General features: G+C 61.7%; 121 protein-coding genes, 2 tRNA genes and 2 pseudogenes (1 of these 125 only partly in view). 52 read left to right on the top strand and 73 right to left on the bottom strand.

The window, feature by feature from the left end; all coding sequences use genetic code 11:
- The 16 genes from NKI97_RS15240 to NKI97_RS15165 form a co-directional block, all read right to left on the bottom strand.
- A protein-coding gene (locus NKI97_RS15240) for a DNA polymerase (protein WP_352834990.1) crosses the window boundary here: on the bottom strand, positions 1 to 223 show its 5' end (the start). It extends 1,745 nt beyond the left edge of the window; the window shows 223 of its 1,968 coding nt (coding positions 1-223); the start codon lies at positions 221 to 223; its stop codon lies beyond the left edge, outside the window.
- 218 nt (positions 224 to 441) lie between these two features.
- Positions 442 to 2,091 (bottom strand): toprim domain-containing protein, encoded by a 1,650-nt coding sequence (locus tag NKI97_RS15235; RefSeq protein WP_352834987.1) that lies wholly within the window; start codon positions 2,089 to 2,091, stop codon positions 442 to 444.
- A complete protein-coding gene (locus tag NKI97_RS15230; RefSeq protein ID WP_352834984.1) occupies positions 2,092 to 2,241 on the bottom strand; it encodes a hypothetical protein in 150 nt (49 codons plus the stop codon).
- Positions 2,238 to 2,465 carry a hypothetical protein gene (locus NKI97_RS15225; protein ID WP_352834982.1) on the bottom strand — a complete coding sequence of 76 codons (228 nt, stop codon included), beginning with the start codon at positions 2,463 to 2,465 and terminating at the stop codon, positions 2,238 to 2,240. The genes NKI97_RS15230 and NKI97_RS15225 overlap by 4 nt, the downstream gene beginning before the upstream one ends.
- Complete coding sequence (locus NKI97_RS15220) at positions 2,462 to 2,959, bottom strand: hypothetical protein (RefSeq protein ID WP_352834979.1); 498 nt, start codon at positions 2,957 to 2,959, stop codon at positions 2,462 to 2,464. The genes NKI97_RS15225 and NKI97_RS15220 overlap by 4 nt, the downstream gene beginning before the upstream one ends.
- A complete protein-coding gene (locus NKI97_RS15215; RefSeq protein ID WP_352834976.1) occupies positions 2,959 to 3,219 on the bottom strand; it encodes a hypothetical protein in 261 nt (86 codons plus the stop codon). The genes NKI97_RS15220 and NKI97_RS15215 overlap by 1 nt, the downstream gene beginning before the upstream one ends.
- On the bottom strand, positions 3,219 to 3,398 hold the full coding sequence (locus NKI97_RS15210; protein WP_352834975.1) for a hypothetical protein: 180 nt from the start codon (positions 3,396 to 3,398) through the stop codon (positions 3,219 to 3,221). Before NKI97_RS15210 ends, NKI97_RS15215 begins: the two co-directional genes overlap by 1 nt.
- A gap of 2 nt (positions 3,399 to 3,400) precedes the next feature.
- On the bottom strand, positions 3,401 to 3,640 hold the full coding sequence (locus tag NKI97_RS15205) for a hypothetical protein (RefSeq protein ID WP_352834972.1): 240 nt from the start codon (positions 3,638 to 3,640) through the stop codon (positions 3,401 to 3,403).
- Positions 3,637 to 4,122 carry a hypothetical protein gene (locus NKI97_RS15200; protein ID WP_352834969.1) on the bottom strand — a complete coding sequence of 162 codons (486 nt, stop codon included), beginning with the start codon at positions 4,120 to 4,122 and terminating at the stop codon, positions 3,637 to 3,639. The genes NKI97_RS15205 and NKI97_RS15200 overlap by 4 nt, the downstream gene beginning before the upstream one ends.
- A 3-nt stretch (positions 4,123 to 4,125) precedes the next feature.
- On the bottom strand, positions 4,126 to 4,863 hold the full coding sequence (locus NKI97_RS15195; RefSeq protein ID WP_352834967.1) for a hypothetical protein: 738 nt from the start codon (positions 4,861 to 4,863) through the stop codon (positions 4,126 to 4,128).
- 28 nt (positions 4,864 to 4,891) lie between these two features.
- Complete coding sequence (locus NKI97_RS15190; RefSeq protein WP_352834964.1) at positions 4,892 to 5,017, bottom strand: hypothetical protein; 126 nt, start codon at positions 5,015 to 5,017, stop codon at positions 4,892 to 4,894.
- Positions 5,014 to 5,379, bottom strand: a complete 366-nt coding sequence (locus tag NKI97_RS15185; protein ID WP_352834962.1) for a hypothetical protein — start codon at positions 5,377 to 5,379, stop codon at positions 5,014 to 5,016. The genes NKI97_RS15190 and NKI97_RS15185 overlap by 4 nt, the downstream gene beginning before the upstream one ends.
- The gene (locus NKI97_RS15180; protein WP_352775688.1) at positions 5,376 to 5,579 is read right to left on the bottom strand and encodes a hypothetical protein; all 204 of its coding nucleotides are present in this window, start codon (positions 5,577 to 5,579) and stop codon (positions 5,376 to 5,378) included. Before NKI97_RS15180 ends, NKI97_RS15185 begins: the two co-directional genes overlap by 4 nt.
- 239 nt (positions 5,580 to 5,818) lie before the next feature.
- Complete coding sequence (locus NKI97_RS15175; protein WP_352834959.1) at positions 5,819 to 6,022, bottom strand: hypothetical protein; 204 nt, start codon at positions 6,020 to 6,022, stop codon at positions 5,819 to 5,821.
- Positions 6,023 to 6,103: 81 nt separating this feature from the next.
- The gene (locus NKI97_RS15170; protein WP_352834957.1) at positions 6,104 to 8,596 is read right to left on the bottom strand and encodes a DNA-directed RNA polymerase; all 2,493 of its coding nucleotides are present in this window, start codon (positions 8,594 to 8,596) and stop codon (positions 6,104 to 6,106) included.
- Positions 8,597 to 8,748: 152 nt separating this feature from the next.
- A complete protein-coding gene (locus NKI97_RS15165; protein ID WP_352834954.1) occupies positions 8,749 to 9,048 on the bottom strand; it encodes a hypothetical protein in 300 nt (99 codons plus the stop codon).
- Positions 9,049 to 9,604: 556 nt separating this feature from the next.
- Here NKI97_RS15165 and tig point away from each other — a divergent pair.
- The 5 genes from tig to NKI97_RS15140 all read left to right on the top strand — a co-directional run bounded on the left by tig (position 9,605) and on the right by NKI97_RS15140 (position 14,538).
- The gene (gene tig / locus NKI97_RS15160; RefSeq protein WP_352746113.1) at positions 9,605 to 11,080 is read left to right on the top strand and encodes a trigger factor; all 1,476 of its coding nucleotides are present in this window, start codon (positions 9,605 to 9,607) and stop codon (positions 11,078 to 11,080) included.
- 160 nt (positions 11,081 to 11,240) lie between these two features.
- Positions 11,241 to 11,762 carry a hypothetical protein gene (locus NKI97_RS15155; RefSeq protein ID WP_023678909.1) on the top strand — a complete coding sequence of 174 codons (522 nt, stop codon included), beginning with the start codon at positions 11,241 to 11,243 and terminating at the stop codon, positions 11,760 to 11,762.
- Between the two features lie 212 nt (positions 11,763 to 11,974).
- Positions 11,975 to 12,328 (top strand): c-type cytochrome, encoded by a 354-nt coding sequence (locus NKI97_RS15150; protein WP_502894937.1) that lies wholly within the window; start codon positions 11,975 to 11,977, stop codon positions 12,326 to 12,328.
- Positions 12,329 to 12,475: 147 nt separating this feature from the next.
- Positions 12,476 to 13,408, top strand: a complete 933-nt coding sequence (locus NKI97_RS15145; protein WP_352451372.1) for a heme o synthase — start codon at positions 12,476 to 12,478, stop codon at positions 13,406 to 13,408.
- A 317-nt stretch (positions 13,409 to 13,725) separates the two neighbouring features.
- The gene (locus tag NKI97_RS15140; protein ID WP_352746058.1) at positions 13,726 to 14,538 is read left to right on the top strand and encodes a DUF2189 domain-containing protein; all 813 of its coding nucleotides are present in this window, start codon (positions 13,726 to 13,728) and stop codon (positions 14,536 to 14,538) included.
- A gap of 65 nt (positions 14,539 to 14,603) precedes the next feature.
- On the opposite strand, the gene NKI97_RS15135 is transcribed toward NKI97_RS15140, so the two are convergent.
- The 10 genes and pseudogenes from NKI97_RS15135 to NKI97_RS15090 form a co-directional block, all read right to left on the bottom strand.
- On the bottom strand, positions 14,604 to 15,077 hold the full coding sequence (locus NKI97_RS15135; protein ID WP_023678905.1) for an aminoacyl-tRNA deacylase: 474 nt from the start codon (positions 15,075 to 15,077) through the stop codon (positions 14,604 to 14,606).
- Between the two features lie 144 nt (positions 15,078 to 15,221).
- Positions 15,222 to 15,626 carry a cytochrome C oxidase subunit IV family protein gene (locus NKI97_RS15130; protein ID WP_352451370.1) on the bottom strand — a complete coding sequence of 135 codons (405 nt, stop codon included), beginning with the start codon at positions 15,624 to 15,626 and terminating at the stop codon, positions 15,222 to 15,224.
- A gap of 10 nt (positions 15,627 to 15,636) precedes the next feature.
- Positions 15,637 to 16,359: a heme-copper oxidase subunit III family protein gene (locus tag NKI97_RS15125; protein ID WP_023678903.1), complete on the bottom strand. Its 723-nt coding sequence runs from the start codon at positions 16,357 to 16,359 to the stop codon at positions 15,637 to 15,639.
- 13 nt (positions 16,360 to 16,372) lie between these two features.
- Positions 16,373 to 17,077, bottom strand: coding sequence for a cytochrome c oxidase subunit 3 (locus NKI97_RS15120; protein WP_352451369.1), 705 nt, complete (start codon positions 17,075 to 17,077; stop codon positions 16,373 to 16,375).
- A complete protein-coding gene (ctaD, locus tag NKI97_RS15115) occupies positions 17,074 to 18,843 on the bottom strand; it encodes a cytochrome c oxidase subunit I (protein ID WP_023678901.1) in 1,770 nt (589 codons plus the stop codon). The genes NKI97_RS15120 and ctaD overlap by 4 nt, the downstream gene beginning before the upstream one ends.
- A 91-nt stretch (positions 18,844 to 18,934) precedes the next feature.
- A complete protein-coding gene (gene coxB, locus NKI97_RS15110; protein WP_254818347.1) occupies positions 18,935 to 19,750 on the bottom strand; it encodes a cytochrome c oxidase subunit II in 816 nt (271 codons plus the stop codon).
- Positions 19,751 to 19,918: 168 nt separating this feature from the next.
- Positions 19,919 to 20,075, bottom strand: a pseudogene (locus tag NKI97_RS15105) (efflux RND transporter permease subunit); the annotation flags it as partial.
- Between the two features lie 42 nt (positions 20,076 to 20,117).
- Positions 20,118 to 21,464: a PQQ-dependent sugar dehydrogenase gene (locus NKI97_RS15100; RefSeq protein WP_352451368.1), complete on the bottom strand. Its 1,347-nt coding sequence runs from the start codon at positions 21,462 to 21,464 to the stop codon at positions 20,118 to 20,120.
- Positions 21,464 to 21,913 carry a DUF2231 domain-containing protein gene (locus NKI97_RS15095; RefSeq protein ID WP_352451367.1) on the bottom strand — a complete coding sequence of 150 codons (450 nt, stop codon included), beginning with the start codon at positions 21,911 to 21,913 and terminating at the stop codon, positions 21,464 to 21,466. Before NKI97_RS15095 ends, NKI97_RS15100 begins: the two co-directional genes overlap by 1 nt.
- A 131-nt stretch (positions 21,914 to 22,044) precedes the next feature.
- Entirely contained in the window at positions 22,045 to 22,401 is a 357-nt protein-coding gene (locus NKI97_RS15090) for an SPW repeat protein (RefSeq protein ID WP_352451366.1), read from the bottom strand.
- 493 nt (positions 22,402 to 22,894) lie between these two features.
- Here NKI97_RS15090 and NKI97_RS15085 point away from each other — a divergent pair, with 493 nt between their 5' ends.
- The 3 genes from NKI97_RS15085 (at position 22,895) to NKI97_RS15075 (ending at position 28,023) form a co-directional block, all read left to right on the top strand.
- Positions 22,895 to 23,989: a glycosyltransferase family 4 protein gene (locus NKI97_RS15085; protein ID WP_352746065.1), complete on the top strand. Its 1,095-nt coding sequence runs from the start codon at positions 22,895 to 22,897 to the stop codon at positions 23,987 to 23,989.
- A gap of 237 nt (positions 23,990 to 24,226) precedes the next feature.
- Positions 24,227 to 25,093, top strand: coding sequence for a class I SAM-dependent methyltransferase (locus NKI97_RS15080; protein ID WP_352834951.1), 867 nt, complete (start codon positions 24,227 to 24,229; stop codon positions 25,091 to 25,093).
- A 350-nt stretch (positions 25,094 to 25,443) separates the two neighbouring features.
- Positions 25,444 to 28,023 (top strand): bifunctional diguanylate cyclase/phosphodiesterase, encoded by a 2,580-nt coding sequence (locus NKI97_RS15075; RefSeq protein ID WP_352744828.1) that lies wholly within the window; start codon positions 25,444 to 25,446, stop codon positions 28,021 to 28,023.
- Positions 28,024 to 28,112: 89 nt separating this feature from the next.
- On the opposite strand, the gene radC is transcribed toward NKI97_RS15075, so the two are convergent.
- Together radC and map are read right to left on the bottom strand one after the other, a co-directional pair.
- Positions 28,113 to 28,859 carry a RadC family protein gene (radC, locus tag NKI97_RS15070; protein ID WP_023678891.1) on the bottom strand — a complete coding sequence of 249 codons (747 nt, stop codon included), beginning with the start codon at positions 28,857 to 28,859 and terminating at the stop codon, positions 28,113 to 28,115.
- Between the two features lie 52 nt (positions 28,860 to 28,911).
- On the bottom strand, positions 28,912 to 29,739 hold the full coding sequence (gene map, locus NKI97_RS15065; protein ID WP_352454462.1) for a type I methionyl aminopeptidase: 828 nt from the start codon (positions 29,737 to 29,739) through the stop codon (positions 28,912 to 28,914).
- A 295-nt stretch (positions 29,740 to 30,034) separates the two neighbouring features.
- Between map and NKI97_RS15060 the strand changes: the two genes are divergently transcribed.
- The 3 genes from NKI97_RS15060 (at position 30,035) to NKI97_RS15050 (ending at position 32,414) form a co-directional block, all read left to right on the top strand.
- Entirely contained in the window at positions 30,035 to 30,331 is a 297-nt protein-coding gene (locus NKI97_RS15060) for a DUF982 domain-containing protein (protein WP_352834949.1), read from the top strand.
- 632 nt (positions 30,332 to 30,963) lie between these two features.
- A complete protein-coding gene (locus NKI97_RS15055; RefSeq protein WP_352834946.1) occupies positions 30,964 to 31,890 on the top strand; it encodes a tyrosine-type recombinase/integrase in 927 nt (308 codons plus the stop codon).
- 20 nt (positions 31,891 to 31,910) lie between these two features.
- A complete protein-coding gene (locus NKI97_RS15050) occupies positions 31,911 to 32,414 on the top strand; it encodes a hypothetical protein (RefSeq protein WP_352834943.1) in 504 nt (167 codons plus the stop codon).
- 15 nt (positions 32,415 to 32,429) lie between these two features.
- Here the strand turns inward: NKI97_RS15050 and NKI97_RS15045 are convergent, their stop codons facing one another.
- Genes NKI97_RS15045 through NKI97_RS15035 form a run of 3 tightly spaced genes read right to left on the bottom strand, consistent with a single transcriptional unit; the run spans position 32,430 to position 34,270 of the window.
- Positions 32,430 to 33,059: a BRCT domain-containing protein gene (locus NKI97_RS15045; RefSeq protein ID WP_352834940.1), complete on the bottom strand. Its 630-nt coding sequence runs from the start codon at positions 33,057 to 33,059 to the stop codon at positions 32,430 to 32,432.
- Positions 33,046 to 33,447, bottom strand: a complete 402-nt coding sequence (locus NKI97_RS15040) for a hypothetical protein (RefSeq protein WP_352834937.1) — start codon at positions 33,445 to 33,447, stop codon at positions 33,046 to 33,048. The genes NKI97_RS15045 and NKI97_RS15040 overlap by 14 nt, the downstream gene beginning before the upstream one ends.
- A gap of 10 nt (positions 33,448 to 33,457) precedes the next feature.
- Entirely contained in the window at positions 33,458 to 34,270 is an 813-nt protein-coding gene (locus NKI97_RS15035) for a thermonuclease family protein (protein WP_352834935.1), read from the bottom strand.
- A gap of 148 nt (positions 34,271 to 34,418) precedes the next feature.
- Between NKI97_RS15035 and NKI97_RS15030 the strand changes: the two genes are divergently transcribed.
- From NKI97_RS15030 to NKI97_RS15015, 4 genes are all read left to right on the top strand, one after another.
- Positions 34,419 to 34,625, top strand: coding sequence for a KTSC domain-containing protein (locus NKI97_RS15030; protein WP_352748233.1), 207 nt, complete (start codon positions 34,419 to 34,421; stop codon positions 34,623 to 34,625).
- A gap of 400 nt (positions 34,626 to 35,025) precedes the next feature.
- A complete protein-coding gene (locus NKI97_RS15025) occupies positions 35,026 to 35,511 on the top strand; it encodes an ATP-dependent DNA ligase (RefSeq protein WP_352834932.1) in 486 nt (161 codons plus the stop codon).
- Entirely contained in the window at positions 35,483 to 35,908 is a 426-nt protein-coding gene (locus NKI97_RS15020) for a hypothetical protein (protein ID WP_352834929.1), read from the top strand. Before NKI97_RS15025 ends, NKI97_RS15020 begins: the two co-directional genes overlap by 29 nt.
- A 78-nt stretch (positions 35,909 to 35,986) precedes the next feature.
- Positions 35,987 to 36,295, top strand: a complete 309-nt coding sequence (locus tag NKI97_RS15015; RefSeq protein WP_352748238.1) for a hypothetical protein — start codon at positions 35,987 to 35,989, stop codon at positions 36,293 to 36,295.
- Between the two features lie 31 nt (positions 36,296 to 36,326).
- On the opposite strand, the gene NKI97_RS15010 is transcribed toward NKI97_RS15015, so the two are convergent.
- Positions 36,327 to 36,569 carry a hypothetical protein gene (locus tag NKI97_RS15010; protein ID WP_502901482.1) on the bottom strand — a complete coding sequence of 81 codons (243 nt, stop codon included), beginning with the start codon at positions 36,567 to 36,569 and terminating at the stop codon, positions 36,327 to 36,329.
- Positions 36,553 to 36,795, bottom strand: a complete 243-nt coding sequence (locus NKI97_RS15005) for a hypothetical protein (RefSeq protein ID WP_352748240.1) — start codon at positions 36,793 to 36,795, stop codon at positions 36,553 to 36,555. Before NKI97_RS15005 ends, NKI97_RS15010 begins: the two co-directional genes overlap by 17 nt.
- Before the next feature lie 521 nt (positions 36,796 to 37,316).
- Here NKI97_RS15005 and NKI97_RS15000 point away from each other — a divergent pair.
- Positions 37,317 to 37,637, top strand: a complete 321-nt coding sequence (locus NKI97_RS15000) for a hypothetical protein (protein ID WP_352748242.1) — start codon at positions 37,317 to 37,319, stop codon at positions 37,635 to 37,637.
- A gap of 515 nt (positions 37,638 to 38,152) precedes the next feature.
- Here NKI97_RS15000 and NKI97_RS14995 read toward each other — a convergent pair.
- Positions 38,153 to 38,682 (bottom strand): annotated as a pseudogene (locus tag NKI97_RS14995) (sugar ABC transporter substrate-binding protein); the annotation flags it as partial.
- 293 nt (positions 38,683 to 38,975) lie between these two features.
- Between NKI97_RS14995 and NKI97_RS14990 the strand changes: the two are divergent.
- The 5 genes from NKI97_RS14990 (at position 38,976) to NKI97_RS14970 (ending at position 44,331) form a co-directional block, all read left to right on the top strand.
- Positions 38,976 to 40,034, top strand: coding sequence for an ABC transporter ATP-binding protein (locus NKI97_RS14990; RefSeq protein WP_352449436.1), 1,059 nt, complete (start codon positions 38,976 to 38,978; stop codon positions 40,032 to 40,034).
- A gap of 31 nt (positions 40,035 to 40,065) precedes the next feature.
- Positions 40,066 to 40,518 carry an RbsD/FucU family protein gene (locus NKI97_RS14985; RefSeq protein WP_352834925.1) on the top strand — a complete coding sequence of 151 codons (453 nt, stop codon included), beginning with the start codon at positions 40,066 to 40,068 and terminating at the stop codon, positions 40,516 to 40,518.
- Positions 40,519 to 40,522: 4 nt separating this feature from the next.
- Entirely contained in the window at positions 40,523 to 41,464 is a 942-nt protein-coding gene (rbsK, locus tag NKI97_RS14980) for a ribokinase (protein ID WP_352449356.1), read from the top strand.
- A gap of 581 nt (positions 41,465 to 42,045) precedes the next feature.
- Positions 42,046 to 43,692, top strand: coding sequence for an ATP-dependent nuclease (locus tag NKI97_RS14975; protein ID WP_352834922.1), 1,647 nt, complete (start codon positions 42,046 to 42,048; stop codon positions 43,690 to 43,692).
- A 159-nt stretch (positions 43,693 to 43,851) separates the two neighbouring features.
- Positions 43,852 to 44,331, top strand: a complete 480-nt coding sequence (locus NKI97_RS14970) for a hypothetical protein (protein WP_352834919.1) — start codon at positions 43,852 to 43,854, stop codon at positions 44,329 to 44,331.
- Between the two features lie 62 nt (positions 44,332 to 44,393).
- On the opposite strand, the gene NKI97_RS14965 is transcribed toward NKI97_RS14970, so the two are convergent.
- Positions 44,394 to 44,470: transfer RNA gene (locus NKI97_RS14965), tRNA-Asp, on the bottom strand.
- Positions 44,471 to 44,687: 217 nt separating this feature from the next.
- On the opposite strand from NKI97_RS14965, the gene NKI97_RS14960 reads away from it, so the two are divergent.
- Together NKI97_RS14960 and NKI97_RS14955 are read left to right on the top strand one after the other, a co-directional pair.
- Positions 44,688 to 44,763: transfer RNA gene (locus tag NKI97_RS14960), tRNA-Val, on the top strand.
- Between the two features lie 186 nt (positions 44,764 to 44,949).
- Positions 44,950 to 45,288: a hypothetical protein gene (locus NKI97_RS14955; protein WP_352636885.1), complete on the top strand. Its 339-nt coding sequence runs from the start codon at positions 44,950 to 44,952 to the stop codon at positions 45,286 to 45,288.
- A gap of 200 nt (positions 45,289 to 45,488) precedes the next feature.
- Here the strand turns inward: NKI97_RS14955 and NKI97_RS14950 are convergent, their stop codons facing one another.
- The 14 genes from NKI97_RS14950 to NKI97_RS14885 all read right to left on the bottom strand — a co-directional run bounded on the left by NKI97_RS14950 (position 45,489) and on the right by NKI97_RS14885 (position 58,552).
- Entirely contained in the window at positions 45,489 to 46,145 is a 657-nt protein-coding gene (locus NKI97_RS14950; RefSeq protein ID WP_352834917.1) for a GNAT family N-acetyltransferase, read from the bottom strand.
- Complete coding sequence (locus tag NKI97_RS14945) at positions 46,142 to 46,912, bottom strand: SDR family oxidoreductase (RefSeq protein ID WP_352834914.1); 771 nt, start codon at positions 46,910 to 46,912, stop codon at positions 46,142 to 46,144. Before NKI97_RS14945 ends, NKI97_RS14950 begins: the two co-directional genes overlap by 4 nt.
- Complete coding sequence (locus tag NKI97_RS14940; RefSeq protein ID WP_352449360.1) at positions 46,909 to 47,904, bottom strand: ABC transporter permease; 996 nt, start codon at positions 47,902 to 47,904, stop codon at positions 46,909 to 46,911. The genes NKI97_RS14945 and NKI97_RS14940 overlap by 4 nt, the downstream gene beginning before the upstream one ends.
- 162 nt (positions 47,905 to 48,066) lie before the next feature.
- Positions 48,067 to 49,107, bottom strand: a complete 1,041-nt coding sequence (locus NKI97_RS14935; protein WP_352449361.1) for a sugar ABC transporter substrate-binding protein — start codon at positions 49,105 to 49,107, stop codon at positions 48,067 to 48,069.
- Positions 49,108 to 49,146: 39 nt separating this feature from the next.
- Complete coding sequence (locus tag NKI97_RS14930) at positions 49,147 to 49,911, bottom strand: ATP-binding cassette domain-containing protein (protein ID WP_352449362.1); 765 nt, start codon at positions 49,909 to 49,911, stop codon at positions 49,147 to 49,149.
- Positions 49,908 to 51,074 (bottom strand): ROK family transcriptional regulator, encoded by a 1,167-nt coding sequence (locus tag NKI97_RS14925; RefSeq protein WP_352449363.1) that lies wholly within the window; start codon positions 51,072 to 51,074, stop codon positions 49,908 to 49,910. Before NKI97_RS14925 ends, NKI97_RS14930 begins: the two co-directional genes overlap by 4 nt.
- Before the next feature lie 121 nt (positions 51,075 to 51,195).
- Positions 51,196 to 51,951 carry an ABC transporter permease gene (locus NKI97_RS14920; RefSeq protein WP_352746424.1) on the bottom strand — a complete coding sequence of 252 codons (756 nt, stop codon included), beginning with the start codon at positions 51,949 to 51,951 and terminating at the stop codon, positions 51,196 to 51,198.
- A complete protein-coding gene (locus NKI97_RS14915) occupies positions 51,948 to 52,721 on the bottom strand; it encodes an ABC transporter ATP-binding protein (protein WP_352449364.1) in 774 nt (257 codons plus the stop codon). Before NKI97_RS14915 ends, NKI97_RS14920 begins: the two co-directional genes overlap by 4 nt.
- Positions 52,721 to 53,749 (bottom strand): ABC transporter substrate-binding protein, encoded by a 1,029-nt coding sequence (locus NKI97_RS14910; RefSeq protein WP_352835131.1) that lies wholly within the window; start codon positions 53,747 to 53,749, stop codon positions 52,721 to 52,723. Before NKI97_RS14910 ends, NKI97_RS14915 begins: the two co-directional genes overlap by 1 nt.
- A gap of 90 nt (positions 53,750 to 53,839) precedes the next feature.
- Positions 53,840 to 54,277 carry a VOC family protein gene (locus NKI97_RS14905; protein WP_352834910.1) on the bottom strand — a complete coding sequence of 146 codons (438 nt, stop codon included), beginning with the start codon at positions 54,275 to 54,277 and terminating at the stop codon, positions 53,840 to 53,842.
- Positions 54,278 to 54,279: 2 nt separating this feature from the next.
- Positions 54,280 to 55,020: a FadR/GntR family transcriptional regulator gene (locus tag NKI97_RS14900; RefSeq protein WP_352449366.1), complete on the bottom strand. Its 741-nt coding sequence runs from the start codon at positions 55,018 to 55,020 to the stop codon at positions 54,280 to 54,282.
- Positions 55,017 to 56,453 (bottom strand): FAD-binding oxidoreductase, encoded by a 1,437-nt coding sequence (locus tag NKI97_RS14895; RefSeq protein ID WP_352834907.1) that lies wholly within the window; start codon positions 56,451 to 56,453, stop codon positions 55,017 to 55,019. The genes NKI97_RS14900 and NKI97_RS14895 overlap by 4 nt, the downstream gene beginning before the upstream one ends.
- Before the next feature lie 212 nt (positions 56,454 to 56,665).
- Positions 56,666 to 57,946: a M23 family metallopeptidase gene (locus tag NKI97_RS14890; protein ID WP_352834904.1), complete on the bottom strand. Its 1,281-nt coding sequence runs from the start codon at positions 57,944 to 57,946 to the stop codon at positions 56,666 to 56,668.
- 138 nt (positions 57,947 to 58,084) lie between these two features.
- Positions 58,085 to 58,552: a peroxiredoxin gene (locus NKI97_RS14885; RefSeq protein WP_352449369.1), complete on the bottom strand. Its 468-nt coding sequence runs from the start codon at positions 58,550 to 58,552 to the stop codon at positions 58,085 to 58,087.
- A gap of 96 nt (positions 58,553 to 58,648) precedes the next feature.
- Between NKI97_RS14885 and NKI97_RS14880 the strand changes: the two genes are divergently transcribed.
- Positions 58,649 to 62,026 carry a hypothetical protein gene (locus NKI97_RS14880; protein ID WP_352834902.1) on the top strand — a complete coding sequence of 1,126 codons (3,378 nt, stop codon included), beginning with the start codon at positions 58,649 to 58,651 and terminating at the stop codon, positions 62,024 to 62,026.
- Positions 62,027 to 62,404: 378 nt separating this feature from the next.
- Here NKI97_RS14880 and tyrS read toward each other — a convergent pair whose 3' ends face one another.
- Positions 62,405 to 63,670, bottom strand: coding sequence for a tyrosine--tRNA ligase (gene tyrS / locus NKI97_RS14875; protein ID WP_352702527.1), 1,266 nt, complete (start codon positions 63,668 to 63,670; stop codon positions 62,405 to 62,407).
- Positions 63,671 to 64,056: 386 nt separating this feature from the next.
- On the opposite strand from tyrS, the gene NKI97_RS14870 reads away from it, so the two are divergent.
- A complete protein-coding gene (locus NKI97_RS14870) occupies positions 64,057 to 64,785 on the top strand; it encodes a glycosyltransferase family 2 protein (RefSeq protein ID WP_352717322.1) in 729 nt (242 codons plus the stop codon).
- Positions 64,778 to 65,110: a lipid-A-disaccharide synthase N-terminal domain-containing protein gene (locus NKI97_RS14865; RefSeq protein ID WP_023674681.1), complete on the top strand. Its 333-nt coding sequence runs from the start codon at positions 64,778 to 64,780 to the stop codon at positions 65,108 to 65,110. The genes NKI97_RS14870 and NKI97_RS14865 overlap by 8 nt, the downstream gene beginning before the upstream one ends.
- 42 nt (positions 65,111 to 65,152) lie before the next feature.
- Here the strand turns inward: NKI97_RS14865 and NKI97_RS14860 are convergent, their stop codons facing one another.
- Complete coding sequence (locus tag NKI97_RS14860) at positions 65,153 to 65,803, bottom strand: FMN-binding negative transcriptional regulator (RefSeq protein ID WP_352834900.1); 651 nt, start codon at positions 65,801 to 65,803, stop codon at positions 65,153 to 65,155.
- A gap of 6 nt (positions 65,804 to 65,809) precedes the next feature.
- Complete coding sequence (locus NKI97_RS14855; protein WP_023674683.1) at positions 65,810 to 66,484, bottom strand: alpha/beta hydrolase; 675 nt, start codon at positions 66,482 to 66,484, stop codon at positions 65,810 to 65,812.
- Positions 66,485 to 66,722: 238 nt separating this feature from the next.
- On the opposite strand from NKI97_RS14855, the gene NKI97_RS14850 reads away from it, so the two are divergent.
- From NKI97_RS14850 to NKI97_RS14810, 9 genes are all read left to right on the top strand, one after another.
- Positions 66,723 to 67,901: a cysteine desulfurase family protein gene (locus NKI97_RS14850; RefSeq protein ID WP_352834898.1), complete on the top strand. Its 1,179-nt coding sequence runs from the start codon at positions 66,723 to 66,725 to the stop codon at positions 67,899 to 67,901.
- 188 nt (positions 67,902 to 68,089) lie between these two features.
- Positions 68,090 to 69,607 (top strand): Fe-S cluster assembly protein SufB, encoded by a 1,518-nt coding sequence (sufB, locus tag NKI97_RS14845; protein WP_352681967.1) that lies wholly within the window; start codon positions 68,090 to 68,092, stop codon positions 69,605 to 69,607.
- Positions 69,604 to 70,020 (top strand): hypothetical protein, encoded by a 417-nt coding sequence (locus NKI97_RS14840; protein WP_352834895.1) that lies wholly within the window; start codon positions 69,604 to 69,606, stop codon positions 70,018 to 70,020. Before sufB ends, NKI97_RS14840 begins: the two co-directional genes overlap by 4 nt.
- On the top strand, positions 70,013 to 70,768 hold the full coding sequence (gene sufC / locus NKI97_RS14835) for a Fe-S cluster assembly ATPase SufC (RefSeq protein WP_352834893.1): 756 nt from the start codon (positions 70,013 to 70,015) through the stop codon (positions 70,766 to 70,768). The genes NKI97_RS14840 and sufC overlap by 8 nt, the downstream gene beginning before the upstream one ends.
- Positions 70,769 to 70,811: 43 nt before the next feature.
- Positions 70,812 to 72,080 carry a Fe-S cluster assembly protein SufD gene (gene sufD, locus NKI97_RS14830; RefSeq protein WP_352834891.1) on the top strand — a complete coding sequence of 423 codons (1,269 nt, stop codon included), beginning with the start codon at positions 70,812 to 70,814 and terminating at the stop codon, positions 72,078 to 72,080.
- Positions 72,081 to 72,271: 191 nt separating this feature from the next.
- Positions 72,272 to 73,513: a cysteine desulfurase gene (locus NKI97_RS14825; RefSeq protein WP_352702510.1), complete on the top strand. Its 1,242-nt coding sequence runs from the start codon at positions 72,272 to 72,274 to the stop codon at positions 73,511 to 73,513.
- A gap of 5 nt (positions 73,514 to 73,518) precedes the next feature.
- Entirely contained in the window at positions 73,519 to 73,914 is a 396-nt protein-coding gene (locus NKI97_RS14820) for an SUF system Fe-S cluster assembly protein (RefSeq protein WP_352637797.1), read from the top strand.
- A gap of 112 nt (positions 73,915 to 74,026) precedes the next feature.
- Entirely contained in the window at positions 74,027 to 74,413 is a 387-nt protein-coding gene (sufA, locus tag NKI97_RS14815) for a Fe-S cluster assembly scaffold SufA (RefSeq protein ID WP_352474720.1), read from the top strand.
- An 11-nt stretch (positions 74,414 to 74,424) separates the two neighbouring features.
- Complete coding sequence (locus NKI97_RS14810; protein WP_352474721.1) at positions 74,425 to 74,958, top strand: DUF2199 domain-containing protein; 534 nt, start codon at positions 74,425 to 74,427, stop codon at positions 74,956 to 74,958.
- Here NKI97_RS14810 and NKI97_RS14805 read toward each other — a convergent pair.
- On the bottom strand, positions 74,955 to 75,452 hold the full coding sequence (locus NKI97_RS14805; RefSeq protein WP_352834888.1) for a GFA family protein: 498 nt from the start codon (positions 75,450 to 75,452) through the stop codon (positions 74,955 to 74,957). The genes NKI97_RS14810 and NKI97_RS14805 overlap by 4 nt on opposite strands.
- A 90-nt stretch (positions 75,453 to 75,542) precedes the next feature.
- Here NKI97_RS14805 and NKI97_RS14800 point away from each other — a divergent pair, with 90 nt between their 5' ends.
- Positions 75,543 to 75,866, top strand: a complete 324-nt coding sequence (locus NKI97_RS14800; RefSeq protein ID WP_023717364.1) for a TfoX/Sxy family protein — start codon at positions 75,543 to 75,545, stop codon at positions 75,864 to 75,866.
- A gap of 34 nt (positions 75,867 to 75,900) precedes the next feature.
- On the opposite strand, the gene NKI97_RS14795 is transcribed toward NKI97_RS14800, so the two are convergent.
- Positions 75,901 to 76,824: a PfkB family carbohydrate kinase gene (locus NKI97_RS14795; RefSeq protein ID WP_352834885.1), complete on the bottom strand. Its 924-nt coding sequence runs from the start codon at positions 76,822 to 76,824 to the stop codon at positions 75,901 to 75,903.
- A 278-nt stretch (positions 76,825 to 77,102) separates the two neighbouring features.
- Here NKI97_RS14795 and recA point away from each other — a divergent pair, with 278 nt between their 5' ends.
- The 3 genes from recA to NKI97_RS14780 all read left to right on the top strand — a co-directional run bounded on the left by recA (position 77,103) and on the right by NKI97_RS14780 (position 81,984).
- On the top strand, positions 77,103 to 78,200 hold the full coding sequence (gene recA / locus NKI97_RS14790) for a recombinase RecA (protein ID WP_023674696.1): 1,098 nt from the start codon (positions 77,103 to 77,105) through the stop codon (positions 78,198 to 78,200).
- Positions 78,201 to 78,459: 259 nt separating this feature from the next.
- The gene (alaS, locus tag NKI97_RS14785) at positions 78,460 to 81,126 is read left to right on the top strand and encodes an alanine--tRNA ligase (RefSeq protein WP_352835128.1); all 2,667 of its coding nucleotides are present in this window, start codon (positions 78,460 to 78,462) and stop codon (positions 81,124 to 81,126) included.
- Positions 81,127 to 81,189: 63 nt separating this feature from the next.
- A complete protein-coding gene (locus NKI97_RS14780) occupies positions 81,190 to 81,984 on the top strand; it encodes a PhzF family phenazine biosynthesis protein (RefSeq protein WP_352834882.1) in 795 nt (264 codons plus the stop codon).
- A 201-nt stretch (positions 81,985 to 82,185) separates the two neighbouring features.
- Here NKI97_RS14780 and NKI97_RS14775 read toward each other — a convergent pair whose 3' ends face one another.
- Entirely contained in the window at positions 82,186 to 82,812 is a 627-nt protein-coding gene (locus tag NKI97_RS14775; protein WP_352834880.1) for a glutathione S-transferase family protein, read from the bottom strand.
- An 11-nt stretch (positions 82,813 to 82,823) separates the two neighbouring features.
- On the bottom strand, positions 82,824 to 84,035 hold the full coding sequence (locus tag NKI97_RS14770) for an NADP-dependent isocitrate dehydrogenase (RefSeq protein ID WP_352449387.1): 1,212 nt from the start codon (positions 84,033 to 84,035) through the stop codon (positions 82,824 to 82,826).
- A gap of 205 nt (positions 84,036 to 84,240) precedes the next feature.
- Between NKI97_RS14770 and NKI97_RS14765 the strand changes: the two genes are divergently transcribed.
- From NKI97_RS14765 to NKI97_RS14750, 4 genes are all read left to right on the top strand, one after another.
- Complete coding sequence (locus NKI97_RS14765; RefSeq protein ID WP_352834877.1) at positions 84,241 to 85,107, top strand: RNA methyltransferase; 867 nt, start codon at positions 84,241 to 84,243, stop codon at positions 85,105 to 85,107.
- An 80-nt stretch (positions 85,108 to 85,187) separates the two neighbouring features.
- Positions 85,188 to 85,832 carry a DUF805 domain-containing protein gene (locus NKI97_RS14760; protein ID WP_352750200.1) on the top strand — a complete coding sequence of 215 codons (645 nt, stop codon included), beginning with the start codon at positions 85,188 to 85,190 and terminating at the stop codon, positions 85,830 to 85,832.
- Between the two features lie 157 nt (positions 85,833 to 85,989).
- Positions 85,990 to 86,802 (top strand): glutamate racemase, encoded by an 813-nt coding sequence (gene murI, locus NKI97_RS14755; protein ID WP_352834875.1) that lies wholly within the window; start codon positions 85,990 to 85,992, stop codon positions 86,800 to 86,802.
- Between the two features lie 76 nt (positions 86,803 to 86,878).
- On the top strand, positions 86,879 to 87,067 hold the full coding sequence (locus NKI97_RS14750) for a DUF3008 family protein (RefSeq protein ID WP_352834871.1): 189 nt from the start codon (positions 86,879 to 86,881) through the stop codon (positions 87,065 to 87,067).
- A gap of 90 nt (positions 87,068 to 87,157) precedes the next feature.
- Here the strand turns inward: NKI97_RS14750 and NKI97_RS14745 are convergent, their stop codons facing one another.
- On the bottom strand, positions 87,158 to 87,370 hold the full coding sequence (locus tag NKI97_RS14745) for a hypothetical protein (RefSeq protein ID WP_023674706.1): 213 nt from the start codon (positions 87,368 to 87,370) through the stop codon (positions 87,158 to 87,160).
- A gap of 380 nt (positions 87,371 to 87,750) precedes the next feature.
- Between NKI97_RS14745 and rpsD the strand changes: the two genes are divergently transcribed.
- The 4 genes from rpsD to NKI97_RS14725 all read left to right on the top strand — a co-directional run bounded on the left by rpsD (position 87,751) and on the right by NKI97_RS14725 (position 90,684).
- On the top strand, positions 87,751 to 88,368 hold the full coding sequence (gene rpsD / locus NKI97_RS14740) for a 30S ribosomal protein S4 (RefSeq protein ID WP_023717376.1): 618 nt from the start codon (positions 87,751 to 87,753) through the stop codon (positions 88,366 to 88,368).
- 154 nt (positions 88,369 to 88,522) lie between these two features.
- Positions 88,523 to 89,410, top strand: a complete 888-nt coding sequence (gene ttcA / locus NKI97_RS14735; protein ID WP_352819658.1) for a tRNA 2-thiocytidine(32) synthetase TtcA — start codon at positions 88,523 to 88,525, stop codon at positions 89,408 to 89,410.
- Positions 89,400 to 90,227, top strand: coding sequence for an inositol monophosphatase family protein (locus tag NKI97_RS14730; protein WP_352834868.1), 828 nt, complete (start codon positions 89,400 to 89,402; stop codon positions 90,225 to 90,227). Before ttcA ends, NKI97_RS14730 begins: the two co-directional genes overlap by 11 nt.
- A gap of 49 nt (positions 90,228 to 90,276) precedes the next feature.
- Positions 90,277 to 90,684 carry a UCP034077 family protein gene (locus NKI97_RS14725; RefSeq protein WP_352501584.1) on the top strand — a complete coding sequence of 136 codons (408 nt, stop codon included), beginning with the start codon at positions 90,277 to 90,279 and terminating at the stop codon, positions 90,682 to 90,684.
- A 19-nt stretch (positions 90,685 to 90,703) separates the two neighbouring features.
- On the opposite strand, the gene NKI97_RS14720 is transcribed toward NKI97_RS14725, so the two are convergent.
- On the bottom strand, positions 90,704 to 91,903 hold the full coding sequence (locus NKI97_RS14720) for a multidrug effflux MFS transporter (RefSeq protein WP_502907104.1): 1,200 nt from the start codon (positions 91,901 to 91,903) through the stop codon (positions 90,704 to 90,706).
- Between the two features lie 207 nt (positions 91,904 to 92,110).
- Entirely contained in the window at positions 92,111 to 92,446 is a 336-nt protein-coding gene (gene grxD / locus NKI97_RS14715) for a Grx4 family monothiol glutaredoxin (protein ID WP_023674712.1), read from the bottom strand.
- 162 nt (positions 92,447 to 92,608) lie between these two features.
- Here grxD and NKI97_RS14710 point away from each other — a divergent pair, with 162 nt between their 5' ends.
- Positions 92,609 to 93,415 (top strand): phosphodiester glycosidase family protein, encoded by an 807-nt coding sequence (locus tag NKI97_RS14710; protein ID WP_352449395.1) that lies wholly within the window; start codon positions 92,609 to 92,611, stop codon positions 93,413 to 93,415.
- A gap of 12 nt (positions 93,416 to 93,427) precedes the next feature.
- On the opposite strand, the gene NKI97_RS14705 is transcribed toward NKI97_RS14710, so the two are convergent.
- The 3 genes from NKI97_RS14705 to NKI97_RS14695 form a co-directional block, all read right to left on the bottom strand.
- Complete coding sequence (locus tag NKI97_RS14705) at positions 93,428 to 93,661, bottom strand: BolA/IbaG family iron-sulfur metabolism protein (protein WP_023674714.1); 234 nt, start codon at positions 93,659 to 93,661, stop codon at positions 93,428 to 93,430.
- Positions 93,662 to 93,748: 87 nt separating this feature from the next.
- Entirely contained in the window at positions 93,749 to 95,986 is a 2,238-nt protein-coding gene (gene purL / locus NKI97_RS14700) for a phosphoribosylformylglycinamidine synthase subunit PurL (RefSeq protein ID WP_352834862.1), read from the bottom strand.
- 148 nt (positions 95,987 to 96,134) lie between these two features.
- A complete protein-coding gene (locus NKI97_RS14695) occupies positions 96,135 to 97,547 on the bottom strand; it encodes an aminotransferase-like domain-containing protein (protein WP_352834860.1) in 1,413 nt (470 codons plus the stop codon).
- Between the two features lie 93 nt (positions 97,548 to 97,640).
- Between NKI97_RS14695 and NKI97_RS14690 the strand changes: the two genes are divergently transcribed.
- Positions 97,641 to 97,886, top strand: coding sequence for a DUF1127 domain-containing protein (locus tag NKI97_RS14690; RefSeq protein WP_352449398.1), 246 nt, complete (start codon positions 97,641 to 97,643; stop codon positions 97,884 to 97,886).
- 26 nt (positions 97,887 to 97,912) lie between these two features.
- On the opposite strand, the gene NKI97_RS14685 is transcribed toward NKI97_RS14690, so the two are convergent.
- From NKI97_RS14685 to purC, 6 genes are read right to left on the bottom strand one after another with little or no spacing between them, the layout of a single operon-like run.
- Positions 97,913 to 98,554: a Pr6Pr family membrane protein gene (locus NKI97_RS14685; protein WP_352834857.1), complete on the bottom strand. Its 642-nt coding sequence runs from the start codon at positions 98,552 to 98,554 to the stop codon at positions 97,913 to 97,915.
- Positions 98,555 to 98,558: 4 nt separating this feature from the next.
- Positions 98,559 to 98,969, bottom strand: a complete 411-nt coding sequence (locus NKI97_RS14680) for a hypothetical protein (protein ID WP_352684198.1) — start codon at positions 98,967 to 98,969, stop codon at positions 98,559 to 98,561.
- A 2-nt stretch (positions 98,970 to 98,971) separates the two neighbouring features.
- A complete protein-coding gene (locus NKI97_RS14675; protein WP_352834855.1) occupies positions 98,972 to 99,637 on the bottom strand; it encodes a glutathione S-transferase family protein in 666 nt (221 codons plus the stop codon).
- A 31-nt stretch (positions 99,638 to 99,668) separates the two neighbouring features.
- A complete protein-coding gene (gene purQ, locus NKI97_RS14670; protein ID WP_352834853.1) occupies positions 99,669 to 100,337 on the bottom strand; it encodes a phosphoribosylformylglycinamidine synthase subunit PurQ in 669 nt (222 codons plus the stop codon).
- 1 nt (position 100,338) lies between these two features.
- A complete protein-coding gene (gene purS, locus NKI97_RS14665) occupies positions 100,339 to 100,581 on the bottom strand; it encodes a phosphoribosylformylglycinamidine synthase subunit PurS (protein WP_352835125.1) in 243 nt (80 codons plus the stop codon).
- 39 nt (positions 100,582 to 100,620) lie between these two features.
- Positions 100,621 to 101,415, bottom strand: a complete 795-nt coding sequence (gene purC / locus NKI97_RS14660) for a phosphoribosylaminoimidazolesuccinocarboxamide synthase (RefSeq protein WP_023674725.1) — start codon at positions 101,413 to 101,415, stop codon at positions 100,621 to 100,623.
- Positions 101,416 to 101,685: 270 nt separating this feature from the next.
- Between purC and NKI97_RS14655 the strand changes: the two genes are divergently transcribed.
- Together NKI97_RS14655 and NKI97_RS14650 are read left to right on the top strand one after the other, a co-directional pair.
- Positions 101,686 to 102,006, top strand: coding sequence for a DUF1476 domain-containing protein (locus tag NKI97_RS14655; protein ID WP_023674726.1), 321 nt, complete (start codon positions 101,686 to 101,688; stop codon positions 102,004 to 102,006).
- A gap of 118 nt (positions 102,007 to 102,124) precedes the next feature.
- Complete coding sequence (locus NKI97_RS14650) at positions 102,125 to 102,898, top strand: HpcH/HpaI aldolase family protein (RefSeq protein ID WP_352449404.1); 774 nt, start codon at positions 102,125 to 102,127, stop codon at positions 102,896 to 102,898.
- On the opposite strand, the gene NKI97_RS14645 is transcribed toward NKI97_RS14650, so the two are convergent.
- On the bottom strand, positions 102,895 to 103,443 hold the full coding sequence (locus tag NKI97_RS14645; RefSeq protein WP_352818118.1) for an RBBP9/YdeN family alpha/beta hydrolase: 549 nt from the start codon (positions 103,441 to 103,443) through the stop codon (positions 102,895 to 102,897). The genes NKI97_RS14650 and NKI97_RS14645 overlap by 4 nt on opposite strands.
- Before the next feature lie 274 nt (positions 103,444 to 103,717).
- Between NKI97_RS14645 and NKI97_RS14640 the strand changes: the two genes are divergently transcribed.
- Complete coding sequence (locus NKI97_RS14640; RefSeq protein WP_352834850.1) at positions 103,718 to 104,530, top strand: VOC family protein; 813 nt, start codon at positions 103,718 to 103,720, stop codon at positions 104,528 to 104,530.
- 1 nt (position 104,531) lies between these two features.
- Here NKI97_RS14640 and NKI97_RS14635 read toward each other — a convergent pair whose 3' ends face one another.
- Genes NKI97_RS14635 through NKI97_RS14620 form a run of 4 tightly spaced genes read right to left on the bottom strand, consistent with a single transcriptional unit; the run spans position 104,532 to position 107,708 of the window.
- A complete protein-coding gene (locus NKI97_RS14635) occupies positions 104,532 to 105,104 on the bottom strand; it encodes an alpha/beta hydrolase (protein WP_352474659.1) in 573 nt (190 codons plus the stop codon).
- Positions 105,104 to 106,411 (bottom strand): adenylosuccinate lyase, encoded by a 1,308-nt coding sequence (purB, locus tag NKI97_RS14630; RefSeq protein WP_352702469.1) that lies wholly within the window; start codon positions 106,409 to 106,411, stop codon positions 105,104 to 105,106. Before purB ends, NKI97_RS14635 begins: the two co-directional genes overlap by 1 nt.
- Positions 106,412 to 106,470: 59 nt before the next feature.
- Entirely contained in the window at positions 106,471 to 106,971 is a 501-nt protein-coding gene (locus tag NKI97_RS14625) for a hypothetical protein (RefSeq protein WP_352745663.1), read from the bottom strand.
- A gap of 11 nt (positions 106,972 to 106,982) precedes the next feature.
- Entirely contained in the window at positions 106,983 to 107,708 is a 726-nt protein-coding gene (locus NKI97_RS14620; protein ID WP_352474665.1) for a DUF2259 domain-containing protein, read from the bottom strand.
- Positions 107,709 to 107,964: the final 256 nt, after the last annotated feature.

The following is a 107,964-nucleotide window of genomic DNA, read 5'->3' as shown; positions in this document are numbered from 1 at the left end:
TCAGGGTGTCGCGGATCAGGCCCTTCGGCTTGAACCACGGGTTGAGCTTCTGGATCGCCGGGATGTCGAAGTCTTGGATGTTGTGGCCGACGATGACGTCAGCATTCATCAGGAGGTGGAGGCCGTCCTTGACGAAATAGCCGTTCCGGTTCCGGTGGTCGTCGCATGACCAGATTTCTCCGGTCTCGGTATTCTTGATGACCAGCGAGTGGATCGTGGTCATCTCTGGGATCAGTCCGTTCGTCTCGATGTCGAAGACGAGGGTGGTTCGGGGGATTGCATTACCTCTTGAATCGCGCTCACCACGTCCCTCCACGCTTCCGCGAACAGGACGAGGGTTGCAGTTCTGCCTTGGAGGATTAGGCGGGAGCCCTCGCGCCGAACGATCAGCGCTGAGGGGACGTTCTCGTTGGTGTGGTCGAAGGTCAGACCTCGACCCCGCTAGAATGGAAGGTCGTCATCGCTCTCGTTCGAGAAGCCATGGTCGTTGGCGTCCTTGTCTTTGAAGGGATCGTCCTCCCGCACGAACAAGCGACCAGTCTCCTGCTTGAACCCGAGCATGATGGTCTTGCCCGTGGCCCTGCCGGTGTATCGGTCCTTGAGGATGCGGAAGATGGTGGTGGTGGCGATGATCGGATCTTCGTTCTGCTGGTCTCGTTCGAGGCCGAACATGAAGTAGGACCAGAAGCCGATCGCTCGGGAGCCCTTGAAGTGGCGGATCATGACGCGCCCGCCTTCCTCGTGGGGTTTCCCATCAGGCGTCGACAGGTGCGACACGAAGTGGATGATGATGCCCAGCTCCATAGCGAGGCCCGCCATCTCCTTCATGATCTGCTCTAGGGTGCCCTTCTCATCGCCCGTGTCGGCCATGGCTGTCAGGTGATCGACGTAGATCAGCTTGATGCCGAGGCTCACCGCCATGTAGCGGATGTGCCCCTTCACCAACTCCCAGTCCGTCTGGCCGAAGCTGTCGTAGAAGAACAACTTGCCATCCAGCTCGGTGGCGGCGCGGGTCAGTTCCTCCGGTGTCCAGCCGGCGTCTGGAACGTGGAACATCTTGCCGGCCAACTTGCCTGCAACACGCTTCGCCGTTTCGACGGGCTTCTGTTCGAGGAAGATTGCGCCGACGTGCTGTCTCAGCTCGGTGATGTCGAACGCGATCTGCTGCATCAGGAAGTCGGTCTTGCCGATGCCGGTGCCTGCGCCGAAGCCATAGACTTCGCCGTTGCGGCGTCCGTAGGTGAGCTTGGTCAGCTCTTCCAGGCACCACGGCAGGCCGTACTCGACCGGCTTGAGGAGGTCCCCCATGATGTCGGAGACACCGACGAGGCCATCAGGACGGTAGACCTTGGCACCCCAAAGGGCGTCGATGGTCTCCTTGATCCGGCCCGCCATGAGCATCTCGTTGGCGTCCTTGAGGGGCAGCGAGGCGATCTTGAGCTTGCCCGGTGTGAACGGGATCGTCTTGCATTCCTCGGTGGCCTTTTGGCCGGGGTCGTCCTGATCGAACATGAGGACGACTTCCTCGAACTGTTCGAGCCATTGGAGGTTCTTCCGCAGGGCCTTTGCTGCGCCGTCAGCCCCGTTTGGGACCGACACAACAGGCCACTTGTGCCCCTGCATCTGGCTGAGGCTGATCGCGTCCAGTTCGCCCTCGACGATGACGACGCGCTTGCCGCCATCCCGCCAGAGCCACTGGCCGTAGAGGCACATGTCCTCTTTGCTGCCCTTGGATCGGAAGTCCTTTCCTTGGAACCTGATCTTCTGCCAGACGAGTTGCTGCGCGCTGTTTCGGTAGTTGAACAAGCGGACCGGCTGGCCGTTCAGGGACGAACGGGTGAAGCCCCACTTCTGCGCGCTTTCTAGATTGATGCCTCGGCTTGCCCAGTCGGACGGCTCGCCAAGGGGGACGAAGTCTACGTTCCGGGGCTCTGCAGCCTCGGTCTGTTCTGCCAATTCATTGTCTCCGGGTTCATAGTGGCGGCAGCCAAAGCAGTAGGCATGGCCGTCCGTGTACCGGGCGAGATTGTCGCGGGAACCGCACTTGGGGCACGGCTCCTTGCGGAGAAACTCACTGTCGGGTTCGTGCATTCAGCCTTGCGGCGGGGTGTTCTGGAACTGCTGGAGTTGGTTCTTGACCGTCTCCGCGGTCAGCATGGGTTTGCCGAGCTGTCGAGCGGTGGTGAGGACTAGCTGGAAGCGGAGCAGGGAGAGCCTGTCCGCGTCAGTCAGGCGTTTCACCCGACCTCTTCAATCCGCATCGAGTTGGCCACAGACATCAGCCGGTGGTGGACCTGATAGGCGGTCGTGAAGACGATTCTGGCCATCTCGGCGGCATCGTAGACGTGCGTGACAGGACGCCCTTCGACGGCCTTGAGGTTGTCCTCGCGGCTGTTCTTGAGGAGGTCCTGAGCGAACTCCAAGAAGTCCCCGGCGAGGTTCTCTGCCATGTCTTTCGGTGTCATCGTGTGATCCTGCTGTAGAGCTTCGCGAACTCATGGCGGAGCTTGGGGATGAGGGTTCTGGTGATGTGTTCTTCGAACTGGCGGCACACCATCTCGAAGAGGTGTGGATGGTCCCGTTCGTTGATCAGGTCGCTTTCCCGCATGACGTACCGGGCGCGATAGACGTCTGGTTTCCACTCGACTTGGTAAGACCGGGTCCATTCCATCGGGTTGACCTCGACGGAGCTGTCGAAGGAGCCGTGGGATACCGGCCATGCGACCCGGCTGTAGAACTCCTTCTCCATGCCATCCATGTGCTTGGCCATCGCCTCGCAGCGGAGGTGATAGTCGTGGATGGTACGCATGAGGTCGGTGATCCGATCCTCGTAGGCCCGGGAAATCGCGTAGACCTCGGCCCGGGTCTTCCGGGGGAGGTACTTGTCGATTAGCTCAGTGACGGAGGGGTAGCTGGAACGGGCCTGTCGACCCGTCCAAGCCTTGCTGTCAAGTTCCATCAAAGGGCGAGCAGCGCCAGGACGACGGCAGCCAGCGCCGAGGTCCACGAGACGATCACCATGGCGACCGTCGTGTTGGTGGCGCAGACGGAGCCGACCGTGTTGACCCCGACGCCGTAGCCGAAGATCAGCGACAGGAACCCGAAGGCTGCCCCGAAGGCCGACCCGTGGGTGACGCTGATCACGATGGCGAGGACGACGATGGTGATCCCGGTCAGGATCGCGCCGAAGCAGTGAGCGATGCGGACGGCTTCGTTCATCAGAACCACCCCAAGATCGCGCCGAGCAGACCGACCGGGATGCCGATGATGCGGAGGATCAGCATGGTCGTGAACGGCGCACCAGCGGTGGCCGCGTGGATCACTTCGATCAGGTTGACGATCCAGCCGTAGATGAAGGCAACGATCAGGGTGAGCTGGAAGAGGACGACAGCCTTCATGATCAGGCCACCAGCTTGGTGAAGCGCTTGCTGATCTTGGCGGCGCGGTCGAGTCGCTCCTTGGCGGCGCTCTGCTGCTCGATCTTGGCGGCGATCTCGGCGTCGTGCTTCTCGACGATCTTGGTCTCGTGGGCGACGACAGCTTCGAGGACGTCGAGCGCCTTGGTGAAGCCGGCGATGGCCTCCTCGGTGGACGGGGCGCGCACGATGCGGGCAACGATGGATGCGATCAACGTCTTCATTTCTTCACTTTCGTTTGGGAGTTGAGGATGGCTTTGAGGGCTTCCATGCGACCGGCAGTCGGTGCTTCGTCGAGCCAATCCCGAGGGATCGACTTGTCCGCGTAGAGGAAGCCGTGGGTCTCACACCACATGGCGTACGTGGTCTGGGATTGCTTGGAGATGCGGGTGCCCGAGCGGCTGAACACCAGCCTGATGTCGAGGTCAGGGTGCTGCTCTTTGATCAGCTTGTGCTTCTGCCGATCAGCAGTGACGAACTGGCCCTTGGTCTCTACGATGATGCCGTTGCTGAGCAGGCGGAAGTCTGGTGTGTACTTCGCCAGCCGAGCGGGTATCTCGTAGGTGATCTTGAAAGTCTCGTAGGTGTAGGGGACGCCGGCATGGTCCAGCTCCCCCGCCACCTTGTCTTCGAGCCCCGAGCGGAACCCCTTGGCGACAGCGATCTGCCGCGTCGAGGTCCGCTTCGGGAACGTGCGTCGTGCCAAGGCTTAGAAGTCGTCTTCGCCGGCCTGGCTCCCGGACGAGCCCTCGTTGGACTTGTCCTCGCCGGCATCGTCCTCACGGTAATCGTCAGGATCGTAGCCGAAGCCTTCCTCCTCACCGAAGCCATAGCTGTCAGCGGCGCGGGAGCCTTCCGACACCAGCTCGATGACTTGGACAGCGCCCAGCATCAGCGTCAGGCCGGCAGCCGCCGTGCCCGGGACGAAGTAGTCACGAACGGCGAAGGAGACCTTGCCCTCGGAGCCACCCCAGATGTTGACGCCCTTGCCGATCTTGCGGCCCTTGGCGTCGAACAGGTCAGGCTTGCGGTTCCAGCGGGAGCCCGCCTTCGGACCCTTCTTGAACTCGCCCGATGCCTTCATCTTGAACTTGAACTCGACCTCGCCGGTCGGCTCCTCGGTCTCCTTGTCGTAGAGGACCGTGAACAGCTCGTTCGGCTTGACCTCTTTGAGCTTCTTGCGGGTCTCGACCTTCAGCTCGGCGAACAGGCGCTCGGCCTCCTGCAGAGCCGCGTCGTAGAGCGACTTGATCGAGTTGCCTTCCTTGTCCTCGCGGCGGATGAACAGGTCCGCGTCGGACTGCGACATGCGAAGTTTCAGGGAGTATTCGCCATCCGGCTTCGGGTAGTCCTTCGTGCCGTAGTCGGGCTCGGACAGCTTCGGGTAGACGAATGTGCCACGCGGGGTGGTGAACTGAGGAAGCTTCTTCTTGGTATCTTTTGCCATGCAGTAGTAGGTCCTTTAAACGAGGAGTTCAGACGGAATAACGGCGTTCAAGGGCTTCGACGTTGTGGCCCAGGTCGGTCAGCTTCATGTAGAGGTCGACTGGTAGCGGCTGACCGCGCTTCCAGAGGAGCTTTGCGACGGTGAGGTACTTCACGCGGTAGCCTCACTGCTGAGAACCAGCTCGATGGCTTCGGGGAACTTCTCGACGATCTTTGCGACCGAGGCGTCGATGCCTAGCGCGAACCGGACGTATTGGGTCAGGACGTCGTGGATGTCCGACTTGTTGACGGTGACAGCCTTGACCTGACCGAAGGGGGCCTTCTTGGTCTTGCCGGTCTTGGCCTCAACCAGCTCGAATCGGCTGATCATGTACGAGCCAGACACACCCTTGACACGCAGATGGCGGTTGGGGGAGATGTCGGCGACGGTGTAGAGCCCACCCTGTACGAGCGAGCCGCCGCTGGCTGCTGCGCGAATGCAACGGACGTTGGAACCAATCTTGATGCCGCTGATCATGCCAGTTCGCCTTTCATGTATGCGTCGATGCCACGGAACTCGGCGCGCTTGCCGTCGTCCCCGTTGATGAGGTTCTTGGTGACCGTGAAAGCTTCCTGAGCAGGAATGCCGAGGTGGTCTGCGAGGGTGAGGAAGACCGCTGCTGCGCCCATGATCTGGATTTCAGGGCGGAAGTCCTGCAGTCGGTCGAGAACGGTCATGGACGCCATTGCGACGTCGCGGGGACCGGCCGTGTTCAAAACGTCACGATTAAGCCGTGGCATCGGGGCCTCCGAGGTTAGCTAGGAAGAAGAGGGTGATGAGGGAGAGGGCGACCAGCGCCGTTGCAGCTTCGATGGTCATCAGTCGAACAGCCACTCGCCAATCTTCCAGCCGACCCAGTAGCCGGCGAGGGTAGCGACGAAGTGGAGGAAGATGATTGCGGAGACCTCAGCCGGCGTCATGCTGCAGCCCTCCGGTTGCGGAACTGAGCCTTGCGCTGTTCCTTCTTGCCGAAGTAGCCGTTCTCTTTCAGGCCCTCGATCAGGGACCTGCGAACCTCGTAGCGGGCAGTCTTGTCGGCAGCCGCGAGGTCGATGTGAACGGTGCCCACGGTGATGTCCTGATAGGCAGCACCCATGCGGATCGTGATGTTGTTGTTCATGTGAAATCCTTCGAGAATGTTTCGTAGGGCTATTGGTCACCATAATCTCCGATCAGGGATCAATTCCCTTTGCGGAGGTGTTCAGGCAAAGAAGAAATCAGACGCCATGACAGCGTTCAGGTTCAGGTCTCCTTTCGATGGAAGTGGCTCGATCCCGTCGACCGAGGGGTTGTTGTCTATGATCGCCACGCGGAGGGCCGCGAGGGGGTCTTGTTTGTACATTTCGACGAACACCTTGCGGAGGGTCGAGGCGAGGAGGGTAGTGTCGCAGGCGTGGGTGCCATAGCTGTCGTGGATCATGGCGAACGACTTGAAGCCAGCGACTGCCAAGGCTGCCACCGTCAGGATCATGGCCGAGGCGTCCATTGAGTGGACGTAGTTGGGGCTGATCGAGGTTGCCTGCTTGGACACGTCGATGTCGTCGGTGTCGTCGTTGACCCGCAGTTGCACCATCTGACCGGCGATCTTGGTCTTCAGCTTACGGGTCGTCATGTTGAGGTAGGCTTGATACCCGACGAAGCCGCTGGGCGTCGTCCAGTACACCGGGCGGTTCTCCTTGCCGACCGCTCGGGCCGTCTTCTGGAGCCACCCCATGGCGTCCCTTGCGGCGATCACCACGTCCCCGATGCTGTCCCAAACAAGGCTGGCGAGGAAGCCGATGGCCTTCTTCAGTTCGTCACCCAGGTTGTGCCGATAGCCGCCAGCGAGCTTCGCCTTCACGGCCTCGTCGACATACTTGAGGCACGACCGTGGCGTTCCCCCGTAGGGCAGCACCATGACCGGCCTCTTGGTCACCTTGCGGTCGATCCCCATGGCCAGCCACTCATGCGCCCACCGTTCCCTTTCGGGATCAGCTCCGTTAACGGATGCAATAAGACGCAGTTGTGCCATCACGCGGTCAGCGACCACCTGATAGATGTCCTGAGGCTGCTTCGCCGGGATCAGGTTCACCGCCGCGCCGCCGACACTGTCGAGGAGCATCGCCGAGAAGTGCTGCAGCCCGTTGCAGGAGCCGTCGAGGGCGATGGGAAGTTGCGAGATGAAGGCGTCACCCTGCTGGTCCAGTGCAAGCCACTCGAAGCAGAAGGCGAGGAAGCACCAAGGCTTGTCAGCCTCGGTCCACCACAGGTTCGCAAAGGGATCGACGGCCTGCGCCCAGATCAGGAAGCGGTTCTCCTCGACCCACTTGACGCGCTCATCGAACGACACCTTGTCGATGCCGTAGGTGTTCGCCCCGTGGATGGCCAGCCAGCGTTCCCCATCCTCCCCGAGAGGCTTCCCCTCGGCGAACCTGAGAAGCGCCTTGACGGGGTCGCTGCCCTGCGGGTGGAGCACGTCTGGCAGGGGATACGCACGACCCCGGAAGTCGAGGTTGTGGGGGAAGTAGATGGCAGCCTCATTGCGGAACTTCTCGGCCAGACCGAGTAGCTGCTGCTGTTTGAGGCGGTCCTGTCGGAGCTGGAGGTTCTCCGAGTAGACGTCCCGGGCTGCCCACTTCCACTCCTGAAACTCCCTCTGAAGGTGAGCGGGGAGGGACTTGATGTCGGCGTCCTCAGGGACACCAGCAGGCCGCGCGGGCATCGGCTTGTCTTCCGCTGGAACCAGCCCGGCGATGCTCTCCCCGGATCGAGCGAGGACGACCATCACGTCGAGGATCGCCCCGTTGATCTCCCAAGGCGTCCGCTGGATGGCGTTCAGTCCCTTGAGGACCAGCGATAGGTCGGCTCGCTTGAGCAGTTCTAGCTGCCCCGGGCGGGAACGACGGACGAGGGGCACGGGACGCCCAAGCTCGGTGAAGTACGCGCCACCCGACAGGCCCGTCCAGTCCTTCGGGGGGACCAGCGTGGGCATGAACGCTGGGAACAGAAGCTCGCCACCAAGGATGGATTGGTCGATCCACGCCATGGCGCGCTCCGTCAGGTGGACAATGTACTGGTCTCGGGGTGCCTCTTTGTCACCTCCGATGTACGCCTGCTCGATGGCGGTCAGGCCGGTCTGCTGACAGAACAGCTCCACCAGCTTGATGCCGAGGTGCAGCTTGTCGGTGTGCGTCCAGCGATCCCAAGGGATGCCGAGCTTGCCCATGGCGTAGGTCAGCACGGTGGCCTTGTGCTGCTCCGTCGCACCGCTGTCGGACAGCTCCTTGAGCTTCCACCTGAAGCGGTCGGGATCAGTCCTGAGGAAGACCTCGAAGCGCGCTTCCGTCTCGACAGCCCGGGCTACAGAGATGGCAAGCGTTAGGAGGGAACCAGAGCGGCGGCGCATCATGCCCGCCAGGACGGCCCGACAGGCGAGAAACGACACGACATGGTGGTCCATGTCCTTGATCAGCTTGGCTGCCACGGCGCGGGGGCCGGGGCGACCGTTGTAGGTATTCTCTATGAATTGGGCGATGCCGTCAGCGACTGGCCCGACAGCACTCTGGAGCATGCAGCGCCCGGTGTCAGTCTCGTAGCCGCGTCCCTTCTCGATGTTCTTACGAACGCGGGAGAGGTACCGATCCCGGCCCAAGCCGGACATTTCGATCTCCAGCTCGATCTGCCGCTGGAGGTTGTGGTCGAATGGCGCGTTCAACAAATTCTCCTACGATCTCCCGGGCGAGTTCCCGGGCGGCGCTCTTGGCCTTTGCGGTGTTCATCATGATCTCGAAGAGGAGCTGCTTGACCTCCCGGTAGGAGAGGCCAGACGCAACGGCGAGTAGTGGACGCCAACACGGTTCTCAGCCATCAGGCAGCCCTGATGCGGCGTGTCTCAAAGGTCGCGGCGTATTGCGGGAAGTCGGCGATGAACTTCCGCACGTAGTAGGCGCTGTAGTTATCGTTGATCTTGAAGGGGTCACCCTTCGTCTCAATGGCGCTCTCCCAGCGCATCCGCGCCAAGATGAAGTGACCGGACAACCGCTTCATCCCCGCTTGGATGGCCTTGAGCGAGAAGCGTTGAAACATGGAGTAGACGTGAGGGTTCTCGTTGTGGAACCGCTCGAAGCGGGCGGTGATGGCGTTGCTCATGTGGATGGGCGTGTTCACGCTAGGTTCTCCTGAATTGTCACTTTGTCACGGGAATTTGTCACACGGCGACGTTGTCACCGTATCTAGTATCGACACCGTATCTATTGGCTTGGGGGAAAAACCCTTATGTTTCACAAGGGTTTAACTGATTTTTTGGGAGTAGCTCCGCTAGGGGAGATTGGGCCGGAAGGAACCTAAATCCAGGGCGTCTACCAATTCCGCCACATCCGCATTGCCCGGCCAATCCCATGTAGCCATCATTCTGTCAATGTCAGAGCCCACATCGGCATCATTGGCCGGAATGCAAAGATGGTTGAAAATCGGCCGCGCCTGTGACAAAAGGCGTGTCGAATGTGACGGGACGCGACGATCCGCTTCTGCAGAATGTGATAAGAAGTAGGAAAAACAAAGACTTATTCACATTTTGGAGCGTATTTCTGGAGGATTTGTGCCGCGTTGAGCGGACAGATCGCCAAGTCCCGCACCAAAAGCCATTCCCGGCAAGATCATACCGGCAGGCTGTAAACGGCAGGGGCCGTTTGACGGCCTCATTGGTGGAAACAAAGGTTTTATGATGCAGGTCACCGAAACGCTCAACTCCGGTCTCAAGCGCGAGATCAAGATCACCGTGCCGGCCGGTGACATGGAAGCCAAGCTGATGGCGCGGCTCTCCGATGCCAGGAACAAGGTCCGCATCAACGGCTTCCGCCCCGGCAAGGTGCCGGTGCAGCATCTGCGCAAGGTCTACGGCAAATCATTCATGGCCGAAGTGGTCAACGAGATTCTCAATGATTCGACCCGTTCGATCATCACCGGGCGCGGCGAAAAGGCCGCCATGCAGCCTGAAGTGATCATGACCGAGGACGAGAAGGAAGCCGAGAAGATCCTGGCAGGCGGTGCCGATTTCGAGTTCCGCCTGAACTATGAGGTCATTCCGCCGATCGAGATCAAGGATTTCTCCGACATCAAGGTGACGCGCCACGTGTTCGACGTGCCGGATGAAGAGATCGACGAGCAGGTCAAGCGTGTCGCTGAATCCGCCCGCACTTACGAGCCGAAGACCGGCAAGGCCGCCGAGGGCGACCGTGTGACCATCGATTATGTCGGCAAGATCGACGGCGAAGCCTTCGGCGGCGGCGCCGGCACCGATCAGCCGCTGGTGCTCGGCTCGAAGGAATTCATCCCCGGCTTCGAGGACCAGCTGGTCGGCAGCAAGGCCGGCGACGAGAAGCAGGTCACGGTTACCTTCCCGGAAAACTACCAGGCGGCGCATCTGGCCGGCAAGGAAGCCACTTTTGACGTGACGATCAAGGAAGTGTCGAAGCCCGGCGCGCTTGAGATCAACGACGAGATGGCCAAAAATCTCGGCCTTGAATCGCTGGAGCGCCTGCGCGAGGTGGTGCGCGGTCAGATCGAGAACCAGTTCGGCTCGATAACGCGCCAGAAAGTCAAGCGGCAGTTGCTCGACCAGCTCGACGCTGCTTACTCGTTCGAGGCGCCGTCCAAGCTCGTCGAGGCCGAGTTCAACAACATCTGGAACCAGGTCAACCGCGACCTCGAAGCTGCCGGGCGCACCTTTGCCGACGAAGAGACGACTGAAGAAGAAGCGCGTGCAGAATACATGCGGCTTGCCGAGCGCCGCGTGCGTCTCGGCCTGGTTCTCGCCGAAATCGGCGAGAAGGCCGGCGTCACGGTGACGGACGAGGAATTGCAGCGCGGCCTGTTCGAGCAGGTGCGTCGCTATCCGGCCAACCAGCAGCAGGAAGCCTTCGAATTCTATCGCAACAATCCCGAAGCGCTGAACACGTTGCGCGCGCCGATGTTCGAAGAGAAGGTGGTCGACCATCTGCTCGGCCAGATTTCGGTCACCGATGTCAAGGTCAGCAAGGAAGAGCTGCTGGCCGACGACGAGGATACGGAGACAACCAAGGCCAAGCCGGCGAAGAAGGCGGCTGCGAAAAAAGCGGACACCAAGAAGGCCGACGACGACGCTGAAGAGCCGAAGAAAAAGGCCGCGCCGAAGAAGAAGGCCGCCAAGGACGCTGAATAACGTCCCTGCTGAATTCCGAAAGGCCGCCTTCTCGAGGCGGCCTTTTTCGTTGTGGCGCAGACGCAACGGATTTCACGCATCTGGCGGTCGAGGTAGCGATATGAAGCTTTGATGATTATCTGCGCTGGGTTGCTGACCGCAGCGGTTGTTGGAGGCATCGTTGAGACAGTTCTTCGGTATCGGAAGCGTGGCGGCGGCGTTCCTGCTTGCGTCGGTCTGCGGCATTGCCCAGGCTGATACGGTTCTCGACAACTGGCGGTTCGACAAGAGCAGCGATGGCCTTGTCACCGCCTCGCTTTACGCGACCAACAAGCTCATCACCGGCGGCGGCGCATTGAGCTACAGCCCGGTTTTGACGATCGCGTGCCGGACCGCCGGCGAACCGCGTTGGAGCGAATGGCTGCAGCTGAGCGACACCGTTTCCGCCAGCCGAACCATCGCCATGTCGGTGACTGTCGGCCAATCCGGCAAGCTCAACGAAAGCTGGTCGGTCGGCCCGCGCAGCAGAATGCTGGTCCGCGACGGTGCCGACGGCATCAGGCGACTGATTTCCGCGGACCGGCTGCTGCTTTCCTGGCGGTTCGGGCTGCTGTCGGGGCGCGGCAAAGCCGAGTTTGACCTCACCGGAGTTGAAGAGGCGATCGGCCGGATCGCCGCCAGCTGCAACACCAAATTGCCTTGAGCAGATTGTCCGCAGTAAACCTTTGCATGGCCGAACTCTACCTGCCGGCCGGGTTCTGTGGTATGTAGGTGCCGCAACCCCAGGCAGTGGATATCCGTTCTGCCATTCAAGAGCGCATGCCAGCGGACTAAATGTCGGCCTGTGCAGGTCAGCCAGGGCAAATTGGCGATCAGGGAGGAAATGCCATGCGTGCCATTGTGTTTTTTATCATCATGTCCGTCGCCACCGTCATTGCCGGCCCCTCGCGGGCACAGGATGCCGCGGCGGGTGAGAAGGTCTTCGCCAAATGCAAGGTCTGCCACGTCGCAGACAAGGACCAGAACAAGGTGGGTCCGTCCTTGAACGGCGTTATCGGCCGAACGGCCGGGACGCATCCAGGGTTCAGCTATTCCAAGGCTATGACCGAGGCCGGAAAATCCGGCGTTAAATGGGACGAAGCCACGCTGACGACCTACCTTCACGATCCCAAGGCGATGGTCAAAGGAACGAAGATGGCATTCCCCGGCCTCAAGAAGGACGAGGACGTCGCCAATGTCATTGCTTATCTGAAGCAATTCTCCAAATAGACCGGCTCTTCCGCCGGATCTTGGTATAGCAAGCAGGTCGAGGCATAGCCTCGGCCGCAATCTGCCGGCAGTGTCGGTGGGGAGGGCGGCTCGTTGCAAAAAAGACATTGGCCGGCTAGGCTGCCATTCCCATCGGTGGTCGTCTGAATGTCGACTGAAGAAAGCCGTCTCAAGGATACCGGCATCCGCCTCTCGGAGGCGACGGCGGGTGATTTCTTTGCGCTTTTGAAACCACGCGTCATGGCGCTTGCCGTGTTTACTGCCTTCGTCGGCCTGATGATGGCGCCCGGCGTGATGAATCCAGTTATCGCCGTAATTGCCATCGGCGCAATCGCGGTTGGAGCGGGAGCCGCCGGCGCGCTCAATATGTGGTACGACGCAGACATAGACGTCTTGATGTCTCGCACGTCCAAGCGACCAATTCCGTCCGGTCGCGTCACGCCTGGCGAAGCTCTCAGCTTCGGTCTGGTGCTTTCCGCACTGTCGGTCATGACGCTCGGCGTACTGGTGGGGTGGCTCGCCGCATCGTTGTTGGCGTTCACCATCTTTTTCTATGTCGTCATCTACACGATGTGGCTGAAGCGCTCGACGCCACAGAATATCGTCATAGGTGGCGCGGCAGGCGCCCTTCCTCCGGTGATCGGGTGGGCTGCTGCAACCGGCGCAATCGGCATTGAAAGTCTCATCCTGTTTCTGATCATTTTCCTCTGGACGCCGCCTCATTTCTGGGCGCTGGCCCTTTTCAAGGTCGGTGACTATGCCGCGGCGGGGGTCCCGATGATGCCGAATGTGGCCGGCCAGCACTCGACCAGAAAACAAATCTTCGCCTATTCGCTGCTCTTGGCGCCAATCGGCGTGCTCCCTTGGGGCTTCGGCTTCGCGAGCGGATACTACGGCACTGCTTCAGCCGCGTTGGGTGCAGGTTTCATTTGGCAGGCCTGGAAGGTTCTCGTCGCCGACAAGGAGATGAAGCCGGCAAAGGCGCTGTTTGCGTATTCGATTGTCTATCTTTTCGCAATATTTGCGGCGTTGCTTGCCGACACCATTGTAATGCGAGTGATCGCTTCAGCCGACTATTGACCCCGGCTCAAAACATCACGTTGGCAGAGCACAAAATCCCAGCAACAGCAGAATAACGACGCCAAGGCCGAGTATGAGAACTGTCCTTCCGTCCATGACCTTCACCTTCGACTAAGAAGAGCATATCGAAGAACGGCGTCCGTAGCTAGTCAGGCTACCCGGGACCTCCTGCTCCCGGGCCTTCCTACAAAGCGCGACAAGTCCCCCGCATGAGAGTATATTGATCATGGTGCAGGTCGCGGTTTGCGTGGGCCAATCATGCAGAACGGCAGCACCGTAAAACGCGACCTTACCGGACCTGGTCTGGAGGAATGGTCATGGCAAGCTTTCACGTGATAGCAGGCGCCAGCGAGACGCTGGAACACACCAGAATTCGAAAAATCGGTGTCTCCGATCTTTTTGATGCGCTCAGGCGTGGCGTCGATGATTTCATGGTCAAACCGTCGCACATCGTTTTTCTCTGCCTGATCTATCCGATTGCGGGAGTCGTGCTTGCTGTCTGGACATCAGGTAACAACACGCTGCCATTGCTGTTTCCGCTTGTATCCGGCTTTGCACTGATTGGTCCGTTCGCGGCGATCGGCCTCTATGAGATCAGCCGGCGACGGGAAGCCGGGCTCGACGCCTCGTGGAGGCACGCCTTTGAGGTCAGGAGTTCTCCGGCACTGCCGGCTATTGCAGCGGTCGGCGTCATGCTGCTTGCGATCTTTATCGCCTGGCTTTTGACGGCCCAGATATTCTACCAGACCCTGTTCGGCCCGGCGCCGCCGCAATCGCTGTCCAGCTTCATCAGTGAAATATTCGCCACGGGACGCGGCTGGACGCTCATCATCCTGGGTCACGCCATCGGCTTCGTGTTCGCCGCGGTTGTGTTGTGCACCACTGTCGTCGCATTCCCGTTGTTGCTCGACCGCGATGTCGGCGCCTACGAAGCCATCCACACCTCGGTGCGCGTTGTCCTGGCCAACCCGATCGTGATGGCCGTGTGGGGCCTTATCGTCGCCGTCGCCCTGATCGTCGGCTCGCTGCCAGTGTTCGCCGGGTTGGCAGTCGTGCTGCCGATCCTTGGTCATGCGACCTGGCATGTCTATCGGAAAGTTGTGGAATCAACGCCGGCCACCAGACCGTGAGCTGAAAAAACCTGCCCTGCGCGCACCGGTGAAAGTGCCGGTGCGGGCAGGGTGGGGCAGAGCTTTCAATAGGCCGGGTGGCTGAAACGGGCCTGGCGCGCGTCCTTTGTCAGGTCGCGGAAATCCTTGCCGCTCACATGCACCAGCGTCCTATGGTCACCGCCCTCGAAATAGACTTCGGGAGCGTCGCCGAGGCTTTCATCGAGGACCACTGGCACATCATAGGCAGCGCCGATCGGCGGCACAGCGCCGACATCGCAATCGCCGAACAACGAGACCACCTCGTCTTCGGAGGCAAGTCCAAGAGGCTTGTCCATGACATCCTGCAATGTCGCGAGTTCTATCCTGTGCGTGCTTGGAACCACGGCGAGCGCGTAGCCACGGTCGTGGTGAACGACCACCGATTTGGCCATTATGCTGCCAGGCACATGTGCCGCAATGGCAGATTGTCTGCTTGTCGCCGTGCGGTGATGCTCGACGGTGTCGTAGGAAATTCCTTTCCTATCGATGAAGTCCTTCAGTCTGTTTGCGATGGTCATCTTGGGCGCCCCTTGCTGGTGTTCGCGACGCATGTGGAAACGCCGGCATCGCCTGTCGTTTCCGATACCAACAGAAATGGACCAGCCGTGGATTGTTTCAAGGCGAAGGCTCCAGGACCGGACGGCCTGGATCCGGATTGCATGTCAGGGCCCGGCCCCGAAAAACGCCATTCGGGTGAGAAGCGTGTAGTCCGCTTCGAAGACCATCATCGTCACGAACACCAGCACCAGCACCGGCGGCAGGATAATTGCATATGCCAGCGCCAGCCGTTCCCAGGCCATGTGCATGAAGATGGCGACGATCAGCCCTGCCTTGAGGATCATGAAGATCAGGATCAGCGACCATCTGAGATAGCCGTGGAGACCGAAATAGTCGACCAGATAGGAGCAGGTGCTGAGGATGAACAACCACGCCCAGACCACCAGATAGAGCTTGATCGGGTGCTCTTGATGAACCTCCGCCGGGGTAAACCCGGTCGTCGTCGCATCATGGGTATGGGCGCTGTCCAGCGCATGCTGTCCCAGGCCGTTTGCGGTTGCTTCAGCCATGTCCTGCCTCTCACCAAAGATAGAAAAATGCGAAAATGAACACCCAGACCAGGTCGACGAAATGCCAGTAAAGCCCCATGATTTCGACGTTCTCGTAGCGGCCCCTCCGGCTGGTGAAGAAGCCGGGCCGTCCGACGTCGTAGTCTCCGCGCCAGACCTTTCGCGCCACGATGATCAGGAAGATCACCCCGATCGTCACGTGCGTGCCGTGGAAGCCGGTAATCATGAAAAAGGATGCGCCGAACTGGGCAGCGCCCCAGGGATTGCCCCAAGGCCGCACGCCCTCGGTGATCAGCTTGGTCCATTCGAAGGCCTGCATGCCGACGAATGTCGCGCCGAGTGCTGCGGTCAAGAGCATCAGCACTGCCGTCTTGCGGCGGTCGCGGCGGTAGCCGAAATTGACCGCCATGGCCATCGTTCCGCTGCTCGAGATCAGCACGAAGGTCATGATGGCGATAAGGATCAGTGGAATGTCGGAGCCGCCGATGCGCAGGGCGAAGACCTCGCTCGGATTGGGCCACGGCACGCGTGTTGAGATACGCGCGGTCATGTAGGAGAGCAGGAAGCAGCCGAAGATGAACGTGTCGCTGAGCAGGAAGATCCACATCATGGCCTTGCCCCAGGACACGTTTTTGAACGCCCGCTGATCCGAGGACCAGTCGGCGGCGATGCCTTGCCAGCCTGCGGGCCGCGGCTCTGTTCGGCCGATGTGGGCCAGTGTCGTCTCTGCCATCCGCCCGTTCCTCCTAGGTCAGCAACCCTCGGCAAATGTCGATTAAAGTCGAAGCCCAGCCGGCCAGAAGCGCAAAGATGGCGAGCCAGACGAAAAGCAGGAAATGCCAGTACATGGCGCACAGCTCGACACTGAGGCGAAGCCGCTGCGGCTGCGCTCCGTTCCAGGCGCCGACGCTCGTTCTGCCCAGCCCGACCAGTCCTCCCAGTATATGCAGGCCATGCATTCCCGTTAGCAGGTAGAAGAAGCTGTTGGCCGGATTGGATGCCAGAAAATAGCCGTCCGCACTCAGTTCCCGCCATGCCACAAGCTGTCCAATCAGGAAGACGAGCGCCGTGAGTCCAGCGGTGGCGAGGCCAAGCCTGACCATGTCCACTTGACCCTTGCGCGCCGCGAACGAAGCGCACTGTATCGCAATGCTGCTCAAGACCAGTACGCCGGTGTTAAGCCAGAGCAGGGGCGGGATGGGCAGCGGCCGCCAATCCGACAGCGCCATGCGCATGAAGTAAGCACTGGTGAACAGCGCGAACAGGCAGCCGACGACGGCAAGGAAGACGCCGAGACCGATCTTTGCGGTCGGCAGCGCCGATCGGTCCAGAGCGACAAAATCCCCGATCATACCTTGCTCGAGCCACGGTTTCGTCATTAGCCGCTGATGGGAAAGCCACCACCCGGCAATACCGGCGATCACGAGCAGGAAGACCAGGATTACGCTCATGCCGGCTCCCTGGAGGGCGCGAAGGAGCCCGGAACGTTTTGCGGTATGAAGTCCTCCTTGGCTCCCGGTACGCTGTAGTCATAGGCCCAGCGATAGACGATCGGCAGATCCTTGCCGAAATTGCCGTGGGCGGGCGGTGTTTCGGGCGTCTGCCACTCGAGCGTCGTTGCCCGCCACGGATTGCCGCCAGCCTCACGGCCATGGCGGATGCTCCAGATGAGATTGAACAGAAACACAATCTGAGCAAAACCGACTATAAAAGCCATGATGCTGATAAACGAGTTCAGGTGGTGAGCCGATTCCGTCATGATCGTCATGTCGGTCAATTCGTTGTACCGCCGCGGCACGCCCATCAAGCCGAGATAGTGCATGGGAAAGAAGATCAGATAGGCGCCGAGGAAGGTGACCCAGAAATGGAACCGGCCCAGTGTCTCGTTCAGCATCCGGCCGGTGACCTTCGGATACCAGTGATAGATCGCGCCGAAGATTACGATGATCGGGGCAACCCCCATGACCATGTGGAAATGGGCGACGACGAACATCGTGTCCGACAGCGGAACGTCGACGACGACATTGCCGAGGAACAAGCCGGTCAACCCGCCATTGACGAAGGTGACGATGAAGGCCAGGGCAAAAAGCATCGGAATCGTGAGGTGGATGTCGCCGCGCCACAGCGTCAGCACCCAATTGTAGACCTTGATGGCTGTTGGGACGGCGATGATCAATGTCGTTGTGGCGAAGAAAAAGCCGAAATAGGGATGCATGCCACTGACATACATGTGGTGCGCCCAGACCACGAAGCTCAGCGCGCCGATGCCGACGATGGCCCAGACCATCATGCGGTAGCCGAAGATGTTCTTGCGCGCATGGGTGCTGATCAGGTCGGATACGATGCCGAAGGCCGGAAGCGCCACGATGTAGACCTCCGGATGGCCGAAGAACCAGAACAGATGCTGGAACAGGATCGGGCTGCCGCCGCCGTGCTGCAACTGTTCGCCCATCTCGACGATCGCCGGCATGAAGAAGCTGGTGCCGAGCGCCCGGTCGAGCAGCATCATCACGCAGGCGACGAACAGCGCCGGGAAGGCGAGCAGCGCCATGATGGTGGCGGTGAAAATACCCCAGACAGTAAGCGGAAGGCGCATCAGCGTCATGCCGCGCGTGCGCCCCTGCAGCACCGTCACGACATAGTTCAAGCCGCCCATGGTAAAGCCGACGATGAATAGGATCAGCGAGACAAGCATCAGGATGATGCCCCAGTCCTGGCCGCCTGGCGTACCGGTCATGATCGCCTGCGGCGGATAGAGCGTCCAGCCGGCACCCGTCGGTCCGCCGGGCGCAAAGAAGCTCGACACCAGGACCAGCACGGCAAGCAGATAGATCCAGTAGCTCAGCATGTTGACATAGGGAAAGACCATGTCGCGAGCACCAACCATCAACGGGATCAGATAGTTGCCGAAGCCGCCCAGGAAGAGTGCCGTGAGCAGGTAGATCACCATGATCATGCCGTGCATGGTGATGAACTGGTAGTAGGCTTCCGGGGTGATGAAGTCGAATGTGCCGGGGAAGCCGAGTTGCAGCCGCATCAGCCAGGATAGCACCAGCGCGACCATGCCGATCGCTGTCGCCGTCGCCGAATACTGGATGGCGATGACCTTGGCGTCCTGCGAGAAAACGTATTTCGTCCACCAGCTGTGCGGATGGTAGAGTTCCATTTCCGCGACTTCGGCCGGCGGTACCGCATCTGCAGGTGTGATATCGACCATAGGAACACCTCCGTGCCCTTTTCGGCCAGCCCGACAGTTCGGGCTTGCCACACTAATTTCAATCCCGACGGCGCGCCGTCGTTCCGGTTTCCTACTCTGCCGAGCCCATCTGCTGGGGGGCGGACAGCTGCGCAAAAGTCTGCTGCTGGCCAAGCCACGCCAGATAGTCTTCCTGAGTATCGACCATGACCACGCCATGCATCATCGGATGTCCCTGGCCGCAGAGTTCGGCACACAGGACCTGGAAGGTTCCGGTCTTGGTCGGAGTGAACCAGAAATAGGTGACCGAGCCCGGGATCATGTCCATCTTGGCGCGGAATTCCGGCACGTAGAAATCGTGCAGCACATCGATCGAGCGGAGCAGCATCTTGACCGGTTTGCCTACCGGGAGGTGCAGGTCGGCCGCTTCCACTACGACATCGTCCTGGCCGTTGGCATCGGTGGCGATGACGCCGAGTGGATTTTCAGCGTTGACGTCGCGAGTGTCGGATGTGCCGAGCTTGCCGTCCTTGCCGGGGAGGCGGAAACTCCATTGCCACTGCTGGCCGACGACTTCGACCTCGGTTGCGTCACTTGGAACGTTAACGAACCGGCTCCAGACGAACAGGCCTGGAACGAGCAAAGCGGTGACGCCAACCGCGGTGACGACCGTCAGCCAGGATTCGAGCCGCCTGTTCTCAGGTTCATATGCCGCCTGATTGCCTTCCCGATGACGGAAGCGGAAGACGCAATAGGCCATGAAAAGAACCACGGCGGCGAAGACGACACCGGTGATCCAGAAAGTTATGATGATGGTGTTGTCGATATAGTCCCAGTTCGAGGCAATCGGCGTCCACCACCATGGGCTCAGGAAGTGGAACAACACCGAGCCCACGACTATCAGAACGAGTACAAGCGCAACGGCCATGTCCCGGTTCCTCCCGGTATTCCAAGCGGCGCAAGCCGTCCCCGGGAAATACCAAGTGCATCATAACTTGATTTGCGATGAAAATTCTAGAGCCGGCTGTGGGAAGGGCAAAAATACCATTTCGGCGCTGGCGGTCCTTCGGTTCGGCGATGATCAGCGGCAGCGCGTGGCAAACATCGTCAGCGTCGAGTAACCGGCAAGGGCGGGCACGCCGAATGTGCCCGGCAGAGTCACCGGAACGGCGATCGTCGGGGATCGTCGCGCGCAGGTTCTGCAGGAACAGCAGCATGACGAAGAACGTCAGCACGATTGCTTCGAGCAGTGTCCGTTCACCTGCTCGACGCTCGACGAAGAGAGTGGAGCCACTTTATTGGCCGGCAGATGTCACCCGCCAAACTGTGTTGCCGACGTCGTCGGCGATGAGCAGGGCCCCGGTTTTGTCGACAGCCAGGCCGACAGGCCGGCCGCGCGCCTTGTTGTCCTTGTCCAGGAAGTCAGTCACCACGTCGGTAGCGACGCCGCTCGGACGGCCGCCGCTGAATGGTACGAACACTACCTTGTAACCATTAAAACGCGTGCGGTTCCAGCTGCCATGCTCGCCAACGAAGGCGCCGCCGCGATATGCCTCGGGAAGGCTGGTTGCCGTATAGAAGGCCAGTCCCAGAGGGGCGACGTGGGAACTCAGTGCATAATCCGGAACGATCGCTTTTGCGACCAGGTCCGGACGTTGGGGCATGACGCGGGGATCGAGATGCTGGCCGTAATAGCTGTATGGCCATCCGTAGAAGCCGCCATCCTTTACCGAGGTCAGATAATCCGGCACGAGATTGGGGCCGAGCTCGTCGCGCTCATTGATCACTGCCCAGAGCGCCCCGGTCTGCGGCTCCCAGCTCAGGCCGTTTGGATTGCGCAAACCGCTGGCGAAAATGCGCGACCGGCCGGTGGCCCTGTCTACCTGCCAGATGGCGGCGCGGTTCTTCTCCGCCTCGATGCCGTTTTCGGCGACGTTGCTGTTCGAGCCGATGCCGACATAGAGCAGCGAGCCGTCGGGGCTTGCCACCAGGCTCTTCGTCCAATGGTGGTCGATCGGGCCGCCGGGCAGGGCGGTTAGCGGCGTCCCGGGCGCGGTGATCTTTGTGTCACCGGTGTTGTAGGGATAGCGGACGATGGATTCGGTATTGGCGACGTAGAGATCGCTTCCCACCAGCGCCACGCCAAAGGGGGAGCTCAGGTGGTCGAGGAATACGCTGGTCAGCTCCGGCTTGCCATCGCCATCGGTGTCGCGCAGCAGCGTAATGCGGTTGCTTGGGCCGCTGTCGCCGCCCGAGGTAACCCAGGATTCGATCCAGCCCATCACCAAATCCTTGGGCCGTTTGATCGGTTCGCCACCCGGCGCCTTGGACTCGACCACCAGGACGTCGCCGTTGGGCAGCACGTAAAGCGACCGCGGATGCTGCAAGCCGTGGGCATAAGCCTGGATCTGCAGCCCCTGCGCGACGGTCGGCTTTTCGTCGTTCTTCCATCCGACCACGGAAGCGAGGTGCATGGGCGGGAAGAAATATTGGATCGGCTCCGGCAGGTTTGGATTCGGCCCTATCTGACTGCTGGGATCCGGGTCGTTGCCGCTGCACGCTGCAAGAGTGATCGCCGCAGTGCAAACGAGGACGGACACCGCGATGCGCCTGGTCTGACCGATGGAGCTTGCTATGCGCATCAATCCGCCACTCCGACGTGATGCCGGTACACCATGGACCAGCCCAGCCAACCAGTGAAGATGAGGATGAGCACGACAACCGCCGAGAGGATCAAGCCGGTAGGAACGATGGAGGTCCATGCATCGCGGGAGTGCACGAGCATGTTGATGATGGATAACGCCAGCGCCAGAAGATTGCCGAGCACGTGCGGCCAGGCGGGGGGCTGTGCCCTTATCAGCGGATTGGCCAGGAAATCGATCAGCCCCGCGATCGCTGCTAGGCAGCCCATGATCACGCCGACGGTAACCAGCCAAGCGGAGAAGTCAGCCCACATCATCTCCGCTGTTCGCCAATAGGCTAGATCCGTCAGCAGGGTGCCGGCGAAGCAGGCGATCGGAAATGGCACGAGCATCGGATGAATAGGATGTCCCGCAATCCTGGCCGTCGAACGCGGATTGTGACCGACCATAATGCGCCATCCTTCCTATTCTCGTCCAAACAAACGCCGCCTGCCCGGCCTCCGGCGGCTGTTGCCGAGAGACCGGCAGACGACCGATAGATCCGTCAGGCCCAAAAAAGGGCGCTGGCTGGCTGCGCCTGTTAGGCGGCGGACTGGGTCGGCGGGTTCTGATACATCATCCAGAGCTCGATCGCCGCCAGCACGGCGACCAGAATGCCGATCACGACATGCACGGTCATCGCCGTGGTCGCCTGGAATCCAAGCACCCAGGGCGATGCGAGAACCCACAGTCCGACGACCAGGTTCACCCACTCTTCCCACACGGCAAATGCTGCGAGGGCGGCAACCGAAAGCACGACAATCAAGATTCCGCTGCCGAGGGCGTTCTGCGTCTGCGGGCCTGCCGCAAAGGTGAAGATCCAGGGGGAGAAGAACAGAATTGCCCCAAGGATCAGGTTGGCTACGTCACAGAGCCTGGCGTTTGTCCACTGGTTCATGGCATCCTCCATAGGGAGCGTTTATGGCTCCCGAGTTCGGCAAGGTGGTGCCTGAGTTCGGCGAGATGCGCCCGAAGCCGCTCACTCCGTGTCACGGTAGTGCCCTGCCCGGCTGGAATTCCGCATCTGGCGGTACTCCAGCCAAATCCGGCTATCTAACTGAATTCCGGGCTTTATGTTCCATTCGGCACCGGCACGCCTGGATCACTTGGTGGTGATCGAGCGATCCAAAGCTGCCTGTCAGGGGGCGGCGGGGCGGCGGCGCGTAGCTCATTCTGTCTTTTTATCGAGCCGGTGAAACATTTCTCATGGATCGCAGTTCTTGGATGCAGAGGAGTTGAATAAGGGCAACCTGATTGCACGGGAGGAGCACGGACGGCACAACTATAAATACGCTCTGCATAGAATACTTCGCAACTGGAAGCTCTCGCTTGTCTTGGTTGCCGCCGAAGCTTGTTTGAAAGACGGCGGTCGCCGCCGAAAAGATTTCTAAATGAAAATAGCCCAGATCGCACCGCTAACCGAATCCGTGCCGCCCCGAACCTACGGTGGAACGGAGCGAATTGTTTCGTATCTGACCGAAGAACTTGTCCGACAGGGCCACGAGGTGACGCTGTTCGCCAGCGCCGATTCTCGTACCTCAGCCGAGCTGGTGCGGTGTTGCGACGTCGCGCTGCGCCTGAACCCCAGGGTCCAGGACGGTGGTCCGCACCATGTTATGATGCTTGAACGGGTGCGCCGGCGAGCCGATGAATTCGACGTTTTACATTTCCACGTCGATGTCCTGCACTTCCCCATAATTCGGGATTTTGCCAGACGAACGGTTACCACGCTTCACGGCAGGCTCGACCTGCCCGATCTGGCGCAGCTTTATGCGATGTTCGACGACGTTCCCCTGGTCTCGATCTCCTTCGACCAGCGCCGGCCCATGCCGCCCGTCAATTGGGTTGGAACCGTGCATCACGGCCTGCCCCGCGATCTTCTGCCATTCCACCCGAACACCTCTGGCTATCTTGCGTTTCTCGGTCGCATCTCGCCGGAAAAGGGGCCGGAAGCGGCCATAGAAATAGCAGCGCGGGCCGGGTTTCCCCTGAAGATCGCCGCCAAGATCGACAAGGTGGACCAGTCGTTCTGGAAGGAAAGGGTCGAGCCGCAAGTGCTGCGGCATTCGAACGTGGAGTTCATTGGCGAGATCGATGAGCGGCAAAAGGCGGATTTTCTGGGCAATGCGATAGCGCTTTTGTTTCCGATCGACTGGCCGGAACCCTTCGGGCTCGTAACGATCGAAGCAATGGCCTGCGGTACGCCGGTGGTTGCGTTCCGGCGTGGCGCCGTCCCGGAGATCATCGATGACGGTGTGTCCGGATGGATCGTGGATACGGTGGAGGAAGCCGTGGGCGCGCTCCGGCGCATAGACAGCCTCGATCGCGCACGAGTGCGGCAGACGTTCGAGAAGCGGTTCACGGTCGAGCGCATGTGCAGCGATTATGTGGCACTCTACCGAGCACTCACGAGCGGCACGGCAGACGCAGTTGCCCCCACAAACGAGCTCTCCAGAAATATCGCGATGGTGACTGTGCCGGGCTGAGGAACCGACTAATCCACATACAGACCACGACGGCGGAGTCCGGGAGCGCCTGCGGGGTCTTGTCGCCGGGCGCGGCGATCGCGCCAGAAGCCTTTGATCAGCAGCAAGCCTTCCCGGGGCTGATGCTTTCGCGAGCGGCGGCGCACTGCCGCCCGGTCCGGATTGACGCGCGCTACTTTCGCTGCAAAGGTGCTTTAACGACTTGTTTACCATGCGTCAGTCAGGGGTGGGGGGAATTTGGAACGCTTTCTGGGCGCGAACCGCCTTAATTGGGATGATCGGGCCGAACTGCACTCGACCGACACAACGGGCAGCTACCACATCGAGAATGTGCTGGCCGGCGGATCCAATCTCTATGAGCTGGAAACACGCGAGCTCGGCGATATCGCCGGCAAGGATATCGTCCACCTGCAGTGTCACATCGGTCTTGACACGATCAGCCTGAAGAATCTCGGCGCAGGCAGCGTGACCGGGCTCGACTTTTCACCGACGGCGATCGTGGCGGCGCGGGATTTTGCTGCGAAGGCAGGCACCGACGTGCGCTTCGTGGAAGCGCCACTGTTCGAGGCGGTGGAAGCGCTCGGCCGGACCTTTGATATCGCTTACGTTACTTGGGGTTCGGTAAACTGGCTGGACGACGTGTTCCGTTGGGCGCGGGTGGTTGCCGATCTTCTACGACCCGGCGGCCGCCTCTACATGGCCGAGGGCCATCCATTGATGTTTCAGTGCGATCGAAAGGCCGCGGTCCTGGAATTGAAGCACGACTGGCGAACGCCGATAGCTCGGCCGCTCGCCTGGAACGAGGAACTGACCTACACCGGCGATGATCGCATCTTGAAGCATCCTCGCTATTATGAATGGATCCACCCGATCAGTGACGTGGTGAATGCGCTGATTTCAGCTGGTCTGACGCTCGATTTTCTCAATGAGCATGACACGGTTTCGTGGCAGCACTTTTCATTTGCCGTGCGGGCCGGCAAGGATATGTACGGCCTACCCGAGAACTCTCCCAAGATACCGATGGCCTATTCCATTGGCGCGACGAAGCGCAGCGTCGGCAAGATACCATACCTTGTGTCTCCCAAGGCGATTGAGGGGCACTAGTCCAAGGTCAATGCTCTGACGTACTCGGGTCGGAGCGTCGAAATGTGCAATGGCGCTCGTGCGCCTCGATCTTCCGAGCAAGGCTGATCTAGCTGGCGTTTCATGTTGGTCCGCATCGTGCAGCCCGCCTTCAGCATCGCTGTCGGTATCGCAGCCGGCGTCAGCCGTCGGAAAATGAAATTTCTCAGGAGTATGAAGGTCAAATTAAACATTGAAAGCTAATGTTCCTCATCGGGTCGACCCCGAGAACCTGAAAATGGCACTTGAGGAATCGCCTATTGGCTTTTTTCCGCGCTAGGTTCAACGGCATCAAGGAGGCCGTCTTTTCGTCGGCAAATATTCCGGCGGCGATCGCGTTTGTCGTGATCCTTGTCAGCGCAGCGTTCGCGGAGCACCAGAACAAAATCGTCTCGGACCAGGCCGTCCGTGCGGACGTGCTGACCAAGGTCAATCTCATTCGCGCCAAGCTCGAAGGCAATATCAATGGAAACCTCCAGCTCGTGCGTGGACTGGTCGCCGCGGTCGTGACCGAGCCCTATATGGGACAGCAACGCTTCGCCTCGCTGGCGAGCAATCTGTTTGGCGCCGACTCGCAATTGAACGATATTGCCGGCGCGCCCGATCTGGTCGTTTCCCTTATGTATCCAATGGAGGGTAACGAGCAGGCGATGGGTCTGGACTACCGCAAGAACGAGCGGCAGCGTGCGGCTGCGCTAAGGGCGCGAGACGAACGCAAGCTGGTGCTTGCCGGTCCCGTCGACCTGAAACAGGGAGGACAAGGCTTCATCGGCCGCTTTCCGGTCTTCGTGCCGAGCGCTGGCAATACGGAAAGGTTCTGGGGTATCATTTCCGCCGTTGTCGACGTGCAGCGCCTTTACAAAGCGAGCGGCCTGCTTGACGACGATCTCGGGATCGACGTAGCGCTGATCGGCAGGGATGCCCTCGGTCACCGAGGTGGTCAATTCTACGGCAATGAGGAGATCAGCAAAAGCGATCCGGTGACGGCTGACGTTTTGCTTCCTTCCGGCTCGTGGCAGCTCGCGGCCATTCCCAAAAACGGCTGGCCTTCGACGCCAAGCAACGCATGGTTGTTGCGCGCGATCATGGCGACGGCCGGAGCCTTGGTTGTGTTCCCTTTCCTGGTCACAGGCCGCCTGATTGGCGAAAGACAGCGCAATTATGCGGAATTGCGTCGATTGTCACGACGCTTGGAACTCGCTCTGGAAGCTTCGGCTATTGGGGTTTGGGAACACGATCTCGCGACCAACGAGCTTACGTGGGATGATCGCGTCAACGAAATATATGGCAAACCAACCGGCGAGCACCGGGGCTACCCAGACTGGGCGGGAGCAATCCACCCAGATGATTTGGCTGGCGCCAACGCGGACTTCGACAGGGCGGTGGCCAGCGGACGACCATATTTGTCGGAGTACCGAATTGTGCGTCAGGATGGCGAGATCCGTCATGTCCGGTCCAAGGCGATCCTTTACCGGGTCGCAAACGACACCCCAAAAATGATCGGCGCGGAATGGGACGTGACTGCCGACGTCCTGCTGAACAAGGATCTGGTTCGTGCAAAACAGCTGTCCGAGTCGAAAAATGCAGAACTCGAGTCGGCCAAAGCGCGCATAGAGCACATCGCGCTTCATGATTCGCTGACCGGCTTGCCCAACCGGCGTTACCTCGACCAGGTACTGGAACATTACGCGGCAAACGCCAGGCGCTCAGGCGGGCACGCGGCACTGCTTCACATAGATCTGGATCGGTTCAAGCACATCAACGATACGCTGGGCCACGCCGCCGGTGACGCGATGTTGGTTCACGCGTCAACCGTGCTCAGGTCGAAGGTCGGCGACGAGGGATTCGTCGCCCGTATCGGGGGAGACGAATTCATCGTTCTGTGCGTGGTGCGCGACGATACCAAGCAACTGGCGCTGCTCGCCGACCGCATCATCAGCCAGATGCGCGAACCCGTCTACTATCAGGGTCATCGATGCCGTTTTGGTGTCAGCGTGGGAATCGCTGTCGATAACGCAAAAGATGTCGAAGCCAAACACCTGCTGGTGAACGCCGATATCGCGCTTTACCGAGCAAAGGGGCGGGGCCGCAATCGATACGAATTCTTCACCGACGCGATGCAAAGCGAAATCGTCGATACTAAGCGGATTGCCGACGAAATTCTCGGCGGCCTCGAGCGCAACGAGTTCATCCCCTTCTACCAGCCCCAATTTGACGCAAAGACGCTCGAAATCGTTGGGGTTGAGGCGCTGGCGAGGTGGAAACATCCAATAAAGGGTATTTTGGCGCCCGACATCTTCCTGAGGATTGCAGAAGAACTGAACGTCGTCTCGATCATCGACCAAGCCATATTGAAACAATCGCTTTCGGATTTCGAAGAGTGGTCCGCTGCAAAACTTCACATTCCGCGGGTGTCGGTCAATGTCTCGGCCAGGCGCCTTCAAGACGAGGAGCTCATCAAGAGCCTGCGAGAACAAAATATCAAGAAAGGAACAGTTTCGTTCGAGCTTGTTGAGTCGATTTTCCTGGACGAGAACGACGACCTTGTCACCTGGAATATCGAGCAGATAAAAGAGCTGGGGATTGACGTCGAAATAGACGATTTTGGTACCGGCTACGCTTCGATGGTCAGTTTGCTGAAGTTGCAGCCGCGCCGGCTGAAGATTGATCGGCAGCTGGTCACCCCAATCGTCAAATCTCCGCAGAGAAGGCAGGTTGTCTCGTCGATCATTGAAATCGGCAAGTCGCTGGGTATCGAGGTCGTGGCGGAAGGCGTTGAGACGATGCAGCATGCACGGCTACTCAAGGGCCTGGGCTGCGACATATTGCAGGGTTATGCCTTCGGCCACGCGTTCGACTCCGAGGGACTTAAGACCTTTGTCCGATCGCGGCGCCTGCGCACGGCCAGCTGAGCCTCGGCGCCAGAGTTTTATCGAGCCGACCGCCTTGACGTTGCGGTCCATAGGCGCACAGCGGACAAAGCAGAAAACAACGCCAAACCTCAGATCAGCAGCAGGCCCTTCATGCTGGAGTGGCCTTTCCTGCCGATGATGATGTGGTCGTGAACGGCAATGCCAAGCGGTTTGGCCGTCTCTATGATCAGCTTGGTCATCTCGATGTCGGCGCGCGACGGCGTCGGGTCTCCCGACGGATGGTTATGCGCCAGAATGATCGCCGTGGCGGAGAGCTCCAAGGCGCGCCTGACCACCTCGCGCGGATAGACCGGTGTGTGGTCGACGGTGCCGACCTGCTGGACTTCGTCGGCGATCAGCGCGTTTTTCTTGTCGAGGAACAGGATGCGGAATTGCTCGCGCTCCTCGAAAGCCATCACCGACCGGCAGTATTCGAGAACCTGCGTCCAGGTCGACAACAGCTCGCGGCCGGCGATCTCGCCGCGCGCCATGCGCTGCGCCGTTGCCGCAACCACCTTGAGGTCGAGCGCCACCGCCGGGCCGATGCCCTTCACCTCCTGCAGGCGCTCGACGGGCGCACCGAGGACCTCGGCCAATGTACCGAAGCGTGCCAGCAATGCCTTGGCGACAGGCTTGGTGTCGGCGCGCGGGATCAGCCGAAACAACAAAAGCTCGAGCAGTTCGTAGTCGGGGAGGGTGTTGGTACCGGCGGCGAAGCGCTCGCGCAGGCGGTCGCGATGGCCGAGATAATGCGGCTTGTCGGCGGCCACCGCCTTCGCGGGCGATCGCACTGGCCTTTCGGGAAAGAAGGCCCGCTCGTCGTCGTCACCGTTCATGGCTGCCCCACCCAGCATTTGCCGGGCAAGGTAACGCCCGATCTGCCAGACACTAGGCCCGCAGGCCGGGGCGGTCGAGGTTTTTTGGCGACAGCGTGAAGATCTCGCAGCCGGTCTCGGTGACGCCGATCGTGTGCTCGTACTGCGCCGACAGCGAACGGTCGCGCGTCACCGCGGTCCAGCCGTCCGACAGCACTTTCACATGCGGCCGGCCGAGATTGATCATCGGCTCGACGGTGAAGATCATGCCCGGCCGCATCTCGACGCCTTCGCTGGCGCTGCCGTAATGCAGGATATTCGGCGCGTCGTGAAACAGCCGGCCAACCCCGTGGCCGCAGAAATCGCGCACCACCGAGCAACGCTCGGCTTCGGCATAGGTCTGGATGGCGGCGCCGATGGCGCCGGTTCGGGCGCCCGGCTTGATTGCCGCGATGCCGCGCATCAGGCACTCATACGTGACTTCGAGCAGCCGCTCCGCGGCACGCTTGATCGTGCCCACCGGATACATGCGCGAGGAGTCGCCATGCCAGCCGTCGAGGATATAGGTGACGTCGATATTGACGATGTCGCCATCCTTCAACGGCTTGCTGTCGGGTATGCCGTGACAGACGACGTGGTTGATCGAGGTGCAGGATGATTTCGTGTAGCCACGGTAGTTGAGCGTCGCCGGAAGCGCGCCATGATCCATCCCGAACTCGAAGACGAAGCGATCAATCGCTTCGGTGGTGACGCCGGGCGCCACAATCGGTACCAGTTCGTCGAGGCAGCGCGCGGTGAGATCGCAAGCCTTGCGCATGCCGACAAAACCTTCCTCGTCGTAAAGACGGATCTGGCCGGTGTTTCTGAGCGGTGCCGTGGCGGCGTCGAGATAGGTGACCATTTTTGTCCGTCTTGCAGGGATGCGAGGCCTGGATGAGCCCGCGAGAGAAATCCCCCCAGATTTGGCACCGGAAAGCGCAAGGTTCAAGGACGAACTGCCGGCGACGGCCGAAGACCGGCGATATTCATGCCTGGGAGCATTCTCCTTGCCTGCAGCGGCTCATGCTTCCGCCGGGTTCATCTGGCTACCGCAGTGACGACACATTTCTAGGCGAGAAGTCGGCCCAAGCGTTAGCCGCCACGGCAACTTTTTGCGACGAACGCCGCTGCTGCGGGGTCGGTTCGGGAGAGATCGAATGGACAGACTGCAATTCGAGGTGCCGGTGCGGATCGCGCCTGTGCCCGGCCAGCCGGTCGAGGAAATCTACAGTGTCGAGCAGGCGCTCGATTTCCTGCAAACGTGGCCGGTTCGCCGGAAGGGACCAACCTACCAGGCCGCGTTCAATGCCTGTTTTGGCGCCACGGTGGACATCGTCGAGACCGAAGACGCATGGCGGGCCTTCATGGCCTTTTGCCGGCTGAGCGGCCTCCTGGCCAGGGACATGATGGTGCCGCGCAAGCGCGGCGGCGAGGCGAGGGGACTGCGGGCGTAGACAGCCTTCGACGTAGTCCTCAGTCGTCTTCGCCTCTTCTTGCCGACATCCCTATCAGAGTGGCGGGTCCAGCAAAGCTTGCGCAGCATCACGCTGGCGATAGACATAATGCCAAGTTGAAATGCTGGTACGCCCAAGGGGAATCGAACCCCTGTTACCGCCGTGAAAGGGCGTTATCTGGCACAGGATGATACTTCCTGATACGCTATTAGACATTTGATTTCGCTGCGCATTATCGCATATAGTGTCATCTTGGTTCTAGCCGTTTCGTTGATCACAAAGCAACGAAATTGACAACGAAAACTCCGGGATGACACATGGCGCAACGCCGAAGCAGCCTTTCCAGCAAGACCAGTCGTGCATCTCTGCCGGCGTCTGACGCCCCTGAATGGGAGGTAATCAGCCCCGGCGTTCGCCTTGGATATCGGCGCGGTCGCGGCGTCCACGGTCGGGGAGGGGCTTGGCTTGCCGCCTCACGGGCAAACGACGGGAAGCGCCTCCAGACCCGCCTGGGCCGTGCAGACGACGTCCTACCGGCCGATGGCTCAAAGGTCCTGACGCATGAGCAGGCCAAAGATGCTGCGCGGTCCTGGGCCAAGTCGCTGAAGGCCGGCAGCTCGGTTCCCGCGGCGTTGACCGTAAACGACGCCCTCGATCGCTATTTCGAAGCGCGAGCCGCTGAAGGTATGAAGTCGATCGGCGACGCCAAGTCGCGAGCAGCTTTCCACATCCGGCCAAAGCTTGGGGCAGTGAAACTCACTGATCTGACAATCGAGAAGATCCGCGTCTGGCGCGATGGGATGGTCTCCGCTCAGAAGCGCCTGCGTACCGGCAAGTTCGCCGAAAAGGCCAACACCGTCATCGTGGATCTATCCAACCCCGAAGTAGTCCGTCGCCGTCGTGACACAGCAAACCGAACGCTGACGACGTTGAAGGCGGCTCTCAACTGGGCCTTCAACAACCGGCTCGTAACCGACGATGCCGCCTGGCGGCTGGTGAGGCCTTATCGCGGCACGACTGCCGCGCGGGTCCGCTTTCTCTCCCCGGCCGACCAGAAGGCCTTGATAGCCGCCAGCAATGGCGCCATTCGCGATCTCGTTTCCGCCGCCCTGGTGACGGGCGCCCGCTTCGGCGAGCTCGCCCGGCTGTATGTGTCGGACTATGACGCCGTCAACAAGTCAGTCTTCATTGCCGAGAGCAAGAGCGGGAAGCCTCGGCACATCCCGTTGCCTGCTGGCGGCGCGGACCTGTTCGAACGTCTTGCCCGTGAGCGCCCCAGCGGTGAGCCGCTGCTTCGGCAGGAGAGTGGCGCGTCATGGGCGCCGGCGACCTACCATCGCCCGTGGAAAGCGCTCCTAGCCCAAGCCGGGCTGTCGGACGTCACGCTCCACGAGATCCGGCACACCTACGCCAGCACGATGGTCCGCAACGGGGCGCCCCTCATCGTCGTGGCCGAAGCGCTAGGGCACAGTGACACGAGGATGGCAGAGAAGCACTATGCTCATTTGGCGCCGTCCTATGTCGCTGACACGATCAGACGGTTGGCTCCTGACATCTGACGAAGGAGAGGATCAACAAGGTGTTTAACGTTCTTCAGGACTGGCGAGCGTTTCGCAACATAAGGCGGCAAGAACGTCAACGCGCCGCGCTCCGGCAATTGGTCGATTTATCCCGGACGCCGGCCTTTCTCAAAGAGCGCTTGGAAAAATTCACTGAGATTGTAGCCGCCGATCCGGAGGCTAAAGCGGCAGTGGCCGACGCCGATAACTGGAAGAGGAATTGCGACGCACACGTGCCTGTCCACGATGCCGCGATCCAAACGGCAGTGAGCGTGGAAGACGAATGGCGCGAAATACAGCTGTCGATCTCGATGCTGGACACGCTGATCGTAAAGGAGCTGAGAATGATCGTAGCGGTCCGCGATGCATTTCGCCGAAAAGGGTGCCCTGACAGCGTGACAGAAATCGTTCTCGACTCCTTGCAAATGCTCGATCTTTACAAGACGAGAGCAGACAATCGTCGCAAGCTTTATGAAATGGCTGACGGCGTACGTGTAAGGATGGCGGTATACACCCCGGCTTGACGGGCCCGACCAGTCTCAGAGGAAGTTTGCCCAATGACTTTCGGCAACGATCGAGATTGGTAATCCCTGCTCCCGCCATGCGGTAGCCTTGACGATCTTATCGCCGAATGAGGAATGTTTCCACGATTCGGTGGCGTAGGCGCCAATCACCAAGACCTCTGTCTTTTGGGTCAAACCGCCCGAGAACCCACCGCGATCTGCAATAGCCTGCTCGCAGTGTTTTCTCTGACCGAAATTGAACGTGCCGGTGAAACAGTATAGCCGGCCCGCGAAAGTCAACGTCGGGGCTGGATCGCAGAGTGGCAGCGTCGTCGGCTTTAGCACTTCTCCGAGTTCGAAATCGCGATTCGAGAAGCTGTTTAGCGTATCCAAAAGCTCAGCGTGTTCATCGGCGTCGACCACGCCATCGGCGAGAATATCATTGATCCGCCGATACAGGGTCCGAATGATTGGCTGATCGCTGATCTCCGCATTTGCAGCCAGCCATTTCTGAAGAAACTCAACTTCGGCCTTGTTGATGGTCCCGTCCGCAGCCAGACCACGAGCGAGGCCTATGAGTTCGTCGACCTGGCGAGCGGAAATGCGGTCGCCACCGACGCGATTGTAAACTTGTCGTTCATTTCTAGCCCCCTTAGTCGCACACAACGGGGTTCGTTCGCCCGTCCCAATCTGTATGACAGTTCGAATCGCGCACCGCCTCAACGCGCCATTTCACGCTAGGCATCTCGTCGATGACGCCCTCGAAAAACGCATACACAACGACCGCGCATACCAGCCCGGCGCACCAGCCGAGCCAATTGCGGCCACTTCGCTCAGCTGCCCTCACACCAACCCAAATGCCGGCTGCCGTCGCGGACAGAAACCCCGCATAATACAGAACAATTGCCAAGTACGATTGGAAGAACCCCGATACGAAATCGCGCTCTGGCCACGCCATGCGCACCGCGTCCAATGCTACGGTAAGAGCCGCGACGGAGACCACTCTTGCCCAAAGAGGCCAATCCAACCAAGTTGAGAATGCACGGTCGATCATCCAATTAGTCCTAGCATAGGCTCTCACACGGGATGCCATCGCCATCTCGGTCCAGCTTGCGGCCCCACGAACAGTTGCCAAGATACCATTGGGCTTCATCGCAGGAACTGATCTGCGAACAGGTTCGCCGCGGCTCGCATGAAAAGCCGCTCTGCGCGATCAACTTGCGGCTGACGAGGCCAAGCGGCTGGCTGGGCGTCGCGCCATCGGCGTGCGCCGCACGCCAATTCCAGGGCGCCTGAAACGTTCCGACCCACAGACCGACCTTCGCCGCCTCTGCCTTTGCTTGCTGCTCCGCGTACGCGCCGTCGCTATAGCGCGGCCAATCCAGCGCCTGGCCGTGTTCCACCATCCATGAGGCGACACTGGAGCCGTCCGCCCGCCGGCAGTCGCCGACAAAGCGGCCGTAGCGATCCCAAGTGACGAAGGTGCATTGAATCGGCCTCGAGACCGCCAAGAAACTGTCCAGTGCTTCGGCGGCACGGCGCCCGCACGGATACTCAGAACCCTTCGCGTCGTTGCAGTACTGCCGGCTCTCGGGCGCATCGATGCCGTTGAACCGGATGCGCTGGCCGTGGATCTCGATCGTATCGCCATCGATGACAGACGCGACACCGGCGATCGGCGCCGGCTTTGATCCGATCCAGTTTGATACGTTGAGCTCGGGCACAGGATCGCTATGTTGCATGACGAACTGCGTCCCGTAGGCTGCCATCGCGGCCAAGGCCACGAACACGAGCCGCTTCGGAACGCCAGCCAGTTGGCGCACGCGCCCCAGCTTACGCCACTGGTCGGATCGACCATTATAGCGAGACTTGCCCAACCCCTGTCTCCTCTTGAGGGGCAGAGTGCTTCTAATTGAGGGCCAAGTCCAGAGCCAGACGGCGGTCGGGCCTCTTGCCCGGCGGCGCACTGACCCAGGAACGCGCCAGCCTCTCCGATCGTTAACTGCTTTTGATCGAGCCGCCGTCATGCCGTCCACCTCCATACGCAAAACGGAATACGACCCGGACAGCAAAACTCTCTCGGTGTGGTTCGTCGCCAGCGGCAAACGGTACGAATTCGAGGACGTGCCACCGGACACTTACGCCGAATTCCGAGCCGCCTTCGCGAAGGGTCGCTACTTCAACGACCACATCCGCAACAACTTTCGCTACCGTCTGGTTGGGAGCGATTAGCTGCCCGGACACGCCTGATTTGTCGGCGGCCGAATTCCGTCCTTCGCCGTGCCAACCGGCGGTTGGTAGACGCGTTGCCGCTGTTGCCCTAAGGTCACTTTAGGTCTCCGCGCGCACCTGGCAAAGCCCGACCCACGCCCACCCCGCCTGGTGCAAAGCGCTTGATCGGTCCCGCCGTTCTGGCAGTGCGGCGGGATTTTTTGCGGTCAGTTGGAACACCGGCGCGCGGGGAAGGTTCGGTGCGCGCAGCAAATCCTTCCCCTAACACGATATTGCTGCAAGATCGGTAATGGCATCCGATCTGCCCGCGTCTCCTCCCTCCAGAGACGCGGGCTTTGAGCTTCGCGGAACCGAAACGTTCAAAGTTTATTGAATCGGGTCGGTGTGGCGTGGAGCTTGTATGAGCGGGACGAGGCTGGCGTTTATCCGTCCGATGATCCCGAAGCTGGTCGCAAAGCCGCCCGAGGGTGAACACTGGATTCACGAGATCAAGCTCGACGGCTACCGCACCCAGATCGTCATAAGCAGCCCTGACGATATTCGCGCCTTCAGCAGCAGCGGAGCGGATTGGACGCGGAAATACACCGGCATCATCGAGGCGGCGCGGGATCTCGACGTCAAGAGCGCGATCTTTGAGGGCGAGGCGGTCGTCACGGGCGTGAATGGCCTGCCCGATTTCGACGCACTACAGAAAGCCGTCCACAGCGATCCCTACGCCACGATCCTCGGCGCCTTCGACATCATGCATCTTGACGGCCACGATCTGCGCGACATCGGATGCAAGGCGCGCCGGGAAATTCTATTTGGCATCATCAAGCCGAACAGCCGCATCCAGTTCAGCGAGGCTCTACCCGGTGATGCCAAGTCGATTTTTCTACCTCGCTGACCAGGCTGGGCTTGAAGGGATCGTCTCCAAGCGCGCCGACAGCCCATATCGGAGTGGCCCGACGTCGAACTGGCTGAAGACCAAGAGCTGGACGGTCGAGGAATTCGAACTGCTCGGCGTCGAGCGCGAGCCGGGCAAGGCGGCGTTCGCCTTGCTGGCGCATCCCGACACCGGAAAGTATGTCGGTTCAGCCTTCATCTCGTTGGGGCGCGACATGAAGGAGCGGCTGTGGAAGCGGGTCAAGGAACATGCCGGCCAACCTCCGCAGGGCGTCAAGAAGCGACCGGCAACGCAGTGGGTTGGGCCAGGCGTGAAGCTGCGGATCAAGCATCTTCGTGGTGAACATAAGTATATACGCCATGCCTCGCTGCTTGGCTTCGGCGAGGAGGATAGTTGAGATGTCGCAGGAACTTAACGCCATCTCCCAGCTTGTGGCGATATGAGCACACGCGGGATAAACTTCCTCGACAAATGGATGGCAGAACACCTGCCGGATACCGTCGGCACAGACGTCATCTCGGTGAGCGAACTGACCCAGAAACTGTTTGCCGACGTTGAGAGAGCTGAAAAAATGGATGCCCTCAAGCGAACATATCGTCTGCAGTTCATGCTCAATGCCGAGGAACTCGCTGTCCTGGATGCTTGGCGGTTTGAGAACAGACTGCCGAACCGTGCTGAGGCAGTACGGGCGTTGCTTCAACGCGGGCTCATGGCAAAGGATTATGATGCAGAGCCAAGCGCACGTTCGGGCGATTTCAGAGTTCTCAGGCGCCCCGACGACTAGGGCGTGCATAACGCGTGGGTGGCATAGCAGCCTACTCGCGCGTCAGCCTCTCAACCGTCTCAATAATCGCCTTTGCCAGCGCCTCGCCCTCATGCACCGGCAGCGGTCCATAGAGCAGGTTCACTGCCTCCTCGCTCGGCAGAACGCCGGCTGGACAGGTGAGTTCGATCGCCATGCGAACGAGCTGCAGGCCAGTTCTTTCCCCGTAGATGTAGTTCTCATCCATCGCCAGGATACTGGCGCCCGTCCTGCGATCGTCAAGGCCGGCCGGCACGCATCATGGCCCGAGCGATGGCGAGCTGCGCCTCGACCTTGGCGTTTTCCTTCTGCGTCATGTTGTCCGCCGCGACCAGCCGCCGAAGCGACCGCATGATCTCCCCGCGCGTCCAGCCGGCCTCCAGCATGCAATCGACGATCACCTGAAAGCCCGGTTCCATCGCCTCCTGGCAGTCGATCTCCCGGTCGACATACTCATCCTGTCGTTTCGGCGCTCTGATCATCCTTTCCCACGCTCCTAGAGATATGCTTCGCCATCAGAACGGTGTTCAAAGCAGAACCAGTGCGATGGCTGCCGCGGCTTCGCGAAGCCCCATCCTGCATCCTTGCCACAGCCGGGATGCTCGCACCTATGGTGCTGAACGCCAGGCCGCGTGACGGGCTCTATTGCATCCGGCAGGCGGATAGGTTCATCGCTCATCGGGACGGGTTTAGGTGCGGCACGCCGGGCTTCTCTTGCGATCTTTGGACACAGTGAACGGAATGAGAACAAAATTGTCAAGAGCGCCTTGACCAGAGAGGAAAATGTTCCTTATTTCTGTTTCAATCTGATGCGGGAAGGAGCGATGGCGAAGCGCCAAAATGGACGCTGGCCGGCGAAGCTATGGCAAAAACTGCGGAGGACAATTTCCGGATCGAGGTTTGGGATCGGGAGGAAAAGGCCCTTGTCGAAACCATCTGTCGATCGCCGGATTCAAGCGTCAGCCAAGCCGCATGGCAAGCCGCCATTCGGCGCCGGCCGGGGATGCTGCTGATCCACTACAACGGCCGACATGTGATGGAGAAAATTATCACGCCAGGCGAGCCCATGGTGCCACCGCAAGCGATAGTGGAAGGCAGCGTGCATGCCGGGCTCGATGTGTCTCTTGGCGATCTGCGCGAATGGCACAAGCTGCGTGCCTGGTGCAAAAACTGTTCGCATCATGCCGAGGTGAAGCCGGCCGGTCTGATCCGGCGTTATGGCAAGGATGCGCTGTTCAGCACGGTCGAGCGGGCTCTGTTCTGCACAAGCTGCGACAGAGGCGGTCCGGTCAGACTGGAGATTCACAAGCTCCCACGGAACTGACCGTTGCCGTCGTCACGGCCAATGGTGGCGATCGGTTAAAACACCAGAAACATGCCAGACGTGTCGGTCGAAACCGCCGGATTATACTGAACGATGATAAGGCCCCCGGTGCCCGCGCCGCTGGTGCCTAGACCATTTCCTCGCCCGCCGCCGCCAGCGCCATAGTTCCCGCCAGCGCCGCCGCCTGAATTGCCTGACGCACCACCGCCGCCACCGCCAGAGCCAGCCGAGCCGCCTGCGGTAATGGAGAATTCACTACCGGCACCACCGACGCCCCCTGGGTTAGTAAATGTGCCGCCTGCGCCACCTGATCCCGCATCGCCGGAGCCACCTGTGCCGCCTGAAGCCGGGGTGACGCCAGTGTTACCGGCTCCATTCGTGCCCCCGGCACCGCCACCGCCCGCGCCACGCTTAGACCCGGCGGACTCACCCGTACCGCCGTTACCGCCATTGAATTTCGAACCGCCGGCGGGAACCGTCGACGCTGCCGCGGTGCCGCCGGTGCCTTCCTTCATGTCGATCTGGTCCTTGACCCAGTCCGGCATCTCGGAGGTGAGACCCTTGCCGCAGACGTCGCCTTCGAACGGTGCCCCCATTTCGATGATGTCGAAATCGACGGTGCCGGTCGCGATCGACTGCTGCAGGCGGGCGTTGTAGTCAGCCTGCGCCAGGTCGATCCAGTTGATCTTGGCGCCGGTATAGGTCTCCCACGGCTTCAGGAAGCCGCGAAACAGCACATTGTGCAGGTTCTGGTTGTTGAGCCCCATGAAGGTGAGTTCGACACCGGCGAATTCGCCTTCTTGGTGGCGCCAAGGCAAAGCTCGCCGACCTGCTGGAAGTCGGCATCGGTCGGCTGACCCTTGCCGACACCCGGGATCTGCAGGATCTGCGCACGCAGGTCGTCGGCGGCCGCAGCCGTGCGCGTCAGCGCACCAAGTCCGGCGCTTGAGGCCGCCGCGAGGGCGGCCATGCTGGCCGCTCCCTTCAGCACGTCGCGGCGGGTGGCCCCGGCGCGGACAAGTTGGTTATAAAGGCTGACTTTCATTTCGTTCCTCCCAGAAGGTCAATTGTGAATTGGTTCAGATGGTGGAGCGCCGATTATGTTCCCCAACGACAGCGACTCCGGTAAATAGCGGCCCGAATTCTCCCTCCCGCGACGCTTGGCATTCAGTGCCGGACAAGCGTACCGGTGCGCCCGGAACAGGGTCATAAGCCGGACACTGTCACTATTCGCACAACGAAGTGCGGTGTCAACGTGAATGGGTTTTTTATCTATAAGAGACTGACTTGCCCTCGCCGTTTGCGTTGTTTAGCTTCACGGCAACTGAAGGGGGAATGATGGCTCAAGTCGCGATCCGCAATGTGGCCAAGGCGTTCGGAACCGTCAAGGTTCTGCACGATGTCAGCGTCGACATCGCCGACGGGCAGTTCGTGGTGCTGGTCGGGCCTTCCGGCTGCGGCAAGTCCACACTGCTGAGGATGGTGGCCGGGCTGGAAACGGTCTCCGGCGGCACCATCGCCATCGGCGAGCGCATCGTCAACCATCTGCCGCCGGCCAAGCGCGACATCGCCATGGTGTTCCAGAACTACGCGCTCTATCCGCACAAGACGGTCGAGCAGAATATGGCCTTTGCTCTCAAGCTGCGCAAAACCGACCCGGCGGTGGTCACTGAGCGCGTCAAGCGCGCCGCCGACATCCTCGACCTCAATCCCTACCTCAAGCGCTATCCGCGCCAGCTCTCTGGCGGCCAGCGCCAGCGCGTCGCCATGGGCCGCGCCATCGTGCGCAACCCGCAGGTGTTCCTCTTCGACGAGCCGCTCTCCAATCTCGACGCCAAGCTGCGTGTCCAGATGCGCACCGAGATCAAGGAACTGCACCAGCGGCTGAAGACCACCACCATCTACGTCACCCACGACCAGATCGAGGCCATGACCATGGCCGACAAGATCGTGGTAATGCGCGACGGTCGCATCGAACAGGTCGGCGCGCCGCTGGAATTATTCGACCGGCCGGCCAACCTGTTTGTCGCCGGCTTCATCGGCTCGCCCTCGATGAACCTGCTCAAGGGCGTCGTGCGCAAGGGCGACAAGCCCGTCGTCGAGATCGCCGGGACGCCGTTCCCGATTGCGGCGACCAGTGCCGTCGAGGATGGCCGTAATGTCGTCTACGGCGTGCGGCCCGAGCATCTCGAAATCCATCCCGATGGTGTTCCGGCGAAGATTTCGGTGGTCGAGCCGACCGGTTCCGAGACTTTGGTGTTCCTGCGCTTCGGCGAGGGCGAGATGGTGGCGCTGTTCCGTGAGCGCCACGACTTCAAGCCGGGCGACACACTGCACCTGAAACCGCGGCTCGACCAGGTGCATCTCTTCGACGCAGAGACCGGCAAGCGTCTCTGATTTCGCCCCAGCAAACTTCGCGAGGAATACCATGCTCAAAGGAATCAATCCGCTGCTCAATGCCGATGTGCTGCAGGCGCTGCGGGCGATGGGCCACGGTGACGATCTGATTATCGCCGACACCAATTTCCCGTCCGATTCGGTGGCGCGCCAGACCGTGCTTGGCCGGCTGCTGCGCGTCGATGCGTCGGCGGCCGACGTGGTCAAGGCGGTACTGTCGCTCTATCCGCTGGACACCTTCGTCGACGACGCGGCCGCGTGCATGGAGATCGTCGGCAAGCCGGACGACATTCCCGCCGTGCAGCAGGAAGTGCAAAAAGAGATCGATGCCGCCGAGGGCAAGGCCTGGCCGATGATCTCGGTCGAGCGCTACGCCTTCTACGAACGGGCCAAGAAGGCCTATTGCGTCATCCAGACCGGCGAGCGCCGCTTCTATGGCTGTTTTGCGTTCCGCAAGGGCGTCGTGCCACCGGATGCGGAGTAGCGGCATGCCGGCGAAACCGATCGTCATGAAGCCGGTTGTCATATTGGGCGTCTTCGTCGCCGATACGGCCTACCGCGCCGCCCGCCAGCCGCGCATGGGCGAGACGATCCTGGGCACGTCCTTCACGCTCGGCCCCGGCGGCAAGGGCTCGAACCAGGCGGTGGCAGCCGGCCGGCTCGGCGCCGATGTCACCTTCCTTACCCGCCTCGGGGTCGACCCCTTTGCCGATATGGCGAGACAGACCTGGTCGCAGGCCGGCGTGAAGAGCGCCGTCATCGACACGCCGGAAAGCTACACCGGTGCCGCCTATATCTTCATCGAGGAGACGAGCGGCAACAACGCCATTATCGTCAGTCCCGGTGCGGCCATGCTGATCTCGCCCGCCGATATCGAGGCAAATGCCGGCCTGATCCGCGCGGCCGGCGTCTTCGTCACCCAACTCGAACAGCCGATCGAGGCGGCGCTGCGGGCGCTGGAGATCGCGCGCGGGGCAGGGGTGACCACCATCCTCAACCCGGCGCCCGCGGCCAAGCTTCCGGACCGCATCTACACGCTTTGCGACTATGTCACGCCGAACGAGACTGAGGCCGAGGAACTGACCGGCATCAAGGTATCCTCCATCGATGATGCCCGCCGTGCCGCCGACAGCCTGCTTGAGAAGGGCGTTGGGGCAGTCATCGTGACGCTTGGCGAAAACGGTGCGCTGCTGCACACGGCCGACCGTTCCGAGCATGTCGCAGCGGTCGCCGCCGGCCCGGTGGTCGAGACCACAGGCGCTGGCGACGCCTTCAACGGCGGCCTGGCTGCCGCGCTGTCGAGGGGGATCGAACCTCTGGAAGCGGTGCGCTTCGCCTGCGCCGTCGCCGGCATCTCTGTGACGCGCCCAGGCACCGCGCCGTCCATGCCGACGCTGCAGGAAGTCGAGGCGCTGCTCGCCGAGGGGTGAGACCGTATGGGGACCAGGCTGTGGGCGAGAGCGAATGGGTTAGACTCAGCACTTGTCCGAGAAGCTGTTGTCTTAAGGCTCGGTCCACGACAGGTTGATAAGTCGATGGATGAGGATCAATCCCAGATTCGAAGCAATGAATCTGGGTTACCTCATGAACCAAGAGTTTTTGACAAATCAACGTCGACATTTCTCCGACACCAGGGGCCGTGGCCCGAAGGAGAAATGGCGCGAGTGACGGGGCTCGAACCCGCGATCTCCGGCGTCACAGGCCAGTGAAAAGCCGAAGACCATCAATATGTGGTTTCAACTCTCAGCGCTTGCGAATTGCCGGCAAAAGCGGCCAAGTTGAAACTGCCCTTTCCGACCGCCCGGGAGTAGACTGTGGATGAGCGAAACTGGGCAAATGGCAACAACCATCTAGGATGTCATCCCCCCATAGCGCAAGACAGTGCGATCCACGTTCGCTCGATGCACAGCTACGTCGGCCGCTCAGCAGCGCTCAAGGGACAAGATTTAGGGCACAAGCCAAGGCACGAATGATTTTATAAGGAAAATAATGTCTATCAAGGGGAGGAGTTATGTTCGAAAATATAACTTTAAAATTTACAGACAGTCATGACATCGTCATTCCTACAAAAGGAATTACGATATTCGTTGGGCCAAACAATTCTGGAAAGAGTCTGGTTCTTCGTGAATTTGAGTTGCTATCTCAACAAGGAGTTGATTCTACTTTCAAAGTAATTCGAGATTTCGAGGTGTATTGGCCATCAGAAAAAGAATTGGACGATGCGTTGGAGAAATTTGCGAAGTTGCAGCATCACATAGACCACCAGGCGGTATTAGGACATATAGATCCAAGGCATGGACTGCAATTTGAAAGGGTAACGTTGCTTGATTTTAAGCTGCAAGCAAAGCGCAAGGAAGATAAGACGGCATGGGCGAGACAATACGCGAGATGGGGTTTTACTCGGCTCGACGGTCGATCTCGATTTTACTTGACGGACGAAAAAGAGGCAGGAGATCTCACTTTATTTCCTCAAAACATATTGCGAAGTCTTTTTGACGACGAAAAAAGCAGGTCGAAGGTCCAAGATATTGTGTACGATGCTTTCAACGTATTCTTGACTATTGATCCGACAAAGGTTGGGTGGCTAAGGCTAAAAGTTAGCCCGGAAAAGCCAGTCGAAGATGAACAATCGTTGAATAGTTACGCACGAGAATATTTTAGGAAAGCTATCGGTATCGAGGAGACTGGAGATGGGGTGCAGGCATTTGTAGGAATCACTGCCGCCGTATTCTCGGGAGAATTTCACAGCGTCCTCATCGACGAGCCTGAAGCTTTCCTTCACCCTCCGCTGGCCAGAAAACTGGGCAGGCACCTTGCAAGGTCCGCCTTGGAGAAAAACGGAACACTCATGGCCTCAACGCACAGCCCGGATTTTCTAATGGGCTGTATTCAAGAGGCTAAGAACGTGCAAATAGTTAGACTCGAGTACGTGGATGGGAAGTCGAGAGGGAAGCTAATAAGCCCAGAGGTATTAGGAGAGTTATTAAGAAGACCATTGATGAGAAGTGCGAACGTAGTTTCATCGCTTTTCCATGATGGCGTAGTGATAACGGAATCGGACAATGATCGTGCCTTTTATTCAGAAATATACTATCGTCTTTCCGAGCAGAGCGGTGGGGCATTCCCATCCGTTCTGTTCATCAACGCTCAAAATAAGCAGACGATCAAGGACATAGTCGGTCCACTGAGAGCTTTTGGCGTTCCGGCCGCCGCCATTACAGACATAGATATCATAAAGGATGGCGGGAAGACGTGGCTGGACTGGATGGCAGCGGCGAAAGTTCCGCTAATTTTGCGAGACGGATTTTCCAACCAGAGAATAGCATTAAAGGCCAGGTTTGACGCCGGCGGCAGAGATATGAAGACAGAGGGCGGCGTCGCAATTCTATCTCCAGACGACCGGCTCGCGGCGGATCAGTTTTTTAATACTGTTGGAGACTACGGCATTTTCGTCGTTAGAGGCGGAGAACTTGAGAATTGGCTTAGCCAACTCGGCGTGCAGGGAAAGAAAACTGACTGGACAATTAACATGCTTGGCGCTTTGGGAAGTGACCCCGCCTCATCCGCATATGTCCGCCCAGAAAAGGGAGATGTATGGGGCTTTATGGCCAAGATAGCATCTTGGGTTCGAGACGCATCGCGAAAAGGCACTCCTTAATAGATCTAGAAGTGGACGATATGGGGCACGGCGGTTCGCCTGGTCAAGGGCGCCTGGCGCCGGCTACCGCGGGCTGGCCTGCACTATCGCGGTAGCCTGGGACACCCCCTTCACGCCGGTCGACGTGCGCACGCTCACACCCGCGCAGGCCGTGCAGGAATGGGCTTTCTCATCGCGCGCACCAAGAGCGGCGAGGCAGCTTTCGGCACGCTGTCGCCGCGCACGCAGCGCCTGGTGCTCGCCTATGTCGAATCGCTCGGCGTCACACTGCTCGACGATGCGCCGATCTTCCGGTCGCGCGGCTTCACGCCGGGCGCCAAGGGCAGCCGGCCGCGTGCCGGCATTCCCTACGCCAAGGATGCGCTGGTCGACGACTTCGCCGAACTGCGCACGCTGGTTTTCGGGGCAGGGGAGAAGCGGCGGCTGATGGACATGCGGCGTTCCGGCGCGGTCGAGGCCAATGCCGGCGGCGCCTCGGTCGAGGCGATCTCGGCCAAGATGGCAACTCGTTCGACGAGAACAAGGCGCTGCAGAAGACCTATATGCCGGTCAATCTCGCGGCCGTCCGCTCGGCCGATGCCTCGCGCCGCAAAGGCCGCAAATTGCTCGGCCTGGAACGCAACGAATACAAAAAGTTGAAACTCTCAGGAAAATGAAAGTTGAAACCTTTCAAGGGGCGGTAGCTAACCCCTTGAAATAAATGGCGCGAGTGACGGGGCTCGAACCCGCGACCTCCGGCGTGACAGGCCGGCACTCTAACCAACTGAGCTACACCCGCGCATGGACGAGCACGTGTCAGCCGTGTTCGTCGTTGGGGCGGTGGATAAGGGGTAAGCCACCGGGTGTCAAGCGGACCCGGACAGCATAACAGCAAACAGGAGAAGGTTTTTTGACAAGCCGAACTTTGTTGCCGAAACCGGCTCCCGGCCAAGCCACTCGTCGCTCATTTGGCCTTGCGAAGCCGATCCTAACTGCTTAAAGGTCCGGCCCGGGGCGGGCGATTAGCTCAGTTGGTAGAGCGCTTCGTTTACACCGAAGATGTCGGCGGTTCGAGCCCGTCATCGCCCACCATTTTCCTCGATGTGTTCAGTTTGGGCTACACCGCTCAAGCTGATCGCCCAGGTGAGACGCATCCGATCACTGTGCTACTCGGACTTTGGTCTGATTCAAACTGTCTTTCCGCAGGGACTTAAGTCTGATCTGCTTGCCTCTCATGAGGGAAACGATTGCCGAAAGCTACAACTTGCAGTATCTCAATTGCGTATGGGTATGGGCGGGAGCGAAAATATTCCTGGATGGCTTGCGAGTCATCTTCCGGACGATCCCGTGATCGCAGGAGATCTCGCGGATAAGATATCGAAGGAAGCTGAAAAAAACCGGCTTCCAGGCGAACGGGTTGTGAAGACAACCCGTAACGAAGAAGACACCTTCAAGAAAGAACAAGTCGAAGCTTATCCCGACGCCGCGGTTGCAGGAGTCTTTGCCAGCGGTTCATTCCTCGCCCTGTTGGTATTAGCCATTTATCTGCTTTATGTGCTCTCGATTGTGGCCGGGGGAACGGTCGCGGATGTTCCCTTGCCGCCCATACTGAACTAGTAGACGCTCCGCCAACACTCGGATTAGCCCCGCACCGTGTTGATGCTGGTGACTTTCGTGTCTGCGGTGGAGCACGCGACGAAGGTTTCGTTCCCGCGGCAAAGGTGTTCACGCGGGCAACTGGCTGCTGCAGAACAGCAGCATTGTACTTCCATAGGCCTCCCGGTTCTTTGCAACTTGGGCGATTGGCTTGTCGCAGATCAGCCTGCAATCGCCGGAGCGTGAGCAATCCGTTTCGCCACATAAACACAACGCTTCGATGAATCAGCGTCCTGCACCACCTCAAATCCAATCGCCTTGTAGAACCTTAGCGCACCATCGTTCTCCGGCATGACCTCGAGGTGGATGCCGGTCGAGCCGCTCGCGGCAAGCCCCTGCTCGAGGAAGGCCATCGCGCGCCTGCCGATGCCTTTCCCGCGCGCTTGCGGCAACAGGTCGATGTGGCCATGCGACGGATAGGCGGTCAGCGCAGGCGGAACAGCGAAATCGGGATGATGGACCCGATGCCGCGCCCAGTCGCTGCCGCGCCAGCGCGAGCTGTCGGGTCCCGGGTCTGCCACGCGCCGCTGAAGGTCGGGATACCAGTCTGATGCCAGGCTGGCATTGAAAGCGCCCGTATCGGCCGCGCCAAGCAGGTAGCCGGCCGCACCTGCGGGACTATCGATAATGAAGGCCAGCTCGGGTTCGAGCACCTGGTAGGGAATAGTGTAGAGGAGGCCGAGCAGTTCCGGGTCGTCCTCGCGGCCGCTGGCGTCCTTGCCGGCATCGCCGGTCTTGAGACAGATCATCGCAAGCGCTGCACGATCGGCGGTGGTCGCCCGGCGCAGGAAGAAACCGCCGCCGAAATCGAGGATCATGGCGGCAGCAGCCGGAAATCCTTGCCCTCGGGCAAAAGCTGCCCACCGTCGACGATGATGGTCGTGCCGGTGATGTAGCTGGCGTCGTCAGAGGCCAGGAACAGGAAGGCGTTGGCCACGTCGCGCGGGCTGCCGAGACGGCCGAGCGGGATGGCGTCTTCCATGTTCTTGATGAAGGCAGCACCGCGGTTCTGCTCTATGCCTTCAGTGAGGATGTTGCCGGGCTCGACGCCGTTGACTGTAATGCCGTAGCCCGAGAATTCGAGCGCAGCCGAACGGATCAGCCCATTGATGCCGGCCTTGGTCGCTGAATAATGGCCGTGGCCGGGGCTGGTGACATGCGGGCCGGTGATTGAGGAGGTGAACAGCATGCGGCCAAAATGCTGTGCCTTCATTGGCACCAGTGCGGCGCGAGCAGCGATGAAGCTGCCGCGCAAGTTTACCGCCATGACCCGGTCCCAGTCGTCGGGACTGGTGTTTTCCAGCAATTGCCAGGGATAGATGCCGGCATTTTGCACCATGATGTCGAGTCGGCCGTGACGGTCGAGGGCCAGCGCCACGGCGGCTTGCGCATCGGCCATCTGCGAGATGTCGGTGCGGATGAAGGCGGCACCGAGTTCGTTCGCGGTCGCTTGCCCGGCCTCGGCCTCGGTGTCGGCCAGGACCAGCTTCGCGCCCTCTTCGGCAAAACGCTGTGCGATGCCCTTGCCGATGCCACGTGCGCTGCCGACGATCAGCGCGACTTTGTCTTCCAGACGGCCGGTCATGCCAGCCTCTGGCGGATGGTTTGCTTGAAGGCGTCGAGCAGCACCGCGGCGAGGACGAGCAGGCCATGGATCACCTGGGTGAAGTTGGCCGGCAGACCCATCAAATTGATCGCCGTATTGATGGCCGAAAGCAGCAGCACGCCGGCATAGACGCCGGGCAAGGTGCCGACGCCGCCCTTCAGGCTGACGCCGCCGATGACGACCGCGGCGAAGGCATTGAACAACAGGCCGACCCCGAGATTAGCTGTCGCGCCGGAGGTGCGGATCGCCAGCAGCCAGCCGGCAAGGCCGGCGATGGCGCCGGCGAGAACGAAGGCTATGACCAGGTTGCGGTTGACGCGGATGCCGGCGCGAAAGGTCGCCGTCTCGTTGCCGCCGATCATGACCAGGTGCCTGCCGAAGGGCGTCTTGGCCATGATCAGCGAGAACACCACGAAGCACGCAATGGCGATCCAGGCAGTCAGCGGCAGGCCGCCCAGACGCTGGATTCCGAACCAGCGGATTGCCGGCGCAAGGTCCTGCGCCGAGCGGCCGCCGGAGATGACCAGCACGAGGCCGCGCACCCAGATGTAGGAGGCCAGCGTGATGATGAAGGCGCTCATCTTCACCTTGACCACCAGGTAGCCGTTGATGGCGCCGATGAGGCCGCCGACGGCAAGCGCGATGAGCAGCGAAACGGGAACCATCAGCCATTGCGGCTGCAACTGGATGCCAAGGCCGATGCCCGACGAGCAGAACAGGATGCCGACCGCCATGGCGCTGAGCGCCGCCACCGATTCGACCGACAGGTCCATATGGCCGGCGATGATGACCAGCGCCAGGCCGATCGACATGACGCCGAGCACGCTCGAGGCCTCGATAATGTTGGCGAAGATGCCGAGCTGAAAATAGTTGGGGATGAGGATGGAAAAGACCACCAGCACGAAGACCAGCATGAACCAGACGAGATTGTCGAGGATGAACTCGAGGGTTTGGCGCGTGCGGGGGTTCATCTGCGGATCCGGTTGGCGCGTCAGCCCAAAAAACCACTCGGTTCTTCGGAAAGATCAGGCGCGGTTGAAAATTACTGCAGCATTCCCGTGCGCGTCCGTTCTAACGCGCACAGCTGCAGGGCTAAGGCTCCGGGCCTGTGGCCCGGAGCGTTTGGCGAGTTGCTATTCGACCGGCTTTATGGTTTCGGTCGGCGGCTTCATGTTGCCCCAGAAGGCCGGGTTATCGACATTTTCCTTGGTGATCGCAGCGCCGGGGATCTTGATGTTTGGCCCCCAGGCTTCCTTGGTCACGGTCGACTTCAGGCCGAGCACGTCGTATTCGCCGGGCTTGATCTCCTGCTTGTTGACCACCTTGTCCATGAACATGGCGACGGCCGCGGCCTGGGCGTAGAGCGGCTGCTCGACTTCGACGTTGAGCCAGCCCTTGCGGATCAGGTCGAGGCCGACCGGAGCGCCGTTCGAACTCATCAGCATGACGTCGCCCGGTTTTTTGCCGGCAGCCTCGAGCGAGGCGACGGCAGCGACCGAAAGATGCGCGGCATGGCTGAAGATCAGGTCGATGTCGGGATTGGCGAGCATCTGGTCGGCAACGATGGTGCCGGCGTTGCTGGCCTCCCATTGCATGGCCGGCAGCGAGATGATCTTGACGTCCGGGAACGCCTTCATCTTCTCCTCGAAACCCTTCTGGATATCGAGCGTGTAGGGGTCGCCCGGATCGCCGAGCACCTGCAGGATCTTGCCCTTCACCGAGCCGTTTTTCGCGGTCAGGAGCTTTTGCGCCTGATCGGCGGCGACGTAGCCGATCTCGACGGTTCCGGCCACCGAGGTAAAGTCGGACGGGGTCGAGGTGATCTGGCGGTCGAACTCGACGACCGGGATGCCGGCGGCACGGGCGGCCTCGATCGACGGTTTCAGCGCATTGAAATCGACGGCGGCTAGGATGATCGCCGACGGCTTCAGCGCGATGACGTCGTTCATCTGGGATTGCTGAGCGTCGGTCTTGTTGTCGGCGTTCAGCGTCTTCATCTCGTAGCCGACCTGCTTCAGGAACAATTCCAGCGCGCTCACCGAGCCGGTCTGGAACTCATCGAGCAATGTCGGCACCATGTAGTAGACGGTGCCCTTGGACTGGGCGAATGCCGGCGTGAGCGTGGCAAAGGCCAGTGCCAGGATACCGAAGACGGAAAGAAGTATTTTCTTCATGTCGTTCGCTCCTCTTGCGCCGGACCCCTCATATGTCCCTCAGCTTGCCGGTCCGGCACCGGCGAGCGTCTCTCCGGTGATCATTTTGATCACCGCGTCGGGACTTGTTTTGTTGCGTGCGACGTCGCCCGCCACGACGCCTTGCCGGATCACCACGATCCGGTCGGCGACCTGGAAGGCCTGTTGCATGATATGGGTGATGATGACGACGCCGATGCCCTGGCTCGCCACCTGGCGGATCATGTCGAGGCCGCGCCGCGTCTGCTCGACGCCGAGTGCCGCGAACGGCTCGTCGAGAAGCACCAGCTTGCCGCCAAAATGCACGAATCGGTTGAGCTCGATGGCCTGCCGCTGGCCGCCGGAAAGATGCTCGACATTGGTGCGAAGCGAGGGAATGCGGGTGCCGGCGCTGGCCAGTGCCTTTTGTACCACCTGCTCCATGGCGCGCTCGTCGAGCACTGGAATGCCGAGAACCTTCCTGGTGATCTCGCGGCCCATGAAGAAATTGGCGACCACGTCGACATTGGTGCAGAGGGACAGGTCCTGGTAGACCGTCTCGATCCCCGCGGCCTTGGCCTCGGCGGGGGATTTGGCGAGGAATTCCTTGCCTTCGAACAGCATGCGGCCGGAGGTCGGCTCCAGGCCGCCGGCAATGATCTTGACCAGCGTCGATTTGCCGGCGCCGTTGTCACCCAGAAGCGCCACCACTTCGCCCTTGCCGATCGAAAAGCTGATGCCTTTCAGCGCTTCGATGGCGCCGTAATTCTTGGCTACGTTATCGAGCACCAGCAGCGGTTCGCTCATGCCGCGATCCCCTTGTTATGCAAGAGATCCCGCCCGCGTTCGCGTTCGGCGGTGAAGATCTGGCCGAAGCGTGGCGACAGCACTCCTGAGACGGCAAGCGCGGCGGCGCCGCGCAACACCGCATGCTGGCCGCCGCGCGCGACGCTGACGCGGGGCGTCGCGCGGTCGCTTCGCGCCGAGACCGAATTGGGCAGGTGCGCGGCCGCGCCGGCAAGCCTTTCGAGCAGGTCGGTGGAGGCAAGCCCGCCGAGGATGATGGTTTCGGGATCGAACAGGTTTTCGATGATGGTGACGGCGTTGCGGAAGATCGGCGCAATCTCGCTCACCCACTCGGCGTCGGCGATGTTGCGGCGCCGCAGCGCCTCGAGCGAGAGATACCGTTCGAGGCAGCCGCGATTGCCGCAGGGGCAGGGCTCGCCGCCCGGCACCGCGGGAATGTGGCCGATTTCACCGGCGTTTCCCCAGGCGCCGCGCAATGCCGCCCCGTCATGCACCATGACGCCGCCGAGACCGACGCCGAAATAAAGATAGTAATACTCGGAATATGCCGTTCCGAGGCCGTAGAGGCGCTCGCCGATAGCAGCCGCCGCCATATCGGTTTCGAAAAAGGCCGGCAGTCCGGTCGAGGCGGCCAGCCGCTCGCGCAGCGCCACATCCTTCCAGCCGGTCATGGTGGTCGGCCCGACAAAGCTCATGGACTCCACGCCGAACGGTCCGGGCAGCGCCATGCCAATGCCGAGAACGCGGCCACCGGGCCGCAATGCCGTCAATTCGAGCACCATGGCGCCGATCAGCTCGAAAGCGTGGTCGGGCGTTGCATTTGGGGCTTCGCGGTAGGTGCTCTCGATAACATCGCCGCTTAGGTTGATCAGGGCGGCATTGATGCCCAGCGGGGTGACGTGGATGCCGACGGCATAGCCGCCTTCCGGATTGATGCGCAGCGTTGCCGGTGGCAGGCCGCGCCCCTTGGGCTCTTCGCGCAGCGACAACACGTAACCGTGCTCTTCCAGCTCGCGAACGATGGTAGACACGGTCTGCACGGTGAGCCCGACCCGCCTGGCAATGTCGCCGCGGGCGATCGGTCCGTGAAGGCGGATGGATTCGAGCACGATCCGCCGGTTATACGGCCGCCCGAACTCCTGATTGGTCCCGCGCAATGCCATGCCTTGTGCCCCCGAGAGAGGCTAGACTGGCACTGAAGATTTATTCAGTCAAATGGAATTCAAAAATAAAATTGACAGCCCGTGCAGAGCGAAGCTGGCGGATGGCCGCTCAGAGGCATGGTCAATAGCGGATGGCACGGCGCTCCAGCAGAACCACGATTGCGAAGATCGCGATCGACAACGACGACGACAGCACGATCGCCGCATAGAGCCGGTCTGATTGATAGTTGAAGGTCGCCTGGATGATGAGCGCGCCGAGGCCCTTATCCGACCCGATCCACTCGCCGACGATGGCGCCGATCACGGCCGTGGCCGAAGCGATTCGTAACGAGGAGAACAGCATCGGCAATGCTCTTGGCAGGCGCAGGCTCCACAAGATCTCCCAGCGCGTGGCCGATAGCACCCGGAACAGTTCGTGCTCGTTGTCGCTGGCCGAGTTCAGCCCGCGGATCATGTTGACCAGCGTCGGGAAGAAGCAGATCACCGCCGCAATCACGATCTTCGGCGTCATGCCGAGCCCGAAGATCAGGATGATGATCGGGGACAGCGCCAGGATGGGAATGGTGTTGAAGAACAGCACGATCGGAAAATAGGCGGCCTGCAGGATGCGGCTATGCACGAACAGCACCGCCAGCAGCACACCGGCAAGGTTGCCGATGACAAATCCCGCCAGCGCCTCGATCAGCGTCGGCCAGAGATTGCTGAGCAGCAAAGCAAGACTCTTCCGGAATACGCCTGATATGGCCGTCGGCGTCGGCACGATATAGGCCGGCACGCCGAGCCATGGCAGCAGAAACTGCCAGGCGAGCAGAATCGAGGCCGCGCCAAAAACGGGCAGGGCGACGGCCAGCGCCGATGGCAAGGGCGCCTGCCTCATGAGGCCTGCTCCAGCGCGCCGCGCAGTTCGGCCATCGCGGCAACGATCGCCGGATCCTCGCGCGAACAGCGGTTGCCCTCCTGCTTGAACGGCCGGATATCGAGGTCCCTGGCCAGGCGGCCCGGATTGGTGGCGAGAACGATGACCCGTTCTCCGAGATAGGCGGCTTCGGCGATCGAATGGGTAACGAAAAGGATGGTCGCGCCGGTGCGCCGCCACAAGGACAGAAGCTCATCGTTGAGGCGGTCGCGGGTGATCTCGTCCAGCGCGCCGAAAGGCTCGTCCATCAAAAGCAGCCTGGGTTGCCCGAGCAGCGCCCGAGCGATCGCCACGCGCTGGCGCTGGCCGCCGGACAATTGGTGCGGCAGACGCTCACCGAACCCGGCAAGCCCCATCAGATCAAGCAGCTCGTCGGTTCGATCGTCTATTGTCCGGGTAAGCCGGCCTTGTCCGACATCGAGCGGCAGGCGGACGTTGTCGCGCACGGTGCGCCAGGGCAGCAGGGTCGAGTCCTGGAAGACGAAACCGACATCGCGCCGCGAACGGACAGCATGCGGTGTGTCGCCAAGCACGCTGATCGAGCCGCCGAGCGGATCGAGCAGGTCCGCGACCACACGGAGCAGGGTCGACTTGCCGCATCCCGAAGGTCCAAGGATCGACAGGAAGGAGCCGGCCTCGACCGACAGGTCGAGAGCGGAGAGCACTTTCACCATCGGCTGCCGGCCGCCATAGCCGACATCCAGCCTGCGGGCCTCGATCGCGTTCGCCATCAAGCGGCGGGCGCGTCGAGCTTGGGTCGGTCAGCGGCCGACAATTCGAGTACCTTGGTGGTGTAGACGTCGGCTGCTGCGGGCCGGCCGTTCGGGTATTGGCCGACCTTGTCCAGCAGCGCCAGCTGCTCCTCGATCGAGGCGGGGTCGAAGGTTCCCCATCCGTCCTTGGCGGTTGCACCGTCGAAGGAAAGTTTCAGCACCAGATCGATCGTCTTCTGCTCCCAGCCGAAGTCCATTTCCGGATAGGCCGCGACCATTTTCTTGACGGCTTCCTGTGGATTGGCGTGTACCCAGCCCCAGCCCTTGGCGACGGCGCCGATGAATTTCGCCAGCGTTTCCGCATGCTGTTCGATCGCGGTGTCGGTAGCGAAATAGACGTCGGCATAGGAGTTCAGCCCGAGATCGCGCACCAGAAGATCGATCCTGTCGTCGCCGACGACGCTCAGCGCCTGGGTGTTGGTGATCCATCCGCCAATCGCGTCGACGTCGCCGCGCACCAGCGGCGCCTTGTCGAAGCCGACATTGACGACGGTGACCTCGGACGGATCAATGCCGTTCTTGGCCAGGATCTCATCGATGACGAAGCGCGCCGTCGGCTGGATGCCGATCTTCTTTCCCTTGAGATCGGCCACGCCGCGGATCGGCTTGGCAGGCTTCGAGGTGAAGGCATAGGGACCGGTGCGGAAACCGCAGGCGATGATCTTCACCGGCACGCCGTTGGCACGCGCCGCGTAGAGCTGGGGTGTTTCGGAAAACTGGCCGAGTTGCGCGGCCCCCGAAATCACCGGCGGCACCGTCGCCGCATTGGGACCGCCCGGGCTGAATTCCACCTCGAGACCTACGTCCTTGAAATAGCCGTTGGCGACGGCCGCGATGTCGCCGATCTGTCCGTTGGACATCAGCCAGTCATACTGGACGACGATCTTTCCGGCAGCCCTGGCGCCGGGCGTCAGCACGAGCTGCGTTCCGGTCGAAACTGCCGCGACGGCGGCGAAGCCGGCTTTCACGAAGCTGCGGCGGTTCATGTCGTAGTCTCTGTTCCCACTCATTTTTCGCTCCTGTTGCAAGACGTTCTCGTCTCTTCATTGCGCGCCGTTCCCGTGGCGCGGCGTCGTCTACGGCTGTTCGTCGTGATAGTCGCCGGGGCCGCCGTCGAGCCAGGCGTATAATTCCCAAAGCGTGTCGTCTGGATCGGTGAAATAAGCGCAGCGCGCGTTCCAGACATAATCCTCCGGCGGGCCGTAGAAGGGCACGCCCTTGGCTGCCAGTTCGTCATGGAGCCGGTCGATCTGGCCGGGCGCGTCTAGCCTGACCGCCACGCAGACCTTGTGTGCGTGGCGCGGCGACCTCAACTTCGAGACGCCGGTGTGCCGGTTGATGTGATCGATCTCCCATGCCGCCAGCGTGACGCCCTCGCCATGGAAGTCGGCAAAGCCCTCGGCGCGGCGCCGCAGGCGAAAGCCGAGTTTCTCGACGTAGAATTCAACCGTCCGCTCGATGTTTTCGACGAGCAGGCAGACGTCCGAAATCGCATAGGCGCCTCCGAGCGGCATGGCTACTTCCCTGTGCTGTGCGCGGCGCGCGATGCCGGCAGCTTGACGCCGACGCGGTCGGCGGCGCCGACGATGTGGGCGCGCATCGCCGCCTCGGCGGCCGTGGGGTCGCCCGCGACCAGCGCCTCGTAGATGCGCACATGCTCCCCGACATTGACTTCGACCAGGTCGTGCAGCGGATTGGTGAGGCGCGCGTAGTGGATCGAGCGGCGGATCTGCTCGCAAACGAAGGAAATAAAGGTGTGGATGTAATTGTTGCCGGTCGCCCGCGCGATCTCGCGATGAAACAAAAGGTCGGCGTCGATGCTGCCTTCTTCCCAGCGCTCCTCGCCGCTCATCCGGTCTAGCGCCGCCTTGATTGCGTCGAGGTGCTCCTGCCCGCGCCGTTCGGCGGCGAGCGCGGCTGACTCGGCTTCCAGTATGCAACGCAGCTCGAACAGCCGTTCCATATTCCCGGTCGCTTTCAGCGCCTCGCCATCGATGCGGATCGACGCGCGCTGCTCCGGCGCCAGCACGAAGGCACCGACGCCTTGCCGGGCTTCGATCATGCCATCGGCCCTGAGTTGAGCGATCGCCTCGCGCACCACATTGCGACTGACGCCGAATTTTTCCGAGAGCTGCTGCTCGGTCGGCAGCCGCGTGCCCGGATTGAGCTCGCCGGATTCGATCTCGCGGCTGAGGAACGCGGCAACGCGATGCGGCAGCGCCTCCACCGTGCCGATAGCGGCCAGTCTTTGCTTCATGGAAAGGTCTCCGTCGATGGCAGAAGGCAGCCGGGATTCATTGATCCCTGAGGGTCCATCGTTGTTTTGAGGGCCGTGATGAGCCGGCGATGGGCAGGCGCCAGGCCGGCCCAGAAAGTGCGATGACGGGTGCGGCCGATACCGTGCTCGGCGCTGATCGAGCCGCCAAGCGCGCCGACGATCTGGTAGAGCCCGGCGGTGATCTCCGCGCCCTGGGCACGAGCTTCACCCTCGGCTAGCCCAGGCGGTGGCAGGACGTTGAAATGGATGTTGCCGTCGCCGGCATGGCCATAGGCCTGCGGCAGCCAACCGGGATGTTCCAGCGCCACGAATTGGCGGGCCTGACCGATGAGGGCAGGGATGTCCGATATCCTGACCGCAAGGTCGGTGCGCACATGGTAGCCGCGTCTTGCCTGGCCCTCGACCAAGCCCTCGCGAATGGCCCAGAACGCCCTGGCTTGCGCGATGCTTTCAGCAAGAACGGCGTCGGCAACCAGACCGCTCTCCATCGCTCCGGCCAGGAAATCGACCAGCATGGAGCGCAGATCGACCGCAGCACTTGCGGAGAGTTCCATCAGCACGTGGACGGGAGCTTCGACCGGCGAAACGATATCGGCATCGATCAAGCGCGCGAGGTCGATGCACTCCGAACCAATGATCTCGAAGGCAGAAATCAGATCGGATGAGGCCCGGCGAGCCTGCCGGAACAAGGTGATTGCCGCTTCGAACGAGGCGAGACCGAGATAGGCGGTCTCGACCCGGGCCGGTTTCGGAAACAGCTTGAGCTCGACTCCGGTGATGATGCCGAGAGTTCCTTCGCTGCCGATGAAGAGTTGCTTCAGGTCGTAACCGCGATTGTCCTTGCGCAGGCCGGAAAAGCCGCTCCACAATTCGCCGTCGGGCAGGACGACTTCGAGGCCGAGGATGAGATCGCGCGCCATGCCATAGCGCAGCACGTTGGTGCCGCCGGCATTGCTGGCCGCATTGCCGCCGATCTGGCAGCTTCCCTGCGCGCCGAGCGCCAGCGGAAACAGGCAATCCTGTGCCTCTGCCGCATCCTTGATGTGCTGCAGGATGCAGCCGGCGTCGGCCTGCAGGATGAAATTGTCGGCGTCGACGAGACGGATGCCGTTCAACCGCTCCAGGCTGACGACCACCGCGCCACGGCTGTCGATGTCGATTGCGCCCGCCACCAGCCCTGTGTTCCCGCCCTGCGGGATGATTCCGAGCCCGAGCGTATCGCAGAGTCGCACCACAGCCTGGACTTCGCTGACGGAAGCAGGCTTCAGCACCGCAAGGGCTCCGCCGCGATTATCCGCGGACCAGTCCAAGAGGTATTTCGCCATGCCGCCAGCGTCGGCGGCCACGCCGCTTTGTCCGACGGCGCCCTCCAGGGCGTTCAGAATTTCAGGCGGGATACCATGAACGGACATTACAAGCCTGTTGGGCCAAGGGATAGGCTTATACATATCATCCTACAACTGCGTCGAAGTCAACGCTGTGAGGCACAAGCCCTCAAGGGCTGGAGGCGAAATGTTTGCTGGGAGAAGAGAGCGGAGGGCGATCGCCCGAGGATACTTAGGCGAGGCCGCCTTGGTGTGGCTGCGCCAGCCGATGCCGGTCAATTGATGGGAGCAGCCCGGCTCTACAGATACCGCTCGACTTTCTTGCCGACCGTCAGAAACCGCAGCGGATCGATCGCCTCGCCATTGTGGCGGACCTCGTAGTGCAGATGCGGGCCGGTCGAGCGGCCGCTGTTGCCGGTCTTGCCGATGACGTCTCCGGCATCGAGCTTCTGGCCGACGGCGACGTCGATTTCGCTGAGATGCCCGTAACGCGTCACAAAACCGTTGCCGTGGTCGACCTCGATCACGCGGCCGTAGCCGCCGTTCCAGCCGGCCTTGACGACCAAGCCGGCTGCCGTGACCTTGGCTGGCATACCGACCGGCGCCCTGAAATCCATGCCGGAATGCAAGGCGGCCGTGCCGAGGATGGGGTCGGTGCGCACGCCGAATGGGCTGGTGACGCTGCGGCCGGGGGCGGGGTTGGCGAGCGGCAGCCGGCGCGCTTCCTTTTTAAGATGATCCAGCGCGTCAAGCGCTTCGTCCAACTCTTTGACTTTGCTATCGAAGGCCAACGAGCTGTCGAGTGGTATCAGCGGGCCGCCGACGTCGCTCTTTTCGAATTCGCTGTCGACCGGCAGGCCGGCGGCCTCGAGTGCCTGCGAGATCGCGTCGGCGCTCTTGTAGGCATTGTCGGCCAGTGTGGCGATGCGGGTGAGCTGCTGGCTCTCGATGGCCTTCAGCGAATTGTTGATCGAAACGAAGAGCTTGTCTGCCCGGTCGGCCGCGCTTTCGCTCGGCAGCGGATCGGCGCGGGTCGACCACAGCGAGAACGGCCTGGTGTCGTTGCTGGCAAGGGGGGCGGCAAGGCTGGCGACAGTATACGCCGTCGGCTGGATGCTGCCGGTCGCGTCGGCATGTTCGTCCGGCTTTGCCGCCGGCACGGGCGGCGTTGCGATCTCGGTTTCGGCTCGTTCGAGGATCGGGCCGAGACGGCCGTGACGCAGGCTGAGCTGGCTCTGCCGTTCCAGCAGCTCGCTGACCTTGGTTTCCATCAGCTGCTGATCGAGTAGCTGGCGGCTGGTGATGCGGTCGACCTGGCTGCGCAGTGCCGAGATGCGGTCTTCGTAGGCCTGCTGCATGCGCGCCTGCCGCGCCGTCGTGGCGCCGATCAGATCGTCGCGCAGCACCAGATAGGAGGTCGCCAGCAGGTAGCCGATGACGATCGCCGCCAGCGCCGAGCCGCAAAATGCCGCAAGCCACGGGCGTATGGTGAAATGCCTTATCTGGTCGCCCCGGGCGATGATGACCGTGTGGGGCTCTTTGCGTCTGCCGAAGACCGCTGACTGACTGGCTACGTTCACGGGACCAAGCTTTCGTTACGACACCAACGACGAGCCTGATTACACATTATTAGGGTTAACAAAGTTTTGCCGGATCGAACGACAACCAAAGGTCTTCGCGCAAAACGGGCATCGAATTGCAGCGGCCTGGCGCAGCTCTCAAAGAGCGTGAACCGCCTCCAGCACCTCTTCGGCGTGCCCCTTGACGCGGACGTTGCGCCAGATCCTGGCGATGCGTCCGTCCCGGCCTATCAGGAACGTCGCCCGCTCGACGCCCATATAGGTGCGGCCGTAGAGCTTCTTTTCCACCCACAAATGGTAAGCCTCGATCACTTTGCGCTCTTCGTCGGCGACAAGGTTGACGCTCAGATCGTATTTCGCCTTGAATTTGTCGTGTTTCTTGACGCTGTCCGGCGAGAGCCCGATGACGACAGCGCCGGCCTTTTCGAACTCCGGCTTCAACTGCGAAAAGCCGATCGCCTCGTTGGTGCAGCTTGTGGTGTCGTCCTGTGGGTAGAAATAGAGTACGATGGGTTTTCCCAGCAATACGGCGAGGCTGAGTGAACCGCCGCCGTCGCGCGGAAGATCGAACTGCGGCGCAACATCGCCCACGTCGAGGTCAGCCATACCGATGCCCTTGTTTGAGGTTACGCGCCAGGCTGCACCGATATAATGTCGAGCGGGGATTCGTCCACGATCGAATTCGTTTCAACGGAAGATTGCGTGGATCAGGAGCTACCGCAGCACGAGAAGATCAGGTTCAGGCGTGACGAGATCACCGACCTGGGAACCTTTCCGTCCGCGTGCCGCGTCCCGCCGCTCGGCCAGGCGTCGATCGGTCGCGGCGTCCGTTTGATGGCGCGGCTGTTTGCCGGCCTTGTCGCCCTTGTGCTGCTGGCTGCCGCCGGCGTCTACGCGATCGGCGTGTCCGGCTTCGGCTCGGAGCGGCTTCGCGCGGAAGCCGAAGCGGCAATCGAGAAATTGGCCGGCTTCGATGTCGACGTTGCCGTCGGGCCGGCACGGCTGACGCTTGACGGGTCGAGCTTCATTGCGCTGCAGGTCAGCGACGTCAGCCTCAAGACCGCCGACGGAAAACCGATGGCCGATGCAGGCCGGGTCCGCTTCGGCATCCGGCTGATCCCGTTGCTTTCGGGCGAGGTACGGCTGACCAGCGCCCGGATTTCCGACGCGCACATCGTCATGGCGGCAATGCCGTCCGGCGGCGACTGGACGGCCGAGCTGCGCAACCAGGACGGCCTCATCGATCCGGAAAAACTTTCCGCCGCCGTCTTCGCCAACCTCAACCGCGCGCTCGACGCGGTGCGCGAGGATTCGATGCGCCAGATCGATCTGCGCAACGTCGAACTGGCACTGCCCGAGACCGGATCGGTCAAGTCGGTCACCATCGCCGACGCTTCCGTCTCGCAGTCGGGACCGGGAAGCATGGAGTTTTCATCCGACGCGGATGTCGACGGCAGGGCGCTTACCATCGCCGCTTCCGCCACCCGCGATCCGGCGACGCGACGCATCACCACGCTGGACGCCAGCATCCAGGCGGCGGACGCCGACGCTGCGGCGGCAGGCGGCAAATTGGGTGCGATCGCCTTGAAGCTGGCGGGGTCGGAAGGGACCGGCGACAACGGTTCGCGGCTGACCGCTGCCCTGTCACTGACCGGATCGGTGCTCGATCTCGGTTCGCGCGGCCTGCTTCCGGCCGACATCGATCTCGATGCAACACTCGTCGCCGGGTCGAACAAGATCCAGGTCGACAGTTTGCTGGTGAAAACCGGCCGCTCGACCTTCGATTTCGCCGGTTCGATCGGGCCGAAGCCGGCTACCGGCGCAGCGGGCGAGGAGCCATCCTATCGTTACGACCTGACCAGCGACGGTTCGACCCTGGCGCCTTCCGATTCGCCGGAGCCGGCACTCAGCTTCATTGCCCGTATCGCCGGCGTCTACCAGCCGACCAGCCAAAAGCTGGTCGCCGAGCAGATCGGCGTCCGGTCCGGACCGGGCAGCGAAGTGCTGGGCACGGCTTCGGTTTCATTCGTCGCCAACCAGGCGCCGGGCATATCGGTCGCGCTCAATGTCCACGACATGCCGGTCTCGCACGTCAAGCAATTATGGCCATGGTTTTCGGCGCGCAATGCCAGGCTGTGGGTGCTTAAGAACCTGTTCGGCGGCCGCGTCGTCGATGGCAGCCTGCAGTTCCAGGTCGTGCCCGGACGGCTCGGCAACGGCGTGCCGCTTTCCGCCGATGAAGTGTTCGGCCGATTCCAGGTCGAAGGATCGCGCTTCGACACGGCCGGCCGCATTCCGCCGATCCGCGATGCCGTTGGCGTCGTCGGCTTCCACGGCAACGACGTCGACGTCGCGCTGTCGTCGGGCAGCGTCTATATGCCGAGCGGCCGCACGGTGGCGGCGAGCAACGGCACGCTCACCGTAAAGGCAGCGAACCATCCGCCGGTGATCGGCGCGCTCGACATCGATGTCGCCGGCGAGGCGCCGGCAATCGCCGAGCTGGCATCGTTTGACCCGATCAACGCCATGCGCCATGTCGGCCTGCTGCCGGACGACCTGTCCGGCACGGTGACCGGCCACGTCAAGGCCGATATTCCGCTGCAGTCCGGTGTCGACTCTTCCAAACTCGATTGGCTGGTGGCGCTCGACTACAAGGACCTGTCGCTGGGCAAGCCGTTCGAGGGCCAGACGGTCAGCCATGCCGACGGCTCGATCACGGTCGCGCCCGACCGGGCGGTGATCTCGGCGAAGGCGCTGCTCAACGGCATTCCGGCCGAGCTCGACCTGATCGAGCCGCTCAGGGATGGCGGCCCGCCGCGCAGTCGTAAAGTGGCGCTGGTGCTCGACGACAAGACGCGCGCCACCGCCATGCCTGGCCTGTCGACGCTGCTTTCCGGAACCATCAAGGTGGCGATCGACAAGAGTGGCACCGGCAACCAGAACGTGTCGGCCGACCTGACCAATGCCAGGCTGGACATCCCCTGGGCCGGCTGGAGCAAGGGGCCTGGCATTCCCGCCAAGGTCGTCTTCGCCATGGCGAAGACCGGCGACACCACGACGCTCTCCAATTTCGAACTCGACGGCAAGACCTTTTCCATCGACGGCGGCGCGGTGCTGGTCAAGGGCGCCTTGTCCTCGGCCCGGTTCAGCAAGGTCACCTTGAACAGGGGCGACGACGTCGCCGTCTCGGTGAAGCGGTCGGGCAGGGCCTATGCGGTCGAGGTCAGCGGCAGCGCGCTGGACGCACGCTCGCTGATCAAGCAATTCACGTCCGATGTCGATACCGCCACCAAGACCACCGGCGTCGATGCGATCTCGGTCAGCGCCGACGTCAGCTCCCTGACCGGCTTCCACGACGAGGTGCTGTCGAATTTGAAGCTCGACTACAGCGCCGCCGGCTCCCGGGTGAACGGGCTCAAGGTGAGCGCCACGGCAAGTTCGGGAGCCGCCATCACCATCAGCAACACGACCGGCGGCGGCCTGCGCACGCTCAACATGAAGTCTGCCGACGCCGGCGCCATACTGCGCTTCCTCAACATCTACGAGCATATGGAAGGCGGCTCGATCACGCTGGCGCTGACCGGGGCCGGCGACGGGCCGATGAAAGGCCAGGTCGACGCCAAGAACTTCTATATCGTCAACGAGCCGAAGCTCGCCTCGATCGTGTCGACGACGCCGGCCGGCGACAACCGCAGCCTCAACGAGGCGGTCAAAGGCAATCTCGACACGTCGAGGGTGAAGTTCGAGCGCGGTTTCAGCGAGATCGATAAGGGCAGCGGCTATCTCAAGCTGCGCAACGGCGTGCTGCGCGGCTCGCGCATCGGCACCACCTTCCAGGGCACGCTCTACGACCAGAACAACAATATGGACATGACCGGCACGTTCATGCCGGCCTACGGCGTAAACCGCATCTTCGGCGAACTGCCGCTGATCGGCGCACTGCTCGGCAACGGCCGCGACCGCGGCCTGATCGGCGTCACCTACAGGCTCAAGGGCAACGCCAACAAGCCGAACCTGGAGGTCAATCCGCTATCGGTGATAGCGCCCGGGATTTTCAGGTCGATCTTCGAGTATCGGTGAGGCGGGTAGGGTAGGCGGGTGGCGCCAAAAAGGCCGGGTGAAGTGCTGTTCAGCGTAGCACCGCCTAGAGGTAACGGCATGGATCCTAGGGTCTCCGCGACGTCGCTTCGCTCCTGCTTCGCCCTAGGATGACGAAGCGAGGGGAGACTTCAGCGAATCTCGAAGGTCGCGTTTGCCATCGGCCGCCACGCGACCGCCTCGCTCTCCGACATCCGCGACTAGCCTTGAGCCACCATGCCTTCGTCATCCTAGGGCGCAGCAGGAGCGAAGCGACGTCGCGGAGACCCTAGGATCCATGCCGTTACAGTTGCCGAGGAATGCAGCGATCCATTGCTTGTGCCCGTCGCCGGCTCGGTCTCACCTGAGCCTCAGCAGAGGTCAGACCGGCCGTACCAGAATGACCTTCTTCTTTCCCAACTGAACTTTGAATGCTCCGGTGTTTTCGTACAGGTCGGTCCACAAGACAATTTCGTTCGGGTCGGTGACGACCCTGTCATTGATTCGTAGAGCACCTTCCGCCATCTTGCGCCGAGCTTCCGAATTGGACGGCACAAGTCCCGACGCGACGGCAATTGCTGCATTCGACCTGCCAAATTGCCATTTGTCATCCTGTCCTTTGTCGATGGTTACTGTCGGCAATGACTCGGTTGACTGACCTCTTTCGAAAAGCGCTTCTGCCGTCCTAGCTGCCTCCTCCGCCGCCTCGCGGCCATGCAGCATGGCGGTGATTTCGGTGGCGAGGATCTTCTTGGCTTCGTTGATCTCCGAGCCGCCGAGCCGTTCGAGGCGTGCGACCTCGGCGAGTGGCAGGGTCGTGTAAAGCTTCAGGAAACGGCCGACATCGGCATCCTCGGTGTTGCGCCAGTATTGCCAGAACTCGTACGGGCTCAGCATCTCCGCATCGAGCCAGACCGCGCCCGAGGCCGACTTGCCCATCTTGGCGCCGGAGGAGGTGGTGAGCAGCGGCGTCGTCAGCGCATAAAGCTGCGCGCCTTCCATGCGATGGCCGAGATCGATGCCGTTGACGATGTTGCCCCACTGGTCGGAGCCGCCCATCTGCAGCCGGCAGCCGAGACGCTTGTAGAGCTCGACGAAGTCATAGGCCTGCAGGATCATGTAGTTGAATTCGAGGAACGACAGCGACTGCTCGCGGTCCAGCCGGAGCTTGACCGAATCGAAGGCCAGCATGCGGTTGACCGAAAAATGCCGGCCGACATCGCGCAGGAAATTGACGTAGTTGATGTCCATCAGCCAGTCGGCATTGTTGATCATGACGGCGTCGTTCGGGCCGCTGCCGAATTTGAGGTAGGGCGTGAAGTTGCGGCGGATGCCGGCGAGATTGTCCTCTATATCCTGCGGCGTCAAAAGCTTGCGCGCCTCGTCCTTGAACGACGGATCGCCGATCATCGAGGTGCCGCCGCCCATCAGCGCGATTGGCCGGTGGCCGGTCTGCTGCAGCCAGTAAAGCATCATGATCTGGATCAGCGACCCGGCATGCAGGCTCCTGGCGGTGGCGTCGAAGCCGATATAGGCGCTCACCGTTTCCGTGGCGAAAAGCTGGTCGAGGGCGGCATCGTCCGAGGTCTGGTGGATGAAACCGCGCTCGCTCATCGTGCGCAGGAAATCGGATTTGAAGGCGGACATTTTTCTTTCCCGAAAGGCTTCCGGCCGAATGCGGCTCGGGTATGCATGAAGGCGGGCGTTTAGCACTCAAGCGCGATCAGCAAAAGTGGAATCCGATTTTGCGACACCCTCTTGCCTTCTCCCCTTGTGGGAGAAGGTGGATTGGCGCGCAGCGCCAAGACGGTTGAGGGGTGCTGGACGGAGTGCAGGTGATGCCAAGCTGGAACACCCCTCATCCGACCGCGCTTCGCGCGGCCACCTTCTCCCACAAGGGGAGAAGGGAGAACCCCAAGCGTGCGGCCTGCTTGCGTCATCGTTTCGGCTGGCGTAATGAGGCGCCGCCAACGGGTCTCATCCGCTGGACCGCACGGCATCGATCGAATGCCATATCCTATGACAGAGTCGAGATGCCGGAGATATCCATCGTCATTCCTTGCCGGAACGAGGCGGCGAACCTGCCGCTTCTGCTCGACGAGATCGGCGCCGCGATGGCCGGGCGCGACTTCGAGGTCATCGTCGTCGATGACGGCTCAACCGACGATACCCCTTCGGTGCTCGCCGCCCAGGCAGCGCTTCGCGCGTTCCCGCTGCGCCATCTCAGGCATGCGAAATCCGCTGGCCAGTCGCTCTCGGTGCGTTCGGGCGCCTGGGCGGCGCGCGGCGATATCGTCGCCACCATCGACGGCGACGGCCAGAACGACCCCGGCTATATCCCAGTGTTGATTGACGCGCTCCGGCAGGCTGGTCCAGATGTCGGGGCCGCGCAGGGACAGCGTCTGAAGCGCCGCGACAGCAAGATTAAGCAGCTGGCGTCGCGTTTCGCCAACGGACTGAGAAAGGCCATCCTGCACGACGAGACGCGGGATACCGGCTGCGGCCTCAAGGCGATCCATACCGACATTTTGCGGAAATTGCCGTTCTTCGACGGCACCCACCGCTTTGTTCCGGCGCTGGTCATCCAGGAGGGCTACCGCGTCGTCCATTGCGACGTCGTCGACCGCTCCCGCCGTCACGGCAAATCGAATTACGGCATCTTCGATCGCGGCCTGCAGGGCGTGCTTGATCTTGCCGGCGTCTGGTGGCTGCGCCGCAGGCGCCGCAGAATGCCCAAAGTAGAGGAAATCAGGCATGGGTAACGTGCTTCAGGAATTGGCGACCTGGCTTCACGATGTTTTCGTCAAGCAATTCGATGCCTGGGTTCTGCTTGGCTTCGTCGCCCAGTTCTTCTTCACCATGCGCTTTCTGGTGCAGTGGGTAGCGTCGGAAAAGGCCAAGCGCAGCGTCGTGCCGATCGCCTTCTGGTTCTTTTCGCTGTTCGGCGGCGGCCTGCTGCTGATCTACGCCATCCAGCGTCAGGATCCGGTGTTCATCGCCGGCCAGGCCATGGGCCTGTTGATCTATATCCGCAATCTCTGGCTGATCGCCAACGAGCGCAAGGCGGCGATGACCAAGGTCGATTGAGCCCGCCACCGCGGCCTGAACCGGTCGAGCAAGCAATCCGGATTACTTGCCGTCCAGCCCGCCGTAAGACCTTACCAGCCGGACCATGTCGGCCGAATCGGCAGTCTCGCTCTCGAGCCCCTCGGCGACACCGACGCGGTCGGCGGCCGGGCGGTTCTGGCTGACTTTCCATTTGCCGCTGATTTCGGTGATTTCGATCTCCAGGCCGACGATGCCTTTGATCTGCGACTGGATGAAGGGTGCCGGCGCGTCGGTCACCGCCCACGGCGCCGAGCGGCTGCCCTCCTGCGACATCGTCAGATCGGAAATCTGCTCGGCCAGCCAATCCTGGTCTTCGATCACCGTGACGATGCCGCGCACCTGGACGATGGCGTAGTTCCAGGTCGGTACCACCTTGCCGGTTTCACGCTTGGTCTCGTACCAGGACGGCGTCACATAGGCATCGGCGCCCTGGAAGACGACCAGCACCCGCGCCAGGGGATTGTCGGCCAAAAGCCGCCATTGCGGATTGGCTTTGGCCAAATGGGCGCGAAGCCTGCCGTTCGGCGGCACATCCGCGTCTAGAAGAAAGGGAATCGCGTTGGCGACCGGCCCCTCGACGCCGTTCGACACCAGCAAGCCAAGCGGATGCGCCCGGATCAGCCCGTGCAGGACGTCCGGCCGGGTTTCCTGGAAGTGAGGCGGTTGGTACATCGCCGATTATCTCAGCCGCTTCGGCCGTGGGTCGGACAGTTCCCCGGCCAGCCGGCGATCCAGATAGTCCGCGCATTCCTCGATCAGAAGCTCCGCATGGTTGGCAAAGAAATGGTTGGCGCCGGGCAGGGTCTTCTGGGTGATGGTAATGCCCTTTTGCGTGTGCAGCTTGTCGACCAGGCCCTGCACGTCCTTGGGCGGCGCGACCTTGTCGGCGTCGCCGTGGATGATCAGGCCGGACGACGGGCATGGCGCCAGGAACGAGAAATCATAGGTATTGGGCTGCGGCGCGACCGAGATAAAGCCCTCGATCTCCGGCCGGCGCATCAGAAGCTGCATGCCGATCCACGAGCCGAACGAATAGCCGGCAACCCAGCAGCTCTTGGAATCCGGATGCAGCGACTGCACCCAGTCGAGCGCCGCGGCGGCGTCGGACAATTCGCCGGTGCCGTGGTCGAACTCGCCCTGGCTGCGGCCGATGCCGCGGAAATTGAAGCGCAGCGTGGTGAAATTGCGCTTCTGGAACATGTAGAAGAGGTCGTAGACGATCTTGTTGTTCATCGTCCCGCCGAACTGGGGGTGCGGGTGCAGGACGATGGCAATCGGCGCGCTCTTTTCCTTCGAGGGCTGATAACGACCCTCCAGGCGGCCGGCCGGACCGGTGAAAATGACCTCAGGCATGAAATACTCCACTTGGCATAAATTGCGCGGCGCCCGGAACAACTTTTCCTCTGGCCTTGACGCAGGGCGAGCGTCTTTCTAGAAGCTAGTTTAGAATTGTTCAAAACTGGGCGGCCAAAAATTGTGGCTCGGCCACCCGCGCCGCAAGCCGCGTAAATAGGACGTCTTGCCTTGCAATTTCAAGGAAATAACGCGCTATCTTCGCGGAACGGCTTTTGAAGGGACCAGTTGGACGGAAATGGCCGGAGCACGCGCCTACCTCGACTACAACGCCAGCGCGCCGCTGCTTGCCTCGGCGCGCGCGGCCGTGGTCGCTGCGCTCGACGTCGCCGCCAACCCGTCCTCGGTTCATGCCGAGGGCCGCGCTGCACGGCGGCTGATCGAGGACGCCAGGCGCGACGTGGCGCGACTGGTCAACGCCAGGGCCGAGCATGTCGTATTCACCTCCGGCGCGACGGAAGCGGCCTCGACGCTGCTGACGCCGGACTGGCAGATGGGGCGCGGCGCCGTCCGTATGAGCCGGCTCTATGTGTCCGAGGCCGATCATCCTTGCCTGCTGAACGGCGGGCGTTTCCCAGCGACGCAGGTGACACGGATCGGCGTCGACACCGACGGCGTCGTCAGGCTCGACGCCCTGGCGGCAGCGCTCGGTGCGCATGACAAGGCCGAAGGCTTGCCGCTGGTGGCCACCCACGCTGCCAACAATGAAACCGGCGTGATCCAGCCGGTTGGCCGCATTGCCGAAATCGTCAAGGCGGCGGGTGGCATCCTGGTGGTCGATGCGGTGCAGGCGGCCGGCCGCATTCCGCTCGATATGTCAGCGGGTTACGCAGACTATTTGATTCTCTCGTCGCACAAGATCGGCGGCTCAAAGGGCGTCGGCGCCATGGTCGCGGCGTCGGACCTGATGATGCCAAAGCCGCTGGTCAGCGGCGGTGGCCAGGAAAAAGGCCATCGCGGCGGCACCGAAAACCTGGCGGCGATTGCCGGGTTTGGTGCGGCGGCGCGAGAGGCGTCTGCCGGCTTGCAAACGATCGAAACGGTGCGGCAGCGTCGCGACGAAATCGAGGCGATCGTGAAAACGCTTGTTCCGGACGCCGAAATCTTCGGGACCGGCGCGCCAAGGCTTGCCAATACGACATTCTTCGCTATTGCCGGCATCAAGGCCGAGACGGCGCAGATTGCCTTCGACCTGGCCGGTGTGGCGCTGTCGGCTGGATCGGCCTGTTCGTCGGGCAAAGTAGGGCCGAGTCACGTGCTGAAAGCCATGGGTTATGGCGACAGCCTCGGCGCGTTGCGCGTGTCCGTCGGCCACGCGACCAGCGCTGAAGACATTGAGCTGTTCCGTTCGGCGCTGGCGACGATCGTCGCGCGCCAAGCCGGTAAGGAAAAGGCAAGCAGGGAACGAGCCGCCTGAGCGCGGCAGACGAAATGTAGGGCCTTGCGGCCTGGTAGAGCCGTGCGTTCGAATTTGGCCGGGTGAATTTCTGGCATGAACGCACTATATGAAACTTACGCCGCCTCGGGTGCCTGATGGGTGCTCGTTTGCGGTGCCATAGTTTGAAAACTGCCGGGCCTTGACCCCGGCGTGGATGGAGAACGCTGATGCCTGCTGTGCAGGAGACGATCGATCGAGTTCGAAAGATCGATGTCGACCAGTATAAATACGGATTCCAGACCGAAATCGCGATGGACAAGGCCCCCAAGGGCCTGAGCGAAGACATTATCCGCTTCATTTCGGCGAAGAAGGACGAGCCATCCTGGATGCTGGAATGGCGCCTGGAAGCCTATCGCCGCTGGGTGACGCTGGACGAGCCGAAATGGGCGCGCGTCCACTATCCTAAAATCGATTTCCAGGACCTCCACTATTACGCCGCGCCCAAGAGCACGCCGGGGCCGACTTCGCTCAGCGAGGTCGATCCCGAACTGCTGAAGGTCTATGAGAAGCTCGGCATTCCGCTCAGGGAACAGGAAATCCTCGCCGGCGTGCAGAAGACCGATGCGTCGGAGCTCGAGGAAGCCAGCGACAACGTCTACAAGTCGGGCCGCGTCGCCGTCGATGCGGTGTTCGATTCCGTCTCCGTCGTCACCACTTTCAAGAAGGAACTGGCGCAGGCCGGCGTCATCTTCTGCTCGATCTCGGAAGCCATCCGCGAGCATCCGGAGCTGGTGAAGAAGTATCTCGGCTCGGTCGTGCCGACCTCCGACAATTTCTACGCGACGCTGAATTCGGCCGTGTTCACCGACGGCTCCTTCGTCTTCGTGCCCAAGGGCGTGCGCTGCCCGATGGAACTGTCTACTTATTTCCGCATGAACGAGAAGAATACCGGCCAGTTCGAGCGCACGCTGATCATCGCCGAGGAGGGGGCTTACGTCTCTTACCTCGAAGGCTGCACGGCGCCGCAACGCGACGAGAACCAGCTTCATGCCGCGGTGGTCGAGCTGATCGCGCTCGATGATGCCGAGATCAAATATTCGACGGTGCAGAACTGGTATCCCGGCGACGCCGAGGGCAAGGGCGGTATCTACAATTTCGTCACCAAGCGCGGCGACTGCCGCGGCCATCGCTCGAAGATTTCGTGGACGCAGGTCGAGACCGGTTCGGCCATCACCTGGAAATATCCGAGCTGCATCCTGCGCGGCGACGATTCCAGCGGCGAGTTCTATTCGATTGCCGTGTCGAATGGTTATCAGCAGGTCGACAGCGGCACCAAGATGATCCATTTGGGCAAGAACACGTCGAGCCGCATCATCTCCAAGGGCATCGCCGCCGGCTACTCGCAGAACACCTATCGCGGCCAGGTCTCGGCGCACCGCAAGGCAACCAACGCCCGCAACTTCACCAACTGCGATTCCCTGCTGATCGGCGATCAGTGCGGCGCACACACCGTGCCCTACATGGAAGCCAAGAATTCGACCGCGCAGTTCGAGCACGAGGCCACCACCTCGAAGATTTCAGAGGACCAGAAGTTCTACGTCATGCAGCGCGGCATCCCCGAAGAAGAGGCGATCGCGCTGATCGTCAACGGCTTCGTCAAGGACGTCATCCAGCAGCTGCCGATGGAATTCGCGGTCGAGGCGCAGAAGCTGATCGGCATCAGCCTCGAGGGGAGCGTGGGGTGAGTGACGATGAGGCAGAGAACGGTCCGCCGTTGGTGGCACGCGTCCACCAGTTTGACAGGGATTCTGGTGAGCTACCCGACGACTATCGGGCTAAACTCGATGAGCGGATTTGCGGAGAATTGGCAACGTCGCTTGGCAACCACCTTCGGAGCTTTGCTGCCGAAAGCAAAGTCGCCGTCAGTATCGAAGTCGAAGCCAACCGAATTAGCGCTGGGCGCGAAGACGGCACGGAGTTGATGATCACAGTCTACGGCCATGAGATTTTTGAAATCACCAGGTGGCCGAATCCCGCCGACGCCGCCGAGGACGGAATTATGCGATTTGACTTGGCACCTGAACTTGAAAGCGACGTCGCCGTTACCCTAGCCCGGCGATATGTAGTTAACGGAACGATAGAGCAAGAGAATGCTTGAAATCAGAAACCTGCATGCCCGTATCGTCGACGACGGCACCGAGATCATCCGCGGCCTGAATCTTTCGGTGAAGGCCGGTGAGGTCGCCGCCATCATGGGGCCGAACGGCTCGGGAAAATCGACGCTGTCCTATATCCTTGCCGGGCGCGAGGATTATGAGGTCACCGAGGGCGACATCCTCTACAACGGCCAGTCGATCCTCGAAATGGAGCCCGCCGAGCGCGCAACCGCCGGCATCTTCCTCGCCTTCCAGTATCCGATGGAGATACCGGGCGTGGCGACGATGGAATTTTTGAAGGTTGCGATGAACGAGCAGCGCAAGGCGCGCGGCCAGGAGCCGCTGAAAATCCCGGAATTCCTCAAGCGCGTGAAGGAAGCGGCCGCCTCGCTCAACATGGACATGGCGATGCTGAAGCGGCCGCTCAATGTCGGCTTCTCCGGCGGCGAGAAGAAGCGTGCCGAGATCCTGCAGATGAAGCTGCTCGAGCCAAAGCTCTGCGTCCTCGACGAGACCGATTCCGGTCTCGATATCGACGCGCTGAAGATCGTCGCGGACGGCGTCAACACGCTGCGCTCGCCGGACCGCGCCATCGTCGTCATCACCCACTACCAGCGCCTGCTCCAATATATCGTGCCGGATACGGTGCACGTGCTCTACAGGGGCCAGGTGATCAAGTCGGGCGACAAGTCGCTGGCGCTCGACCTCGAGGCCAATGGCTATGCCGGCGTGATCGGGCAAGCCGCGTGAGATGCCAGCGAGCCTGGAAGGCAAGCCAAACAAGGCGATACTGATGAATATGCACACGACACCCCAGCGAACATTGGCCGAAACGGCGCTGATCGACGCCTTTGGCGAGCGGCTGTCGCTGCTGCCCGGCGACGGCGCGGTGATGCTGAAGCGCGACGACGCCATCGAGGCGATCAAGAGCGGCCTGCCGACGCGGCGCATCGAATCCTGGCATTATACGGACCTGCGCCGGCTGCTGACCTCGGTGCCGGACTTCGATCCGGCAGCGGTCGCGAAAGCCATTGCGCCGATCGTCGAAGGCTCCAGCGTTTTGCCGGTGCTGAACGGCGTTTCGAGCGCGAAATGGGCTGCTGTCGAGGGCGTCACGGTACAGCGCCTATCGGAGAAGCTGACCGACGGCAGCATCGCTCCGGGGTTGGATTCCTATGGCGCCGACGATGCCATCGGCGCGCTCAACACCGCTTTTGTCGCCGACGGCTATTTCGTCGACATCGCCGACGGTGCCCAACTGGACAAGCCGCTCGAATTGCAGAATTTGCAGGCCGGCGGACAGTCGCATGTGCGGCTGGCCGTCCGCGCCGGCGCCGGCGCCAAGTCTGTTATCGTCGAGCGCCAGGCAGGCGAGGGGGCGGCGCTGGTCAGTGCGGTCAGCCAGCTTGTGCTTGGCGAGGGCGCCGAAGTGACATGGCTCATTGTGCAGGAGCAGCCGGATACGGCGACGCATCTCGCCCAGTTCAAGGCGCATCTCGGCAAGAATTCGAAACTGACGCTGTTCGTCATGAATGCCGGCGGTAAGCTTGTCCGGCAGGAGGTCGTTGTGAAGACGACCGGCGAGGGCGCCGAATTCACCTTGCGCGGCATCAATCTGCTCGCCGGCGATACCCATACCGACGTCACCATGGTGCTCGACCACGCCGTACCGCATACGGCCTCGACGGAAGTCATCCGCAATGTGGTGACCGGCAAGGCGCGCGGCGTCTTCCAGGGCCGCATCAACGTCCATCAATATGCGCAGAAGACCAACGCCAAGATGGCCTGCAACACGCTGCTTTTGTCGGATGACGGCGAGTTCTCGACCAAGCCGGAGCTCGAAATCTTCGCCGACGACGTCGTCTGCGGCCATGGCGCGACCGTCACCGAGATCGACCACAGCCATCTGTTCTACCTGATGGCGCGCGGCGTCGACGAGAAGACCGCGCGCGGCTTGCTGGTCAAGGCCTTCGTCGCCGAAGTGATCGAGGAACTGGACGACGAGGCCATCGTCGAGGCGCTGGTAGCACGGCTCGACGATTGGTTTTTGACGCACGGGTAAAGTGGATGAGGGCCTGGCGCTTCGGCCAGCACCCCTCATCCGACCGAGCTTCGCTCGGCCACCTTCTCCCACAAGGGGAGAAGGAAACGCGCCTCTCCTTCTCCCCTTGTGGGAGAAGGTGGATTGGCGCGAAGCGCCAAGACGGATGAGGGGTGTTGGAAGGAACGCGGCAGCGCGGCAAGGACTTCGAGATGGACCAGAAAGTCGAAAACATCCCCTATGACGTCGAGGCGATCCGCCGCGACTTCCCGATCCTGTCGCGGCAAGTTTACGGCAAACCGTTGGTCTATCTCGACAATGGCGCCTCGGCGCAGAAACCACAGGCGGTGCTCGACGCTATCCAGCACGCCTATTCCCAGGAATATGCCAACGTCCATCGTGGCCTGCATTTCCTGTCGAATGCCGCGACCGACGCCTATGAGAAGGCTCGCGAGACGGTGCGCCGTTTCCTCAATGCGCCGAGCACCGACAATATCGTCTTCACCTCCAACACCACGGCGGCGATCAACACGGTTGCTTATGGTTTCGGCATGCCGAACATCGGCGAGGGCGACGAGATCGTGCTGTCGATCATGGAGCACCATTCCAACATCGTGCCGTGGCATTTCATCCGCGAGCGGCAGGGCGCCAAGCTGGTCTGGGTGCCGGTCGATGATCTCGGCGTCTTCCATATCGAGGAATTCGAGAAGCGGCTGACCGACCGCACCAGGCTGGTTGCCATCACCCATATGTCGAACGCGCTGGGCACGGTGACGCCGATCAAAGAGATCGTGCGCATTGCCCATGCCCGCGGCATTCCGGTGCTGGTCGACGGCAGCCAGAGCGCGGTGCATATGCCGATCGACGTGCAGGACCTCGACTGCGATTTCTTCGTCTTCACCGGCCACAAGGTCTATGGCCCGTCGGGCATCGGCGTGCTCTACGGCAAGAAGGATATTCTGGAGCGCATGCGCCCGTTCATGGGCGGCGGCGAGATGATCGAGGAGGTGACGCAGGACATCGTCACCTACAACGACCCGCCGCACCGTTTCGAGGCCGGCACGCCGCCGATCGTGCAGGCGATCGGGCTTGGTGCGGCGCTGGAATACATGGAAAAGGTCGGACGCGAGCGTATCGCCGCGCACGAGGCCGATCTGAAGGATTATGCGCATCAAAAACTGCGCGCCATCAACTCGCTGCGCATCTTCGGCGATGCCCCCGGCAAGGGTGCCATCATTTCCTTCGAGCTGCAGGGCATCCATGCCCATGACGTCTCGATGGTCATTGACCGGCAGGGCGTGGCGGTGCGCGCCGGCACCCATTGCGCGCAGCCGCTGTTGAAACGCTTCGGCGTAACATCCACATGCAGGGCATCGTTCGGCATGTATAATACCAGGGCCGAAGTCGATGCTTTGGCCGATGCGCTGGAAAAAGCGCGCAAGTTCTTCGGGTGACGATCATGGATGATGCCAGCCACACCGCCGAAAGCACGGCACTGGAAACGACGACCAATGCGGTGGTCTCCGGATCGGCCATTCCCGCCGACGAACTGGCGCGGCTGACCGACGACATCGTGTCGGCGCTGAAGACGGTCTACGACCCGGAAATCCCGGCCGACATCTACGAGCTCGGCCTCGTCTACAAGATCGACATCGAGGACGACCGCTCGGTCAAGATCGACATGACGCTGACCGCGCCGGGCTGCCCGGTGGCCGGCGAAATGCCGGGCTGGGTCGAAAACGCCGTCGGCGCCGTCGAAGGCGTCTCCGGCGTCGAGGTCAACATGACCTTCGACCCGCCCTGGTCGCCCGATCGCATGTCGGAAGAGGCGCAGGTGGCGGTGGGGTGGTACTAGCATCCGACCAGCCGGAGGCTGGCGCACTTGCGCCGGGTACAAAACTTCACCATTTTAGGTGAGCAATCATTCGGCAGGCCTTGAACCTGCAAGGAATGGAGAAGGAAAAAGAATGGGACGCTTCGCCGTCATCACCATGACCGAAAAGGCCGCCGACCGGGTGCGCGAGATCGTCGCGACCCGTGAGAACGCGCATGGCATTCGCCTTGGCATCAAGAAGGGCGGCTGCGCCGGCATGGAATATACGGTCGATCTGGTGACCGAGCCGAACACCAAGGACGATCATATCGAGCGCGATGGCGCCCATGTCTATGTCGCGCCGGAGGCGGCACTTTTCCTGTTCGGCACCGAGATGGACTTCGAGCAGACGACACTGCGAACCGGCTTCACCTTCCGCAATCCGAACCAGAGCTCGGCCTGCGGCTGCGGCGAATCGGTCGAATTGAAGCCGGCTGATCTGAAGGCACTGGCCGAGGCGCGCGAAGCAAGCGCGGCTTAGCGTCTCTGGTGATGAGTGCCGAGGCATATCGCTGGCGGTGTGCCTGTTGCGGTCAGGAATATACCGGGCTTCCAACAGATATGGCGTTCGGTGCGCCCGTGGACACGGACACGCTTGACGATGCCGCTCGAGCGACCTTTCGTAAGAATGAAGATTTCTGCGAGGTGCGCCGTGCGTCGGGGGTAACAGATCGGTTTGTTCGTTGCTTGCTGCCTCTGCCAGTGCCTCAGCTATCCAGCGAGTTCTGTTTCGGCGTATGGATGTCGGTCTCGGAAAAAAGCTGGGATCTATACCGAGATGGATATGACAGTGGCCAGTATGAAGAAGAACTCTGTTTTGGATATCTGATGCACAACATTCCTGAGTATCCCGGCTCGTTGCATCTGCATGCCAATGTTGTATTTCAGCCCGGTGATCAGCGTCCGAAGGTGTTTCTGCATGATGCAGATCATCCCTTGGTTGCGGCCCAACGCAGTGGGGTGGATGTGGCGCAGATAGAGCGCTGGGTGGCTCTCACGCACCGACCTAAGGCCGGGAGCAACTAATCCACCCACATCCCCGTTCGCTTGTGCCAGTCTGCGATCGACTCCTCCGGGTAGACATCGAAAACATTGTCGCCCTTGCCGATATCCGGCTCGACCCAGTTCGCCTTGTATTTCAGCATCAGATGCACCTTCTCCGGCGGCTTTGGCAGGTCTGTGTCGATCGCCGAGGCAAACGGATGCACCAGCTCCGGCCAGGTCGGATCGTAGAGCCAAAGTGCCGTCCCGCATTTCGTGCAGAAGTTCCGCTCGCCCGTCGAGGTCTCGCGTCGCGGGTGCTCGTCGTCCTCGATCTCGGCGCGGTAGACGCCGAGATGGCGCTTGCCCTGGATTTTCAGCGTCTCGTAATCGGCGCCGAGATTGATGGCAAAACCGCCACCGCCCTGCTGCTTGCGGCAGATCGAGCAGTAGCACAGCATGAATGGCACCGGCGTGTGGCTTTCCACCTCGAAACGTACGGCATTGCACCGGCAGGACCCTTTGAGCAGAAGCGGCATGAAAAACTCCGACGAAATTGATTCTGAACTTGTCAGGATGGTGCCGGTTGCGTCGATGACAAGGGGAAATCCGGGTGACATGATCGCCGCATGGACAACGAGCGCATAGAAGAGCTTTTCGAAGGCCTCGGCCCGGTCAGCATCCGCAAGCTGTTCGGCGGCAAGGGCATCTATTTCGACGGCGTCATCGTCGCCATCGTCATCCGTGGCGAATTGATGCTGAAGGCCGACGCCGAAAGCGCGCCCGATTTCGAAGCGGCCGGCTGCCGGCAATGGACCTATACCGGCTCGCGCCACGGCAAGCTCGTGTCGATGCCCTATTGGAGCGTTCCCGACAGCGCGTTCGACGATCCCGACGAGATGGCGATCTGGGCGCGTCGCGCCTACGAGGCAGGACGGCGCGCCGGCAAATAGGCTGCGTCATGCTTCGGCAATTCCGGGCCGCATTTCACGCCAGGTCCCGCGCCTCGGGCACGAGCGCCAGCGCTTCGGCAAAGCCAGCGCTGGTGAAGGCGGCACTCTCGACGACGAGCATCGCTGCGGCAATGCCTTCGCGCAGTGCCGCGCGCAGCGTCAGGCCGCGCAGCAGGGCAGCGATCGTGGCGCCTGCCAATGCGTCGCCGGCGCCGGCAGCATCGGTCCGCTTTTGCAGCGGCGGTGGCGAGATCGAGAACGCGCTCAATTCGTCGAAACCGAGCACTGGTTCGTCGCCGGCGGTGATCACGCCGCTTTTCAGCCCGGCGCGTCTCAGGCCGTCGACGATGCCTTGATCGATTTGGACGCCGGCGAGCACGCCGGCCTCGTGCCGGTTCATGAAGGCCATCGCCAGACGGTCGAGCACCGGCGTCAGCCGCGCCGCTTTGTTGGGCGAGACCGCAAGCGCAAACACCGGCTTGCCGGCGGCGAGTGCCGCCAGCCGCTCCAGCGCGGTCGACGGCAGGTTGGCGTCGCACAGCACCGCGTCGGCCGAACCGATCGCTTCCCGCACCTTGGCACGGCGGATCTGCTTGGGAAGCGCCAGCTCGTAGAGCACCATGTCGGCAAGGCCGGCGATCAGCCCGCCGCCGCTGTCGATCAGCATCGTATGGCTTGGCGTTGCTCGGTCGAGGAACACCGCCGACAGGTCGGCAACGCCGGCCTCGGTGACGGCGCGTAAAACCGTGTCGCCAAGGGCATCGCCGCCGCGCACCGAAAGCAGCGAGGCCGAGACGCCGCGGCGCACGGCACAGCGCAAGGCGTTGAAGACGGCGCCGCCGACATGCTCGCGCATCGTGCCCGGATTAGACGCTGCCGGCACGAAGGCGCCGGCAACCCGGCCGCGCCGCTCGATATAGGCGCCGCCCACGGCCAGGATCGTCGGGGATTTGATCATGCCGTCAAAATGCCCTTTAGCTGTTGCCCGGGGGGAGACTAGGTCGCCGGGCGGAACCCTGCAATCGCGGGTCCGATTCGGTTGGTGACGGCAACGGCGCCGCATGCGAGGCGAGACACATCGGAAGCAATAATTGCGAAACAAAAATAGAACAAATAGGGATATGCGTTATTTTTCAAACCCTTGGTGCTCATTGACAAATGAGAACAAATGAGGTACATTCTTTTAAGGATTGCGGGATTGTCCGGCCTCCATTGACGACCACGGGGTGATGTATCATGGCTCAGAATTCTTTGCGGCTTGTAGAGGACAAAGCGGTGGACAAATCAAAGGCTCTGGATGCGGCGCTGTCGCAAATCGAGCGTGCCTTCGGCAAGGGCTCGATCATGCGGCTCGGCGCGAACGAGCAGGTCGTCGAGATCGAAACGGTGCCGACCGGCTCGCTTGGGCTGGACATCGCGCTTGGCGTCGGCGGCCTGCCGCGCGGCCGCATCGTCGAGATCTACGGGCCGGAAAGCTCGGGCAAGACGACGCTGGCGCTGCACACGGTGGCCGAAGCCCAGAAGAAGGGCGGCATCTGCGCCTTCGTCGATGCCGAGCACGCGCTCGACCCGGTCTATGCCCGCAAGCTCGGCGTCGATCTCGAAAACCTGCTGATCTCGCAGCCCGATACCGGCGAGCAGGCGCTGGAGATCTGCGACACGCTGGTGCGCTCCGGCGCCATCGACGTGCTGGTGGTCGATTCGGTGGCGGCGTTGACGCCGCGGGCGGAAATCGAAGGCGAGATGGGCGATTCGCTGCCCGGCCTGCAGGCCCGCCTGATGAGCCAGGCACTGCGCAAGCTCACCGCCTCGATCTCGCGCTCCAACACCATGGTCATCTTCATCAACCAGATCCGCATGAAGATCGGCGTCATGTTTGGTTCGCCCGAGACGACGACCGGCGGCAATGCGTTGAAATTCTATGCCTCGGTCCGCCTCGACATCCGCCGCATCGGCTCGGTCAAGGATCGCGACGAGGTCGTCGGCAACCAGACCCGCGTCAAGGTCGTCAAGAACAAGCTGGCGCCGCCCTTCAAGGTGGTCGAGTTCGACATCATGTATGGCGAGGGCGTCTCCAAGACCGGCGAGCTGGTCGATCTCGGCGTCAAGGCGGGCGTGGTCGAAAAGTCGGGCGCCTGGTTCTCCTACAATTCGCAGCGTCTTGGCCAGGGCCGCGAAAACGCAAAACTGTTCCTGCGCGACAATCCCGACACGGCGCGCGAGATCGAGCTGGCGCTACGGCAGAATGCCGGACTGATCGCTGAGAAATTCCTTGAGAACGGCGGCTCCGAAAGCAGCGACGACGGTTTCGAGGACGACGCTGGGGTGATGTAGGGCAAGCGACGCCTCGCTGAGCCTCAGCCAGGTTTCGATTTGATGTTTTGATTTTGAGTTTGCGTAATCGATGCGTTTCGAACCGCCGGCCCAGGGCCGGCGGTTCGCGTTTGACGGCGAGGCAGACGCATTTCAAGGCGCTGGTGAAAGCCGGGATTTGAGCCCATTTGGTGTTTCTGGACAGGCTGCGGTGCGACCGCTAAAAGGCCATGTCTATTTTCCGCCGGCAGCCGGCGGTTCTCTCGAAAAGGCAGTATTCATGAGTGGCGTCAACGAGATCCGGTCGGCATTTCTCGACTATTTTCGCAAGGAAGGTCACGAGGTCGTCGCGTCAAGCCCGCTGGTGCCGCGCAATGACCCGACGCTGATGTTCACCAATGCCGGCATGGTGCAGTTCAAGAACGTTTTCACCGGTCTGGAGAAGCGGCCCTATTCGCGCGCCACGACCGCCCAGAAGAGTGTTCGCGCCGGCGGCAAGCACAACGACCTCGACAATGTCGGCTACACCGCGCGCCACCTGACCTTCTTCGAGATGCTCGGCAATTTCTCCTTCGGCGACTATTTCAAGGAGCGGGCCATAGAGCTTGCCTGGAACCTGATCACCAGGGAGTTCGGGCTGAAGAAGGACAAGCTGCTGGTCACCGTCTACCACACCGACGACGAGGCGGCCTCGTACTGGAAGAAGATCGCCGGCCTTTCGGACGATCGCATCATCCGCATCGCGACTTCGGACAATTTCTGGGCGATGGGCGACACCGGGCCTTGCGGGCCGTGTTCGGAGATATTCATCGACCGTGGCGAGCATATCTGGGGCGGCCCTCCCGGCAGCCCCGAGGAGGATGGCGACCGTTTCCTTGAATTCTGGAACCTGGTGTTCATGCAGTACGAACAGGTGACGAAGGACGAGCGCGTCGACCTGCCGCGTCCGTCGATCGACACAGGCATGGGCCTCGAGCGCATGGCATCCATCCTGCAAGGGGTTGAAAGCGTCTTCGAAACCGACCTGTTCCGCCACCTGATCGACGCTGCGTCGTCGGCGCTTGGCAAAAGTCCGGATGCGGGCACCGTCGCATCGTTCCGCGTCATCGCCGACCATTTGCGTTCGTCCTGCTTCCTGGTCGCCGACGGCGTGCTGCCGTCCAACGAAGGACGCGGCTACGTGCTTCGTCGCATCATGCGCCGCGCCATGCGCCACGCGCAGTTGCTCGGCGCCCGCGATCCGCTGATGTGGCGCCTGGTGCCGGCACTGGTCCGCGAGATGGGCCAAGCCTACCCGGAACTGGTGCGCGGCGAACAGATGATCACCGAAACGCTGAAGCTTGAGGAAACTCGTTTCCGCAAGACGCTGGTGCGCGGCTTGGGCTTGCTTTCCGAGGCGACGGAAAAGCTGGCCTCCGGCGACATGCTGGATGGCGAGACAGCGTTCAAGCTCTACGACACCTATGGCTTTCCGCTCGATCTGACGCAGGATGCGCTGCGCCAGCGCAACATCTCGGTCAACCTTGCCGGCTTCACCGAGGCGATGGAGCGGCAGAAGGCGGAGGCGCGCAAAAGCTGGGCTGGTTCCGGTGAGGCCGCAACCGAGACGATATGGTTCGCGGTGCGTGAGGAGACCGGCGCCACCGAATTCCTGGGTTATGAGACCGAGCAGGCCGAAGGCCTCATCCAGGCGCTGGTCAAGGACGGCAAAACCGTCGACAGCGCCGGCAAGGGTGACGCCGTTGCCGTGGTTGTCAACCAGACGCCGTTCTATGGCGAGTCCGGTGGCCAGATGGGCGATACCGGCGTCATTTCGGGCGACGGGTTCTCGATCGAGATATCCGATACCCAGAAGAAGGCCGATGGGCTTTTCGTCCATCTCGGCAAGGTGGCTAACGGCACGGTCAAGACGGGCGCGACCGTCGAGCTGAAGGTGGACCACGCGCGTCGCACCAGGCTGCGCGCGAACCATTCCGCCACGCATCTGATCCATGAGGCGCTGCGCGAGGTGCTGGGTACCCATGTGGCGCAGAAGGGCTCGCTGGTTGCGCCCGAGCGTCTGCGCTTCGACATCTCCCACAACAAGCCGATCTCGCATGACGAGCTCGAAGAGGTAGAGCGCATGGCGAACGAGATCGTCGTTCAGAACGGCCCTGTAACCACGCGGCTGATGTCTGTCGACGACGCCATTGCCGAAGGCGCCATGGCGCTGTTTGGCGAGAAATATGGCGATGAAGTGCGCGTCGTTTCGATGGGCACGGGCTTGCATGGCGCCAAGGCCAACCGGCCTTATTCGGTCGAGCTATGCGGCGGCACGCATGTCAGGGCGACCGGCGATATCGGCCTGGTGCGCATCCTGTCCGACAGCGCGGTCGCTGCCGGCGTGCGCCGCATCGAGGCGTTGACCGGCGAGGCGGCCAGAAAGCATCTCGACGAACAGGACAAGCGGTTGAAGGCGGCCGCCGCCGCGCTGAGGATTTCGGTGGCCGATGTGCCGGCTCGCGTCGAGGCGCTGCTGGACGAACGCAAGAAGCTCGAAAAGGAGCTGACAGAGGCGCGCAAGAAGCTGGCGCTGGGCGATCGCTCGCCAGCCGGTGTGCCTGCGGAAAACGAAACCATTGCCGGTGTCGGTTTTCTCGGCAAGGCGGTATCGGGCGTCTCGCCAAAGGATCTTAAGCCGTTGGCCGATGCCGGCAAGAAGTCCCTCGGCTCCGGCATCGTCGTCTTTGTCGGCGCCGGCGAGGACAACAAGGCAAGCGTCGTCGTCGCCGTCACCGATGATCTGACCGGCCGCTTCAGCGCCATCGATCTGGTGCGCGTCGCCTCCGCGGCATTGGGCGGGCAGGGCGGCGGCGGGCGACCCGACATGGCTCAGGCCGGCGGCCCGGACGCCTCGAAGGCCGAAGACGCGATCGCTGCGGTGAAGGCGGCTCTCGAAGCGGCGTGAACCTGCACCGGGGCGGCACGGCCGAAATGGCGTGCCGCCCAGCGGATATCTTTGAGGGCCGATATGCCGACGCTGACGATGTATCAGGTCGATGCCTTTGCCGAACGGGCCTTCCAGGGTAACCCTGCCGCCGTTCTCCTTTTAGAGGAATGGCTATCGGAGCAGGTAATGCAGGCCATCGCCAACGAAAACAATCTTCCTGAAACCGCGTTTGTGCGGCCGAATGGCAAAGGTTGGGATTTGCGCTGGTTCACGCCGGTCCATGAAGTCGACTTCTGCGGCCACGCCACTCTTGCGGCCGCCCATGTGCTGGCTACGGAATACAATGGTCAGGGCGAAATGGCCTTCGCCACTCGGGTCGGCGAGCTGCGGGTTTCCCGGTGGGAAGGGGGCTATCAGCTCGATCTGCCTTGTTTTCCGCCGCAGCCCGTCGAGGAAGAGCTGAACTCGGCGCTGCAAGCGATATTGCCTCAGCGGCCGGTTGCGAGCTTCCGCAATTTCGAGAACCTGTTTGTCGAGCTTGCCGACGAGACAACCGTGCGATCTTTCGTTCCCGATCTGCTCAGGATCGGACGTTTTCATCCTCTCGGCCTGGTTATTACCGCGCCTGGGCGAGCCCACGATTTCGTCTCCCGTTACTTCGTGCCTGGGGCGGGCATTCCCGAGGATCCGGTAACCGGCTCCATTCATGCGACGCTGGTGCCTTACTGGTCTGAAAAACTCGGCAAGACGCATCTGTCGGCATTCCAATGCTCGCAGCGCGGCGGGCATTTGCTATGCGAACTGGCCGGAGATCGCGTGCTGATCACAGGCCGTGCGAAGACCTTCATGAAGGCGGAGATCTACCTTCCCGATTAAGCGGCTTGGCTCCGGTTCCTCGCCCCCACGAAGTGGGGGAGAGGTGGCCGCGAAGCGGCCGGAGAGGGGGCCTGCGCAATCAAAAGGCGCTTTAGGAATGCGCCGATTTCCCCTCTCCGTCTCGGCTTCGCCGAGCCACCTCTCCCCGCAAGCGGGGCGAGGAACCCAGGTCGTGCGAAGTTGCCGCGCCTCGCGGCGGTTTCACCCTGCCTTTTCGGTTTTCGCAAAACTCGCGCGTTGAGTGATGCGCGCATACCAATCCCGAATCTCGGCAAACTCGGCCAGCAGGGCTTGTCCCTCGGCGACCTTGACGAAATAGCCGATGATCGGTGCGGCGTGCAGGTCGGCCAGCGTCAGGTCCGTTCCCAACAGCCAAGGCCCTTCGGCTTTCAGCGAAGAGAGCGCCTGCAATGCCGTTCTTGCCTGCCGCAACCCGTTGGCGATCACCGCTTCGTTGGGCGGCGTTGTTTCCAGCCGCTCGACAGCGACATCCCAGACCATGGTCCTGTAGGCATAGGCGTCGAGCAGGCCGGTGATCTGGTTCATGCGTGCTCGAGGCCGGGCTTCGACCGGTTGCAGCGCCGGGCCGCCAAAGGCTTCGTCGACATAACGGGCAATCGCGCCGGTCTCGTAGAGGCGAAAGCCGTCATGCTCGAAGGCCGGGATGCGGCCGAACGGCTGGTGCTCGAAATACCAGCCGGGAATGCCGTCCGCGGCAAAGATGTCGACGGGCACGAGCTCGTAGCCGGCGCCCTTTTCCTCCAGCACCAGCTGGACGATGCGCACATAGACGCTGTAGTCCGCGCCGTAGACGACTGGCTTGCCCATGCTGGTTGGGCTCAGGCCATCGCTTTCTGCAAATTCTCGTCGATCTTGTCGAGGAAGCCGGTGGTCGAAAGCCATGGCTGGTCGGGGCCGATCAGCAGCGACAGGTCCTTGGTCATGAAGCCGGACTCGACCGTCTGGATGCAGACCCTTTCCAGCGTCTCGGCAAAGCGCCTCAGTTCGGCATTGTCGTCGAGCTTGGCGCGGTGCGCGAGGCCGCGCGTCCAGGCAAAGATCGAGGCGATCGAATTGGTCGAGGTCTCCTCGCCCTTCTGGTGCTGGCGATAGTGGCGGGTGACGGTGCCGTGCGCGGCTTCCGCCTCGACGGTCTTGCCGTCCGGCGTCATCAGCACCGAGGTCATCAGGCCGAGCGAGCCGAAGCCTTGCGCCACCGTGTCGGACTGCACGTCGCCGTCATAATTCTTGCAGGCCCAGACATAGCCACCCGACCATTTCAGGCTGGAGGCCACCATGTCGTCGATCAGCCGGTGCTCGTACCAGAGCTTCTTAGCTTTGAATTCTGTTTCGAACTCCGCCTCGTAGACCTCCTGGAAGATGTCCTTGAAGCGGCCGTCATAGGCTTTGAGGATGGTGTTCTTGGTCGAGAGGTAGACGGGGTAATTACGCAGCAGGCCGTAGTTCAGGGAGGCGCGGGCGAATTCGCGGATCGATTCGTCGAGATTGTACATGGCCATGGCGACGCCGGCGCCGGGTGCGTCGAAGACGTCGTGCTCGATCACCTGGCCGTCCTCGCCGACGAATTTGATCGTCAGCTTGCCCTTGCCGGGGAAGCGGAAGTCGGTGGCGCGGTACTGGTCGCCGAAGGCGTGGCGGCCGACGATGATCGGCTTGGTCCAGCCGGGCACCAGCCGCGGCACGTTCTTCATGATGATCGGCTCGCGAAAGATGGTGCCGCCGAGGATGTTGCGGATGGTGCCGTTCGGCGACTTCCACATCTTCTTCAGCTTGAATTCCTCGACGCGCTGCTCGTCGGGCGTGATCGTCGCGCATTTCACGCCGACGCCGTATTTCTTGATGGCATTGGCCGAATCGATGGTCACCTGGTCGTTGGTGGCGTCGCGGTGCTCGATGCCGAGGTCGTAATATTCGAGCTTGAGATCGAGATAAGGGTGGATCAGCTTGTCCTTGATGAACTGCCAGATGATGCGGGTCATCTCGTCGCCGTCGAGTTCGACGACCGGGTTCGCCACCTTGATCTTCGCCATGGAAAGAATGCCTCGCTTTTGGGGAACGGAACGGCCTTGCCCGCACGGCTGCCGGCCCTGGGATGCGGCCCGTATATCAAAGGCTTTTTGGCCGCGCAAACGGCGAACCGCGCCGTAGTGTCGGCATTCCTTGCGAAAGCTTCATTTTCGCCGCCATATGTGGCAGGGACTGCGAAATGCCGCAAACAGCAGTTCACTGACAACCATGGCCGCTACCCAGGATCCCGCCACCCCTCTTGCCTCCGGAACTCCAGCGTTCGGACCGGCGATCATCCTGGTCGAGCCGCAGCTCGGCGAGAATATCGGCATGGTTGCGCGCGCCATGGCCAATTTCGGCCTTACCGAGCTGCGGCTCGTCAATCCGCGCGACGGCTGGCCGAGCGAGAAGGCGCGTGCCGCCGCAAGCCGCGCCGACCACGTCATCGATGCAGTCACGGTGTTCGATGACCTCGCCTCGGCGATTGCCGATTTGAACTTCGTCTTCGCCACCACGGCGCGCGCGCGCGACAATTTCAAGCCGGTGCGCGGTCCGGTCGAGGCGGGCAGGGCGCTGCGCGCGCGGCAGCGGGCCGGCCAGCGCACCGGCATCCTGTTCGGCCGCGAGCGCTTCGGCCTCTATAATGACGAGGTCGGCCTTGCCGACGAGATCGTCACTTTCCCCGTCGATCCAGCCTTCTCCTCGCTCAACATCGCCCAGGCTGCCCTGCTGATGTCCTATGAATGGATGAAGTCCGGCCTGGAAGACGAGACCAGGACCAACTTCTCCGGCCCCGAAATGCCGCCGGCTGCCAAGGAAGAATTGCACGGCCTGTTGGCGTATCTGGAAGGTGCACTGGAGGCGCGCGGCTATTTCCGCCCGGCAGCGAAGAAGCCGAAGATGGTCGACAATTTGCGTGCAGTGCTGACCCGCCCCGGCTTTGCTGAGCCGGAGCTCAAGGTGCTGCGCGGCATACTATCATCGCTGGACAGGTTCTCGCCGGCCATGCCGCGCGGCGACGGATCGCCCGGCGACGATCCAAGGCGGCTCCCGGCGGCGGCCCGGCGCGCTGGCAGGGCGACAGACAAAGACTAGCCTCGGAACGACCCATACCTCACCAGTAACCGAATGTTATTTGGTGTGATCCATTGTCTGGAAAACGATGGATCCTTTCGATGTTCAATTCAAATATCGGGCGTCTTCGCTTTTTCTTCTATTCCGCGGCCTTGCTGGTTGCGGAAATCGTGACATTCGTGCTGTGCGTCGTGGGGACCGTCGGCTTCGAGGGTTTGGCCAATTCGAAACCCGGTCCTTCCAGGGAAGGGCTGGCCGCGGCTGTTCTCGTTACCTCGCTGGTGATCGTTCTGTTCCGCGCGAATTTCGCCTGGCGTCGAAGCCGCGACGCGCAAGGGTCGGGTTGGATCCTTTGGTCGTATATCGTGTTCTCGACGCTGTTCGCGATCCTGCAGGCCGGCACTGTTCTTGTCGTAAAATTCGACGGCGAAGATTCGCATTCCGGCCTTAACCTGCTGGGATTGGCTCTTGTCGGGCTGTGGGCCGTCATCTTGGCGGGCAAGCCGGCGGGCGGTGGCTCTGCGGATATGGCGTCATCCCTGAGTTTCGACGATTTCGACCCGCCCGGGCCGCTGCGCGGCGCCGCCGCGCTCCATTCAGCGTCAGCCGCCGGCGCGACGGCCCTGGCTCCAGCCTACGCCACGCGGGCCGCGCCGGTGCCGTCGAACCACCCTGCATCTCAACCTGCATCTCCGGCGAACGGCCGGCCGCGGCCCGGCGGCTTCGGCAAGCGCGGCCTTGTGTGACCGGCTCGCCGCATCAAGGCCATGATGGTTCCACATAGAAGCGGCCGGGATAAAGCATCATTGGCCGAAGCAGAAAGCATGGGCCGGGCCTTCCCTCGTGATCTCGTTTGTGATTCCCAGCCCTTAGTGATTCCCAGCCCTTAGTGACTCAATGACAATGACCGATCCATCGAGCGCCCGTCCGATCCTGATGTTCGATTCCGGCATTGGCGGCCTCACCGTGCTGCGTGAGGCGCGCGTGCTGATGCCTGACCGCCGCTTCATCTATGTCGCCGACGACGCGGCGTTCCCCTTCGGCGGCTGGGAGGAACCGGCGCTGAGAACACATATCCTGGAGTTGTTCGTCAGGCTGCTCGACCGGTTTTCGCCGGCCATTTCGGTCATCGCCTGCAACACCGCCTCGACACTGGTCATCGATGCCTTGCGCGAGCGGTTTCCCGGCCACCCTTTCGTCGGCACCGTGCCGGCCATTAAGCCGGCGGCGGAACGCACGCGCTCGGGCCTGGTTTCGGTGCTGGCGACGCCCGGCACCGTCAAGCGCCAGTACACGCGCGACCTGATCAGCAAATGGGCGCAGAAATGCCACGTCCGCCTGGTCGGCAGCGACAGGCTGGCTGGATTGGCCGAAGCCTATATGCGCGACGGTTTTGTCGACGAGGACGCCGTGCGCGCCGAGATCGCGCCGTGCTTCGTCGAGCATGACGGGCTGCGCACCGACATCGTCGTGCTTGCCTGCACCCATTATCCGTTTTTGGCCAACCGCATGCGCAAGACAGCACCGTGGCCGGTCGACTGGCTCGACCCGGCCGAGGCGATCGCACGCCGCGCGCTGTCGCTGCTTGCCGATACCGAGGCCCGCTATCGCAGAGAGGCACTGCCGGAAGGCGCCGACCTTGCATTCTTCACCTCGAACAGCGCCGATTTTCCGACGCGCCGGCTGATGCAGGGATTTGGCCTGGCGATATCCTGACCGCAGGCAATTTTCGCTTTGGGAACATCACACCGGACAATGCGTTTTCCCCTCATTGGAAACAGGAGAAACCATCATGCCAGCCACCTCAAAAGCCCAGCAGAAAGCGGCCGGCGCGGCATTGTCAGCCAAGCGCGGCGAGACCAAGAAGGGCGCGCTCATAGGCGCGTCGAAGGGAATGTATAAATCCATGAGCGAAAAACAGCTCGAGGAATTCGCCGAGACCAAGCGCAAGGGCCTGCCGGAAAAGAAGTCGAAACACTGATCGACTGGCCATTCTGACGGCGGATGCCGGTCAATAAAAGGCCCGCGGCTGAGCCGCGGGCCATGAAGTCTCAACGGGCGAGGACGAAAATTACCAGTTCCAGCCCCACCCGCAGCGCCGCACTTTGTAGCGGATCACCTTGCGATGACCGTGGCGCCACACCACCTTCTTCTTGACCACGATGCGGCAGACCTGGTGATGCCTGTGCCCATGCCAATGCCGGGCCTGCGCCGGCTCGGGCGCGACCGCCATCGTGCCGGCCATCACCGCGGCTCCTACCAACGTAAGGAAGAACTTCTTCATACGAATTCCAGCTCCTCTGACTTCAGTCCCTTCCTGATGCCGCTGGCGCAACCTCCCGCCACATCCGGCACGTTCTACAACCGTAACACTATCCGGTTCGGCGATTCGCGCCAGCCGGAAGCTTGACAGCGGTTAAATCTCCGTTTAACCAGCCCACCAACACCGGGCCGCAATGCCCGGTGGTTTTCTTTATGTGTGCGAGACGTTTGGGAAGCCGGTTTTACTTTCCCTATGTCTTGTTTGAAATGACGTGTCCCGTGGGTTTTCCGTCGCGTTGCGTGGAAAACCCTGTCAGGTCTCGAAAACGGAGGCCAGAGGAGGGCGCGTTTCCTTCACCCGGACCATGAGGTTCCGGGTGCATTGTTTTGAAAGGGAATGCGATGAGCAAGCGCGAATCCGCGAAGTACAAGATCGACCGCCGTCTTGGCGAAAACATCTGGGGCCGCCCGAAGTCCCCGGTCAACAAGCGTGAATACGGCCCCGGCCAGCATGGCCAGCGCCGCAAGGGCAAGCTTTCCGATTTCGGCCTACAGCTGCGCGCCAAGCAGAAGCTGAAGGGCCACTATGGCGACGTTTCGGAAAAGCAGTTCCGCAAGGTCTATGAAGAGGCGGACCGCCGCAAGGGCGACACCTCGGAGAACCTGATCGGCCTGCTCGAATCGCGCCTCGACGCAGTCGTCTATCGCGCCAAGTTCGTGCCGACCATCTTTGCGGCGCGCCAGTTCGTCAATCATGGCCACGTCAACGTCAACGGCAAGCGCGTCAACATCGGCTCGTACCGCTGCAAGCCGGGCGATGTCATCGAAGTGCGCGAGAAGTCGAAGCAGCTGGTCATCGTGCTGGAATCGGTGGGCCTGGCCGAGCGCGACGTGCCCGATTACATCGAGGCCGATCACAACAAGATGACCGCGGCTTTCACGCGCATCCCCGGCCTGGCGGACGTTCCGTTTGCCGTGCAGATGGAACCGAACCTGGTCGTCGAATTCTATTCGCGCTGATCGGCGCGTTCGTCGCGATACAATCGAAGGCCGCCCGTCGAGGCGGCCTTTTCTTTTTTCGTTTCCTTTTCCGCGGCGTGATTCCGAAATCGATTTCGGTTTTCGGTCCGATGCGCTACTGCGGGCGGCAACAGGATCTTGGGGCCGACGCGCCATGAATATGCTGCCAGACGCCGAAACACTCGAACCGGTCGCCGACACCGAAGGCGGCTTTCATCCGCTGTTTGCCGATGTGCCGTCCTCCGTCGAGTTCAACAAGCTGCGCAAGCGGCTGTTGCGGCTTGCCCGCCAGGCGATCGACGATTTCGCCATGGTGAGACCCGGCGACCGTTGGCTGGTCGCACTGTCGGGCGGCAAGGATTCCTACGGCCTGCTTGCCGTTCTGCTCGATCTCAAATGGCGCGGGCTGCTGCCGGTCGAGCTGTTGGCCTGCAATCTCGACCAGGGCCAGCCGAACTTTCCCAAGCACATATTGCCCGACTATCTCGACAGCTATGCCATTCCGCATCGCATCGAATATCAGGACACCTATTCGGTGGTCACCGACAAGCTGGCCGAGGGCAGCACCTATTGCTCGCTGTGCTCGCGGCTGCGGCGCGGCCATCTCTATCGCATTGCCCGCGAGGAGGGGTGCTCGGCGCTGGTCCTCGGTCATCACCGCGAGGACATACTGGAAACCTTCTTCATGAACCTGTTCCATGGCGGACGCCTCGCCGCCATGCCGCCGAAGCTGCTCAATGACGAAGGCGATGTCATGGTGCTGCGGCCGCTCGCCTATTGTGCGGAAGCGGATCTCGAGAAATTCGCCGGCGCCATGAAATTCCCGATCATTCCGTGCGATCTGTGCGGTAGCCAGGAAGGCCTGCAGCGCAACGCCATGAAGGCGATGCTCGACGACATCGAGAAGCGCATGCCCGGACGCAAGGACACGATGATCCGCGCCATGACCAATGTGCGGCGTTCGCATCTGCTCGACAGGAAGCTGTTCGATTTCGCCGCCCTCAACGAAACCCTCACCACCAGGCGTCCCGATGACATTTGACGATAGCGCGATCGACTGGCTTGCAGACCTTCTGTCGGAAGCCGCCGTCGCCGAGATCATGCCGCGCTTTCGCCGGTTGAGCGAGGGCGACGTCCGTCGCAAGACCTCGGCCGCCGATCTCGTCACCGAGGCCGACGTCAATGCCGAACGGCTCATCACCGCCAGGCTGCGCCAGCGTTATCCCCACGCAATGATCGTCGGCGAGGAGGCCTGCTCCGACGACCCGACGCTGCTCGACGGTCTCGGCGATGCCGAACTCGCCTTCGTCATCGACCCGGTCGACGGCACCTTCAACTTCGCCTCCGGCGTGCCGCTGTTCGGCGTCATGCTTGGCGTCGTGGTCAAGGGCGAGACGGTCGTCGGCATCATTCACGATCCCGTCGGCAAGGATTGGCTGATCGGCGTTAGTGGCGCCGGCAGCCATATCCGCCATGCCCATGGCAATCTGGAAAAGGTCCATGTCGCCAAACCGGCGCCGATGTCGGAAATGACCGGTGCGGTCTCATGGCACTACGTGCCCGAGCCGGACCGCTCACGTTTGGCGCGCAACCAGACCAAGTCGCTATCGCAGTTCAATTATCGCTGCGCCGCCCACGAATACCGCCTGCTGGCCAGCGGCCACGGCCATTTCGTCGTCTACAACAAGCTGATGCCCTGGGATCACCTGCCTGGCGTGCTGATCCATGCGGAGGCGGGCGGCCATGCCGCGCGCTTCGACGGCAGCGCCTATCTGCCGTCGCATGTCGGAGGTGGCCTGCTGGTCGCGCCGGACCGGGAGAGCTGGCGGGAGCTGCGCCGCGAGCTCTGGGCGGAATAACTCTTCGCTGCCAAAGTTGTCCAATCCTGTGCGAAACCGGAGACCTCGAATGAAACCTCGGTCCGCAATTGTTGCAACGGCCTTTGCCCTTGCCTTGGTTGCCGGTGTCAATGAAGCAAGCGCTGGGGAACGCGCATGTCGCAGTCCCGACTCCGTCGACACCATAGACGAGATGTTCTCCGCGATCTTCGCCTGTTGGAAGCCGCCGCCCGGAACCGCGGGCATGACCCTGACGCTGCAGTTCTCAATTCGCCGAAACGGCACGCTTATCGGCAAACCGCGCGCCACTTATTCCCATCTAGGGGACGATGGTCCACTCAATCGGGCCTTCGTGGCTTCCGTCCTCGAGGCGCTCGACAAGGCTCTCCCACTGCCCGTTTCGGACAGCATGGGTGGAGCAATCGCAGGACGTACGCTGTTCCCACGCTTCACCGCGGTCAGTGAGGGTGCATCCTAGGCGCGCCCGGCAATGTGCATTAGACCGGCGGGTTATGCGGCTGGAACAGTCTGCCGCGCTCGGCCAGCAGGATCATCAGCAGCGCCGCCACCGACACGCTGCAGAACCCGGCGGCCAGCGGCGTCACCGTGCCGTTGAAGGCTTGGCCGATCAGCGTGCCGAGAATGCCGCCAAGAAATGTCTGCATGAACCCAAGGATCGACGATGCAGTGCCGGCCAGGTGCCCCAGCGGCTCCATGGCAAGCGCGTTGAAGTTCGCGCCAAGCGCGCCGAACGGGACCATGGCGCAGGCAAAGAAGGTAATGAAGAGCCAGAGCGGCATCTTTATTTCGATGGAAACGACCAGCCAGGCAAGGCTGATGGCCAGAAACAGCAGCAGCGCGCTTTGCGACAGACGGCGCATGCCGATGCGGCCGACGAGGCGCGAGTTGAGGTAGTTCGAAAAAGCAAGTACGCCGGCAACCCCCGCGAAGATGACGGGGAACATCTCGCCGACATTGAACACGCTGACATAGATCTGCTGGGCCGAGGCGATGAAGCCGAACATGGCGCCGAAGATGAAGGTGCTGGCGAAGGCATAGCAGAGCGCGATGCGGTTGGTGAGAACGATGCGGAAGCCGCCGATGATGGAGGACAGCGTCAGCGGCCGGCGATATTCGGGGTGTAGTGTCTCGGGTAGGCGCAGCAGCGACCAGGCGGACACGATCAGCGCGCCGGCTGCCATGGTGACGAAGATCACATGCCAGGTCGCAAACAGCATGATGAACTGGCCGATACCGGGCGCCACCACCGGAATGGCCATGAACACCATGAAGATCAAGGACATGACTTCGGCCATGCGCCGTCCGTCGAACGTATCGCGCACGATCGAGACGGCAATGACGCGCGTCGCCGCCGCGCCGATGCCTTGCACCGCCCGGCATAGCAGAAGCGTGGTGAATGACGGGGCGATTGCCGCAGCGCCGGCCGCCACGACGTAGATCACCAGCCCTGCGACAAGCGGCGCGCGGCGCCCGAAACGGTCCGAGATCGGCCCGAAGAACAGCTGTCCGCCGCCAAAGCCAAGGATGTAGGCGGTGACCACATATTGCCGGTGGTTTTCATTTTCGACGCCAAGCGAAGCGCCGATCTGCTGCAGCGCCGGCAAAATAATGTCGATGGCCAGCGAATTGAGCGCCATCAGCGCCGCGCACAGCGCAATGAATTCCCAGCGCGGAATGGGCAAGGTGCTTGCCTTTTGCTGCGCTTGTGCTTGCTGATCCACGGCCAGTCCGATCCTCAAACGAAAATGCGCCGGCTGGCCGACGCATCCATTCGTTGATTGCCCGATAGCGGGCAGAAATTTTTGCCAAGGTGGGGGCTGCCCCGGCGTTTAGCGCATGACCCCCGAAAATCGCAGGCGGAAGGTCATACGCAGAAACAGAAGTCAGGCGGCGCCTTTGACGCTGACGCCCTTTTCGACGAGGAAGGTCTGCAATTCGCCCGCCTGGAACATCTCGCGGATGATGTCGCAGCCGCCGACGAACTCGCCCTTGACGTAGAGCTGCGGGATGGTCGGCCAGTTGGAATAGTCCTTGATGCCTTGCCGCAGTTCAGCCGACGTCAGCACGTCGACGCCCTTATAGTCGGCGCCGATATAGTCGAGGATCTGCACGACCTGGCCGGAAAATCCGCATTGCGGGAAGCCGGGCGTGCCCTTCATGAAGAGAACGACGTCGTTGCCCTTCACTTCATTGTCGATGTAGTCGTTGATGCCGCTCATGGAATACCCTTTCATGCCTGTGGGAGTCAGGCTCGAACATTACCCTTCAAATAAACCCATGGGTTGCGCGAAACAAGGTGTTTGCCGCCTTGCCATGCAAATGGCGCAAAGGAACGTCTGATCTTGTGCCAAGCCGTTGGCCACCATCTTTCCCGAGGCGCGATGAAAAGACGATATCTCGCCGGGTTCCTCCTCGCCGTTCTGTTCGCCGCACTGTCCTTGATCTGGTGGGCCAGGTCGCCGAGACAGCCATCTCTGGTCGTCGGCGGTGAATTACCGGCGCCGTGCCGCGACGCGAGCTTCGAGGCGGTCGCCTATGTCGTCTGCGAAATCGATCTGCGCCACTATGACATCGGTGTGTTCCACGCAGGCCTCGACGGCAAGGCTTTCGGTTCACTGGACAAATTCGACAAGGCGATGGCGGATCAGGGCCGGCCGGTGCTGCTCGCCATGAATGCCGGCATGTATCACCAAGACCTGACTCCGGTCGGCCTTCTCGTCGAAGACGGCCGGGAGAAGGCGACGATCAACGTCGCCGACAGCGAAGGGAATTTCTTCCTGAAACCGAACGGCGTCTTCCTGGTCCGGAAGGACGGCAAGGCGGCGGTCATGGAGACAAGCGCCTATGCTGCGACCAGACTGGACGTGATGTTTGCCACGCAATCCGGCCCGATGCTGGTGATCGACGGCCGGATTCATCCCCGCTTCGAGCAGAACGGCACGTCGCGCTATATCCGCAATGGCGTCGGCGTGCGTGACGAAAACACTGTCGTGCTGGCGATCTCGCGCTCTGAAGTCAGCCTCGGCAGCTTCGCGCGACTGTTTCGAGACGCGCTCGATTGCCCCAACGCGCTTTTCTTCGACGGGGCCGTTTCGGCGCTGTCGAACGGCGAGCGGATGATTGTTGGTGGAAAGTATCCGGCGGGGCCGATCATTGCCGTGACCGGTAAGAAGCTTGCGAGCCGGTAACTGCAAGAGAGCTCAGTCCGGCACGCTGGTCTGCAGGGCAAGCGCGTGCAGTACGCCGCCCATGTTGCCCTTCAGCGCGTCATAGACCATCTGGTGCTGCTGGACGCGGCTTTTGCCGCGAAAGCTTTCGGCCACAACCTCAGCCGCATAATGGTCGCCGTCGCCGGCCAGGTCGCGAATCGTCACCTTGGCGTCGGGAATGCCTTCCTTGATCAGCCGTTCGATGTCGTGGGCGTCCATTGCCATTGTGAGGATTCCTTGTTCAGGTCGTGATCTCATAGATATGGTCGAAATGGCGGATGAACCACAGCGAAACGGCCCCTCTCGATCACATCACGGGTCCACGACCTCATTTGCCATGAAGCGAGGGAACCAGGATTCGTGGGCGGCGGTCAATTCGCTGACCGGTATCGCACGCGCCTCGCCGAGCTTCAATTCGCTGCCGCCGGTCGAGCCGATCCACGGCGCAAAAACGCCGAGCTTGTTTTGCTGTTCGCGAATGGCGTCCCATTGCTCGCTCTGCGGGTCGATCGACAGCGTCAGCAGATAACGGCCCTGGTCCTCGCCGAACCAGACCGGGATTGGATCTGTGCCGATCAGGCCGGGGATGGTCGCGCCGATGCCGGAGGCCATCGCCATCTCGGCCAGCGCCACCGCGATGCCGCCATCGGAAACGTCATGCGCCGCGGTAACGACACCGGAGGCGATCAGTGCCCGCACATGGTCGCCGACCCGCTTCTCGTGGTCGAGATCGACCGGCGGCGGCGGGCCGTCGGCGCGGCCATGAATGTCGCGCATATAGACCGACTGGCCAAGATGCGTGCCCCATATCATCGGCGCGCCGACCAGCACGATCATCTGGCCTTCGGCGGCAAAGCCGATCCGCACCATTTTCGACCAGTCGGCAATCAGCCCGACGCCGCCAATGGTCGGTGTCGGCAGGATGCCTTGGCCGTTGGTCTCATTGTAGAGCGAGACGTTGCCGGAGACGATCGGGAAGCCAAGCGCCAGGCAGGCATCGCCGATGCCTTTCACGGCACCAACCAGCTGGCCCATGATCTCGGGCCGTTCCGGATTGCCGAAATTGAGGTTGTCGGTGGCCGCGAGCGGCAGGGCACCGGTGGCGGTAAGATTGCGCCAGCATTCGGCGACCGCCTGCTTGCCTCCCTCGTAGGGATCGGCCTCGCAATAGCGCGGCGTCACGTCGGAGGAGAAGGCGAGCGCCTTGGTCGGGTGGCCGTCGACGCGCACGACACCGGCGTCGCCGCCGGGAAGCTGCAACGAATTGCCCTGGATCAGCGTGTCGTACTGCTCCCACACCCAGCGGCGCGAGGACAGGTCCGGTCCGCCCAGCAGCTTGAGCAGTGCCTCGGCCACGTCGGCTTGCGGTGCATCGCCGGCCAGCGGCGCCGGCTTCTTCGGCTCGACCCAGGGACGGTCATATTCCGGCGCCTGGTCGCCAAGATCCTTGATCGGCAGATTGGCAACCTCGTCGCCCTGATGCAGCACGCGAAAGCGCAGATCGTCGGTGGTCTTGCCGACGATGGCAAAGTCGAGGCCCCATTTGTGGAAGATCGCCTCGGCCTGTTTTTCCTTTTCGGGGCGCAGCACCATCAGCATGCGCTCCTGGCTCTCCGACAGCATCATCTCATAGGCGCTCATGCGCTCCTCGCGCACCGGCACCTTGTCGAGGTCGAGCTCGATGCCGAGGTCGCCCTTGGCGCCCATTTCGACCGCCGAGCAGGTAAGGCCGGCCGCACCCATGTCCTGGATGGCGATGACGGCGCCCGACGCCATCAGTTCGAGGCAGGCTTCCAGCAGGCATTTCTCGGTGAAGGGATCGCCGACCTGGACGGTAGGGCGCTTCTCCTCGATCTTGTCGTCGAATTCGGCAGAAGCCATGGTGGCGCCGCCGACGCCGTCGCGGCCGGTCTTGGCGCCGAGATAGACGACCGGCAGGCCGACGCCCTTGGCCTCGGACAGGAAGATCGCATCAGTCTTGGCAAGCCCCGCCGCAAAGGCATTGACCAGGATGTTGCCATTGTAGCGGGCGTCGAAATTGACCTCGCCGCCGACCGTCGGCACGCCGAAGGAATTGCCATAGCCGCCGACGCCGGAAACGACGCCGGCAACGAGGTGCCTGGTTTTGGGATGGTCCGGCGCGCCGAAGCGCAGTGCGTTCATCGCCGCGATCGGCCGCGCGCCCATGGTGAAGACATCGCGCAGGATGCCGCCGACGCCGGTCGCAGCTCCCTGATAGGGCTCGATATAGGAGGGGTGGTTATGGCTCTCCATCTTGAAGACGACGCAGTCGCCGTCGCCGATGTCGACCACGCCGGCATTCTCGCCTGGGCCCTGGATGACTTGCGGCCCGGTGGTCGGCAGCGTGCGCAGCCACTTCTTCGAGGATTTGTAGGAACAATGCTCGTTCCACATCGCCGAAAAAATACCAAGTTCGGTAAAGCTCGGTTCGCGCCCGACCAGGTCGAGGATGCGCTGGTACTCGTCGGGCTTCAGCCCGTGCGCGGCAATGAGTTCAGGAGTGATCGGCACGGAATTGGAAATGGTCATGATCGGCAATTGTGTCCTTGGGATCGAGTCCCGTCTTATCGCAAGCGTTGCAGCCGATACACCCCGTTGGATGACTAAAACGATGGAAAGCAACAGCTGACCGCAAGTAGCGAAAGATCGCCACTCGACCCGCCGGTTTCAAGCCGGTTCAGGAAAAGCTGTCGTAGCCGGCGCGGCCTTCGTCCAGAAGCCGCCGGATTACCGCGACGCCGTGCGCGATATCGTCCCGCTGTCGCGGCTGCGAGATGCCAAACCGCACGCCGTGAAAGGCCTGTTCGGAACGCCCTGCCTTGAACTCGTCCTCGTCGTCGATGAGCACGCCATGTTCGAGGCAGGCCTGCTTGAAAGTGCCGGAAAGCCATGGGTCCGGCAAAGTGAGCCAGACGAACGGCACATTATCCAGCGTCTTGAACTCGAAGCCGTCGAGTGTCTCGCGCACGATCGCGATGCGTGCACCGATCTCGGCAATGCTGCGTTTGCGCATCTCAGCGGCCTGACCGGACAGCACCAGCCGGCTGCCCACCTCCGCCAGCAGAAAGGGCAGGCCGCCCGTCATCATCTTGTGGGCAACCCGGATGCGGTGACGATAGGCCGGCGGGCAAGCGAGCCAGCCGCCGCGAACACCCGCCGCGACCGATTTCGACAGGCCGCCGGCAACGATGGTCCGTTCGGGAGCATATTCGGCCAATAAAGGCGTTGGGTCGTCGGTCAGTCCGCCATAGAGATCGTCCTCGATCAGGACGACGTTATATTGACGGGCGATACGCGCGATTGCCTCGCGGCGCGCGGCCGACAGCGTTGTCAGCGTCGGGTTCTTGGCCGTCGGCATCAAAAACATCATCTTCGGATGCTTTTGTGCGCAGACGCGCTCGAAATCCTCGGGATCGATGCCCTCGTCATCAGCCGCCACCAGTGCGGTCCGGCGACCGATCAGGCCGGCGCTGCGCGAGATCTGCGAATAGGTGAGGTGTTCGAAAACGACATAGTCGCCGGGGGCGGTGAGCCCCGCAATGGTTGCCATTACCGCCGCGTGGGTGCCGAGCGTGGGGACAATGGCATCTGCGGCCGGGCGAAAGGAATTGCGTGACAGCCAGCGCCTGCCGGCTTCGAACCAGCGGTCCGGGAAATCACGCGTGTAGCTTGAAATCTCATGCGGATGGTCTCGCGCCGTGCGTGTCAACACGTCTGCGACGATGGCACCCTGGCCGACATCCGGTGCGGCCGTGCTATCGAAGCGCAGCTTGTCGCCGGGCGCATCCATATAGCGCGTGCCTTGTTCGACCGGCCCCAGGAAATCCGGCTTTGCGCTCTCCGACTGTTGAGCGATAACATAGGTTCCGCGGCCGACCTCGCCGCTCACCAATCCCCGCTCGCGCAGCAATTGATAGGCCCGGCCGACCGTGCCGACGGTCGTGCCGATGTCGTATGCCAGATCGCGCTGCGGCGGCAGCTTTGCCCCTCCACCGATCAGGCCGCGGTCGATGTCCGTCTCGATGGAATCAGCAAGCCGCTGATAGAGCGGGCCGGTGCGGGCGGTCAGGTCTGGAAGCCAAGTTGTCATGGTGACAATTTTTTACATTGCACCGAAATGAGAGTCAATGCATATGGAGCGGGCCGTACGAAAAGGCACAATTGCAATCTTGGCAGAAAGAAAATGGGTACAATAGAGACAATCCGCTACGCGGCAGTTGAATTGACCGGAAGCCGCTCGTCGGGCCGGAGATCCTATGTTCGCGGGCTCGTGCAAGTGGTCACGTCATTCGTCCGATGGATCGACAGCCTGCTGGATCGCCGCCGCAGTCGGCTGGTCCTGCTCGAGATGACCGACGCCCAGCTCAAGGATATCGGCATTTCACGCTGCGATGCCCATCGTGAAGGTCTGAGGCCGTTCTGGGACTGAGGAGTTCGACGGGGCGCTATCGCACTTTAGCGGATGTCCGCCGCCCTGATCCGCGTGACACCATGGTCCACAAGCACCGCCACAATGCACAGCATCAGAAAGAGCCCGGTGATGGCCAGAGCCGAGACGGCGACGCTGGTCGCGCCGTTCTTAGCGAGATCGAGGAACGGGTAGGGCACTTCACCGGCAATCGGCGCCCGCAGCAGCGCGTAGGCCAGATAGGCGATCGGATAGATCATCCACCAGGAGATGTCGCGCCACCGCGTCGAGCCGTCGGCGCCTGCCACAAGCCACCACAGCACGAACAACACCGGCGTCACATAATGCAGGAGCACATCGCAGAGCAGGAACAGCCCTTGCGGCTGCCAAAGCTGCGCCAGGACCGTTGCATAAACGATGAGGACCAGCGTTATGGCGACGGCTACGCCCGCCCGCATCCGTGGCGCGGTAAAGGCCGGAAACCAGGCATAACCCGTCGACGACAGCAACGAGGCATGGACGAGCACCGCGCCGATGTTGGTCAGGATGGTGAAGAAGCTGAAATAGAAGACCAGCGAGCCGCCAAAGCCGCGGCCGGCTTCCATTGATGCCGGGACGGTGATGCAGATCTGCAGGACGAGCCCGGCCAGGCCGACGACCAGACAGGTGATCTGCAGCACGCGACCCATTGGGCTAGGCAGCAGCGCCGCAGGCCGGATTGCCCGCCTGCCAGCGGGCAATGTCCGAGCCGATGCGCGCGCCGAGCGGTTCCGCCATCAATGGGCCGAACACGTCGACGCGGCTCGAATTGCCTTGCGCCTGCACGACCAGCAGCGGCTTTCCGCCATAATGCTTGGCCGGCACCAGCAGGAAGCGGGGCGTGCCGCTAAACGAATTCAGTTCGTTGGCCATCTGGTAAGATTTGAAGGCAGGGTCCTTGCTGGCGATCCAGCATTTGTGGGCAGCGATTGCCACCTGTTCCATTGCAAGCAGTGACGCGCTCTTGCCCGCCGGCGCCGGCGTGCTCTTCGGGCCTGACTGGCATGAGGCGAGTACAAGCCCGGCGGCAGTAGCGACGGCGAGGCGCGTGGTCGTCGGTCTCATGTTCAAGCGGCGCCCATCTCGAGTTCGGACAGAAAGATCTTCAGACCGTCTGTCATCTCACCCCAGACGCGCGACAGCGCCGGATGCTGCAAGGCGATTTGCTCGTAGGCATCGAATTTCGGATAGGCGTCAAGCAAATCGGGGCGGCCGATCGTTGTCCTGAAATTGTTGAAGACGAACCGGGTCGGCGTCAACCACGCATCGGCAAAGGAGATGTCGTCGCCGAGCGCGAACGGGCCATGCGCCATGCGGGCCTCGATTGCCGCAAGCCCGTGATGCAATCGGGCGAACTGTGCCTTGATCTCCGCCTCATTGCGCTGCGGCACGAAATAGAGTTCGAACAGCTTCATGGTCGGGGCGAGCACGTCGAGGTCGGTGATGCGGGCGAACATGCGCACCAACGCCCGGTCTTTCGTATCCTTGGGCAGCAGCGCCGGCTCGGGGAAACGCTCCTCCAGATATTCGGCAATGACTACCGATTCGACGATCGTTTCGCCGGAACCGGTGATCAGCACCGGAATCCTGTTGAGCGGCGAGATGGCACGAAATGCCTCGGGGATGGGAAACCCCGGCGGCGGTGCAATGAGCTTGGGCGGCACGTTCTTGATGTAGGCCAACGCCCGCACGATCGACGAATAGGGCGACAACGGCCGCGAATAGAGTTTCATGACCGTGGCTCCAGGAGGAAAATTGAAGGCATCAAGCGGCGACGCCCAGCGCGCTTTCGAACAGCGCCCGGCCGTCGCTGCCGCCATGCGCCGCTTCGATCAGGTTCTCGGGATGCGGCATCAGACCGAGCACATTGCCGCGGCCGTTGACGATGCCGGCAATGTCGTTGATCGAGCCATTGGGATTGGTGCCTTCGGCATAGCGGAATACCACCTGGCCTTCCCCTTCGAGGCGGGCCAGCGTTTCGGCATCGGCAAAATAATTGCCGTCATGGTGCGCCACCGGCGCGCGGATGACCTGGCCCGGCTGATAGCGGCGGGTGAACATCGTGTTGGCATTGGCGATCTGCAGCTTCACCTGGCGGCAGACGAATTTCAGCGAAGTGTTCCGCATCAACGCGCCCGGCAGCAGGCCTGCCTCGACCAGGATCTGGAAGCCGTTGCAGACACCGATGACCATGACGCCCTTGGCCGCCTTTTCGGCCACCGCCCGCATCACCGGCATGCGCGCGGCAATGGCGCCGCAGCGCAGGTAGTCGCCGAAGGAAAAGCCGCCCGGAATGGCGATCAGGTCGACATCGGGGATTTCGGTGTCGGTCTGCCAGACGGTGACCGGCGGCGTGCCTGAAATCTTGGTCAGCGCCGCGATCATGTCGCGGTCGCGATTGAGGCCGGGGAGCAGAACGACGGCTGATTTCACCTCAGGCGATCTCCACCGCGTAATTCTCAATCACCGTATTCGCCAGAAGCTTGTCGCACATGGCATTCAGATCCGCTTCGGCCTTGGCCTTGTCGCTCTCGGCAAGTTCGATATCAAAAACCTTGCCTTGCCGCACCTGGCCGATGCCGCCGAAGCCCATTCCGGACAGCGCATGCTCGATTGCCTTGCCTTGTGGGTCTAGCACGCCGTTCTTGAGGGTTACGGTAATGCGGGCCTTGATCACGCTGGACATGTTCCTGTTCATCTGTTGAGGGGCAAGCCGTCAGTGCGGCTTGCCTTTGACGCCGTCGGTCGATGCGACGAGCACCGGCCCGGCCGGACGCGGTGGCTCGTTCTCGTTCATGATGCCGAGACGGCGGGCAACTTCCTGATAAGCCTCGACCAGCCCGCCCATATCGCGGCGGAAGCGGTCCTTGTCGAGCTTGTCCTGCGTCGCCACGTCCCACAGCCGGCAGGAATCCGGCGAGATCTCATCGGCAACGACGATGCGCATCATATCGCCTTCGAACAGGCGGCCGCATTCAATTTTGAAATCGACCAACTGGATGCCGACGCCCATGAACAGGCCGGAAAGGAAGTCGTTGACGCGAATGGCCAGCGCCATGACATCGTCGATCTCCTGTGGGCTCGCCCAGCCGAAGGCGGTGATGTGCTCTTCCGAGACCATCGGATCGTCGAGCGCATCGGCCTTGTAATAGAATTCGATGATCGAGCGCGGCAGCACGGTGCCTTCCTCGATGCCCAGGCGCTTGGCCAGCGAGCCGGCGGCGACGTTGCGCACCACCACTTCGAGCGGGATGATCTCGACTTCCTTGATCAACTGCTCGCGCATGTTGAGCCGGCGGATGAAGTGGGTCGGAATGCCCATCCGGTTGAGATGATTGAAGATGTGCTCGGAAATGCGGTTGTTGAGCACGCCTTTGCCATCGACGATTTCATGCTTCTTCTTGTTGAAAGCGGTAGCGTCGTCCTTGAAGAACTGGATCAGCGTGCCAGGCTCCGGTCCCTCATAAAGGATCTTGGCCTTGCCTTCATAAATGCGGCGGCGATTTTTCATCTGATTTTTCTCTGGATTTGCGGGCAGGCGGCAAGCGACCAGTTCCTGTCCGTCTGCCTAAAATAAGATGGCGACGGTGGGGTTCAATGCCGGTGTCTATCCCAATCGCACTGTTTGCTCAATCGGCAAATCCTTTCAATCAACCGCTTTCGGGCACCGAAATGCCGCAGCGCAGCAAGCAATGTAGCATATTGACCGGCCGGCGCCCTTTTGGTTTGTGCTCCGGCAACACATATTGGCACAACGAATCGGATTTCACGGAGGGATGCCATGAGCAGCATGAAAGACCGCGAAGAGGGCTTTGAGCGCAAATTCGCATTCGACGAGGAACTTCGGTTCAAGGCTGCGGCACGCCGCAACAGAGCGCTCGGCCTGTGGGCTGCCGAAAAGCTCGGCAAGTCCGGCGCCGATGCCGACGCTTATGCCAGGGAAGTGGTCGTCAGCGACATCGAGGAAGCCGGCGATCACGACGTTTTCCGCAAGATACGCAAGGATTTCGATGCGGCCGGCATCGACCAGTCGGACCATCAGATCCGCCGCACCATGGATGAATTGATGGCGCAGGCGATCGAGCAGATCAAGAACACCTGATCCCCATCGATACTCTTCGAATGCTGGACCAATCGACCGCCCGGCCTCACCGGGCGGTTTTTCTTTGCCTTTGCGGTCATTTCCGGCTGAATTGCTGCAAGCAAAGAGGAAATCGCCAATGTCCCTGAAGTCACGCCTTGCGGCCGACGAGACGCTGTTCACCGCATGGTCCGGCGTGCCGGATGCCTTGACGGTCGAGATACTGGCCAGGCAAGGATTCGACGCGGTTACGCTCGATATGCAGCATGGTGGCCATCACGAGGACAGCGTGCTGCGCGGGCTTGTGCCGGTGCTGGCCGCCAACAAGCCGGCTTTGGTACGCATCCCGGTCGGCCGCTTCGACATGGCCAGCCGTGCGCTTGACTTCGGCGCCGAGGCGGTGATCGCCCCGATGGTGAATTCGGTGGCGGACGCAAAGCTGTTTGCTGCCGCAATGAAATACCCGCCACTCGGCGAGCGCTCCTGGGGCCCGACCTATGCTTTTCCGCGCCATGGCAAGGGCGACTATGCCGACTGGCTGCGCGACAGCAACCAGCGCACCATGGCGTTCGCCATGGTCGAAACGCGGGCCGCGCTTGATTCACTCGACGGCATCCTCGACACGCCGGGCATCGACGGGATATTCCTTGGCCCGTCGGATTTCTCGATCGCCTGGTCGAAGGGCACCACCGTCAGTTCGACGCTGGAGAGCATGATGGGGACCGTCGCCTCGATCGCCGACCGCACCCGCAAAGCCGGCAAGCATGCGGCGATCTATGTGATGGAACCGGCCATCGCCGGTCGCGTGGTGTCGATGGGTTACCGGCTGCTGGCGATGGGTTCCGAGCATTCGCTGATTTCGCTTGGGGCAAAGACCCTGCTGAACAGCGTCAGGGATTCGATCGCTTCCTAGAGATCCGTGAGGAATTTCGCGAACGTCATCGAGCCTTCAGGCCAGGGGCCGAAGCCGGAATTCGTGTTGAGATGACCGGCATCCCCGGCGTCGATGAACAGCGAGCCCCACGCCGCGGCAATGTCCTCGGCGACGCCGAAGGCACAGAACGGGTCGTTGCGGCTGGCGATCACCACCGACGGAAACGGCAGCGGGTCGCGCGGATAGGGGCCGAAGGTCATCAGGTGCCTCGGCTTTATCTCTGGATTGGCGACATCGGGCGGCGCCACGAAGAAAGCGCCGGCGACCGGCCTCTCGAACCGAGGCAATGCTTGAATGACCGCCGCGACGCCAAGCGAATGGGCGACGATGACGACCGGCCGCTCGGCCTCGTTAACCGCCTTGGCGACACCGGCCGTCCAATCCTCGCGCACCGGCTTCGACCATTCCGCCTGTTCGACGCGGCGCGCTGTCGATAGTTTCGACTGCCAGCGGCTCTGCCAATGATCAGGGCCGGAATTGGTGTAGCCCGGCACGATGAGAATATCTGCTTCCCTGACTTTCATGGCGCGCATGTAGCGAGAGGCGCTGTCGGGTGCAACCGGGTATGAACTAAACAGCGACACGCAAACGGCCGCTCATGAGCCCGGTTCTGCTCGCTATTGTGAACACCCTGTTCGCTTCTTGCGCTCTTGTGTGAACGATCGCGATCAACGATCTGTCGCCAGGAAAGAAGAATGGCTGTTCCGAGATTTTGGCACGGACATGGCGTAGAATGATTGATGGCGCCGGATTGCTGTGTTGGAAGCTTGTCGAGCGCCGCCTGAACGGAGCACTTTGATGAGCGAACTGCCTTTTGCCGCGACGACCCCGGTCAGCGTTGCCCGCGTCGGCTTGCGGGCGCGCGATGCAGACAATCTCGCTGCCTACTATCGCAAAGTCGTCGGTTTGCAGGAACTGAGCCGCGCCGGCGGCACGATTACGCTCGGCGCAGTCCATCGCCCTTTGCTCGACATCGAAGCGGATCCGGCCGCGAAACCCGATGACCCGCGCAGCGCCGGTCTTTTCCACACCGCCTTCCTGCTACCCAGCCGGGCCGATCTCGGCCGCTGGATCAATCACGCCATCGCCGGCAAGATCGGCATCGAGGGCGCATCCGATCATCTGGTCAGCGAGGCTCTTTACCTAATCGATCCGGAAGGCAACGGCATCGAGATCTATGCCGACCGCCGTCCGCAGGACTGGAAATGGAACGGTGACAAGATAGCGATGGCGACGGAGCGGCTGAACATTCCGTCGGTTGTTGCCGAGGTGCCGGCCGGCGACACCGGCTGGCAGGGCGCGCCGGAAAACAGCATTATCGGCCACGTCCATTTGCGGGTCGGCAGGCCGGAAGAAGCCGAAGCATGGTGGCATCAGGAGTTCGGTTTCGACACAGTGGCAAAGTACGGTGGCGCGGCGGTGTTCCTGTCGTCCGGCGGCTATCATCACCACATTGGCGCAAATGCGTGGCAGAGCGCGGGCGCCGGTCGCCGCGATCCCGCCCGCTCCGGCTTGGCCTGGGTCGAGATGCGCTCGGACAATGCCGCAAGCGAGACCACCCGCGAGGATCCGTGGGGCACGGTGATAAGGACGGTTCCCGGTAAGGCGTAGGTTAGAGGTTCGCTTTTTCGAGCAAGCGGCCAAGCATGAGCAGGCCCGCCGGCCACAGGCCGAGGCGGGCCTCGTTTCCCATATGGCCGAGATCGCCCGCATCGGCGAGTTCGGCACCCCAGGCTGCGGCGAAGGCGGTCGCCTTGTCGAAGGTGACGCGTGGGTCGCTGCGGCTCGCCACCACCAATGTCGGGAAGGGCAGGCGCTTCAGCGGCATCGGCGCGAACGGGCGCACCGCGTCGAATGAGGGATCGGCATCCTCGACATTGGTCGCGGCAACCAGGAATGCCGCCGCGACCTTGTCGAGTTGGCTTTGACTGGCGCCGGCAGCCCACTTCACCGCCGTCGCCACCGCCAGCGAATGCGCAAGCAGCACGACGCGGCGCGGTGCGGCGGCCACCGCGGCATCCACCTGGCCGATCCAGTCTTCAGGCTTTGGCCGGTCCCACTCGGCCTGCAGCACGCGGCTCGAATTGGGGAACACCCGGCACCAATGCGACATCCAATGATCCGGCCCGGAATTGCCGCGCCCGGGCAGGGCAAGGAAATCGAAATCTCCGGCCGACGAAATCATCAGGCTTCTCCAAACACTCGGCTAAAGATCGTATCGACGTGCTTGGTATGATAGCCCAAGTCGAATTTCTCGCGGATCTCGGCCTCGGGCAAGGCTGCGACAACGTCCTTGTCGGCCAGAAGTTCCTCAAGAAAATCAGCGCCTTGCTCCCACACCTTCATGGCGTTGCGCTGCACCAGCCGGTAGGCGTCCTCGCGCGAAACGCCGGCTTGCGTCAGCGCCAGCAGCACGCGCTGCGAATGCACGAGGCCGCGGAATTTGTTCATGTTCTTCAGCATGTTGTCGGGGTAGACTAGCAGTTTGTCGACGACGCTGGTCAGGCGTGAGAGCGCGAAATCGAGCGTCACCGTCGCGTCGGGCCCGATCATGCGCTCGACCGAGGAATGCGAGATGTCGCGCTCGTGCCAGAGCGCCACATTCTCCATTGCCGGCAATGCGAAGGAGCGCACCATGCGGGCAAGGCCGGTCAGGTTCTCGGTCAGCACCGGGTTGCGCTTGTGCGGCATCGCCGACGAGCCCTTCTGTCCGGGTGAAAAGTACTCTTCTGCTTCAAGTACCTCGGTGCGCTGCAGATGGCGCACCTCGATCGCCAGCCGCTCGATCGACGAGGCGATCACGCCGAGCGTGGCGAAGAACATCGCGTGGCGGTCGCGCGGGATCACCTGCGTCGACACCGGCTCCGGCTTCAGTCCGAGTTTCTTGGCCACGTATTCTTCGACATAAGGGTCGATATTGGCGAAGGTGCCGACCGCACCAGAGATGGCGCACGTGGCGATGTCCTCGCGTGCATGCACCAGCCTCTCGCGGCAACGCGAGAATTCGGCATAGGCCTGCGCCAGCTTGACGCCGAAGGTGGTCGGCTCGGCATGGATGCCGTGGCTGCGGCCGATGGTGATGGTGTCCTTGTGCTCGAAGGCGCGGCGCTTGAGCGCCGCAAGCAGCCCGTCAATGTCGGCCAGCAGGATGTCGCTGGCGCGGGTGAGCTGCACGGCAAAACAGGTGTCGAGGACGTCGGAGGATGTCATGCCCTGGTGGATGAAGCGGGCGTCCGGCCCGACGAATTCGGCAAGATGGGTGAGAAAGGCGATGACGTCATGCTTGGTGACGCGCTCGATCTCGTCGATGGCTTCGACGTCGAACTTCGCCGCCCCGCCTTTCTCCCAGATGGTCTTGGCGGCCTCCTTCGGGATGACGCCGATCTCGGCCAATGCGTCGCAGGCGTAGGCCTCGATCTCGAACCAGATGCGGAACCGGGTTTCGGGCGACCAGATGGCCACCATTTCCGGCCGGGAGTAGCGAGGGATCATCAGTCGGTCCTGACTTGCGAGAGCATTTGCCCGCGTCCTAACAGAGGCAGGCAAAATGCTCAACGTTGCTGGCGCGCAAACCAGACGCTGGCGACAGCTAGCGCAATGAAACCGAGCGGAAAATACAGCCGGATGCCGAGGACGACGAACTGGTAGAGCGCCGTCAACATCGTGAACACGAACTGGAAAACCCAGGTGATGGTGAGCGCGGGTGCATGCCATTGGACATAGTAGGAGCGGTATTGCAGCCCAAAGAGGCCGCCGGTGAAGGTAATTGTCGCGGCGAGAAGGCAGACGAAGGCGGCGGCGAGGGCGATTTCCCAGTGGCGTCCGAGCGAGACGAGCCGCGCCAGAAACAGCCCAACCGGGAAGGCCAGCGCGCCGCCGGCAGCATAAAGCAGCGAGACGAAGCGGACCTTCGCCGGGGTCTCCCAATCGTACAACAGCAGATTGAGCAGCGCGCTGGCGCCCATCGCCATGGCCCACAACAAGGCACCGGCAAATGCGGTGCGCAGCGGCGGCAAGGAGCGGCGGAGACGGCCCAGAGCGCGATAGCGCATGGCGGGGAACTTCACAGGCGACCGGTTACCGCGATCCAGCGATAGTCCGGCCCTTCGAAGCCGTATTGGCGCACCGCGATCAGCACGGCATAGGCGCTGAGGCTATCCAGCGAAAATGTCTGAACCGCGCCGATCTGGTAGCCATTCGGACAGCCTCTGCTTTGCGGGATCGATTTGTCCTCGTGAATGATCCTCGTCTGGCCGCCATCCTTCGCCTCGATGCGCAGCAGGCGAAAGCCATTGATCTCGCCCTGGCTCTGGCAGCGTTCGGTGTCGTTCATGCCGATCTGGTCGAGCCGGAACTCGAGCGGATCGTCGACCGGCGAGAAGATCGGGCGCGGATTGACCACCATGCGGAAGGGATCGGCAGAAAGCTCGGTCACCGGGTTGAAGCCGGCGGTGATGCCGCGATTTGCCGTGAGTTCCGCCTGACTGACGATCGCTTCGCCCCTTTGCCGGGCCTGCAGCCGCGCTGCGGCCACCGTGGCATTCTCGTCGTCGAGCCGGACACGTATCGGCGAGCCCTTGAGGAAACTGTCGTCGGCCGTGTCGATATAATAGCGGATCGCATAGGGAAATCCGGATCCGTCCTGGACGCCGTATTCCTCGAAGGCAAAGACCCCGCCATCACGGCTGAAGCCGAGGATCTCAAGCTCGGCGACATCGCCTGCGTGGGCGGCGGCCAAAGTTGCGAGCGGGGCAAGCAGGCAGACGGCAAACAGGGCAAGATTTCGCATGGGACTTTCCATTCCGGCGGTCGACGCCGTTAAATTCCTATCACGATGCCGTCAAAAGATCGTGCTGACTGAAACACAAAGTCGATGCATCCAATCCGGCCGTCGTTTGTTATTGTCGGCAGCTTCACCGCATCGGGGGGGGGGGCAACAAAAAAAGAAGTTTTTGGGGGGCCGAGATGTGTGTGTTTAAAAATTAAATTTTTGTTTTTGGGTGGTGTAAGAGTAGATATAAAAAAAAAAAACGACCAGGCCCGCG

Source organism: Mesorhizobium sp. M0296, from assembly GCF_040321675.1.
In the GTDB taxonomy this organism is placed as follows: Bacteria; Pseudomonadota; Alphaproteobacteria; order Rhizobiales; family Rhizobiaceae; genus Mesorhizobium.
Note: the sequence above shows the minus strand (reverse complement) of the source record. Positions and strands in the feature narration are given on the sequence as shown.

What these genes read in the sequence shown, in the direction of transcription:
- NKI97_RS14905 (WP_352834910.1), bottom strand. Translation starts at nt 54,277, where the DNA reads ATGCCGCTCGGAGGCGCCTATGCGATTTCGGACGTCTGCCTGCTCGTC.
- NKI97_RS14705 (WP_023674714.1), bottom strand. Translation starts at nt 93,661, where the DNA reads ATGGCAATGGACGCCCACGACATCGAACGGCTGATCAAGGAAGGCATT.
- NKI97_RS14680 (WP_352684198.1), bottom strand. Translation starts at nt 98,969, where the DNA reads ATGAGACCGACGACCACGCGCCTCGCCGTCGCTACTGCCGCCGGGCTT.
- NKI97_RS15015 (WP_352748238.1), top strand. Translation starts at nt 35,987, where the DNA reads ATGGCAGAACACCTGCCGGATACCGTCGGCACAGACGTCATCTCGGTG.
- NKI97_RS15235 (WP_352834987.1), bottom strand. Translation starts at nt 2,091, where the DNA reads ATGCACGAACCCGACAGTGAGTTTCTCCGCAAGGAGCCGTGCCCCAAG.
- NKI97_RS14695 (WP_352834860.1), bottom strand. Translation starts at nt 97,547, where the DNA reads ATGACAACTTGGCTTCCAGACCTGACCGCCCGCACCGGCCCGCTCTAT.
- sufA (WP_352474720.1), top strand. Translation starts at nt 74,027, where the DNA reads ATGGGACGCTTCGCCGTCATCACCATGACCGAAAAGGCCGCCGACCGG.
- NKI97_RS15180 (WP_352775688.1), bottom strand. Translation starts at nt 5,579, where the DNA reads ATGACCGTTCTCGACCGACTGCAGGACTTCCGCCCTGAAATCCAGATC.
- NKI97_RS15125 (WP_023678903.1), bottom strand. Translation starts at nt 16,359, where the DNA reads ATGGCAGAGACGACACTGGCCCACATCGGCCGAACAGAGCCGCGGCCC.
- NKI97_RS15030 (WP_352748233.1), top strand. Translation starts at nt 34,419, where the DNA reads ATGCCGTCCACCTCCATACGCAAAACGGAATACGACCCGGACAGCAAA.
- NKI97_RS14780 (WP_352834882.1), top strand. Translation starts at nt 81,190, where the DNA reads ATGCCGACGCTGACGATGTATCAGGTCGATGCCTTTGCCGAACGGGCC.
- NKI97_RS14975 (WP_352834922.1), top strand. Translation starts at nt 42,046, where the DNA reads ATGTTCGAAAATATAACTTTAAAATTTACAGACAGTCATGACATCGTC.
- NKI97_RS14625 (WP_352745663.1), bottom strand. Translation starts at nt 106,971, where the DNA reads ATGCGCTATCGCGCTCTGGGCCGTCTCCGCCGCTCCTTGCCGCCGCTG.
- NKI97_RS14915 (WP_352449364.1), bottom strand. Translation starts at nt 52,721, where the DNA reads ATGGCGAACGCGATCGAGGCCCGCAGGCTGGATGTCGGCTATGGCGGC.
- NKI97_RS15220 (WP_352834979.1), bottom strand. Translation starts at nt 2,959, where the DNA reads ATGGAACTTGACAGCAAGGCTTGGACGGGTCGACAGGCCCGTTCCAGC.
- NKI97_RS15020 (WP_352834929.1), top strand. Translation starts at nt 35,483, where the DNA reads ATGCCAAGTCGATTTTTCTACCTCGCTGACCAGGCTGGGCTTGAAGGG.
- NKI97_RS15025 (WP_352834932.1), top strand. Translation starts at nt 35,026, where the DNA reads ATGAGCGGGACGAGGCTGGCGTTTATCCGTCCGATGATCCCGAAGCTG.
- NKI97_RS15120 (WP_352451369.1), bottom strand. Translation starts at nt 17,077, where the DNA reads ATGAGCGTAATCCTGGTCTTCCTGCTCGTGATCGCCGGTATTGCCGGG.
- NKI97_RS15140 (WP_352746058.1), top strand. Translation starts at nt 13,726, where the DNA reads ATGGCAAGCTTTCACGTGATAGCAGGCGCCAGCGAGACGCTGGAACAC.
- NKI97_RS15005 (WP_352748240.1), bottom strand. Translation starts at nt 36,795, where the DNA reads ATGATCAGAGCGCCGAAACGACAGGATGAGTATGTCGACCGGGAGATC.
- NKI97_RS14760 (WP_352750200.1), top strand. Translation starts at nt 85,188, where the DNA reads ATGTTCAATTCAAATATCGGGCGTCTTCGCTTTTTCTTCTATTCCGCG.
- NKI97_RS15225 (WP_352834982.1), bottom strand. Translation starts at nt 2,465, where the DNA reads ATGACACCGAAAGACATGGCAGAGAACCTCGCCGGGGACTTCTTGGAG.
- NKI97_RS14870 (WP_352717322.1), top strand. Translation starts at nt 64,057, where the DNA reads ATGCCGGAGATATCCATCGTCATTCCTTGCCGGAACGAGGCGGCGAAC.
- purC (WP_023674725.1), bottom strand. Translation starts at nt 101,415, where the DNA reads ATGAAAAATCGCCGCCGCATTTATGAAGGCAAGGCCAAGATCCTTTAT.
- NKI97_RS14800 (WP_023717364.1), top strand. Translation starts at nt 75,543, where the DNA reads ATGGACAACGAGCGCATAGAAGAGCTTTTCGAAGGCCTCGGCCCGGTC.
- NKI97_RS15185 (WP_352834962.1), bottom strand. Translation starts at nt 5,379, where the DNA reads ATGATCAGCGGCATCAAGATTGGTTCCAACGTCCGTTGCATTCGCGCA.
- ctaD (WP_023678901.1), bottom strand. Translation starts at nt 18,843, where the DNA reads ATGGTCGATATCACACCTGCAGATGCGGTACCGCCGGCCGAAGTCGCG.
- NKI97_RS14675 (WP_352834855.1), bottom strand. Translation starts at nt 99,637, where the DNA reads ATGAAACTCTATTCGCGGCCGTTGTCGCCCTATTCGTCGATCGTGCGG.
- NKI97_RS14950 (WP_352834917.1), bottom strand. Translation starts at nt 46,145, where the DNA reads ATGATCCTCGATTTCGGCGGCGGTTTCTTCCTGCGCCGGGCGACCACC.
- purB (WP_352702469.1), bottom strand. Translation starts at nt 106,411, where the DNA reads ATGATCCCTCGCTACTCCCGGCCGGAAATGGTGGCCATCTGGTCGCCC.
- NKI97_RS14820 (WP_352637797.1), top strand. Translation starts at nt 73,519, where the DNA reads ATGGATGATGCCAGCCACACCGCCGAAAGCACGGCACTGGAAACGACG.
- NKI97_RS15205 (WP_352834972.1), bottom strand. Translation starts at nt 3,640, where the DNA reads ATGAAGACGTTGATCGCATCCATCGTTGCCCGCATCGTGCGCGCCCCG.
- murI (WP_352834875.1), top strand. Translation starts at nt 85,990, where the DNA reads ATGACCGATCCATCGAGCGCCCGTCCGATCCTGATGTTCGATTCCGGC.
- NKI97_RS14775 (WP_352834880.1), bottom strand. Translation starts at nt 82,812, where the DNA reads ATGGGCAAGCCAGTCGTCTACGGCGCGGACTACAGCGTCTATGTGCGC.
- NKI97_RS15210 (WP_352834975.1), bottom strand. Translation starts at nt 3,398, where the DNA reads ATGAAGGCTGTCGTCCTCTTCCAGCTCACCCTGATCGTTGCCTTCATC.
- coxB (WP_254818347.1), bottom strand. Translation starts at nt 19,750, where the DNA reads ATGGCCGTTGCGCTTGTACTCGTTCTGATAGTCGTGGGCTCGGTGTTG.
- NKI97_RS15040 (WP_352834937.1), bottom strand. Translation starts at nt 33,447, where the DNA reads ATGATCGACCGTGCATTCTCAACTTGGTTGGATTGGCCTCTTTGGGCA.
- NKI97_RS15090 (WP_352451366.1), bottom strand. Translation starts at nt 22,401, where the DNA reads ATGAACCAGTGGACAAACGCCAGGCTCTGTGACGTAGCCAACCTGATC.
- NKI97_RS14620 (WP_352474665.1), bottom strand. Translation starts at nt 107,708, where the DNA reads ATGCGAAATCTTGCCCTGTTTGCCGTCTGCCTGCTTGCCCCGCTCGCA.
- tig (WP_352746113.1), top strand. Translation starts at nt 9,605, where the DNA reads ATGCAGGTCACCGAAACGCTCAACTCCGGTCTCAAGCGCGAGATCAAG.
- NKI97_RS14930 (WP_352449362.1), bottom strand. Translation starts at nt 49,911, where the DNA reads ATGAGCGAACCGCTGCTGGTGCTCGATAACGTAGCCAAGAATTACGGC.
- NKI97_RS14725 (WP_352501584.1), top strand. Translation starts at nt 90,277, where the DNA reads ATGAAACCTCGGTCCGCAATTGTTGCAACGGCCTTTGCCCTTGCCTTG.
- NKI97_RS14920 (WP_352746424.1), bottom strand. Translation starts at nt 51,951, where the DNA reads ATGAGGCAGGCGCCCTTGCCATCGGCGCTGGCCGTCGCCCTGCCCGTT.
- NKI97_RS15060 (WP_352834949.1), top strand. Translation starts at nt 30,035, where the DNA reads ATGGACAGACTGCAATTCGAGGTGCCGGTGCGGATCGCGCCTGTGCCC.
- NKI97_RS14910 (WP_352835131.1), bottom strand. Translation starts at nt 53,749, where the DNA reads ATGAACCGCCGCAGCTTCGTGAAAGCCGGCTTCGCCGCCGTCGCGGCA.
- map (WP_352454462.1), bottom strand. Translation starts at nt 29,739, where the DNA reads ATGGTCACCTATCTCGACGCCGCCACGGCACCGCTCAGAAACACCGGC.
- NKI97_RS14850 (WP_352834898.1), top strand. Translation starts at nt 66,723, where the DNA reads ATGGCCGGAGCACGCGCCTACCTCGACTACAACGCCAGCGCGCCGCTG.
- NKI97_RS15175 (WP_352834959.1), bottom strand. Translation starts at nt 6,022, where the DNA reads ATGAACAACAACATCACGATCCGCATGGGTGCTGCCTATCAGGACATC.
- sufC (WP_352834893.1), top strand. Translation starts at nt 70,013, where the DNA reads ATGCTTGAAATCAGAAACCTGCATGCCCGTATCGTCGACGACGGCACC.
- NKI97_RS14855 (WP_023674683.1), bottom strand. Translation starts at nt 66,484, where the DNA reads ATGCCTGAGGTCATTTTCACCGGTCCGGCCGGCCGCCTGGAGGGTCGT.
- NKI97_RS14690 (WP_352449398.1), top strand. Translation starts at nt 97,641, where the DNA reads ATGGGTACAATAGAGACAATCCGCTACGCGGCAGTTGAATTGACCGGA.
- rpsD (WP_023717376.1), top strand. Translation starts at nt 87,751, where the DNA reads ATGAGCAAGCGCGAATCCGCGAAGTACAAGATCGACCGCCGTCTTGGC.
- NKI97_RS15150 (WP_502894937.1), top strand. Translation starts at nt 11,975, where the DNA reads ATGTCCGTCGCCACCGTCATTGCCGGCCCCTCGCGGGCACAGGATGCC.
- NKI97_RS14655 (WP_023674726.1), top strand. Translation starts at nt 101,686, where the DNA reads ATGAGCAGCATGAAAGACCGCGAAGAGGGCTTTGAGCGCAAATTCGCA.
- NKI97_RS14970 (WP_352834919.1), top strand. Translation starts at nt 43,852, where the DNA reads ATGGGCTTTCTCATCGCGCGCACCAAGAGCGGCGAGGCAGCTTTCGGC.
- purL (WP_352834862.1), bottom strand. Translation starts at nt 95,986, where the DNA reads ATGACCATTTCCAATTCCGTGCCGATCACTCCTGAACTCATTGCCGCG.
- NKI97_RS14825 (WP_352702510.1), top strand. Translation starts at nt 72,272, where the DNA reads ATGGACCAGAAAGTCGAAAACATCCCCTATGACGTCGAGGCGATCCGC.
- radC (WP_023678891.1), bottom strand. Translation starts at nt 28,859, where the DNA reads ATGAACGGTGACGACGACGAGCGGGCCTTCTTTCCCGAAAGGCCAGTG.
- NKI97_RS14730 (WP_352834868.1), top strand. Translation starts at nt 89,400, where the DNA reads ATGACATTTGACGATAGCGCGATCGACTGGCTTGCAGACCTTCTGTCG.
- NKI97_RS15215 (WP_352834976.1), bottom strand. Translation starts at nt 3,219, where the DNA reads ATGAACGAAGCCGTCCGCATCGCTCACTGCTTCGGCGCGATCCTGACC.
- NKI97_RS14900 (WP_352449366.1), bottom strand. Translation starts at nt 55,020, where the DNA reads ATGAAGCAAAGACTGGCCGCTATCGGCACGGTGGAGGCGCTGCCGCAT.
- NKI97_RS14635 (WP_352474659.1), bottom strand. Translation starts at nt 105,104, where the DNA reads ATGATTTCGTCGGCCGGAGATTTCGATTTCCTTGCCCTGCCCGGGCGC.
- ttcA (WP_352819658.1), top strand. Translation starts at nt 88,523, where the DNA reads ATGAATATGCTGCCAGACGCCGAAACACTCGAACCGGTCGCCGACACC.
- NKI97_RS14925 (WP_352449363.1), bottom strand. Translation starts at nt 51,074, where the DNA reads ATGGCATTGCGCGGGACCAATCAGGAGTTCGGGCGGCCGTATAACCGG.
- NKI97_RS14745 (WP_023674706.1), bottom strand. Translation starts at nt 87,370, where the DNA reads ATGAAGAAGTTCTTCCTTACGTTGGTAGGAGCCGCGGTGATGGCCGGC.
- NKI97_RS14805 (WP_352834888.1), bottom strand. Translation starts at nt 75,452, where the DNA reads ATGCCGCTTCTGCTCAAAGGGTCCTGCCGGTGCAATGCCGTACGTTTC.
- NKI97_RS14940 (WP_352449360.1), bottom strand. Translation starts at nt 47,904, where the DNA reads ATGAACCCCCGCACGCGCCAAACCCTCGAGTTCATCCTCGACAATCTC.
- NKI97_RS15195 (WP_352834967.1), bottom strand. Translation starts at nt 4,863, where the DNA reads ATGGCAAAAGATACCAAGAAGAAGCTTCCTCAGTTCACCACCCCGCGT.
- grxD (WP_023674712.1), bottom strand. Translation starts at nt 92,446, where the DNA reads ATGAGCGGCATCAACGACTACATCGACAATGAAGTGAAGGGCAACGAC.
- tyrS (WP_352702527.1), bottom strand. Translation starts at nt 63,670, where the DNA reads ATGTCCGCCTTCAAATCCGATTTCCTGCGCACGATGAGCGAGCGCGGT.
- NKI97_RS14645 (WP_352818118.1), bottom strand. Translation starts at nt 103,443, where the DNA reads ATGAAAGTCAGGGAAGCAGATATTCTCATCGTGCCGGGCTACACCAAT.
- NKI97_RS14935 (WP_352449361.1), bottom strand. Translation starts at nt 49,107, where the DNA reads ATGAAGAAAATACTTCTTTCCGTCTTCGGTATCCTGGCACTGGCCTTT.
- NKI97_RS15100 (WP_352451368.1), bottom strand. Translation starts at nt 21,464, where the DNA reads ATGCGCATAGCAAGCTCCATCGGTCAGACCAGGCGCATCGCGGTGTCC.
- sufD (WP_352834891.1), top strand. Translation starts at nt 70,812, where the DNA reads ATGAATATGCACACGACACCCCAGCGAACATTGGCCGAAACGGCGCTG.
- NKI97_RS15095 (WP_352451367.1), bottom strand. Translation starts at nt 21,913, where the DNA reads ATGGTCGGTCACAATCCGCGTTCGACGGCCAGGATTGCGGGACATCCT.
- NKI97_RS14750 (WP_352834871.1), top strand. Translation starts at nt 86,879, where the DNA reads ATGCCAGCCACCTCAAAAGCCCAGCAGAAAGCGGCCGGCGCGGCATTG.
- NKI97_RS14895 (WP_352834907.1), bottom strand. Translation starts at nt 56,453, where the DNA reads ATGTCCGTTCATGGTATCCCGCCTGAAATTCTGAACGCCCTGGAGGGC.
- NKI97_RS14765 (WP_352834877.1), top strand. Translation starts at nt 84,241, where the DNA reads ATGGCCGCTACCCAGGATCCCGCCACCCCTCTTGCCTCCGGAACTCCA.
- NKI97_RS14885 (WP_352449369.1), bottom strand. Translation starts at nt 58,552, where the DNA reads ATGGCTGACCTCGACGTGGGCGATGTTGCGCCGCAGTTCGATCTTCCG.
- NKI97_RS14770 (WP_352449387.1), bottom strand. Translation starts at nt 84,035, where the DNA reads ATGGCGAAGATCAAGGTGGCGAACCCGGTCGTCGAACTCGACGGCGAC.
- NKI97_RS14985 (WP_352834925.1), top strand. Translation starts at nt 40,066, where the DNA reads ATGCTCAAAGGAATCAATCCGCTGCTCAATGCCGATGTGCTGCAGGCG.
- NKI97_RS15135 (WP_023678905.1), bottom strand. Translation starts at nt 15,077, where the DNA reads ATGACCATCGCAAACAGACTGAAGGACTTCATCGATAGGAAAGGAATT.
- alaS (WP_352835128.1), top strand. Translation starts at nt 78,460, where the DNA reads ATGAGTGGCGTCAACGAGATCCGGTCGGCATTTCTCGACTATTTTCGC.
- NKI97_RS14685 (WP_352834857.1), bottom strand. Translation starts at nt 98,554, where the DNA reads ATGGGTCGCGTGCTGCAGATCACCTGTCTGGTCGTCGGCCTGGCCGGG.
- NKI97_RS15145 (WP_352451372.1), top strand. Translation starts at nt 12,476, where the DNA reads ATGTCGACTGAAGAAAGCCGTCTCAAGGATACCGGCATCCGCCTCTCG.
- NKI97_RS14640 (WP_352834850.1), top strand. Translation starts at nt 103,718, where the DNA reads ATGAGCGAACTGCCTTTTGCCGCGACGACCCCGGTCAGCGTTGCCCGC.
- NKI97_RS14710 (WP_352449395.1), top strand. Translation starts at nt 92,609, where the DNA reads ATGAAAAGACGATATCTCGCCGGGTTCCTCCTCGCCGTTCTGTTCGCC.
- rbsK (WP_352449356.1), top strand. Translation starts at nt 40,523, where the DNA reads ATGCCGGCGAAACCGATCGTCATGAAGCCGGTTGTCATATTGGGCGTC.
- recA (WP_023674696.1), top strand. Translation starts at nt 77,103, where the DNA reads ATGGCTCAGAATTCTTTGCGGCTTGTAGAGGACAAAGCGGTGGACAAA.
- NKI97_RS14810 (WP_352474721.1), top strand. Translation starts at nt 74,425, where the DNA reads ATGAGTGCCGAGGCATATCGCTGGCGGTGTGCCTGTTGCGGTCAGGAA.
- NKI97_RS14860 (WP_352834900.1), bottom strand. Translation starts at nt 65,803, where the DNA reads ATGTACCAACCGCCTCACTTCCAGGAAACCCGGCCGGACGTCCTGCAC.
- NKI97_RS14650 (WP_352449404.1), top strand. Translation starts at nt 102,125, where the DNA reads ATGTCCCTGAAGTCACGCCTTGCGGCCGACGAGACGCTGTTCACCGCA.
- NKI97_RS14945 (WP_352834914.1), bottom strand. Translation starts at nt 46,912, where the DNA reads ATGACCGGCCGTCTGGAAGACAAAGTCGCGCTGATCGTCGGCAGCGCA.
- NKI97_RS14795 (WP_352834885.1), bottom strand. Translation starts at nt 76,824, where the DNA reads ATGATCAAATCCCCGACGATCCTGGCCGTGGGCGGCGCCTATATCGAG.
- NKI97_RS15000 (WP_352748242.1), top strand. Translation starts at nt 37,317, where the DNA reads ATGCTGCTGATCCACTACAACGGCCGACATGTGATGGAGAAAATTATC.
- NKI97_RS14990 (WP_352449436.1), top strand. Translation starts at nt 38,976, where the DNA reads ATGGCTCAAGTCGCGATCCGCAATGTGGCCAAGGCGTTCGGAACCGTC.
- NKI97_RS15130 (WP_352451370.1), bottom strand. Translation starts at nt 15,626, where the DNA reads ATGGCTGAAGCAACCGCAAACGGCCTGGGACAGCATGCGCTGGACAGC.
- NKI97_RS14865 (WP_023674681.1), top strand. Translation starts at nt 64,778, where the DNA reads ATGGGTAACGTGCTTCAGGAATTGGCGACCTGGCTTCACGATGTTTTC.
- sufB (WP_352681967.1), top strand. Translation starts at nt 68,090, where the DNA reads ATGCCTGCTGTGCAGGAGACGATCGATCGAGTTCGAAAGATCGATGTC.
- NKI97_RS15085 (WP_352746065.1), top strand. Translation starts at nt 22,895, where the DNA reads ATGAAAATAGCCCAGATCGCACCGCTAACCGAATCCGTGCCGCCCCGA.